115 protein-coding genes, 2 tRNA genes and 3 pseudogenes (2 of these 120 only partly in view) are annotated in these 110813 nt (G+C 67.6%); 44 read left to right on the forward strand and 76 right to left on the reverse strand.

All coding sequences use genetic code 11. The annotated features are described in order from the left end of the window. A protein-coding gene (locus DEW08_RS01225; protein WP_109323790.1) for a putative 2-aminoethylphosphonate ABC transporter substrate-binding protein crosses the window boundary here: on the reverse strand, positions 1 to 1009 show its 5' portion. 32 nt of this gene lie to the left of the window's left edge; only the first 1009 of its 1041 coding nucleotides appear in the window; it begins with the start codon at positions 1007 to 1009; the stop codon falls past the left edge of the window. Positions 1010 to 1633: 624 nt separating this feature from the next. Between DEW08_RS01225 and DEW08_RS01230 the strand changes: the two genes are divergently transcribed. The 3 genes from DEW08_RS01230 (at position 1634) to DEW08_RS01240 (ending at position 3252) form a co-directional block, all read left to right on the forward strand. Continuing rightward, the gene (locus tag DEW08_RS01230) at positions 1634 to 1864 is read left to right on the forward strand and encodes a hypothetical protein (protein WP_245986057.1); all 231 of its coding nucleotides are present in this window, start codon (positions 1634 to 1636) and stop codon (positions 1862 to 1864) included. 155 nt (positions 1865 to 2019) lie between these two features. Beyond that, positions 2020 to 2484, forward strand: a complete 465-nt coding sequence (infC, locus tag DEW08_RS01235; RefSeq protein WP_211107088.1) for a translation initiation factor IF-3 — start codon at positions 2020 to 2022, stop codon at positions 2482 to 2484. 225 nt (positions 2485 to 2709) lie between these two features. Then, entirely contained in the window at positions 2710 to 3252 is a 543-nt protein-coding gene (locus tag DEW08_RS01240; RefSeq protein WP_109323791.1) for an HD domain-containing protein, read from the forward strand. Between the two features lie 66 nt (positions 3253 to 3318). Here DEW08_RS01240 and DEW08_RS01245 read toward each other — a convergent pair whose 3' ends face one another. Together DEW08_RS01245 and DEW08_RS01250 are read right to left on the reverse strand one after the other, a co-directional pair. Further along, positions 3319 to 4446, reverse strand: a complete 1128-nt coding sequence (locus DEW08_RS01245; protein WP_109323793.1) for a malate/lactate/ureidoglycolate dehydrogenase — start codon at positions 4444 to 4446, stop codon at positions 3319 to 3321. Positions 4447 to 4572: 126 nt separating this feature from the next. Then, positions 4573 to 6156 carry a calcium-binding protein gene (locus DEW08_RS01250; protein WP_109323795.1) on the reverse strand — a complete coding sequence of 528 codons (1584 nt, stop codon included), beginning with the start codon at positions 6154 to 6156 and terminating at the stop codon, positions 4573 to 4575. A gap of 415 nt (positions 6157 to 6571) precedes the next feature. On the opposite strand from DEW08_RS01250, the gene DEW08_RS01255 reads away from it, so the two are divergent. Next, positions 6572 to 6657, forward strand: a tRNA-Tyr gene (locus DEW08_RS01255). A 65-nt stretch (positions 6658 to 6722) separates the two neighbouring features. Here the strand turns inward: DEW08_RS01255 and DEW08_RS31860 are convergent. The 6 genes and pseudogenes from DEW08_RS31860 to DEW08_RS01280 all read right to left on the reverse strand — a co-directional run bounded on the left by DEW08_RS31860 (position 6723) and on the right by DEW08_RS01280 (position 13282). After that, positions 6723 to 7589: a histidine-type phosphatase gene (locus DEW08_RS31860; protein WP_245986059.1), complete on the reverse strand. Its 867-nt coding sequence runs from the start codon at positions 7587 to 7589 to the stop codon at positions 6723 to 6725. 119 nt (positions 7590 to 7708) lie between these two features. Continuing rightward, positions 7709 to 8059, reverse strand: a pseudogene (locus tag DEW08_RS33655) (histidine-type phosphatase); the annotation flags it as partial. 42 nt (positions 8060 to 8101) lie between these two features. Continuing rightward, entirely contained in the window at positions 8102 to 8878 is a 777-nt protein-coding gene (locus DEW08_RS01265; protein WP_109323798.1) for an inositol monophosphatase family protein, read from the reverse strand. 105 nt (positions 8879 to 8983) lie between these two features. Continuing rightward, positions 8984 to 10099, reverse strand: coding sequence for an ABC transporter ATP-binding protein (locus tag DEW08_RS01270; protein WP_109323800.1), 1116 nt, complete (start codon positions 10097 to 10099; stop codon positions 8984 to 8986). Beyond that, complete coding sequence (locus DEW08_RS01275; protein ID WP_109323801.1) at positions 10096 to 12207, reverse strand: ABC transporter permease; 2112 nt, start codon at positions 12205 to 12207, stop codon at positions 10096 to 10098. Before DEW08_RS01275 ends, DEW08_RS01270 begins: the two co-directional genes overlap by 4 nt. Positions 12208 to 12217: 10 nt before the next feature. Then, positions 12218 to 13282, reverse strand: coding sequence for an ABC transporter substrate-binding protein (locus DEW08_RS01280; RefSeq protein WP_109323803.1), 1065 nt, complete (start codon positions 13280 to 13282; stop codon positions 12218 to 12220). A gap of 407 nt (positions 13283 to 13689) precedes the next feature. Between DEW08_RS01280 and DEW08_RS01285 the strand changes: the two genes are divergently transcribed. Next, positions 13690 to 14673, forward strand: coding sequence for a LacI family DNA-binding transcriptional regulator (locus tag DEW08_RS01285; RefSeq protein WP_168220223.1), 984 nt, complete (start codon positions 13690 to 13692; stop codon positions 14671 to 14673). Positions 14674 to 14813: 140 nt separating this feature from the next. Then, positions 14814 to 15734: a DMT family transporter gene (locus tag DEW08_RS01290; protein WP_109323805.1), complete on the forward strand. Its 921-nt coding sequence runs from the start codon at positions 14814 to 14816 to the stop codon at positions 15732 to 15734. A gap of 42 nt (positions 15735 to 15776) precedes the next feature. Here DEW08_RS01290 and DEW08_RS01295 read toward each other — a convergent pair whose 3' ends face one another. After that, complete coding sequence (locus DEW08_RS01295) at positions 15777 to 17108, reverse strand: MFS transporter (RefSeq protein WP_109323809.1); 1332 nt, start codon at positions 17106 to 17108, stop codon at positions 15777 to 15779. A gap of 216 nt (positions 17109 to 17324) precedes the next feature. Here DEW08_RS01295 and DEW08_RS01300 point away from each other — a divergent pair, with 216 nt between their 5' ends. The 8 genes from DEW08_RS01300 to DEW08_RS01340 all read left to right on the forward strand — a co-directional run bounded on the left by DEW08_RS01300 (position 17325) and on the right by DEW08_RS01340 (position 27721). Further along, positions 17325 to 17693, forward strand: a complete 369-nt coding sequence (locus tag DEW08_RS01300; protein ID WP_245986060.1) for a DUF1289 domain-containing protein — start codon at positions 17325 to 17327, stop codon at positions 17691 to 17693. 275 nt (positions 17694 to 17968) lie between these two features. Continuing rightward, entirely contained in the window at positions 17969 to 19219 is a 1251-nt protein-coding gene (locus tag DEW08_RS01305; protein WP_245986062.1) for an NAD(P)/FAD-dependent oxidoreductase, read from the forward strand. Positions 19220 to 19387: 168 nt separating this feature from the next. After that, complete coding sequence (gene atoS / locus DEW08_RS01310) at positions 19388 to 21247, forward strand: two-component system sensor histidine kinase AtoS (protein WP_109323811.1); 1860 nt, start codon at positions 19388 to 19390, stop codon at positions 21245 to 21247. Further along, positions 21244 to 22662 (forward strand): acetoacetate metabolism transcriptional regulator AtoC, encoded by a 1419-nt coding sequence (gene atoC, locus DEW08_RS01315; protein ID WP_109323812.1) that lies wholly within the window; start codon positions 21244 to 21246, stop codon positions 22660 to 22662. The genes atoS and atoC overlap by 4 nt, the downstream gene beginning before the upstream one ends. A 180-nt stretch (positions 22663 to 22842) precedes the next feature. Next, entirely contained in the window at positions 22843 to 23637 is a 795-nt protein-coding gene (locus DEW08_RS01320) for a DUF2189 domain-containing protein (protein WP_109323813.1), read from the forward strand. A 440-nt stretch (positions 23638 to 24077) separates the two neighbouring features. Next, complete coding sequence (locus DEW08_RS01325; RefSeq protein WP_109323814.1) at positions 24078 to 25544, forward strand: asparagine synthetase B family protein; 1467 nt, start codon at positions 24078 to 24080, stop codon at positions 25542 to 25544. A gap of 571 nt (positions 25545 to 26115) precedes the next feature. Next, positions 26116 to 26394: a helix-turn-helix domain-containing protein gene (locus DEW08_RS01335; protein WP_109323815.1), complete on the forward strand. Its 279-nt coding sequence runs from the start codon at positions 26116 to 26118 to the stop codon at positions 26392 to 26394. 103 nt (positions 26395 to 26497) lie between these two features. Then, positions 26498 to 27721 carry a hypothetical protein gene (locus DEW08_RS01340; RefSeq protein WP_109323816.1) on the forward strand — a complete coding sequence of 408 codons (1224 nt, stop codon included), beginning with the start codon at positions 26498 to 26500 and terminating at the stop codon, positions 27719 to 27721. Positions 27722 to 27798: 77 nt separating this feature from the next. Here DEW08_RS01340 and DEW08_RS01345 read toward each other — a convergent pair whose 3' ends face one another. From DEW08_RS01345 to DEW08_RS01375, 8 genes and pseudogenes are all read right to left on the reverse strand, one after another. Next, entirely contained in the window at positions 27799 to 29571 is a 1773-nt protein-coding gene (locus DEW08_RS01345; RefSeq protein ID WP_109323817.1) for an AIPR family protein, read from the reverse strand. 140 nt (positions 29572 to 29711) lie between these two features. Continuing rightward, positions 29712 to 30995: a DNA cytosine methyltransferase gene (locus DEW08_RS01350; protein ID WP_168220208.1), complete on the reverse strand. Its 1284-nt coding sequence runs from the start codon at positions 30993 to 30995 to the stop codon at positions 29712 to 29714. Between the two features lie 78 nt (positions 30996 to 31073). Continuing rightward, positions 31074 to 31370 (reverse strand): annotated as a pseudogene (locus DEW08_RS31865) (very short patch repair endonuclease); the annotation flags it as partial. 151 nt (positions 31371 to 31521) lie between these two features. Further along, positions 31522 to 31839: a hypothetical protein gene (locus tag DEW08_RS01355; RefSeq protein ID WP_109323818.1), complete on the reverse strand. Its 318-nt coding sequence runs from the start codon at positions 31837 to 31839 to the stop codon at positions 31522 to 31524. Then, positions 31839 to 33599 (reverse strand): MobA/MobL family protein, encoded by a 1761-nt coding sequence (locus DEW08_RS01360; protein ID WP_146214607.1) that lies wholly within the window; start codon positions 33597 to 33599, stop codon positions 31839 to 31841. The genes DEW08_RS01355 and DEW08_RS01360 overlap by 1 nt, the downstream gene beginning before the upstream one ends. Positions 33600 to 33690: 91 nt before the next feature. Further along, positions 33691 to 34497: a DNA topoisomerase gene (locus DEW08_RS01365; RefSeq protein ID WP_109323824.1), complete on the reverse strand. Its 807-nt coding sequence runs from the start codon at positions 34495 to 34497 to the stop codon at positions 33691 to 33693. 91 nt (positions 34498 to 34588) lie between these two features. Next, on the reverse strand, positions 34589 to 35011 hold the full coding sequence (locus DEW08_RS01370) for a hypothetical protein (RefSeq protein WP_109323825.1): 423 nt from the start codon (positions 35009 to 35011) through the stop codon (positions 34589 to 34591). Continuing rightward, a complete protein-coding gene (locus DEW08_RS01375) occupies positions 35008 to 35301 on the reverse strand; it encodes a hypothetical protein (RefSeq protein ID WP_146214608.1) in 294 nt (97 codons plus the stop codon). The genes DEW08_RS01370 and DEW08_RS01375 overlap by 4 nt, the downstream gene beginning before the upstream one ends. A 166-nt stretch (positions 35302 to 35467) precedes the next feature. Between DEW08_RS01375 and DEW08_RS01380 the strand changes: the two genes are divergently transcribed. From DEW08_RS01380 to DEW08_RS01390, 3 genes are all read left to right on the forward strand, one after another. Continuing rightward, a complete protein-coding gene (locus DEW08_RS01380) occupies positions 35468 to 35812 on the forward strand; it encodes a hypothetical protein (RefSeq protein WP_109323830.1) in 345 nt (114 codons plus the stop codon). Next, positions 35790 to 36104: a hypothetical protein gene (locus DEW08_RS01385; protein WP_109323831.1), complete on the forward strand. Its 315-nt coding sequence runs from the start codon at positions 35790 to 35792 to the stop codon at positions 36102 to 36104. Before DEW08_RS01380 ends, DEW08_RS01385 begins: the two co-directional genes overlap by 23 nt. 226 nt (positions 36105 to 36330) lie before the next feature. Then, positions 36331 to 36627, forward strand: coding sequence for a hypothetical protein (locus tag DEW08_RS01390; RefSeq protein WP_109323832.1), 297 nt, complete (start codon positions 36331 to 36333; stop codon positions 36625 to 36627). A gap of 368 nt (positions 36628 to 36995) precedes the next feature. Here the strand turns inward: DEW08_RS01390 and DEW08_RS01395 are convergent, their stop codons facing one another. From DEW08_RS01395 to DEW08_RS30950, 4 genes are all read right to left on the reverse strand, one after another. Continuing rightward, a complete protein-coding gene (locus DEW08_RS01395) occupies positions 36996 to 38960 on the reverse strand; it encodes a replication endonuclease (protein WP_109323833.1) in 1965 nt (654 codons plus the stop codon). Between the two features lie 152 nt (positions 38961 to 39112). Beyond that, positions 39113 to 39316, reverse strand: a complete 204-nt coding sequence (locus DEW08_RS01400) for a hypothetical protein (protein ID WP_109323838.1) — start codon at positions 39314 to 39316, stop codon at positions 39113 to 39115. A 121-nt stretch (positions 39317 to 39437) separates the two neighbouring features. Then, positions 39438 to 40625, reverse strand: a complete 1188-nt coding sequence (locus DEW08_RS01405) for a site-specific integrase (RefSeq protein ID WP_168220224.1) — start codon at positions 40623 to 40625, stop codon at positions 39438 to 39440. Positions 40626 to 40952: 327 nt separating this feature from the next. Continuing rightward, positions 40953 to 41114: a hypothetical protein gene (locus DEW08_RS30950; protein WP_168220225.1), complete on the reverse strand. Its 162-nt coding sequence runs from the start codon at positions 41112 to 41114 to the stop codon at positions 40953 to 40955. Between the two features lie 156 nt (positions 41115 to 41270). Between DEW08_RS30950 and DEW08_RS01410 the strand changes: the two genes are divergently transcribed. Beyond that, on the forward strand, positions 41271 to 41531 hold the full coding sequence (locus DEW08_RS01410) for a hypothetical protein (protein ID WP_109323842.1): 261 nt from the start codon (positions 41271 to 41273) through the stop codon (positions 41529 to 41531). 366 nt (positions 41532 to 41897) lie between these two features. Here the strand turns inward: DEW08_RS01410 and DEW08_RS01415 are convergent, their stop codons facing one another. The 10 genes from DEW08_RS01415 to DEW08_RS01460 all read right to left on the reverse strand — a co-directional run bounded on the left by DEW08_RS01415 (position 41898) and on the right by DEW08_RS01460 (position 52289). Next, complete coding sequence (locus tag DEW08_RS01415) at positions 41898 to 42542, reverse strand: glycoside hydrolase family 19 protein (RefSeq protein WP_109323844.1); 645 nt, start codon at positions 42540 to 42542, stop codon at positions 41898 to 41900. A gap of 36 nt (positions 42543 to 42578) precedes the next feature. Next, on the reverse strand, positions 42579 to 42770 hold the full coding sequence (locus DEW08_RS01420) for a hypothetical protein (RefSeq protein ID WP_109323845.1): 192 nt from the start codon (positions 42768 to 42770) through the stop codon (positions 42579 to 42581). A gap of 136 nt (positions 42771 to 42906) precedes the next feature. Next, positions 42907 to 43233 (reverse strand): hypothetical protein, encoded by a 327-nt coding sequence (locus DEW08_RS01425; protein ID WP_109323848.1) that lies wholly within the window; start codon positions 43231 to 43233, stop codon positions 42907 to 42909. 3 nt (positions 43234 to 43236) lie between these two features. Further along, positions 43237 to 43836: a hypothetical protein gene (locus DEW08_RS31495; protein ID WP_181449414.1), complete on the reverse strand. Its 600-nt coding sequence runs from the start codon at positions 43834 to 43836 to the stop codon at positions 43237 to 43239. Positions 43837 to 43845: 9 nt separating this feature from the next. Next, positions 43846 to 44832 (reverse strand): hypothetical protein, encoded by a 987-nt coding sequence (locus tag DEW08_RS01435; protein WP_109323852.1) that lies wholly within the window; start codon positions 44830 to 44832, stop codon positions 43846 to 43848. A gap of 6 nt (positions 44833 to 44838) precedes the next feature. Then, positions 44839 to 46032 (reverse strand): phage head spike fiber domain-containing protein, encoded by a 1194-nt coding sequence (locus tag DEW08_RS01440; protein ID WP_109323853.1) that lies wholly within the window; start codon positions 46030 to 46032, stop codon positions 44839 to 44841. Positions 46033 to 46052: 20 nt separating this feature from the next. Continuing rightward, positions 46053 to 47705, reverse strand: a complete 1653-nt coding sequence (locus DEW08_RS01445; protein ID WP_245986063.1) for a hypothetical protein — start codon at positions 47703 to 47705, stop codon at positions 46053 to 46055. Positions 47706 to 47746: 41 nt separating this feature from the next. Beyond that, entirely contained in the window at positions 47747 to 48589 is an 843-nt protein-coding gene (locus tag DEW08_RS01450; RefSeq protein WP_146214609.1) for a hypothetical protein, read from the reverse strand. Positions 48590 to 48627: 38 nt separating this feature from the next. Further along, entirely contained in the window at positions 48628 to 48951 is a 324-nt protein-coding gene (locus DEW08_RS01455) for a hypothetical protein (protein ID WP_109323856.1), read from the reverse strand. Then, complete coding sequence (locus tag DEW08_RS01460; RefSeq protein ID WP_109323857.1) at positions 48924 to 52289, reverse strand: phage tail tape measure protein; 3366 nt, start codon at positions 52287 to 52289, stop codon at positions 48924 to 48926. Before DEW08_RS01460 ends, DEW08_RS01455 begins: the two co-directional genes overlap by 28 nt. A 123-nt stretch (positions 52290 to 52412) precedes the next feature. Here DEW08_RS01460 and DEW08_RS30575 point away from each other — a divergent pair, with 123 nt between their 5' ends. Next, complete coding sequence (locus DEW08_RS30575) at positions 52413 to 52946, forward strand: hypothetical protein (protein ID WP_146214610.1); 534 nt, start codon at positions 52413 to 52415, stop codon at positions 52944 to 52946. 35 nt (positions 52947 to 52981) lie between these two features. Here DEW08_RS30575 and DEW08_RS01465 read toward each other — a convergent pair whose 3' ends face one another. The 21 genes from DEW08_RS01465 to DEW08_RS01555 all read right to left on the reverse strand — a co-directional run bounded on the left by DEW08_RS01465 (position 52982) and on the right by DEW08_RS01555 (position 67763). Beyond that, positions 52982 to 53182, reverse strand: coding sequence for a hypothetical protein (locus DEW08_RS01465; RefSeq protein WP_109323859.1), 201 nt, complete (start codon positions 53180 to 53182; stop codon positions 52982 to 52984). A 7-nt stretch (positions 53183 to 53189) separates the two neighbouring features. Continuing rightward, positions 53190 to 53981 carry a phage antirepressor KilAC domain-containing protein gene (locus tag DEW08_RS01470; protein WP_168220226.1) on the reverse strand — a complete coding sequence of 264 codons (792 nt, stop codon included), beginning with the start codon at positions 53979 to 53981 and terminating at the stop codon, positions 53190 to 53192. Positions 53982 to 54060: 79 nt separating this feature from the next. Further along, a complete protein-coding gene (locus DEW08_RS30955; protein WP_168220227.1) occupies positions 54061 to 54234 on the reverse strand; it encodes a hypothetical protein in 174 nt (57 codons plus the stop codon). Positions 54235 to 54286: 52 nt separating this feature from the next. Further along, positions 54287 to 54712 carry a hypothetical protein gene (locus DEW08_RS30580; protein WP_146214611.1) on the reverse strand — a complete coding sequence of 142 codons (426 nt, stop codon included), beginning with the start codon at positions 54710 to 54712 and terminating at the stop codon, positions 54287 to 54289. A 160-nt stretch (positions 54713 to 54872) separates the two neighbouring features. Continuing rightward, the gene (locus DEW08_RS01475; RefSeq protein ID WP_109323861.1) at positions 54873 to 55163 is read right to left on the reverse strand and encodes a phage tail assembly chaperone; all 291 of its coding nucleotides are present in this window, start codon (positions 55161 to 55163) and stop codon (positions 54873 to 54875) included. A 77-nt stretch (positions 55164 to 55240) separates the two neighbouring features. After that, a complete protein-coding gene (locus DEW08_RS01480) occupies positions 55241 to 55717 on the reverse strand; it encodes a hypothetical protein (protein WP_109323862.1) in 477 nt (158 codons plus the stop codon). Positions 55718 to 55805: 88 nt separating this feature from the next. Further along, positions 55806 to 57041 carry a phage tail tube protein gene (locus tag DEW08_RS01485; RefSeq protein ID WP_109323863.1) on the reverse strand — a complete coding sequence of 412 codons (1236 nt, stop codon included), beginning with the start codon at positions 57039 to 57041 and terminating at the stop codon, positions 55806 to 55808. A gap of 77 nt (positions 57042 to 57118) precedes the next feature. Next, complete coding sequence (locus tag DEW08_RS01490; RefSeq protein ID WP_109323864.1) at positions 57119 to 57583, reverse strand: hypothetical protein; 465 nt, start codon at positions 57581 to 57583, stop codon at positions 57119 to 57121. Beyond that, positions 57580 to 58215, reverse strand: a complete 636-nt coding sequence (locus DEW08_RS01495) for a hypothetical protein (protein WP_109323865.1) — start codon at positions 58213 to 58215, stop codon at positions 57580 to 57582. Before DEW08_RS01495 ends, DEW08_RS01490 begins: the two co-directional genes overlap by 4 nt. A gap of 3 nt (positions 58216 to 58218) precedes the next feature. After that, positions 58219 to 58542 carry a hypothetical protein gene (locus DEW08_RS01500; protein WP_109323866.1) on the reverse strand — a complete coding sequence of 108 codons (324 nt, stop codon included), beginning with the start codon at positions 58540 to 58542 and terminating at the stop codon, positions 58219 to 58221. Then, positions 58539 to 59108: a phage head-tail connector protein gene (locus DEW08_RS01505; RefSeq protein ID WP_109323867.1), complete on the reverse strand. Its 570-nt coding sequence runs from the start codon at positions 59106 to 59108 to the stop codon at positions 58539 to 58541. The genes DEW08_RS01500 and DEW08_RS01505 overlap by 4 nt, the downstream gene beginning before the upstream one ends. A 56-nt stretch (positions 59109 to 59164) precedes the next feature. Continuing rightward, positions 59165 to 60586 (reverse strand): IS4 family transposase, encoded by a 1422-nt coding sequence (locus DEW08_RS01510; protein WP_109323868.1) that lies wholly within the window; start codon positions 60584 to 60586, stop codon positions 59165 to 59167. 107 nt (positions 60587 to 60693) lie between these two features. Further along, the gene (locus DEW08_RS01515; RefSeq protein ID WP_109323870.1) at positions 60694 to 61122 is read right to left on the reverse strand and encodes a hypothetical protein; all 429 of its coding nucleotides are present in this window, start codon (positions 61120 to 61122) and stop codon (positions 60694 to 60696) included. 61 nt (positions 61123 to 61183) lie between these two features. Then, positions 61184 to 62446 (reverse strand): phage major capsid protein, encoded by a 1263-nt coding sequence (locus DEW08_RS01520; protein ID WP_109323871.1) that lies wholly within the window; start codon positions 62444 to 62446, stop codon positions 61184 to 61186. A gap of 11 nt (positions 62447 to 62457) precedes the next feature. Next, on the reverse strand, positions 62458 to 63294 hold the full coding sequence (locus DEW08_RS01525) for a head maturation protease, ClpP-related (protein ID WP_109323872.1): 837 nt from the start codon (positions 63292 to 63294) through the stop codon (positions 62458 to 62460). Further along, the gene (locus tag DEW08_RS01530) at positions 63272 to 64567 is read right to left on the reverse strand and encodes a phage portal protein (RefSeq protein ID WP_211107092.1); all 1296 of its coding nucleotides are present in this window, start codon (positions 64565 to 64567) and stop codon (positions 63272 to 63274) included. Before DEW08_RS01530 ends, DEW08_RS01525 begins: the two co-directional genes overlap by 23 nt. A gap of 6 nt (positions 64568 to 64573) precedes the next feature. Beyond that, positions 64574 to 66364: a terminase large subunit gene (locus DEW08_RS01535; protein WP_109323873.1), complete on the reverse strand. Its 1791-nt coding sequence runs from the start codon at positions 66362 to 66364 to the stop codon at positions 64574 to 64576. Further along, positions 66321 to 66788 carry a phage terminase small subunit P27 family gene (locus DEW08_RS01540; RefSeq protein WP_109323874.1) on the reverse strand — a complete coding sequence of 156 codons (468 nt, stop codon included), beginning with the start codon at positions 66786 to 66788 and terminating at the stop codon, positions 66321 to 66323. Before DEW08_RS01540 ends, DEW08_RS01535 begins: the two co-directional genes overlap by 44 nt. A gap of 98 nt (positions 66789 to 66886) precedes the next feature. Then, positions 66887 to 67219 carry an HNH endonuclease gene (locus tag DEW08_RS01545; protein WP_109323875.1) on the reverse strand — a complete coding sequence of 111 codons (333 nt, stop codon included), beginning with the start codon at positions 67217 to 67219 and terminating at the stop codon, positions 66887 to 66889. Beyond that, a complete protein-coding gene (locus tag DEW08_RS01550; RefSeq protein WP_109323876.1) occupies positions 67219 to 67431 on the reverse strand; it encodes a hypothetical protein in 213 nt (70 codons plus the stop codon). Before DEW08_RS01550 ends, DEW08_RS01545 begins: the two co-directional genes overlap by 1 nt. Next, the gene (locus tag DEW08_RS01555; protein ID WP_109323878.1) at positions 67428 to 67763 is read right to left on the reverse strand and encodes a phage holin family protein; all 336 of its coding nucleotides are present in this window, start codon (positions 67761 to 67763) and stop codon (positions 67428 to 67430) included. Before DEW08_RS01555 ends, DEW08_RS01550 begins: the two co-directional genes overlap by 4 nt. Positions 67764 to 68080: 317 nt before the next feature. Between DEW08_RS01555 and DEW08_RS01560 the strand changes: the two genes are divergently transcribed. Next, a complete protein-coding gene (locus tag DEW08_RS01560; protein WP_109323881.1) occupies positions 68081 to 68272 on the forward strand; it encodes a helix-turn-helix domain-containing protein in 192 nt (63 codons plus the stop codon). 219 nt (positions 68273 to 68491) lie between these two features. Here the strand turns inward: DEW08_RS01560 and nusG are convergent, their stop codons facing one another. From nusG to DEW08_RS01610, 11 genes are all read right to left on the reverse strand, one after another. Then, positions 68492 to 69022 (reverse strand): transcription termination/antitermination protein NusG, encoded by a 531-nt coding sequence (gene nusG / locus DEW08_RS01565; protein WP_109323882.1) that lies wholly within the window; start codon positions 69020 to 69022, stop codon positions 68492 to 68494. A 364-nt stretch (positions 69023 to 69386) separates the two neighbouring features. Then, positions 69387 to 71477, reverse strand: coding sequence for a hypothetical protein (locus DEW08_RS01570; protein ID WP_109323883.1), 2091 nt, complete (start codon positions 71475 to 71477; stop codon positions 69387 to 69389). Beyond that, the gene (locus DEW08_RS30585) at positions 71470 to 72177 is read right to left on the reverse strand and encodes a hypothetical protein (RefSeq protein ID WP_146214612.1); all 708 of its coding nucleotides are present in this window, start codon (positions 72175 to 72177) and stop codon (positions 71470 to 71472) included. The genes DEW08_RS01570 and DEW08_RS30585 overlap by 8 nt, the downstream gene beginning before the upstream one ends. Next, the gene (locus DEW08_RS01580; RefSeq protein WP_109323885.1) at positions 72174 to 72539 is read right to left on the reverse strand and encodes a VRR-NUC domain-containing protein; all 366 of its coding nucleotides are present in this window, start codon (positions 72537 to 72539) and stop codon (positions 72174 to 72176) included. The genes DEW08_RS30585 and DEW08_RS01580 overlap by 4 nt, the downstream gene beginning before the upstream one ends. Next, a complete protein-coding gene (locus DEW08_RS01585; RefSeq protein WP_211107094.1) occupies positions 72536 to 73207 on the reverse strand; it encodes a hypothetical protein in 672 nt (223 codons plus the stop codon). The genes DEW08_RS01580 and DEW08_RS01585 overlap by 4 nt, the downstream gene beginning before the upstream one ends. Further along, complete coding sequence (locus DEW08_RS01590) at positions 73204 to 74751, reverse strand: DEAD/DEAH box helicase (RefSeq protein ID WP_168220228.1); 1548 nt, start codon at positions 74749 to 74751, stop codon at positions 73204 to 73206. The genes DEW08_RS01585 and DEW08_RS01590 overlap by 4 nt, the downstream gene beginning before the upstream one ends. A gap of 15 nt (positions 74752 to 74766) precedes the next feature. Beyond that, positions 74767 to 75786, reverse strand: coding sequence for a DNA-methyltransferase (locus DEW08_RS01595; protein ID WP_109323887.1), 1020 nt, complete (start codon positions 75784 to 75786; stop codon positions 74767 to 74769). Beyond that, entirely contained in the window at positions 75779 to 77203 is a 1425-nt protein-coding gene (locus tag DEW08_RS01600; protein WP_109323888.1) for a DEAD/DEAH box helicase, read from the reverse strand. The genes DEW08_RS01595 and DEW08_RS01600 overlap by 8 nt, the downstream gene beginning before the upstream one ends. Beyond that, positions 77203 to 77376 (reverse strand): hypothetical protein, encoded by a 174-nt coding sequence (locus tag DEW08_RS30960; RefSeq protein ID WP_168220229.1) that lies wholly within the window; start codon positions 77374 to 77376, stop codon positions 77203 to 77205. Before DEW08_RS30960 ends, DEW08_RS01600 begins: the two co-directional genes overlap by 1 nt. A gap of 584 nt (positions 77377 to 77960) precedes the next feature. Next, entirely contained in the window at positions 77961 to 78386 is a 426-nt protein-coding gene (locus DEW08_RS01605) for a hypothetical protein (RefSeq protein WP_109323889.1), read from the reverse strand. After that, complete coding sequence (locus DEW08_RS01610) at positions 78383 to 78595, reverse strand: helix-turn-helix domain-containing protein (protein ID WP_109323890.1); 213 nt, start codon at positions 78593 to 78595, stop codon at positions 78383 to 78385. Before DEW08_RS01610 ends, DEW08_RS01605 begins: the two co-directional genes overlap by 4 nt. Before the next feature lie 28 nt (positions 78596 to 78623). Here DEW08_RS01610 and DEW08_RS01615 point away from each other — a divergent pair, with 28 nt between their 5' ends. Together DEW08_RS01615 and DEW08_RS01620 are read left to right on the forward strand one after the other, a co-directional pair. Continuing rightward, positions 78624 to 79421, forward strand: coding sequence for an XRE family transcriptional regulator (locus tag DEW08_RS01615; RefSeq protein ID WP_109323892.1), 798 nt, complete (start codon positions 78624 to 78626; stop codon positions 79419 to 79421). A 73-nt stretch (positions 79422 to 79494) separates the two neighbouring features. Then, positions 79495 to 79737: a hypothetical protein gene (locus tag DEW08_RS01620; protein ID WP_245986065.1), complete on the forward strand. Its 243-nt coding sequence runs from the start codon at positions 79495 to 79497 to the stop codon at positions 79735 to 79737. A 342-nt stretch (positions 79738 to 80079) separates the two neighbouring features. Here DEW08_RS01620 and DEW08_RS33660 read toward each other — a convergent pair whose 3' ends face one another. The 3 genes from DEW08_RS33660 to DEW08_RS01630 all read right to left on the reverse strand — a co-directional run bounded on the left by DEW08_RS33660 (position 80080) and on the right by DEW08_RS01630 (position 82037). Then, complete coding sequence (locus DEW08_RS33660; protein ID WP_109323894.1) at positions 80080 to 80706, reverse strand: DUF2335 domain-containing protein; 627 nt, start codon at positions 80704 to 80706, stop codon at positions 80080 to 80082. Further along, positions 80669 to 80893 (reverse strand): hypothetical protein, encoded by a 225-nt coding sequence (locus tag DEW08_RS30965; RefSeq protein WP_168220209.1) that lies wholly within the window; start codon positions 80891 to 80893, stop codon positions 80669 to 80671. The genes DEW08_RS33660 and DEW08_RS30965 overlap by 38 nt, the downstream gene beginning before the upstream one ends. Before the next feature lie 427 nt (positions 80894 to 81320). Continuing rightward, a complete protein-coding gene (locus DEW08_RS01630; protein WP_109323913.1) occupies positions 81321 to 82037 on the reverse strand; it encodes a thermonuclease family protein in 717 nt (238 codons plus the stop codon). A 241-nt stretch (positions 82038 to 82278) separates the two neighbouring features. Between DEW08_RS01630 and DEW08_RS01635 the strand changes: the two genes are divergently transcribed. The 11 genes and pseudogenes from DEW08_RS01635 to DEW08_RS01685 all read left to right on the forward strand — a co-directional run bounded on the left by DEW08_RS01635 (position 82279) and on the right by DEW08_RS01685 (position 90101). Then, positions 82279 to 82470, forward strand: coding sequence for a hypothetical protein (locus DEW08_RS01635; protein WP_109323914.1), 192 nt, complete (start codon positions 82279 to 82281; stop codon positions 82468 to 82470). Between the two features lie 243 nt (positions 82471 to 82713). Next, entirely contained in the window at positions 82714 to 83022 is a 309-nt protein-coding gene (locus tag DEW08_RS01640; RefSeq protein WP_109323915.1) for a hypothetical protein, read from the forward strand. After that, positions 83019 to 83234 carry a hypothetical protein gene (locus DEW08_RS01645; RefSeq protein ID WP_109323916.1) on the forward strand — a complete coding sequence of 72 codons (216 nt, stop codon included), beginning with the start codon at positions 83019 to 83021 and terminating at the stop codon, positions 83232 to 83234. The genes DEW08_RS01640 and DEW08_RS01645 overlap by 4 nt, the downstream gene beginning before the upstream one ends. Positions 83235 to 83236: 2 nt before the next feature. Beyond that, the gene (locus tag DEW08_RS01650; protein ID WP_109323917.1) at positions 83237 to 84394 is read left to right on the forward strand and encodes an ATP-dependent DNA helicase; all 1158 of its coding nucleotides are present in this window, start codon (positions 83237 to 83239) and stop codon (positions 84392 to 84394) included. Next, positions 84394 to 84804: a hypothetical protein gene (locus DEW08_RS01655; RefSeq protein ID WP_109323924.1), complete on the forward strand. Its 411-nt coding sequence runs from the start codon at positions 84394 to 84396 to the stop codon at positions 84802 to 84804. The genes DEW08_RS01650 and DEW08_RS01655 overlap by 1 nt, the downstream gene beginning before the upstream one ends. Before the next feature lie 8 nt (positions 84805 to 84812). Further along, positions 84813 to 85679, forward strand: coding sequence for a siphovirus Gp157 family protein (locus DEW08_RS33050; RefSeq protein WP_109323926.1), 867 nt, complete (start codon positions 84813 to 84815; stop codon positions 85677 to 85679). A 30-nt stretch (positions 85680 to 85709) separates the two neighbouring features. Beyond that, entirely contained in the window at positions 85710 to 87149 is a 1440-nt protein-coding gene (locus DEW08_RS01665; protein ID WP_109323927.1) for a recombination directionality factor, read from the forward strand. 49 nt (positions 87150 to 87198) lie between these two features. Further along, entirely contained in the window at positions 87199 to 87618 is a 420-nt protein-coding gene (locus tag DEW08_RS01670) for a hypothetical protein (RefSeq protein ID WP_109323931.1), read from the forward strand. Between the two features lie 6 nt (positions 87619 to 87624). Then, on the forward strand, positions 87625 to 88740 hold the full coding sequence (locus DEW08_RS01675) for a DNA polymerase III subunit beta (RefSeq protein WP_109323941.1): 1116 nt from the start codon (positions 87625 to 87627) through the stop codon (positions 88738 to 88740). A 12-nt stretch (positions 88741 to 88752) separates the two neighbouring features. After that, positions 88753 to 88863, forward strand: a pseudogene (locus DEW08_RS33665) (hypothetical protein); the annotation flags it as partial. 74 nt (positions 88864 to 88937) lie between these two features. Next, positions 88938 to 90101, forward strand: a complete 1164-nt coding sequence (locus DEW08_RS01685) for a tyrosine-type recombinase/integrase (protein ID WP_109323942.1) — start codon at positions 88938 to 88940, stop codon at positions 90099 to 90101. A 30-nt stretch (positions 90102 to 90131) separates the two neighbouring features. Here the strand turns inward: DEW08_RS01685 and DEW08_RS01690 are convergent. From DEW08_RS01690 to DEW08_RS01700, 3 genes are all read right to left on the reverse strand, one after another. Then, positions 90132 to 90208: transfer RNA gene (locus tag DEW08_RS01690), tRNA-Arg, on the reverse strand. 74 nt (positions 90209 to 90282) lie between these two features. Further along, positions 90283 to 91287 (reverse strand): alpha/beta hydrolase, encoded by a 1005-nt coding sequence (locus tag DEW08_RS01695; protein WP_245986067.1) that lies wholly within the window; start codon positions 91285 to 91287, stop codon positions 90283 to 90285. Then, positions 91274 to 92308, reverse strand: a complete 1035-nt coding sequence (locus DEW08_RS01700; protein ID WP_109323943.1) for an ABC transporter ATP-binding protein — start codon at positions 92306 to 92308, stop codon at positions 91274 to 91276. The genes DEW08_RS01695 and DEW08_RS01700 overlap by 14 nt, the downstream gene beginning before the upstream one ends. Positions 92309 to 92472: 164 nt before the next feature. On the opposite strand from DEW08_RS01700, the gene DEW08_RS01705 reads away from it, so the two are divergent. The 4 genes from DEW08_RS01705 to DEW08_RS01720 all read left to right on the forward strand — a co-directional run bounded on the left by DEW08_RS01705 (position 92473) and on the right by DEW08_RS01720 (position 96347). Then, a complete protein-coding gene (locus tag DEW08_RS01705) occupies positions 92473 to 92664 on the forward strand; it encodes a zinc-finger domain-containing protein (protein WP_425429088.1) in 192 nt (63 codons plus the stop codon). Between the two features lie 472 nt (positions 92665 to 93136). Further along, a complete protein-coding gene (locus tag DEW08_RS01710; RefSeq protein WP_109323946.1) occupies positions 93137 to 95185 on the forward strand; it encodes a putative bifunctional diguanylate cyclase/phosphodiesterase in 2049 nt (682 codons plus the stop codon). Positions 95186 to 95259: 74 nt separating this feature from the next. Further along, the gene (locus tag DEW08_RS01715; protein ID WP_109325233.1) at positions 95260 to 95655 is read left to right on the forward strand and encodes an MbcA/ParS/Xre antitoxin family protein; all 396 of its coding nucleotides are present in this window, start codon (positions 95260 to 95262) and stop codon (positions 95653 to 95655) included. Then, on the forward strand, positions 95652 to 96347 hold the full coding sequence (locus DEW08_RS01720) for an RES family NAD+ phosphorylase (protein ID WP_245986069.1): 696 nt from the start codon (positions 95652 to 95654) through the stop codon (positions 96345 to 96347). The genes DEW08_RS01715 and DEW08_RS01720 overlap by 4 nt, the downstream gene beginning before the upstream one ends. A 22-nt stretch (positions 96348 to 96369) precedes the next feature. On the opposite strand, the gene DEW08_RS01725 is transcribed toward DEW08_RS01720, so the two are convergent. Further along, entirely contained in the window at positions 96370 to 98472 is a 2103-nt protein-coding gene (locus tag DEW08_RS01725) for a YgiQ family radical SAM protein (protein ID WP_109323952.1), read from the reverse strand. Positions 98473 to 98921: 449 nt separating this feature from the next. Between DEW08_RS01725 and DEW08_RS01730 the strand changes: the two genes are divergently transcribed. From DEW08_RS01730 to DEW08_RS01755, 6 genes are read left to right on the forward strand one after another with little or no spacing between them, the layout of a single operon-like run. Then, positions 98922 to 99215 carry an acyl carrier protein gene (locus DEW08_RS01730; protein WP_168220231.1) on the forward strand — a complete coding sequence of 98 codons (294 nt, stop codon included), beginning with the start codon at positions 98922 to 98924 and terminating at the stop codon, positions 99213 to 99215. Next, on the forward strand, positions 99212 to 100372 hold the full coding sequence (locus DEW08_RS01735; protein WP_109323953.1) for an acyl-CoA dehydrogenase family protein: 1161 nt from the start codon (positions 99212 to 99214) through the stop codon (positions 100370 to 100372). Before DEW08_RS01730 ends, DEW08_RS01735 begins: the two co-directional genes overlap by 4 nt. Continuing rightward, positions 100369 to 101295 (forward strand): amino acid--[acyl-carrier-protein] ligase, encoded by a 927-nt coding sequence (locus DEW08_RS01740; protein WP_109323955.1) that lies wholly within the window; start codon positions 100369 to 100371, stop codon positions 101293 to 101295. The genes DEW08_RS01735 and DEW08_RS01740 overlap by 4 nt, the downstream gene beginning before the upstream one ends. 10 nt (positions 101296 to 101305) lie before the next feature. Further along, entirely contained in the window at positions 101306 to 102265 is a 960-nt protein-coding gene (locus DEW08_RS01745) for a DUF1839 family protein (protein WP_109323972.1), read from the forward strand. A 15-nt stretch (positions 102266 to 102280) separates the two neighbouring features. Beyond that, entirely contained in the window at positions 102281 to 104722 is a 2442-nt protein-coding gene (locus DEW08_RS01750; protein WP_109323973.1) for a glycosyl hydrolase 2 galactose-binding domain-containing protein, read from the forward strand. Positions 104723 to 104780: 58 nt separating this feature from the next. Next, positions 104781 to 106541, forward strand: coding sequence for an alpha/beta hydrolase (locus tag DEW08_RS01755; RefSeq protein ID WP_168220232.1), 1761 nt, complete (start codon positions 104781 to 104783; stop codon positions 106539 to 106541). Here the strand turns inward: DEW08_RS01755 and DEW08_RS01760 are convergent. Both DEW08_RS01760 and DEW08_RS01765 read right to left on the reverse strand, forming a co-directional pair. After that, entirely contained in the window at positions 106538 to 107767 is a 1230-nt protein-coding gene (locus tag DEW08_RS01760; protein ID WP_109323978.1) for a M20/M25/M40 family metallo-hydrolase, read from the reverse strand. The two genes, DEW08_RS01755 and DEW08_RS01760, sit on opposite strands and share 4 nt — an antisense overlap. Before the next feature lie 16 nt (positions 107768 to 107783). Next, positions 107784 to 109037 (reverse strand): allantoate amidohydrolase, encoded by a 1254-nt coding sequence (locus DEW08_RS01765; protein WP_109323979.1) that lies wholly within the window; start codon positions 109035 to 109037, stop codon positions 107784 to 107786. Between the two features lie 304 nt (positions 109038 to 109341). Here DEW08_RS01765 and DEW08_RS01770 point away from each other — a divergent pair, with 304 nt between their 5' ends. Then, positions 109342 to 109602 (forward strand): hypothetical protein, encoded by a 261-nt coding sequence (locus DEW08_RS01770; protein ID WP_245986071.1) that lies wholly within the window; start codon positions 109342 to 109344, stop codon positions 109600 to 109602. Positions 109603 to 109612: 10 nt separating this feature from the next. Here the strand turns inward: DEW08_RS01770 and DEW08_RS01775 are convergent, their stop codons facing one another. From DEW08_RS01775 to uvrC, 3 genes are all read right to left on the reverse strand, one after another. After that, positions 109613 to 109873: a hypothetical protein gene (locus tag DEW08_RS01775; protein ID WP_109323980.1), complete on the reverse strand. Its 261-nt coding sequence runs from the start codon at positions 109871 to 109873 to the stop codon at positions 109613 to 109615. 238 nt (positions 109874 to 110111) lie between these two features. Then, positions 110112 to 110321, reverse strand: a complete 210-nt coding sequence (locus DEW08_RS01780; protein ID WP_109323981.1) for a hypothetical protein — start codon at positions 110319 to 110321, stop codon at positions 110112 to 110114. 150 nt (positions 110322 to 110471) lie between these two features. Further along, positions 110472 to 110813, reverse strand: the final stretch of a protein-coding gene (gene uvrC / locus DEW08_RS01785) for an excinuclease ABC subunit UvrC (protein ID WP_109323986.1). 1506 nt of this gene lie beyond the right edge of the window; 342 of the gene's 1848 nt are visible here — the last part of the coding sequence; its start codon lies beyond the right edge, outside the window; the stop codon is at positions 110472 to 110474.

Here is a 110813-nt window from a genome sequence, read left to right on the forward strand (position 1 = left end):
GCTTGGCCCATTCCGCCAGGATCGCGTCGCGGTTGGCCGCGGCCCAGGCGAAGTCGTTGTTCTTGATCATCGACGCCTCGGCATCCTTGGGATAGTTCGGCGTGTCCTTGGTCACGCCGGGGTGCGCGGTGACCTGGTAGAAGGTGACGTACAGCTCGCTCGCCTTCTTGGAGGCTGCCCAGTCGGCCAGCTTCTGCGCGGCCCCCAGGTTCTTGGTGCCCTTGACGATGGCGGTCGCCTCCATCTCCCAGCCCGCCCCTTCGGAGGCCAGGATGACGTCGATCGGCGCGCCCTTGGTCTTCTGCTGGGCGCCGGTGTACTCGATGGAGATGCCGATGGCGTATTCGCCGGCCGCCGCCATCTTGCAGGGCTTGGAGCCGGAGTGGGTGTAGACGGCGACGTTGTCGTTCAGCTTGTCCATGTAGGCCCAGCCCTTGTCCTGGCCCATGGTCTGCAGCCAGCCCGACACGGCGAGGAAGCCGGTGCCGGAGGAGGCCGGGTTCGGCATCACCACCTGGCCCTTGTATTCCGGCTTCAGCAGGTCGGCCCAGCTCGTCGGCTTCGGCAGCTTCTTCTTCTCGGCCTCGACCGTGTTGAAGCAGATGGCGGCCATCCAGGCATCCATGCCGACCCAGGCCGGCGGGGCCTTGGCGTCGCGGAAGGCCGGCTTCAGGGCCTCGACGCCCTTCGGCGCGTAGGGCTGAAGCATCCCCTGCTTGTCGAGGATCATCAGGCTGGAGGCGGCGACGCCCCACACCACGTCGGCGCGGGGATTGTCCTTTTCGGCCAGCAGCTTGGCGGTGATGACGCCGGTGGAGTCGCGCACCCACTCGATCTCGACGCCGGGGTTGTCGGCCTCGAACGACTTCTTGTAGGGGGCGAGCTGCTCGTTCTCCAGCGCCGTGTAGACGGTCAGCTTGGTGGCGGCACCGGCGCTGTCCATGCCGGTGACGAGCGCGACGGTGGCCGCCGCCAGGGTCAGGCCGAAGGGCGCGATACGAAGGGTCATGCGTTGGTGCTCCCGTGTCCCGTTTCTTGTCCAGGAAGCGGAGACCGGCGCCGCGCCGTGCCTCCGGGCGGGCTTCTTGTAATCCTGCGGACGGCCGGGAACCCGTTAAGCTTTGGTTACGGGAGACGCGACCGGTTCCGCCGAATCCGGTCATGGCGGTCCGGCCGCTGCTGTCCGGCCGGTAACGCCCTGCCGGCGGGCGGCGGCTCGCGGCGCGCTTCACGCCCGCCGGGAGTCGCCGTGACGGCGCCGGGAGTCGCCGGGAAATCGTCTGCGCGGGGCGATCCGAAGAACGCTGGATGCTCCGCAGACCAAACGGGCGGGGAGCCGGCGCCGTGCATTTCGCAAAACCGGGGAAAACGACCCGGATTCTGGGCGGCGGGGCACATGGAATTTGCATTTTTCTGGAAGTCGCCTACTTTATCGAAGGCGACATTTTTTCGGTGGAGTGGTTGGTGGGCTCGTGAAGTGGAAGAGGTCCCGGGCGACTGCCGCTCCGCCGGCCGGTCGGTCCCGTGTCGCGTTTCTTATCGGAAAGCCGGCTGGCTGGCTGGCTGCGACCGGACGAGCCCGACAGTCCCCCTACCCGACGCCGTTGCGGCGTCCCCACTGCGCGAAGGCCCGATGACCATGGACATGCTCGAAAAGCTCCCGGCGATGACCGATGCCGATCTCGGCACCCTCGTCTCCAATGCCGAGCGACTGGCCCAGAACGGCACGGCGAAACAGCAGCAGGCCGCGCAGGCCATGCTGCCGGCCATCCAGGCCGAGGTCGTGCGGCGGCGCGACCTGAAACCGGCGAAACGTGCGCCGCGCGGTGGCCGCAAAGCGGCTGCCGGCGTGAAGGTCGCCTGACCCGTGCAGGCGATCCCGCGGCATCATCCCGGCTCCCAGGACTGCCCAGAAGCAGCCGTGGAGCAGCAACATCCAGGAGATCGACTATAGCTAAGCTGTATGACGCGGATCCGGTCCGCGAAGGCCCGCGCCTCAACCGGGAAATCACTGCACGCATGGTCCGCCTCGTCGGCGCCGACGGCGAGATGGTCGGCGTCGTTCCGCTGCGCCAGGCGTTCGACGCCGCGGCCGACGCGGAACTCGACCTCGTCGAGGTCGCGCCGCAGGCCGATCCGCCGGTGTGCAAGATCCTCGACTACGGGAAGTTCCGTTTCGAGGAGCAGAAGAAGGCGAACGAGGCGCGCAAGAAGCAGAAGATCATCGAGTTGAAGGAGCTGAAGCTCCGTCCCAACATCGATGACCATGACTATGACGTGAAGATGCGCGCAGCCGTCCGTTTCCTGGAGGAAGGGGACAAGATCAAGCTGACCATGCGGTTCCGCGGACGCGAAATGGCGCACCAGAACCTTGGCATGGACGTTCTGATCCGGGTGCGCGACCAGCTCCAGGACATGGCGAAGGTCGAGCAGATGCCGCGCATGGAAGGCCGCATGATGGTCATGGTGCTGGCACCGCGATGAAGACCCGCGGCGCATGACGGAACGAAAAAGGACGGCCGGTGCCGTCCTTTTTCGTTTGTCCGCTCCGGTTTGTCCGGCCGGCGTCACAAACAGTAAGGGAAACCAACTGAGACGCATCGTCGCGTTTGATCCATGGCAGTCGATCGGCGCGCCAACAGGGATAAGGTGTCGGACGAACGGCCTCCGCAGCAGCCCCTGCGGGCGGCCACACAGTGGAGAGATCGCATGACCGATGCGAATATTGTGACGGCCGCGCTCCGGTATGCGGCGGGGATTTACGAGGGCATCTATCGTCCGGATTCGTCGCGCACCCCGTTCGTGACGCATCTCAGCGAGACCGCCGACCTGGTGGCCAGGGCAGGGGGCACGCCGGAAGAGGTCGCCGCCGCCTGGCTGCACGACGTGGTCGAGGACGGGCACGCGACCCTGGCGACGATCCGCGAGCAGTTCGGCAGCTCCATCGCGGCGCTGGTCGAAGCGGTGACCGATCCGGCTGAGATCGGCGTCCTGCCGATCAAGGAGCGCAAGGCCGCCCAGGCCCGGCGGCTCGCCGAGGCGTGCGACGGGGCGAAGCGGATCAAGATGGGCGAGCAGATCTCGATTCTGCGCGCGCTGGCGGTCGAGCGTCCGGCCTCCTGGACGATCGAGCGCAGCATCGACTATGTCGCCGGAGCCCGGCAGGTCGCCGACATCTGCCGCGACGTCAGCAGCTTTCTCAGCGACCAGTTCGCCGCGGCGCACGCGGCGGCGGAGAAGGCCCTGCCCTAGGCCGGCCCCCCGCGCGAAGGGACGGCCGACGGCGCCCGCCGCCCCGGCGCGTCCCGTGGCACCCGCTCAGGCCAGCAGGGTGGCGACCTCCGCGACCCCACGCTCCTGGCCGAGGCCGGTCAGCATGGCCAGCGTCGCGCCGTCGAGGGGAATGCCCTCGGCCAGCCGCTTCTCGCGGGTGCGGATCTCCGGCTCACCCGGCATCCGTATGGCGTCCACGCCGGCGGCCGCCGGGGTGTCGCGGACATAGGCGACCAGATCGTCCAGGTCGGCGGCCCAGCCGGCGTTCCCGCCGCGCGCCGGGTCGATGACGATGGCGAACATGTTGTTCATGATGCGCTCGGCGCTCTGGTGCGTCGGCGTGCCGGGCATGGCGGACGCCAGCGCCCCGGCCAGCACGTCGCACATCAGCGCGAGGCCGAACCCCTTGTGCCCGCCGAGCGGCAGCAGCGCGCCGTAGGGATCGCTGAACATCACCTTCGGGTCGCGCGTGCCGTTCCCTTCGGCGTCGATCAGCAGGCCGGGCGCCATCTCCTGTCCCTTGCCCATGGCGACCCGGCATTTGCCGACCGCGACTGCGCTCGTCGCGAAGTCGAGGATGAGGGCGGGCGTGGCCTGCGTGGCCGGCACGGCGATGCAGATCGGGTTGGTGCCCAGCCGCGCCTGGATTCCGTCATGCGGCGCCACCATCGGACGGCTGGCGACATTGACGAAGGCGATGCACACCAGCCCGGCGCGGCTGCACTGTTCGCCGTAGGAGCCGACGCGGCCGATATGGTGGGTGTCGCGCAGCGACAGCGCCACCAGCCCCTCCCGCTGCGCCTGCTCGATGGCGAGGTCCATCGCTTCCCGGGCGATGACCTGACCATAGCCATGGCCGCCGGCGACGGACAGGAAGGCTCCCGACCGGCCGATCACCGCGGCGTGCTGGTTGGGCCGCAGCAGCCCGGCCTCGATGGCCGGCATGTACATCGACAGCATGCCGACGCCGTGGCTGTCATGCCCGCGGAGGTTGGCCTCGACCAGATGGTCGGCGACGATCCGCGCTTCTTCGGTGTCGCTGCCGGCCGCCTGGAGCAGCAGGCGGACTGCTTCGAGCAGGGGGGCCGCCTTCACCGGGCGGATGCTGGTCCCGTAGACGCCGGCGTTGAAGGACGCCGCAGCGGAAAAGGGATCCTTGTGAGAGTCGTTCATGTCCTGGGTTCCCGACGCACCACCGCCGCCGCTGGACGATGGGTCCGCCCCCATTTGGTCGGCTGTTCGCAGGCGAAACAAGGGCCGATTTCACGCAGGTCCCATTCCCGGCCGGCGCGGCGGCGGTTACACCGACCGCGTCGGCAGGGAGGCCGCCAGCGCCTGGACCTGCCGGCCGGGATCGGCATCGGCGAAGGCTCCGGGCGTCACCGGGTCCGAGAAGACATAGTCGCTGCCTTCGTTGAGGGAGGGCATGCCCTGGGCGTAGCCGGTGACGTGGACGGTCGAGCCGTCCTTGAAGGAGAAATCGGCGGTCCAGGAGGTCGCTCCGTCGATGTAGGGTTTCAGGTCGGTCAGTTCGACGGGAGCGGTAAGATCCTCCGCCGAATAGCCAATGAAAACCATGAGATCCTTCGACTCGTCGAAGCCAATGATCCGGTCGTTGCCGAAGCCGCCCTTCTCCTCTCGACCGAACAGGATCAGGTCGGGCTCGTCGGCATAGTTGATCCAGGGATGACGTGACGGCGCTCCGCCGGCATTCATTCCGTCGTCACCCTTGCCGCCGATCATCGTATCCCGGCCGATGGGCGTGCTGTAGGCGCTGTCCATGCCGAAGGGGCCGAGATAGTCGTTGCCCGCACCCCCGACCATAAGGTCATCGCCCGCCGCGCCGTTGAGAGAATCGTCACCCTCCAGGCCGAGAAGCGTGTCGTCACCGCCGAAACTGTTGACGCCGTTGCCGGACTCGTTGCCGATGAAGAGATTGGGCTGCTCGTTTCCCCATATGAGGCCACCGCCCGTGCCGGTCTGTACCGTCACGTTCTCGATGTTGTTGGCCATGCCGTAGGTACCCTTGACGAAGACCGTATCGGTGCCCTCCCCGGGGTTCTCGAGGATGAAGTCGGAGGGGACCAGGACGCTGTCTGAGCCGTTGATCCAGTAGACGTCGTCACCTGTCCCGCCCGTCAGGGTATCCGCCACCGTATCGTCGCCGGCATAGAGCGTGTCGTTCCCGGTTCCGCCGAACAGGCTGTCGATTCCGATCCCACCACCCATCAGGTCGTTGCCCGTGCCGCCGTACATCGTATCGTTGCCGGCTCCGGCCCACAGGATGTCGTTGCCGCCGCGGCCGAGCGTGAGATCGGCGCCATCGCGCCCGTCGATCCGGTTGTTTCCGGCGTTCCCGGTCAGCCGGTTGTCGAGGCCGTTGCCGATGGCGTCGCCATTGGCGGACGATCCTTTTTCCTGCAGGGTCAGGTGTTCCAGGGCGTTGCCGAGCGCCCAGCCGTACTTGGCGATGACCGTGTCGATGCCCCCGCCGGCCGCCTCGACGACGAGGTCCTCCGGTCCGTTCACCCAGAAGCTGTCGTTGCCCGTGCCACCGACCAGCGTATCGGGCGCCGGATCGTCGCCGGCAAAGAGGGTGTCGTTACCCATGCCGCCATAGACGGCGTCGTTGCCGGTCCCGGCCCGGATCGTATCGTTGCCCTGGTCGCCGTAGAGCCTGTCCGGCCCGCCAAGGCCGGAGATCAGGTCGTCGCCATCGTTGCCGGAGATGCGGTCGGCCCCCGGCCCGCCGGTCAGGGTGTCTGCCCTTGCGGTGCCCGTCAGGGTCCGGGCGACTTGCGGTCCTGCCGGTCTGCGGTCGCTCGCGACGCTGTCGAGGGGGAAGGTTGGGAGATCGATGTTGGCGGCGATGGTCGTCCCCATGGCGCCCTCCTTGTTCACGGCCTTCGTCTCTGAAGACCCATTGTCGATAAGGCGGCTGCCAACATTGTCAGACTGCAATCTTGCGGGTGTAAGACGAGTATTTGTGGAGTGTGACGTTATGAAATGGTCCTCGGCGGATGCCGTTGGAAAAGAAGCCTTTTTAATCGTTGCCTTGACGGGAGAAAGCGAGTTCTCTGCTGATCGATGGCGAGGGCCGTCAGCCAACTTTGAGCGATGACTCTCACGAAACACGACTTCAGGTGGTAGTCCTGCTGGATTTCTATCCGGCCGGACCAGGAGAAGGCCGCCGCATTCCGTCCCGGCGTGGACAGGATTTTCGGCGAAATCGCACGGTGCAGGTCACGCTGGGACTTGACGGCATCCCGGCGGACCGGCTACTCCTCTGCGCCCCTTTGGAAGGGTGGCCGAGTGGTTAAAGGCAGCAGACTGTAAATCTGCCCGCGTCAGCGTACGCTGGTTCGAATCCAGCCCCTTCCACCATCATCTCCCATCGATGATTCCGAACCAGACGCCGCAACGCATGCCGCGGCGCCTTCGTCCTGCCGTCACGGGGTGTAGTCGGGACTGCCGATGGCCGTCGGGTCGAGGCGGGCCGCCACCAGGGCGGTGAACTGCGACAGCTCGCAGGTGCCGGGTCCGCGGCGGTCGGTGCAGCCCGGCAGGTCGAGCGGCGACTCTCCCGGCCCGGCTTCGCCGATGAGGGGAGCCAGGCTCCGCACCTGATCCGCGGTCGGCGCCACGAAGGAGGTCCGGACATAGCGCTTGCCGCTGGCGGGGTCGCGCAGCCGCTCGAACAGCAAGGCGCCGGTCGGCGAGGAGTCGTTGGGCTGGGTGCCCGGAATGGTCCAGGTCACCTCCATGACCGCGCGCATGTGGGCGATGTTGGTGTCGTGGCCGACCAGCAGGGTCAGCCGGGCGGGCGGCGGGCCGGCGCCGGCCGCGGCGGCGTCCACCCCCTCGTTCAACGCGGCGACGATCTGCTGCAGCAGGAAGGAGCCGCCGCGCCGCGCGATGTAGGGCACATGCTCGACCGCGTCGTACTTCGCCATGCGCAGGGCCATCAGGTCGCGGACCTCGGCCGCCGCCACGCGGCCCCAGCCGACCTCCTCCGGCGCCATGCCCTCCATGTATTCGAGGCGAAAGGTCTCCACGATGGTCGAGGCGAGGTCGAGCGGCCCCTTCAGCCCGATGTTGCGGCCCTTGTCCTTGCGGTCGTCGATCTCCCAGGGCAGGTCGATGAGGTGGCAGCCCTCCGCCAGCCCGGCCTCGCGGCAGGTCTCCGGCCGCGGGCCGGGAAGGACGGCGTCGAGTCTGGCGAACAGGGGGGCCAGCCGCGCCTTGTAAGCGTCGAGGCTGCCGCCCATTGCCCGCAGCATGCCCTGCCGCGCCGCCTCATGGTCCAGCGGCGCCAAGCCGCGGGCAATGGGGGCGAAGAGCGTGTCGCGTGCGCCGGTGGAGGGGACTTGGAGCCTGCGGTCAGGCCGCAGCCGGGATAGAGCCCCTCCAGGATGCCGTTTCCGGTCTCGCGGGTGCGCTGGTCGGTGTTGGCCCAGGCGAAGATCTCCCCCTGGGCGGGGCAGCCGGAGGACGGCAGCAGCCCTTCACGGGCGAAGCGCTGGCGGTAATACTCGCCCATCCGCACCGCGCCGGCCTTGCCGTGCGGCGTCAGGTGCCCGTCCGGCACCGGCCAGGACGGCCAGGGCCGGGTCGACAGCGGGACGACCTTGTGCGTCTCGGTCGGTGGCCGGACGCCGTGCCGGCTGAACAGCACGGCCTTCTCCACCTGATCGGCATCGGCGGCAGCCGGCGCCGGTCCCAGAAGCGTCCCGCCCAGAATGGCCGCGGCGAGGGCAGCCGCCGGCAACCCGGATTTCGGTCCCATATCCACCTCCGTTGAAGGATGATCCTGCGCCGAAGCGGCCGGTCAGTCGATACCGCGCAGCGGTCCCAGGGCCAGCAGGCGCCCGGTCAGTTCCTCCGTGCAGGCGACGACGACGTTGCCGCGGGTCAGTCCCTCGCCGGCCAGGAAATCGTTCGTCCAGCCGCCCGCCTCGCGGACCAGCAGAAGTCCGGCCAGCGCATCCCAGGCATTGATGTGAAGCTCGACATAGCCGTCGCTGAGGCCGGCGGCGACAGTCGCCAGACCCATGGCGCCCGAACCGCAGCGGCGGAATTCGATGTCGTCGGCGACCATCTGCGTGATGAGGTCGAGGCTGAGCGACAGCGGCCGCCGCGCCGACCAGCCGACCTCGACCACCGCGCCGCCGCCGTGGCGCAGCCCGCTGGTGCGCAACGGCCGGCCGTTCATCATCGCGCCATGGCCGCGCCGGGCGACGAAGAGCCGGTCGAGGTCCGGGGCGTGGATCACGCCGATCTCGACGGCGCCGCGATGGACCAGCGCCAACGAGACGCACCAGTTGGCGGTGCCGTGGATGTAGTTGGTGGTCCCGTCGATGGGATCGACCACCCAGACCAGCTCGGCCGGCGCGCCGCCGGTCTCCTCGCCGATCACCGGATCGCCGAAGGCCTCGCCGATGCGCCGCCGCACCAGCTCCTCGACGGCGAGGTCGGCGGCGGTGCAGAAGTCGATGCTGCTCTTGCTCTCGATCACTCCCAGCCCCTGGCGCATGGAGCGGGCGAGGGTGCCCGCCTCGACGGCGATGTCGATGGCGAGGCGGAGGCGGGCGTCGAAATCGGTCATGGGGATGCTCCACCGGACGCCGGCGCGGGGCCGGTCCGGACAAGTCGGGGGTGTGCGCGGCGGAAGGGGTTCCGCTGCGCTGACGGGATGGGGAAAGGGAGCGGATCAGGCCGGGATGGCGGTGACGCCCTGCGGGGCGAAGCCGACGGTGACGGCGTCGCCGACCGCGAAGGGCGCCTCGACGTCGGGGATGGCGGCGAACAGCATCATCTCCTTGCCGCCGAGGGTCACCGCGACCTCGTATTCCATGTGGTCGCCGAGATAGGCGGCGTAGCGGATGCAGCCGGGCACGCCCTCGGACGACGTGCCGCCGCTCAGCCGGATGGCGTTGGGCCGCACGGCGAGGTCGACGATGCCGCCCGACACGCCGCGGTGGGGCAGGGCGAGGGCGGCGGTGCCGACGCGGAAGCGGCCGATCTCCCCGTCGCGCCCGTCCAGCACGGCCGGGACGATGTTGGCGTCGCCGATGAAGTCGGCGATGAAGCGGCTGGCCGGCCGCTCGTAGAGGTCGCGCGGGCTGCCGTCCTGGGCGATCTCGCCGCCGGACATGACGATGATGCGGTCGGAGACTGCCAGCGCCTCCTCCTGGTCGTGGGTGACGTAGACGACGGTCAGCTTCAGGCTCTGCTGGAGCTGGCGGATGTCCTCGCGCACGCGGCGGCGCATCTTGGCGTCGAGGTTGGACAGCGGCTCGTCGAACAGCAGGACGCGCGGCTCCAGCACAATGGCGCGGGCAACCGCGACGCGCTGCTGCTGGCCGCCAGAGAGCTCGCTCGGCAGCCGCTTCTCCAGCCCGGCAAGCCCGACGAGCTCGAGCTTCGCGCGCGCCGCCTCGGCGGCCTGCCGCTTCGGCATACCGCCGACCACCAGCCCGTAGGCGACATTGTCGAGGATCGACATGTGGGGGAACAGCGCGTAGCTCTGGAAGACCATGCTGACGTCGCGCTCCGCGGCAGAGCGGCCGGTCACGTCCTCGCCGCCGATCAGGATGCTGCCGGAGGACGCCTGCTCCAGCCCGGCGATCATGCGCAGCGTCGTGGTCTTGCCGCAGCCGGACGGGCCGAGGAGGGTGACCAGGGTGCCGGTCTCGATGGCGAAGCTGACGCCGCCGACCGCGGTGAAGGACCCGTAGCGCTTGCAGACCGAACGGAACTCCACGGCCGGCCGCGCGCTGGCGGCGGCAGGGGCCGCGGTCGGGGGGATCGGGGAGAAGTGGGTCATGCGTTGACCTTCGTGGCAGGGGTGCGGGCGGGGGCGGCGGCGGTCTGGCGGCGGCCGAGCCGGCGTTCGCCGACCAGCGCCTGGATGGCCAGCAGGGCCAGCACCATGATGACGATGAGCACCGAGGAATAGGCGATGGCGAGGCCGTATTCACCAACCTCCGTCCGCCCGACGATGTAGGCGGTGGCGAGGTTGTACTTGGCCGTCACCAGGAAGATGACCGCGCTGACGCTGGTGATGGCGCGCACGAAGCTGTAGACCATGGCGGTGACGATCGCCGGCCGCAGCAGCGGCAGGATCACCCGCCGCAGCGTGGTGAAGGACCGCGCCCCCAGCGTCAGCGAGGCCTCGTCCAGGCTCTTGTCGATCTGGCTCAGCGTGGCGATGCCGGCACGGATGCCGACGGGCATGTTGCGGAAGACGAAGGCGATGATCAGGATCAGGCCGGTCCCCGTCAGCTCGATCGGCGGCGCGTTGAAGGCGAGGATGTAGCTGACGCCGATCACCGTGCCGGGGATGGCGAAGCTCAGCATCGTCAGGAACTCGAAGGCGCCGCGGCCGGCGAAGCGCTGGCGCACCAGCAGATAGGCGGTCAGCAGGCCCAGCGCGGCGGTCAGCGGCATGGCGGCCAGCGAGACGCCGAGCGTGGTGAACAGCGAATCCCAGGCGGAGCCGCTGAACCACCAGCCGTTGGGTCCGCTCTCGATCCCGAAGGCGGTCTGGTAGTGGAGCAGGGTCGGCGTGTTGTCGCGCCCAAGGCTCTTGACGAAGCCGCCGGCCAGGATGGTGCCGTAGACCAGCACCGTCAGCGCCGTCCAGGCCACCGCGACGGTCGCGGCGACCGCCGTGACGGCGCGCGGCAGCGGGCTGGGCAGGCCGGCGTCGCCCTTGCCCGACACCGTCGTGTAGGAGCGGCGGCCGAGCCACAGCCGCTGCGCCAGGAAGGCCGACAGGGTGAAGGACAGCAGGATGATGGCCAGGGCGGCGGCCTTGCCCTGGTCGTGCGCGGCGCCGACCACGGCAAAGAAGATCTTGGTGGACAGCACCTCGAAATTGCCGCCGAGGACCAGCGGGTTGCCGAAGTCGGCCAGGCTTTCGATGAAGGAGATCAGGAAGGCGTTGGCGAGGCCGGGGCGGATCAGCGGCAGGGTCACCGTGCGGAAGGTCACCCAGGGCTTCGCCCGCAGCGTCTGCGACGCTTCCTCCAGCGTCGGGCTGACACCCTGCAGAACGCCGACCAGGACCAGGAAGGCGATGGGCGTGAAGGCGAGGACCTGCGCCATCGCGACGCCCGGCAGCCCGTAGATCCAGCGCGAGCGCGGCAGGCCGAACAGGGTCGTCATCAGCTCGGTCACCACGCCGGCCCGGCCGAACAGCAGGATGATGGCGAGGCCGATCACGAAGGGCGGGGTGATGACCGGCAGGATGGAGACCAGCCGCAGTCCGGCCTTGAAGCGGAAGCCGGTCCGCACGGCGATCAGCGCGAAGGCGAGCCCGGTGCCGGTGGTCAGCGTGGCGACGACGGCGGCGAGCGCCAGCGTGTTCCAGGCCACACCGCAGACGCTGCCGCTGCCGGTAACGCAGCCGACGCCCCAGACGCTCTCGTCGGTCAGCCGGGCGGCGAGGCCGGAGAGCGAGAGCTGCCCGCCGCCGTCATAGAGGGCCGACAGCAGGATCTTGACGACCGGGAAACCGACGAACAGCGCAATGGAGCCGAGCACCAGCCCGATCGCCGCGACGATGAAGGCGTCGCCCTTGCACCAGCCGCGCATGGCGAGGCCCTGGGCGCCCAGCCCGACGCAGGCGATCGCATAGACCGCGGCGCCGGGGCCGAAGCCCGGCTGCGCGATCGCGAAGCCCTGCAGGACCGTCCAGGCGAGCCCGCCGGCGCCGGCCGCGGTCAGCCAGCGCGCCTGCGTCGGACCCGCCGCGCCGCGCCCCGCAAGCCCGCCGGCGGCGGCCAGCAAGGGCAGGGCGAGCGGCAGCAGCCAGGGGCGGCCGTCCATGATGCCTTGCCAGAGGGCCGGCATCCCGCCCCCCATGTGCCAGGGCAGCAGCAGGACGGATACCCATCCCGCCGCCAGCCAGAAGAGAATGGTTCGTTGCATGACGCGGCGCCTAGCGGGACATGGACTTGACGTCGCGGTCCCACTTGGCGAGCAGGCGGGTGCGTTCGGCGCTGGAGCCGTAGCGGGCGAAGTCGTAGGCGATCAGCTTCATCTTGTCGACGCGCGGCGATTCCGGCGGGATCGCCGCGCCGCTGTTGCTGGGGATCTGGTAGTTCCGGGCCTTGGCCCCCAGGGCCTGGGCGTCCGGCGTCAGCGCCCACTCGTAGAAGGCCTTGGCGGTTTCCGGGTTGCGGGCGCCCTTGACGAGGCTCATCGAGCCGATCTCATAGCCGGTCCCCTCGCAGGGGGCGACGATGGCGACCGGTGCGCCGGCCTTGGCCTCCACCAGCAGGTCGTGCTGGAAGGCGATGGCCGTCATGGTCTCGCCCTGGGCCGCCGCCTTGGCGGGCGCGGCGCCGGACTTGGTGTACTGGTTGACGTTGCGGTGCAGCTTCTTCAGGTAGTCGAAGGCGGCATCCTCGCCCATCAACTGCACCATGGTCGCCAGCATCGTGTAGGCGGTGCCCGAGGAGTTGGGGTCGGCCACCTGGATCTCGTCGGCGAAATCCTTCTTGACGAGGTCGGACCAGCAGGCCGGCGGGGTCAGCTTGCGCTGGGCCAGCAGGTCCTTGTTGTAGCCGAATCCCAGGGCGCCCATGTAGATGCCGACCGTGCGGTATCCCGAGACCTCGGCCTGCTTGACGGCCCAGGGATAGAGATCCTCCAGCTTGGTCGACTGGTACTTCTCGGTCAGCCCCTCCTCGGCCGCCTGGAGATGCGGATCGCCGGACCCGCCGAACCAGACGTCGGCCTTCGGGTTGTCCTTCTCCGCCCGGAGCTGGGCATAGACCTCGCCGGAGCTCTTGCGGGTCATCAGCACCTTGATGCCGGTCTGCCGCTCGAAGGAGGTCACCGCCTCGCGGCACCAGTCCTCGTTCACCGAGCAGTAGACCACCACCTCGGCCGCGGACGCCGGCGCGGCCCCGGCCGAGACGGCGAGCGCCGACAGGGCGGCGGCGGACAGCAGGGCCGGGCGCAGATGGTCCGCCAGACGGCGGCGGGTGTGACGAAGCATGGGGCCTCCTCCCGAGAAATCCGTTGTTGCCCCGACGCCGCAGGGCGGCGGGGAGGTCTGGAACGACGGCGGCTGACGGGCCTGGACCAGCGGCCGGACTGCACGCGCGTTCATTCGTTGACCAAGCTATTGGAGCGGCGAAGCAGTGTCAACTGCCGCCGAGGGGGAATCCGGCGAAAATCCCGATGGTGCGCCGCATCATCAACGAAGCTTGCGGGGAGCGTGAGCGGGCAGAGCGACGGGCTGCGATCCGGAGCGGCAGGATCGGCGCTTCATTGACAACAGGACTGCACGCGCGTGCAATAACCGCGTCCCGTCGGTCGCCAGAGCCGCCTTGCCCTTGCGCGCGCTCCCGGTCCAGGATCGGCGACCGGCGGATGCGGCCGGAGCGGGGGAAGGATGGGACGATGGGATCGCGGGTGACCGCTCAGCAGGTCGCGGATCTGGCGGGGGTGTCGCGCTCGGCGGTGTCGCGCTGCTTCGGCGACGGCCAGGTGTCGGAGGAGACCCGCAGGCGCATCATGGCGGCGTCGCAGACGCTGGGCTACCGGCCCAACGCCATTGCCCGCTCGCTCACCGGACAGAACACCGGGCTGATCGCCCTGCTGCTGGCGGAGATCGACAATCCCTACATCGACCTCGTCCTGAAGAAGCTGCTGCTCGCCATCGCCGAGGCGGACAAGCGGGCCCTCGTCATTCCCGAAACGCGGCAGCACGACCTCACCGGCTCGACCATGCATGCGCTCGACTATCAGGCGGACGCCATCGTCGTGCTGGGGGGCACGGTGTCCGACCATGTGGTCGAGCAGCTTCGCGGGCTGGACACGCCGGTCTTCCAGTTCGGCCGGCAGGGCGGCGGGCTGGGCGGCGTGGCCTGCGACAACGAGATGGGCGGCCGGATGGGCGGGCGCTTCCTGGTGCAGAGCGGGCGGCGGCGGATCGCCTACATCACCAAGGCGGCGGCGACCGACGCCAACCGCCGGCGCCGGGCTGGCTTCGCGGCGGCGCTGGAGGCGGCTGGCCTGCCGGTGCTGGAGGGGGTGGCGCAGGACAACGGCTTCGAGGGCGGCTATCAGGCCGCGACGCGGCTGTTCTCAGCCCCGGAGCCGCCGGACGCGCTGTTCTGCTTCAACGACATCATGGCGCTCGGCGCGCTGCAGGCCGCAGCCACCTTCCGGCTGCGCGTGCCGGAGGATGTGGCGATCCTCGGCTTCGACGACATCCCGATGGCCGGCTGGCCGGCCTTCGGACTCAGCACGGTGCGGCCGAACCTGGATCTGCAGATCGGGAAGCTGATGGCGATGCTGCTGGAGATCTATGAGGGCGCGCCGGCGCGCCGCACGGTCGACCTCGTCCAGCCCGATCTGGTGGTCCGCCGGACCGCCGCCTGACGGCGTCTGTCCAAAAAAGGTTGGTGCGCTAAGGGCATGGCTGATCCCGCCACTCCGCCCTACTGCCGCTGCCGGTACCTGCTACCGTGTAAGGGACCCGGACCAGCCGGGTACGGCAGGGGACGGGGTAGAGAGCGGGGATGACGAGCAGCAGCGTAAGCGGCACGGCGGGCCGGGTCACGGCGGAGTCCGCATCGTCGCCGATGGCGGGAATCGCCTGGATGGTCCTGGCCAATCTGGTGTTCGTGACGCAGGACGCCACCACCCGCGTGCTGACCCGCAGCTACCCGGTGATCGAGGTCGCCTGGGGCCGCTTCACGGTCCATCTGATCGTGGCGATCCTGCTGATCGGATGGCACAACCCGGCCCTGTTCCGCTCCGCCCGGCCGGGCCTGCAGCTCCTGCGCTCGGGCCTGCTCTGCGCCTTGACGCTGATGAGCACGGTCTGCCTGAAGTACCTGCCCTTCGTCGATTTCTCCGCGATCATGACGGTGATCCCGGTGATCATCACCGCACTGTCCGTTCCCATCCTGCATGAGCGGGTGGGCTGGCGGCGCTGGGTGGCGGTGATGGTCGGGCTGGCCGGCGCCCTGACCATCATTGGGCCGGGCGTCGGAGTGGGCACGCTGGACTTGCAGTGGATCTATCTGCTGCCCTTCGTCGCCGCCACCACCAGCGCCTGCTACCAGATCGCCACGCGCCTGCTGAAGGGAGCGGACCCGGCGCCGACCACCTTCTTCTTCACCGGCATCGTCGGGACGGCGGTTCTGAGCGCCCTGCTGCCCTTCCAGTGGGTGACGCCGACGCCGCTGCACGGGGCGATGATGGTCATGCTGGGGGTGATGGGCGCCTTCAGCCACTATTGCATCATCCGCGCCTTCCTCGCCGCCCAGGCTTCCACCGTGGCGCCCTTCAACTACACGAACCTCGTCTGGGCCATGATGTTCGGGATGTTCGTCTTCCAGGAGATGCCGAGCGGCACGACGCTGGCCGGCGCGGCGATGATCACCGCCGCCGGCCTCTACATCATCGCGCGGGAGCGCCGGCGGGCGCAGGGCTGAGCGGCCGGCCCCGTCGACCCTCGCCTCGGTTCCCGGCCCCGCTCAATGCGACAGGCTGGCCCTGCGTGGCGGCGGCGCGATCATGCCGGCCTCGCGGTGGCGGCGGATCACCGCCTGTACCGGGAAGGTCATCAGCGCGCCCACCGTCAGGCAGGCGGCGAGGAACAGCATGGGCGCGATGGTGCTGCCGGTTTCGTCGCGGATCCAGGGGACGACGTTCTGCGCGATGAAGCCGCCGAGATTGCCCACCGAGTTGATCGCCGCCAGGCCGGCTGCGGCCGAGGCGCCGGTCAGGAAGCTCGACGGCAGGCTCCACATCACCGGCTGGGCGGAGAAGATGCCGGCTGCCGCCCCGCACAGGAAGGCGAACTTCACGGCACTGCCCGGCACATAGACGCTGAGGACGAGACAGGCTGCCCCGAACAGCGCCGGGCCGACGATGTAGGGGGTCTGGGTGCCGGACTTCGCCGCCATGGCCGGCACGACGCGCAGGGCCACCGCCACGATCACCCAGGGGATGATGTTGATGAAGCCATTGGCGGTGTTCGACACGCCGAAGCCCTGCACGATGGTCGGCAGCCAATAGCTGAGCCCGTAGGCGGCGAGCGGAAAGGCGATGTAGTAGGCCGACATCAGAATGACCCGCCGGTCGAGCAGGGCGCTGAAGGGATTGGCGTGGACCGTCTTGCGCATGTCGCGGTCCTCCTTGGCCAGGGTCTGGCTCAGCCAGCGCCGTTCCTCGTCGGACAGGAACCGGGCGGTCTCCGGCCGGTCCTCCAGGTACAGCAGGGTGACCACCCCCATCAGCACCGCCGGAATCCCGGTGACCACGAACACCCACTGCCACCCGCGCAGGCCGAGCGCCCCGTCCAGATCGAGCAGCGCACCGCCGATCGGCGCGCCGATGGCGTTGGCGACGGCGCTGAAGATCATGAAGGACCCGACCATCCGCGCCCGGTGCTCGAACGGAAACCAGATCGTCAGGACATAGAGCACGCCGGGGAAGAAGCCGGCCTCGCAGGCGCCGAGCAGGAAGCGCAGGATGTAGAACATCGCCGTGCTCTGCGTGAAGGCAAGCGCGATGGTGACCAACCCCCAGGACAGGATGATGCGCGTGAACCACAGCCGCGCCCCGACCTTCTCCAGCACGACGTTGCTCGGCACCTCGAACAGGAAATAGCCGATGAAGAACAGCGAGGCGCCGAGCCCGTAGGCGTATTCGCTGAGCCCGAGGTCGCCGACCATCTGCAGCTTCGCGTAGCTGACGTTCTGGCGGTCGATGTACGCGATCAGGTAGATCAGACCGAGAAAGGGGATCAGCCGCCAGGTGATCTTGCGGATGGCGGCCGGCCCCGGCGAGGACGCTTCCTGCATCGTCTCCCCCTTCGTCCCGTGTGGCGGTTTTCGTCCCTCAACACCGGCCGCAGGAAGACATTCCGTTTTCCTAGCAAAGCATAAGGCGCCGGTGTCCGGCCAGGGCGTTCAGGGCGATCTGGATCCGCGAATAAAAATCATTCGCGAGACTGTTGCGCTCCCGATCCGCCGTTTCCACCTTTCTGCGCGAGAGCCCGATCGGAGAGCGATGGCGCGATGACGTTGAAGACCATGCCGGCGGCGGCCGGCAGCGGGGCCGTCGAGGCGGGCCCGCCGCGCGCGGCGGCGATGCCCGACACGCGGAACCCCTGTATCAAGCTTTGCCGGTTCGACGCAGCCGGGACCTGCCTCGGCTGCCGGCGGACACGGGCGGAGGTGAAGGGCTGGAAGCGCCTGCCGGAGGACGTCCGGGCCGCAATCAATGACCGCATCCGCACGGCCGGGGTCACCGGCCCGCCGCAGCGGAAGCGGAAGGACGAGGCCAAGCGTCTGCGCAAGCTCGCCAGGAAGATCGCCAAGCTGGAGGCCAAGCTTACTGCTCTGCGTGCCGAGCGGGACGGGCTGGAGGCGACCCGCGCCGGCTAACGTGAGCTCCGGGCCAGCAATCGGTGCCCATTGGTGGTGGACCCGGACTCCTGTCTTGCGCCTATCATTAGAATAATCTAATTTATCAGCCCAACGGACGGTGGCGGAGGACGGGGCGCCGTTCCGGACAATCCGGGGTCGACCCGACCGGGGCATCACGGTGTCCGCCGGCCAATGCGGGGGCTGCCGGGCGACCGGGGAGCGGGCGCGGTTCAGAAGAGGAAACAGTCATGGCGCATATCGTCATTCTTGGGGCAGGCATCGGCGGCATTCCGATGGCATACGAAATGAAGGATCTGGCACGGCCGGAGGATCGGGTCACCGTCGTCTCCAACGTCGACCATTTCCATTTCGTCCCGTCCAACCCCTGGGTCGCAGTGGGATGGCGCAAGCGGGAAGACATCACGATCCCCCTTGCCGGTCCCCTGGGGCGCAAGGGGGTGGATTTCCGCACCGTCGGCTGCCGGCGCGTGGTGCCCGAAGCCAATGCGCTGGAACTGAACGACGGCAGCCGGATCGAGTATGACCAACTCGTCATCGCCACCGGTCCCGAGCTCGCCTTCGACGAGATCGAGGGGTTCGGCCCGCAGGCCAACACCATCTCGATCTGCCATGTCGACCACGCGGTGGAGGCGGCGCGGCGGTGGGAGGCGTTCTGCCGCGATCCCGGCCCGCTGGTGATCGGCGCGGTCCAGGGCGCCTCCTGTTTCGGTCCGGCCTATGAGTTCGCGATGATCGTCGATGCCGACCTGCGCCGCCGCAAGATCCGGCACAAGGTTCCGATCACCTTCGTCACCTCCGAACCCTATGTCGGGCATCTCGGTCTCGACGGGGTGGGGGACACCAAGGGCCTTCTGGAATCCGCCCTGCGCGAGCGGCATATCAAGTGGATCGTCAATGCCCGCACCGACCGGTTCGAGCCCGCCGCCGTCCATGTCACGGAGATGGGGGAGGATGGCCAGGAAAAGGCGAAGCATGTCATCGACAGCCGTCTGACCATGATGCTGCCGGCGTTCCGCGGCATCGGCGCGCTGCGGGGCGTGGACGGGCTGGTCAATCCGCGCGGCTTCGTCCTGACCGACAAGCACCAGCGCAATCCGACCTACCGCAACATCTTCGGCGTCGGTGTCTGCATCGCCATTCCGCCGGTGGGCAAGACCCCGGTGCCGGTGGGCGTGCCGAAGACCGGCTACATGATCGAGACGATGGTGACCGCCACGGCGCACAACATCCGCTCCCTGCTGGACGGCCGCGAACCGACGGAGGAGCCGACCTGGAACGCGCTGTGCCTCGCCGATTTCGGCGACAGCGGCGTCGCCTTCGCCGCCATGCCGCAGATCCCGCCGCGCAACGTCAACTGGTCCTCGCACGGGCGCTGGGTGCATCTCGCCAAGGTCGGGTTCGAGCGCTACTTCCTGCGCAAGGTCCGCAAGGGCGTCAGCGCCCCGATGTACGAGCGCTATGTGCTGAAGCTGCTGGGCATGAAGCGCATCCAGGAGGCTGCCGTGGTGGCCGACGGCGTCTGACCTTCGCCGCGGGCCGCCGGGGCAGCCTTCCGCGCAGGAGGCGTCCCGCGCAATGCCCGCCGCGCATGGCGGCCCCACTCCGCTTTGCCGTGTCCGGTCCAGGGCGAATCTGCTATGGCCGCAGGGCCGGGCGGCGCCGAGCGACGCCCGCCGGAGGGAGTGGGCGTCATGCGGTCGGTCGAGTGGTTGCGCGGCTATCTGCCGAACACGCTGCGGGGGAAGCTGCTTCTGGTCTCGCTGGCCGTGGTGTTCCTGCCGATCTCGCTCACCGGCTATCTGCTGGAGCGCGAGGGGCGGCAGGCCCTGGTGCAGGAGAAGACCGAAAAGCTGTTCGGCCTGGCCCGGCTGCTGGACGCCAATCTCGGACCCGGCTACGACGCCCTGCTGGCGGACGCCGGGCAGAGCGGTGACGACCGCGAGGCGGCGATCCGCAGCCTGTCGGCGAAGCTGACGCCCTTCACCGACCTCGTCGCCGCGGCCAATCCGGGCGTCGGCGTCGGCTATTACAGCAAGGCGCTGAACGCCATCATCACCTATGGGCCGAGCCGCGATTACAGCACCACGGTCGGCACCAGCATCCCGCCGGAGCATCCCGGCTGGCGGGTGCTGGAAAGCGGCCACAAGGCGGTGGAGAGCGGGCCGCAGGTGCGCGGCTTCATCCTGAACGCCATGCTCCCCATCCTCCGCGACGGGACGGTGATCGGCTATATCTGGGCCAACGAGCTGTCCGACGATGTGGAGCGGCAGGCGGCGGCGATGGACCGGTCGGTGCTGACCGTCAGCGTGGGCGGCATCCTGCTTGGGCTTGGCCTGACGCACGCGCTGTCGCGGCGGATCGCCCGCGACATCCGCGGCATCAACGAGGGGCTGATGCTCATGCGCAGCGACCTCGGCCACGTCATCGCGCCGCCCAGCGGCGAGGTGGGCGAGATCGCGGTCGAGATCAACAGCATGGCGCGTGCCCTGCTGGATGCGCGGTCGCTGACCGAGAACATCCTGAACAGCATCGCCGACGGTGTGATCGCGGTGGACTGGGCGGGGCAGGTCACCGCCATCAACCCGGCGGCGGAGCAGATGCTGGGCGTCGCCGCGGCCGGAGTGATCGGCAAGCCCTACGAGTCGCTGTTCAAGCCGGACCATCGCTTCGCCAGCCCGCTGCTCGACACGCTGAAGACCGGACGGCCGCATGTCGGGGTGGCGCTGGACTTCCCGGCGCCGAAACAGACGCTCTACCTCAACGTCTCCAGCAGCCTGCTGCGCAACAGCCGGGGCGAGGCGATCGGCGCGGTGGTGGTGCTGAAGGACCTGACCGAGCAGCGGCGCCTGCGCACGCAGATCATGCGGGCCGACCGGCTGGCGGCGCTCGGCGAACTGGTCGCCGGCCTCGCCCACGAGGTGCGCAACCCGCTGACCTCGATCCGCGGCTTCATGCAGTTCCTGGAGAGCTGCGAGGACATCAAGGAGTGGCAGCGCTACGCCCCGCTGATCGTCCGGCAGGTGGACAGCCTGAACCGGCTGGTCACCGAACTGCTGGAGTTCGGCCGGCCGCGCCCGCCCGCGATCCGGTCGGTGCAGCTCAACGACCTGATCCACGAGGTATCGCTGCTCGCCGGCCGCAAGACCGGGGCGCGCATGGCCCTCGACCTCGCCCCCGACCTGCCGCTGGTCGAGGCCGACGGCGAGGCGCTGAAGCAGGTCGTCCTCAACCTGATCATCAATGCCAGCCAGGCGACGCCGGAGACCGGCAGCATCCGCGTCGTCACCGCGGCGGAAACGGGGGAGGGGGACCGGAGGGTGGCGATCGTCGCGGTCGCCGACGACGGCGAGGGCATCGCACCGGAGAACCTCGACAAGGTCTTCGACCCCTTCTTCTCCACCAAGCCCAACGGCACCGGCCTGGGGCTGGCGATGGCGCACCGGATCGTGGATGCTCACCACGGGACCATCACCATCGCCAGCACCCCCGGCGCCGGGACGACGGTCACCCTGCGCATTCCCTTCCTCCACAGCCCGGCCGACCAAGCATGACCACCCCGTTCCCCACCGTTCAGACCCCGGCCGTCCTGGTCGTGGACGACGACGAGGCGATCCGCCAGATGCTGTCGGCCGTCCTGTCGCGCGAGGGCATGGCGGTCACCACGGCCGCCGACGGGGTGGAGGCGGTCGCCGCCTTCGCCGCACAGCGGCCGGCGGTGGTGCTGATGGACATCCGCATGCCGCGGATGACCGGGCTGCAGGCGCTGGCCGAGATCCGCAAGCTCGACCGGGCGACCGCCGTCATCCTGATGACCGCCTATGCCGAGGTCGGCACCGCCGTCCAGGCGATCAAGGAAGGCGCCTTCGACTATGTCATCAAGCCCTTCGACATCGCGGAGATCCTGCTGCTGGTCGGGCGCGCGCTGCAGATGCGCAGCATGCGCGACGACATCGCGGCGCTCCACCGCGAACTGTCCAGCAGCTATCGCACCGACCGTATCCTGACCGCCAGCCCGCGCATGAGCGAGCTGCTGCAGACCATCGCCAAGGTCGCCAAGAGCAACGCGACCGTGCTGGTCACCGGCGAGAGCGGCACCGGCAAGGAGCTGGTGGCGGCGGCCATCCACTACAACAGCCCGCGCAGCGCCGGCCCCTTCGTCAAGGTCAACTGCGCCGCGGTGCCCGAGGGTCTGCTGGAGAGCGAGTTCTTCGGCCACGAGAAGGGGGCCTTCACCGGCGCCGTCTCCCGCCGCCGCGGCCGGTTCGAGCAGGCCGAGCACGGCACCCTGTTCCTAGACGAGATCGGCGACATCTCGCCCAGCCTGCAGGTCAAGCTGCTGCGCGTCCTGCAGGAGCGGGAGTTCGAGCGGGTCGGCGGCACCGAGGTGGTGCGCACCGACGTGCGGGTGATCGTCGCCACCAACCGGAACCTGGAGGAGATGGTCCGCCAGGGCCTGTTCCGCCAGGACCTCTATTTCCGGCTGAACGTCGTCACGCTGAAGACGGTGCCGCTGCGCGAGCGGCCCGAGGACGTCCGGCTGCTGGCGAGCCACTTCCTGCAGCGCTTCGCCGCGGAGAACCAGATCGAGGTCGGCGGCATCGACGATCAGGCGATGGAGCGGCTGCTGGCCTATCACTGGCCGGGCAACATCCGCGAGTTGTCCAACGCCATGGAGCGCGCGGTGGTGATGAGCACCGGCAAGATGATCGTCGCCGAGGACCTGCCGGAGCACATCGCCGGCCGCGCGGGGGACGACGACGATGAGGTCGCCGGGGCCGCCGGGACTACCGGGGCCGGGGCGCCGGCCGGTGGCGGCACCCTGCGCGAACAGGTCAGCCGGTTCGAGGCCCGGGTGGTGGCGGAGGCGCTGGCCCGCAACGAGGGCAACCGCATGCGTACCGCGCAGGAGCTGGGCATCAGCCGGCGGTCGCTGCTCTACAAGCTGCAGGAATACGACATTTCCTGACCCGCCTCCCGATCCGGCCGGCGGCCGGGGCAAAATCTCCGCCGTCAAGCCCTGGCTCCATTGCCGGGGGCGATCCTCCTCCCATCTCTTTTCCATAAAGGCGTGCGGCCAGTGCCCGCAGGTCGCGGCGATGGCCGCCTGCCCGCGATCTATAAGCGATCAAACAGGGGAGGAAGCGGCATGAGCGACATCATTTCCCACCGCGGCGTCGCGGAGGGCACCGGCATGTTTCCCGCGGTCCACGCCGTCGGCCGCGATCGTCCGCTGGAGTGGCTGAAGGCGGGCTGGCACGACTTCCTGGCGGCCCCCGCCATCGGCCTTGCCTACGGCGCGCTGGCGGTCGTCTCCAGCTACTTCGTCGTCTTCGGGCTTGCGCTGTCCGGCTATCACTATCTGGTCCTGCCGGCGGCGGCCGGCTTCATGATCGTCGGGCCGGCGCTGGTGGTCGGCATCTACGAGGCGAGCCGGCTGATGCAGGCGGGCGAGCGGCCGACCCTGCTGCGCGTTGCCTTCGCCTTCCGGCGCAATCCCGGCCAGATCGCCGCCATGGGGCTCGCCCTGCTGATGTTGTTCTTCGCCTGGATCCGCTGGGCCTTCATCCTGTTCATGATGTTCTTTTCGATGAATCCGCCGCCGCTCGACCAGATCGTGACGCGGATCTTCTTCTCTGCGGAGTCGCTGCCCTTCCTGCTGACCGGAACGGTGGTGGGGGCGGTGCTGGCGACCGCGGTCTTCATGTTGTCGGTGGTGGCGATCCCGATGCTGCTGGACCGCGACACCAACGTCTTCACCGCGATGTTCACCAGCGCCAAGGCCGTCTACCACAACATCCCGGCGATGCTGCTGTGGGCGGCGGTACTGGCCGGGATGATCGGACTGTCCTTCCTGACCGGCTTCCTCGGCCTGCTGGTGGTGCTGCCGGTGCTGGGCCATGCGACCTGGCACTGCTACCGCGATCTGGTCGCCCGGTCCTGACGGAACGACGGAACCGCCGCGGCCCGGCAGGCCGCGGCGGTGCTGCCCGTTTGAGCCGCTTTGCCCCCATACAAGTTCCTTCGTCCAGGCTGCTGCCGGGCGCAGAGGGCGCTTGCTCCTTTGAGGGGCTGCTCCGGCTTACCCCGATCCGCGTATTTTGCCTGTGGAATAACGAAACGTTGCACGGGCGGTCGCCTCTTGCGCGGAGGATTCGGGAGTGTCCTCCCCGCCGCCGACCGGACCGCCTGCGAACCGGGTGCCGACGCCGGACAGCGCGACCTGAGGTCGTCGTGCCCCGGCCCCTTGCATGCCGGACGGACTGCCCAGCCTTCCGAGCCCGTCCCGACACAGGACCGCCGCTCCCACGCCTTCGCAGCGGTTCTGCCGGCTCCACGACACCCGACGTTTCGCAAAACGAAGTCGCGTGGAGGAAACGGGGCATGCTGCACAGAAGGCAGTTCATTCTCGCGGCGGAGCCGCACCAGGTCTATCCCGGCTGGCCGGCCGTCGATTGCGGTGGGGGCATGGTCCTGTCCCATTGTCCGACGCTGCCGGTGTACCGGGTGGCGGACGCGGACGGGCAGGTCTGGCACCTGCTGGGGGTCGCCGCGCAGTCCCGGCCGGACCGGCCGGATCCGGTCGAGGCGATCGCCGCCAGCCGGAGCGGCGACCTGGAGCCGGCCTACCGGAGCTGGAGCGGCCGCTGGCTGCTGATCGGCGAGCGCGAGCTGCACATGGACGCCGGCGGCACGCTGGGCGTCTTCTTCACCCGCCGGGATGGCCGGCTGACGGCCTCGTCCAGCCCGGCGCTGGTCACTCCGGGGTGTTCCGTGCCGGCGGTCGCCGCGATGGGCTCGCGTCCCCTGATGCACGAGGCCGGGCTGGACTGGTACCCGCCGCCGCAGTCCGGCTTGGCCGGCGTGCGGCGCCTGCTGCCCTCGCAGGTTCTGATGCTGGCGGACGGAACGGTACGGCCGCGCCGGCCCTATGTCCCGGCCGACCGGGGCCTCGGCTATGACGGGACACTGGCCCGGATGGAAAGTCTGCTGGTGACCGCGGTTGCCAATTTCGAGCGCGCCGCCGGCCCGCTGATGCTGCAGCTCACCGCCGGCTACGACACGCGGCTGCTGCTTGCCACGGTGCTGCGGGCGGGGATCGAGGTGGAGACCGTCACCTTCCGCTACCCGCACATGGCGGCATCGGATCAGCAGATCCCACCGAGGCTGGCGGAGATCGCAGGTTTCCGCCATCGGCTGATCCCGTTCGGAGCCGATGACCGGCGGCGCAGGGAGCTCTTCGCGCAGCATACGGCCGGCCATACGGTCGGGATGGACGTGGAGTTCTTCGCCCGCGGCTCGTGGGATGCGGTGCCGGAAGGGACGAGCGTGTTGAACGGCGGCGTCTTCGAGGTCGCCCGCGGCTTCTATTGGGGGCGGCTGCCGCCCGGGCTCGACCCGGCGGACCCCGGCAGCGCCGACCGCATCTTCACCGCTTTCCGCGGCGCACTGCACAACGGCCCGTCGCACCGGGCGGCGCTGGCGGAATGGCTGGTCTGGGTGTCGCGGGTGCCGGTGGAGGGATTCGACCTGCGCGACCGCTTCTATTTGGAGCAGCGGGTCGCCGGTTGGCTGTCCACCCTGAACCAGGGTATCGACCTGACCGGCCGGCAGCTCGTCCAGCCGGCCAACTGCGCGGAGTTCCTGGCGCTGGCCCTGTCGCTTCCGCCCGAGCTGCGCCGTGCGAGCCAGCATCAGGCCGATCTGGTCCGCCGCATGGCGCCGGACCTGCTGCGCCTGCCCATCAACCCGCCGGAGAGCCGGCTGGTCGGTCAGGTCCGGCGGCTGCCCGGACGGCTGGCGAAGCTGCGCGCCGCAGTCGAGCACAGGTTCCAGCGCCAGCCCTGCTGACGGTCCGGGCGCAAGGCCGGGGTGAAACGCCCCGGCTTCGCGCCGGTCCCAGGAGCTGTTCCGGCGGCCGGACACAGAACGGCCTCGCCCCGCCGGTGTCCGGCAGACGCTAAGCCATTCGATTTGAAAGGGAGGTGGCGGACCCGGCGAGATTCGAACTCACGACCTCTGCCTTCGGAGGGCAGTATCAGCTTTAATGTCCGCCCCGTCAATATAGAAAAATCAACGCGTTAATATCGCTTCACATCGCCGGGCATCGCCATGGGTCGCGGTCAACTGTGCCAAATTTGTGCCAGTACCCATGATGGGCCGTCAATCGTCGAGCGATCCTAAGCCGCTGAGCGACCTCCAGCGACGATACCGCTTGCGCCCGGCGCCGCGAAGGTGGTAGCCAATTGTTCGAGGCGTCCTTGCGCCCGGCCGTGTAAATGATCTGGCGACACTGTTTGCGCTGAGCCAGCAGCCACCCCACCAAGGCACCCCGCGGACTCAGGCCGGGACCGCATCAACCTCTTCCTCCTCGTTCGGCGCGTGTGGATGGCGCCGACGGCTCCCGTCGGAGACCGTCAGCATGTCCGCACCCATCTCCCCCATCGCATACTCGTACCCCGATGCCGCCGCCCTGCTCGGGCTCACGCCCGGCGCGCTGCGTGACCTTGTGTACAAGGGCCGCGGTCCTGCCGTGGTCCGCATCGGTCGCCGCACTTTGTTCGCCGCGTCCGATTTGGCTGCGTGGATCGAAGCACACCGCGTGCCCGCACCTCCGTCGCCCGAAGTGTCCGCCATCCCTCGCCGTCGGCGCGGGCGCCCGACCAAGGCCAGCCAGTTGATGATCGGGAAATCCGCATGACCGACCCGCAAGCCGCCGAGGCTGGTAAGGGCACATAGGGGCTCGACTCCAAGATGCAAATTGTGCTCCACATCTGGGACTGCAACCTGCACCCGATGCCGAGATGCCCGTTACCCTCGAACAATTCCAGCAGCAACTAAGCCGCTGCGCCATGTCCCCCGAAGAGGTTTCCGACTTTATCGAGGCATTCGCGGACGTGCGAGTACAAGGCGTGGTCGACGGACTGAGCGCGGTCGTGACCGACCCGCCTTTCGAGGCGATGGAAGCGAAATACAATCCCGACTGGACGGACCCCTGGCTTCTAGGAGCCAGCGGACTGACAGCCGGGCAGGTCCAGGGGCATAATCTCCCTAGCGCCCTCTTCCTTCATTATCAGATCGCGCTTGCCGCAACCCAGCCTGAAGTCAGCCTCTATATCCAGATGTCGGGCTACTCCGACAAAATGTCCCGGGCGCTATTACCAATTCTCTCCAGCGCCGTCGCCCGTCGAAAAATACGGACGGCGAAGGAAGGCAACGAATTGCCTGCTGGTCTGTCCGCAGCCGCGCTTTCCGCTGAGGTCACAAGAGTGAACCGCAGCTTGGCTAAACTACGGAGCCAAGGCTTCGACCCGCTGCTATTTCTTCCCTACCATCGGCATGTCGGCATACATGGTGGCAGTGGGAACGACGTCGGCAAAGTCGGCACGCTGGGCGCCGCCATAGCGATCCACGACGCCTTGCTGGAGATTGATCCGACAGCCATCAAGGACATGGTCGGGCAACTGCCGCCAGCCGGAGCCAGGACGCCAGCCGCGATCTTTCAGTCCATGAAGGCAAAGGGGTTTAAACCTTTGCAGGCGATATTGCTGAGGAATGGCCGCTGCATCGCTGTTCGCGCGAATCCGGACGTCGCCATCTTCCAGTCGCTGGACAAGTCGTACGACACGGCCACGGACGCTCTGAAAGAGTATGAGGCGGTCCGCCAGCATAAGGACGAGCGCCAGCAAAAAGTTCACGAATTCGTTGTCGGTGAGATCAAAACAGCTACTGACCCGGCAAATCTTCACGAGCGCCTCGCTCTGGGCGGCCGCGATCTGAAGGACGAGGTGCAGGCCGATCGCTTCCTGATGATGGCCGCTCTTACTCCTGACATTGTCCACGGGGGTACCGGTCGGAAGTCGGGTCGTCAGCCGCTTCAGAACAAGGACGTTGTGCGATTCTCCGACGTGTTCAATCTCTACTACGCCTGGGGATGGAACGGCGCCCGGGAGCGCCATCCTGAGCATTGGCTGATGTTTAAGAAGCGTCTGGCCTTCTGGTGCGGCCTTCCGCAGCCCGCTGGCTGAGGGCGATGGCAAGGCGATCGACTATCGCTTGATACCGTGACGGCAGCAGCCTGCTGCCGTCACGGCACCCTCGACTATTAAATCTTCTTTTTCTTGGCAGACTTCGCAGAGGATTCCTCCTCCTTTCTTCGAGCTATATAAGCAGAAACGGCTTTTTTCTTGGCCTCCTGGATAAAGGAGTGAACCTTCAGCTTGTCTCGGTCCGCTCCATCCATTGGATCATAAAGCGCGCAAATCCCCTGGATACGGGCCAAGGTCTCGTCGTCGTTGCCGCTCATAAACTTGTCGATTTGCGCGCAAACGCTCCTAATCTTGTTCGACGTTGGCTGCGGGAGCCCATCTCCTGCGACATAGTACTTTATAGACATTAGGATGTGCCATTTAAGCTGGCGATATTTTGAATCTATCTTCTGGTTACTAAAGAGAAGCTGAAGTCTGTAAGACGCATACGCAGCAGTGTAGTGAATATCCTCAACGTTTTCACTTCGGAAAACCATATTACTGAGCTCGCCTGTAAGCCTGTTCGGATACCGGCTGGCGAGATCAGGTTTATCGAAGAACATCGCGCCGGTGCATCGCGCAATGCTCTTGATATCAAAAACGCGAATCTCAGCTGGAGTGCTATCTTCATTCCAGAATTGATTCTTCCGTCGCTCAAAATAAAGCCGATGCTCTTCGTCGGCGCCACGCGCATTGAAGAACTTTTCAATCGATCGCATACAATCAAGGGTCGCAAGAAACTGATCGTCTTGCACCTTGGTCTGCCTATTCGTAGACCTCACAATCTCGTCAACGACAGCAGGCTCTGATGTCTCAATAACCTTGAGCATCACCGTAACATCTTCAGAAAGCTCCTTCCGGCTTTCGAACAAAAGATGCGAAGTCTGACACCCATTTACGATCTGGAAGTTTCGCAAATAGAATTCATTTCCTTGTACGCGCACGTCCGGGGAGACTATCGTAATGCCGTTATTCAACATACCGAAACGCTTCTGCTTATCAGCGTGACTCAGAGTTTCAAGTATTTCTGCATTCACCTCCGCGTCAGCACCAATGTAATCACGAACATTCTGTTCAAATATCCTTTTCTGGAGATTGTCGTTTTTATCCGACAGGACGTTCCGAACAAAATCCTTCGCGCGCGCTGTGACGACATAGCTTTCCTCAACGCCTGGCGTTTTCGGAAAAGGAGCACTCGCAAACACAGTCAGGTTTGCCTCAACAGGCCCGTCGGCATTGTCCCACATTTCAATTATGTGGTCACGATCGACAGGAACAACTACGACATCAGAAAAAAAGCCTGTATCATCAACCGTTCGCTTCAAGGTTCGGAATGCTGCGGTGATCTCGCGCGCTGTTGTCTTGCGCGCAGTGGTTCCGAAAAAGCAATGAATTTGGGGTTTTCCTCCACGGATTTTCCCTACATTCTTAATAATCTCATCAAATAGCTCTTTTTTTTCAGCTATATAACTGGCGTGAGGATAATGCGGAGAGTCGCTCAAAAAATCCAATATAGCTGATTGAAATGCATTGATCTCTTTTTTGTCCCACGACTCCGAGGTTTTTGCCTGCGTCATTGCTATAATAACATCAACATCGCGGCGGCTTTTTTTAAACACATCTTTCATTTCGTCGATGGACGACACATAGACATCATCAACAAAGAACAAGATACCATCTATTCCTGGATCATCCCCATCATATGTCAGCGTATCCGCTTGAACATTATCAGCGGAATATATTCTGAGTACGCAGTAGCTCAGGAAAGCCTCGAAGCTCTTGTCACGGTCAAAAGCCACCCCGAAGCGGCTCTTAAAGTCCTTCAGGTGTTGCTCAACAACTTTGTGCATAATGGGATCCCCTGGCTAGGACAATATGGAGCATCTGTGCGTTAGGACACAGCGTTATACAACCTCAAGATACCGAGTGAAATCACAAATCCCCAGCGGGCGCCGGTCCCGCCGCGGGCATGGCTGGGTCCTCCCTCAGCCTACTCTGCAGCGATGCGTGCGACGCTGCGGATGTCATCGACCCTGAGGGTTGTGTTTGGCAAAACCATATCAGCCAGAACCGGACGCTCTCCCGTAAGCATCCACTTCACCGCGGCTCCAATTTGATAGCTGATCACCGGCGGGACAGCATCACCGATATGGCGGTAGCGGTTCGCCATCGCCCGGGCTGGAAACGAGTAGTCGAAGGGGAACCCGGCAATAGTCGCCATCTCACGGACGGTGAGAAGTCGCGACTCGACAGGGTGAGCGTAGCGACCATTCCCGACGTGTGCGCACTCCCGCTTGATCGTCGGCGCAGGACGATCCCACCACATACGTCCGTAGACGTCTGGATGCGATCCGAGATCGCGCCGCTCCCACCGCTCGCGCATGGACGGAATCATGAGTTCCAACGTAGCCGCGCTACGCCCGAGGTCCGGCCAAGAACCACCATCAGGCGGGATGGCGTCCAAGCGCCGCATCACCTCCGGCGTCATGCCCGGCGCAACCTCCATCTTGTCTCCAGGGCGTATCCGTCGCCACTCACCGAGGCGGGACAGGGCGGAGCGAACCGTCGTTGCGCGCGCGTCCACTTCGTAGCCTTCCCACAGGTCGCTCAGCCCGCGGGCAGGGCTGACGCAGGAAGCTGTTACCAAGGCGCGCTCACGAATCTGCGGCAGACCAAATTCGTCCAGAAAGTGGATTTCGGCCTTCACATCGTATCCGAGCCTGGAAAGGCGCTCGGCCAGTCTCTCGAAGTGATGCGCCTGCCTTCCCATCAGAAGCTCCCGGGCATTCTCCATCACCATAATCTCCGGCCGGAGCGCCTCGACATAGTCGCCCGCCCGGGCCACCAACGAGTTCCGCAATCCATCGCGCAAATGGTTGTTCGGATTCGTACGCGAAAAATCTGTGCAGGGAGTGCAGGCGCTCAGAACAGTGAGCGTACCCGGTTTCAGGTCAACACCTTGGGTAGCACGCACGTGTTCGCGGAACTGCTCCGGCTCGTACTCCAAGAGGTCCGCATCGACAGGGCGTATGCCGATGTTTGCTTCATAGGTTGCGTTGCACTCCAGCGAGCCTGCGCCTCCTGACGGCTTGCCTTGTTCGAGGTCAATGGCGCCGATAATGCGAAACCCTTGCCGCCGCGCGAAGCCCGCGGACATGCCGCCCGCGCCGCTGCACAAGTCCGCCACCGTCCAATCAGTTCCCCGGCCGCCATTCCCGTCCTCGTCTCTTGCTTCTTTTCTTGCCTGCCAGACCGGCTCCAGCGCCTTGTCCAAGGCCGAAAGCTCCTTCGCCTGGCATTCCCACACGATTACCACAGTCCAGCCCATTGCCCGGAGTTCGGCCGCAACGCGCGCATCCCTAGCACGGTTCTGATCAAGTTTCCGTGCCCAAAATTCAGAGTTCGACTTCGGTCGACGCGTCCCACGATCGCATGCGTCGTGGCCATGCCAATAGCATCCGTGGACAAAAATGACCTGCCGCAGCCGAGGCAGTACGATGTCGGGGCGCCCAGGAAGGTCGCGGCGATGGAGCCGGTAACGCAACCCCGCAGCGTGCAGATGACGACGCACGACCATCTCCGGCCAAGTGTCGGCGCTCCGTACGCGCGACATCAGCTGGCTGCGCTGCTCCTGAGAAATCTTATCCATGGGGCGTCGTGGTCCAGTTCCAGTCCAGAGTCCCGGTAATTGACTAAGACGTCAACACATTGTGTCAGGGTTCGGCTCCGAACACTACGGATGCACCGCACGTCCTGTAGCTGGGCTGCATACGCCCGTCGAAAAGGCAACCTGCTTCGGATTAGCGGCAGGTCAGCAGGGCAGCGCCGAGAGAGCGCCACCGGCGGACGGCCGCCCGGCGGTTCCTTTCGACCTCACGCTTCAGGCGCGACCAGTTATCGACGGCGGCGAACAGCGCCCGGAGATCGGGTGTCCCGTCGAGGACCTCCTCGTGCGCGGGCCACGGCGAGGCGTCCAAGCCGCGCGAACGCGCTCGGACGTGAGCGCATGCCGCGGCGACGAGGGCGTCGGGCACCCCGGCCGCCTCGTCCTTCGCGGCGCGGACGGCGCGCCGGTCGGGGCCGGAGAGGCGACCGACGGACAGGAGCGGGTCCTCCATCAGCGCGGAGCCGGAGGCGGAGGACCATACGGCGGCGCCGGGCCGTCGTCCTCGGCGTCCGCAGGACGCCGGCCGGGCGTGGTCGGCTTCGGCGCGGCCGGACCGGCTGCGGGCTGCTCGGCTGCGAGTGCAACGCCCCGGCGCTGCCACTCCTGCACCTCCGGGACAAGTTCGTACGGCTCCTTGCCTGCCAAGCGGCCCCGGTCGGCTTTGGGAAGAGTGTCGAAGTACGCGCCGAGTTCCGGCGTCGGCGGGTCCTCCGACTCACCGCGCAGGTACGCCAGACATTCTCGAGCGGTGGCAGCCCGGTCTTCGACGCGCCCGACGGCGGCGCGGGCAGTGGCGGTCTTGGCTTGCTCACGCTCCCACGCTTCGCGGACGCGCTCCGGGGGCTCGAAGTTGGTGACGACGACGCCCTGGCGCTGCGCCTCCAACCATGCCCGGGCCTTGAAGTCGTCCGGGCCCCAGATTTCCATGCGGCCGCCCCACTCCTCCTTGGCCTTCCCGGCCAGGGCGCGGATAGCATCGTCGTTGACGCGGCCGTGGACGGTCACCCTGTTCCCGGTGTCCTGTAGCCGCGCCGCGCCGACGCCGATCCATACGCCGTCGCGGGCTTCCGTGACGTCTGTGTACCCGCGCTCTCTCCACCTCTCAGCAAGGCTGTGCCTCTGCTCTGGCGTCGGCGGCGACTGAGCGGGGCCGCGCCCGGCGCGCAGGGCGGGGGGCAACCACTCAACGGTGTCCTGCTCCCAGCCCTGGGCGTCGGCGAGGCGCCGCGCCAGGTCGGCGGCGACCAGGTCTCGATTGCCGTATTGCCGGATTGCCCCGCCGCCGTGGTCGACTTCGACCCAGCCGCCGCCGGTCGTCAAAATGCGGGTGCGGTCGGCCTTGGAGACGTCGACCATGTGCAGCGCCGACGCGGCGTCGGCGAGGTCGAGGTCGGGGAAACGGTGGCGCAGTAGTTCGACTTTCGTGCCCTGCTTCGTCTTCATGAGCGGGTCCTCCCTGGCTACGCTGAGTTCCGTTGTGAGAAGGGCTGTCTCCGCCCGGCGACGGGCGCGGACAGCGCCGACGTGTTGCTGTCGGCGCGAAGGCTGAGGCGGCTTCCCGGCGTCGCGCTGACGGCGCCACCTGGCTGTGTCGCGCTCCCCGACAAGCGGCTCCGGGGCGTCGGAGAGACCGCGCTCGGCACGGCTCCGGTGGTCGGCGCGTGCGACGCTGCCGACGGCGCGCAAGGTGTTGTTGATCTCCTCGCACCAACGTGCGCGCTCGCGCCGGAGGGCTTCGCCTGGGGCGCCACCGTGGCGGCCGCCACTCTCGAACATCGCCTCCAGCGTGGCGTTCTTGGCCTTGGCGAACCCCGTGTCTCGGCTCGCGTCGAGCGCGCGAGGGGTCAATAGAACATGCGCGTGCGGCTGCTCGTCGCCGTCCGCAGCAGCCGGTTCGTGCAGGGCCACGTCGGCAATGGCTCCGGCGGCGACGTATGGCGCGATGGCGCGCCGTACGAATTCCTCGCGCTCTCCCGGTGGGAGTTCGCGGGGGAGCGAGACGAGCACTTCGCGGAAGGTCGCCGCCCGGGGGTGCTTCTCGGCCAGTTCGACGCGCGACCAGAGCTCGGCCCGGTCGTAGGCCCACTCCGGGGCCCCAGGCGGCGCTACGACAAAAGTCGCCGCGATCCCCTGTTTGCGCGAGTAGTCGTACGTCCGGCCGGTTCTGGCGTCCTTCAACCTGGTGCCCGCCCGGTAGGCGGCGGCGGCCACGGCAGAGCGCCCCGCCGACCGCTGGCCGATTTTTACCTCGAGACGGAATAGCGCCTCACTGGCGGGCCTGGTGCGCGGACGGGGCGACACGTCAGCCGCCTCGCTTGCCGCACATGGCTGCGACGACTTGGACCGAATCGCCGACGGCCACCTGTAGCACCGCCTGGTCCTCCTGGTCCTCGTCCTTCTCCTCGGCGCCGTAGACCTTGGTCCAGCCGAGGTCGACCAGTCGCCACCCCGTCGCCCTGAACCGCTCGCCCTCGACGCCGACCACGGCGGACAGCGCCTTGTAGCGCACGTCCGGGTAGAACTGTGCCAGGAACGCCCGGGCGATCAGCATGAAGACGTCGCGCTGGGCGTCGCTGAGGCCGTCCAGGCGCGCTTGCGTGGCCTCGACCGTAGGCACGATCCCGTGGTGGTCCGAGACCATGGAGTCATCCCACGCCGCCGACTTCAGGGCAAGGTTGGCCCCCTCGGCGATCCCTCCGAGCGCCTGCGTCCCCTTCAGGTTGCCGACGATAGTCGGCACCTCGGCGCGCAGCGCATTCGGCAGGTAGCGGCAGGTGGCACCGGGACTCGACACCAGTCCGGCGTCGTGCAGCGCAACGACAGCGTCGCGGACCTGCTGCGCCGACAGACTGAGCCGAAGACATTCCTCTTGGAGCGCCGGAAGGGAGTAGGGCAGGGGCGGCCCACGGCGCACCAAGTCGATCCTGCGCCACTCCACCGAGCCGCTCCGGCCCGCGACCTTGTCGGCAATCCGCTCGGCCACGGAGCGGTCGACGAGGCGGCCCTCGGGGTCCATGCCCTCTTCGAAGCCGCTCGGCACGATCCAGGTCGCCTTGAAGGCGCCGTTGGTATGACAGCACAGGACGGATGGGACGTAGGATGTGGTCATAAATACCTCCGGCGGGAGCGTGCGACAGTGCGGTCGGTGAGGACGGCGTGCGCGGCGTCGATCGCCGGCCGCCACGGCATCGCGGGCGGCCTCACCTGCGGCGCCTCCGGCTGCGTCGGTCACGACGGTTCCGGGGAGCGGAGCCGAAACTCCTCGCGCGGAATTCCTCAATGGCTTGAGCGGCGACCCCGAACAGCTGGTCCGGGTCCACCACGCCACGCTGCACCGCTTCGTTGATAACGAGGTAGGCGTACATGCGCTCGCACCAGCCCCCGCACCACGCTGCGCGCGCGCGTTCCGAGAGGTCGTCGGGGACCACTTCGGCGGGGTCAAGGACGCGGCTCGGGCGCGGCCAGCCTTCCGCCTCAGCGTCCAGAACGGCGAGGCTGAACGCGGCGTCGGCGCGCTGGAACGCTTCCCAGCCGTCGGCGTAGTGCATCACGAGGTCGGCCGGTCCTGGCCACGGCGGTAGCCAGCCGTCTACAACGAAGAGGTCGAAGTCGGCGAGCTTCATTGCCGACCCTCCTCTTCGACAGCGGGCTCGAACAGGCCGTGGTCGTTGACCAAGGTCAGTGCCAGCCCGCCGACGGCCCGACGTACGTCGGCTAAGTCGTCGCTCGTCGCTTCGTACCCGAGGTCGCCGAGGTGGTATCCGCAGCCGTCTTGGGTTGGGACATGGACGAAGCAACGGCCGATGAAGACATCACCGCGCCGGTGAACGACGGTGAGGACGGTAACGCCGTCACCGTGTATGATAGCGCGCTGCGGAAACTCGCCTACCTCTGTGTATTCGAGTCCACTCATGATCCTACTCTCCCAGTAGAAAACCATTTATTAGCGGGCAAGTACGAAGTACTTGCTTAACCGCGCCTTCGATAAACTCAGTTCGCTGAGTTCTAAGTTGCTTTCAGGTCAAGAGTTCGCAACCTATTTTCTTGAAGCCAACTACAGGTTCTTGACGGAGAGCAACTTGACGACGGAGAAGTTGACCTCGCTACTCCAGCGGCGCGCGCGGTTGGACGAACAGATAGCCGCCGCCAGGCGTGCGGAATCTGAGAGTGCGCGGAAGGCCGATGCCCGCCGCAAGATCGTCGTCGGCGCGGCTCTCCTCAGCGCGGCCCGGCAAGATCCCAGGCTGCGGAAACTGCTCGTGGAAACGCTCGGGCGGGTGCTCGGCGAGCGCGACCTGGCGCTGTTCGCGACGGGAGATCCCGGGGCCGGAGATCTCGTCCTCGGGACGGTCGGTTCCGCTGCCCTGGGGCCGATCGAGGGCGCGGCCGAGGGAGGCTGGATTGAAAGCGGGCACGCTGGCTGAGTCCGGGTCCGCCGGGCTTGCCGGGGTCGTCGCGGTGGTCGCCGAACTGGCGCCCTCGGCGTCGGTTGCGCTCGCCGTCGCGGCGGGTGTGGCGGCAGTCGGCTGTTGGCGCGGGATGAGACCGGCGCTCGCACCAGCCATCTACCGCGCCGTGGCTGCGGTGGCCACTCTCGGAGTCGGGATTGTCGCCGACCCCGAGGCGCTCGGACGGCAAGCGGGGTGGCTGGCCGGAGTCGTCGAGGCGGTGCTCTGGAGCGTCTACAGCGGCGCTGCCGGGGCCGCTCTGGCGTAGTGGGTGCGGCATGCTGCCGCAGAGCGTCGGGGCGGCGGGGCATCTGTCCTTGGTGGACAATGACAGGCGACGCTCAGGGGAAGGACAGTATCCACCGAGAACTAATTGTCAACATTACTATGCTTGCTCTTGTCGGTCCGGTCAATAAGTCGGTTTCTGAATTCATGTTGACGCGAAAACTCATTTGATTTACTCCGTTTTCGCAAACAGCAACGGAGTAAATCTTGTGGATTGGAAAGAAATTGCTCTGCGCTTCGACCATTTCCCGGACGCGGCCGAACTCGTCGCGTCCGGCCGGGCGCGCCGGGACGCCGACGTCGTGGTCTACTCGTGCGCCGGGGCGGGTGCAGCCCGCGACGCCGCCGCCGAAATAATCGCGGCCGGGCTGGCATATGGACTCTTGCTTGGCGAGGTCGAGGAGGGCCTCGCCGCCCGGTTCGGGGAGTTCGCCGCCGACGTGTCGTACGTCGGTGGCCGCGTCGAAGCGGCTATCGACCCGTTCGACGCGGCCGACGCTGGGTAGCGCGCTCGCCGTCCCCGCTTTCCAGCCCGGCGTGCCGCCGGGCCGGAGCGAAGCGGAGCATGCCCATAGCCCCCCTCGCGCCCTTCACAGCGCATCAGAGGGGGCTGTGGACATGTGGTAAGCGGGGGCGGCGTCCAGTGGCCGAGGACTCCCACAGTCGCGCCGCCCGGCGCCCTCGGAGCCCCTCCCCCTGGGGGGAGGGGCAGAGAGGTCCCCGCCCTGGCGGGGAGGGGGGAGCGGAACCCGTCCTCCTGTTGCGCTGGGGCCTGCCCCGGCGCGACGGGGGCCTTCGTCTAGTCCCGGCCGGCGATCGGTGGCCGCACAATGTGGACGGCACCGCACGTGCTGTGGCGCGCCCCGACGCTGGATCACCAAGCCGACCCTGCATTCGCTGTTGTGCGGCCTTCCCTGACGTCCTCATTTTTGGTTCCGGCCGCCTCTGGGGCCGGGGGCGGCCCTGCGCCGGGGACCAGCGGGCCGTCCTGCCCGCCCGGGCGGTCCCCCCTTGGGAAAGACAGAACAACTGCAACCACCCCCACCCGACGCACGGGAACCAATGCGATTCCCTCGCGCTTGATCCGCCATTCATGGCCCGTCCGCGTGTTACGGACGCCGACCCGGAGGCGCACCACGTCGCCGTACGCGGTATGCCGCTCTTCGTAGACCCCCACGATCTCCGTCGCACGCTCCCCGCGCTCCGCGGTGTCGCAGAGTGCGCCCATGAGCCGCAAGGCCGTCGCATGGTGTTGGCGCTGGATTGCGCGCAGGATCACGCGGGTCCGTGTGCATTCGATTTTCTCGCCCCGCTCCACGCGCTGGGCCAACCGGAATAGGTCGCGCCAGCGACCGACGGTACCCGGGCGCAGGCCGATGAAGCCCCATGAACGAGCTCCGCCGAACACCGACTTCCACGCGCGGAAACGGTCGAATGACGTTCCGAGGTGTTCCTCGCCGTCCGGAGCTTCGGCCTTCGTGGTCGGCGCTTCCGTCGTCATCTTCAAGGCGTAAGTTAGGACGTAAGTCTGGACCTGCGCCGCGCTGCGCTCGTCGAGCACACGGAAGTCGGTTGCCCGGCGGCCGGGGAAATGCGCTTCGACCGCTGTTCGCAGGTCGTCAATCCCCTCCGGCGCGGCCCACAGGATCGCATGCCGGTGCGGTGTGCCATCCTCGTGCGGCTCCGGCAACCAGATGCCCACCGTACGGACCCGCCGTTTCCGGAGGACGGCGACGACGCGGTGCCAACGGGCTTGAAGCTCGCCGAACATGGCGGCAGGCGTGATCGCCGGATCATATCCGTTCCGGCCCAGCGCAGGAGCGGGATGGTACTCCGGCGGCAGCGTCAGCGTGATCGCGACCGGCACCAGGCCGTCCCGGCGTGCGATCTCGCGCAGGCCGTGAACGAGCGCGATCATCGTCGCCCGACGGAACCGCTGTCCGCTGTCCGCCGCTTCGGCGGCCGAGCAGATCACTTCGCCCGTCGCCTTATCGACGATCTGCTGTTGCTCCAGGAACTTGCGTCCTTGCTCCTGCCGGTGGCGCCAACGGGCGAGCGTCCAGTCGGACACGTAGACCTGCCGCGGGTCCGGCCTCCCCTTCGGCGGACGCGGCCCGCCGACGGCGCCGAGGATGGCGCTGACGTGGGCGTCGGTGCGGTCGATCTCACGCGCCAGCCGCCGCCGCTGAGCGCGCGGGCACATGGCTCGACGCTCGTTCGGCGTCAGTTCGCCGGGGCCGCCCGTCGCTCGGACGGCCCGAACCTGCGCCTGCGCCGCGTGCGCCCGCCGCTCCGCTTCGGAGTGGATCGCGTCTCCGTCAGCGGTGAGCATCGCCAGTGCCAGCCCATCGACGTATTGCCCCAGCGCCCCGGCGCGTCGAGCGACGGCATGCGCCAGTTCGCGGAGGCGGTCGTGGTCTTCCCGGCGACGCCATTCTTCGGCCGTCGCCAACCCGACGGGCCGATACTCCAGCCCGGAGTGCAGGACCTTGTCAGCGCCGGGGATCGGGCCGCGCCACCCGGCCGCCCGGCCTGCCCCTTGCATGAGTCGCAGCCGATACGGCACGGGTAGCCGGTCAATGTCCGCGAGCGCATCGTCGGCATCGGGGATGCCATCTTCGGCAGGCCGCTCGTCGGGCAGCCGCCAAGGCCGCCCGGCGGCTTCGTGGGCGGCCTCGGCTGCAGCTTCGAGCGCGTCGACAGCCGCGTCGACCGGATCGTCGGCGGGCGCGCCGTCCCAGCCGTCGAGTAAGCCGGAGCTAGGTAGGCAAGTAAACTTGTTGGAAGTGGTGTCTGTGAAGAAGGTGTTGGCGTGTTGTCTATGCAGCCGCCCGCTCAAGCGCCCCGGATCGGGGCGCCATTCTCGTAGTTGACAACGTCGTCAACGGATATCATCTTGGAACCACCTTGATGATGATTTCGGCCGGTAGGGTTGGCGCCCGATGACCGGCCGATTTCATTTCAATTTGGCATACGTCTCGGAGCAGTCAACTACTTCTTTCCCGGGACAGGGGCAGCGTCAAGCTGGAGGATTGCTTCGATGGCCGCTGCTGCCGCTTCGGGACTCGGGTACGTGCCGTCGAGCAGCGTGCCGTCCGGGTGGACGATGGCATAAAGACCAGTGGGGACCCACTCTCCTTCCTCGTGGCTGTACTCGAAGAGCTCTACAATTCTGTATCCTTGCAAGTCGGGCATTGTGTTTCCTTGATATCTCGCAACCTCCGCTCCTGGCGGAGTGCGCGCCACAGTAGCGAAAGCTGCTCTTGAGGTCACCTGAGAGATTGTCGAGGAGGACGCCGAACGCTTATGCTCACGTCTATGGATTTCGTTGACGTTTTTGCCGTGGAGGCAATGCAGCTAGAGCGTCGGCAAGATGCCCCTTGCGCAAGTTTACATACCGTTTAAGCGACTTGGGATCCCGGTGCCCTGTCTGCGCCATGACCGCGCTGTCGCTCCAGCCCGCTTCAATAAGACTGGACGCGCGTTCGTGCCGAGTGTCGTGGAGATTGAAATGCTCAAGGCCAGCCCGCGCCCGGGCACGGTTGAACGCATTCTTGAGTGCGTCCACGGTGGTAGGGAAGACCCGGCCGTCGAGCGAGCGGGCCAGTCCCTCCAGGATCTCGACGGCACGCGGCGAGAGGCCGACAGCCTGATCCAAGCGTTCGTGCGGTGACCGGCTGTTTTTTACGGCCCGAAGGAGAGCCGACCGCTCGCGGAGATCCACGTCGTCCCAGCGCAATCGCAGGAGGCTGCCCCGCCGGGCACCGGTTTCAAAAGCGAGTTCGACCAGCGCCGCCAGCCACGGGTTCCGACTCTCGTGGCAAGCGTCGAGGAGCCGCTCAAACTCTTCGTGGCTGAGCCTGACGTCCCTTTCGTCGCTGACCACAGGCCGCTTGACGTCTTCCGCGTTGACCGGGTTGATTGCCAGCCCAAGGCGGCGTTTGCTGTGGTCGATGACCCGCTTGAGAATGGTCAACTCGCGCTTCACTGTGCCGGGCTGGATCGTGCCCGGCGGCTTCGGCGGAGCCTTCGGCTTGGCGGCGTTCGCACGGGGTTGTCCGTCCTTGCGGAGTTTCGGCCCCCTCGGTTCTTCGGGCCGATACTGTCCACGCCCGCCCTGCTGCCCTCGGCTGGCAGTCTGCGTGAGGCGCCGGTCGCGGTAGGCTTCGAAGTGGTCGGGGGTGAGGTGGGCGAGCGCGTGCGCGCAGAGGTCGGCTTCTTCGCGGAGAAATCGCTCGAGTCGCTTTCGCTCTGCGATGCGGGAAGCGACGCCGGGGCGCTTGTCGGTCACCTCGACGAGGTACCGCTCGACAACTTCCCTGAGAGTGGTCTTCTCGGCCGGGGACCGGTCCACATAGTGTCCACGGTCCATCTGTCCTTCGACGGCCCGCGCCCACGCCTCAGCATCTTTCTTTGTGGTGAAGGTCTTCGTCTGAGTCGGCCAGCCCTTGCGGCGGACCTGAACGTGCCACTGGGCGGGACCCTTTTCCCGAATTGTCGCCATACTGCCTCCGACGGCCCGGTGTGCCATGCGGCGCACTGTGCCAGATCTGTGCCAGAAAATCGAAGGCGGAGGGATTGGGCTGGAAGCCAGTTTTCCAATGCGTTGATTTTGCTAAGGAAAACTGGCGGACCCGGCGAGATTCGAACTCACGACCTCTGCCTTCGGAGGGCTAAGGTCAGGTTCATATTCGCGTCTTGTTCTTTAAATATCCTGTATATATTCCCGTTCCGCAAGGCTTCAGATCGGTTCGGTTGACGGAAATGCGGGGATGTATGCGGGGATGTGGATAGGGGCGTCGCTCGGGAGCTGGGCGGCGCCCCGCGCACATCACCCCTTCGTGAAGATGCCAACAGCGCCGGCCAGGGCAGTCCCGGCCGAGGTGATTGCCGCAGCCTGATCCGGAGTGACAGCTACGCCGAGTGCGGACGCCAGAGCAATGAGACCGAGCCACGTTGAGCGCTCGGACAGGCGGTCGAGAATGTAGCGCATTGTGGTTGCCCCTCCTTTCGGGCATGAGAAAAGCCGCTGGGCGGGATGCCGGGCGGCTGGTGGGACGAGGTGTCAACAAACTTGGACCGGTGGCAGTGTCTCACTTTGAAATTCGGAGCCTAGCCGCTACGCTGATGGTCCAGCAGGGAGGGCGCCATGAAGCCGAAGCACATGTCGATAACGGCCAACGTCACTGAGGAACAGCTGCGCGCCATGCCGGCCGGCAAACTTGAGAAGCTACGCAACACTATCTGGAATATCGTTGAGGCGTACGAAGCCGCGTCGGCATCGTCCAAGCAAGCGTCAACAGCCACCGCCTATAAACTGGACGAGATGCAGGCCAAAGGCATTGCCATGAAGATCATGGCGGAAATCAACCGCCGGAAGGCTGAAGCCGCGGGTGCGGCGGGCATTTAGCCTGCCACCTTCTCCCGCTTTTTGGGCGGCCTCGCCGACCTGACCGATGCCGAACTCGACGCTGCCGCTGGGGGCGGTCTGAAATACCACCCAACGGGACCACTCAACGGGCTCCCGATGGACGCTCTTATCGGATCCCCTTTAGGGCCGAGCAACCCCACACTCTGCACCCGGCAGAACCCGGACCCGTCCACATCCGATTGACCATCGTGGTCGAGCTGGCGCGGGCGGCGTGGTTCTTGATGTCGGGAAATGCCGGCCTTACCCTGGCGCAGTGACCGTCGTGTCGACCGGACAATACGGGCCGGCGTCGGCCCACCGAAAGGTGGCTCGGCTGACGTAGGAGGTAACGTACCTACCCGGCGGTCACACCCCAAGCGCCTGCTGAGCCGCGAGGAGCCGCGACCGGCGATCCTGGATCCCATTCAGCCCGCCGTTGATGGCGCGGGTCAGCCCCTCGAAGTCGCCGCCGTCAGCGAAGCGGTTGAGGCGGTTGACCTGCCAGAACCACAGGGCGGATACGGTCGCCCCCTCCGGCGTCTCCAGCCAGTCGGGCATGGCGTCCACAGACCGGCCGACGGCGGCGGCGAGGCGCGTAACGTTCGCGCGCCCGGTCACCTGGATCAGGCCCCGCCCGCGGAACCTCCAGCCGTCGCCGGGCTGCGTGTTGCCCAGCTCCGTCGCCTTGCGCGAGTTGCCCAGGCCGTAGACCCGCTCGGCCAGGGCCTGCGGGTTGCGCACCAGGGCCGGCGCCTCGTCCGGCCGTATCGCCGCGGAGTGGCGGCTTTGCCCAAAGACCTCCAGGATGCGTCCGGCCGTGCTGTAGGTCATGACCTCGACCCAGCGCGTCAGGCCGGTCGACTCGTGCCCGGTCTGCGCCAGAAAGGCGGCCAGCCGACGGGGAGTGTCGACGCCATAGCCAGCGGCATAGCGGTCCAGGGCGGCGGCGAAATCCGGCAGGCTGCGGCCAGCCGGGAACAGGCGCTGGAGCAGCGCAAGGGTGGTGCTCATCGGAACCTCTCAGGAGCGGGTGGGGGTGGGGCGGGATCAGACCCGGCCGGTGCTGTTGGTGCTGTTGGTGCTGTTGGTGCCGTGGTGTAGGAAGCCGGCGCACATGCCCCGCTTCGCGATGGTCAGCAGGTGGGCCAGCAGGAGGAGGGCGGCGTCCTTGTCGCCGCCGCAGGCATCCAGGGCGGCGGCGACCTCGCGCCGGGCCGCCGGTTCGGTGTGGTCAGGCATAGGACCTCCGAGCATGAAAAAGGCCGCGCGCGGCGGCCTAAGGATTGGAGTGTTGTCGCGGGCGGTCAGGTGTCCGCGCTCGGCTCGCTGGGGGGCTCCGCGTCGTCCGGCGGACCATCGGTCACCGGGGGCGCGGTCAGATGCGCCCGCTCCTGCCGCAGCGCCTGGGCGCGCTGCTCCAACTCCGCCAGCCGGTCGCGGTCCCCTGTGTGGCGGTGCCGACGATCACGGCGCGGAGCGGGCGGGCCGATGCGGCGTCGATGTCGGCCAGCCGCCGGTCGATGTCGGCCAGCCGCGACGCAATGGACACCTCGGCCGCCACGATGGCCGCGGCCTCGTCATCGGTGACGATGCGCCATTCCACGCCAGCCGGGACCGCCTGCGCCGCGATGGCCTCCGGATCGAAGCCGGGCGCCGGGTTGACGACGACCGTCCGACCGTCCTGCTCATAAATGATCGGCATGGGTCAGCTCCCAAAGACGATGATGTTGACCAGCGGAAAATCGAACCCGGCGCCCGCGCTGTCGAAGGTCCGCACCGACACTTGCGATGCCGAGCGGCCGCCGTTGCTCACCACCGGGGCGAACCCATATTGGCCGCCACTTGCGTCCGCCGTGACCGCGCAGGCATAGCCGCCGTCGAACAGCGGCGCGGCAAACGCAATGGTGTAGACCCCGGCAGCGTTGCGCGTCACGCTCGCGATGTTCTGTGACGCGATGACAGACCCCGTGGCCCCAGCGAAGGTGCACCACGCCCTTGCCACGATGGCCCTGGATGCCGGGAGCGTGGAATAGACACGCTTCGTGCCCGCGCCGAAGTTGACCAGCCCGTTGCTGTTACTGCTGACGATGGGGGTGCGCGTCAGGGTGTCCGGCGTTCCGGCGGTCACCGTGCCGTACCCATACTCATAGGAGAGGCCGTCAATGGTCTCGATGCAGTAGAAGACGGGTTTCCCGCTGCCAGCCGCCTGGACGAAGCCGCGCCGGCTGGCGTCGGTCGGGGCAATCAGGGACAGCGTGCCCGTCCCCGTGGTGCTCGTGGTTTGCTCCACGCGATCATAAAGCATGTCGGATCCTCAAAGGGATTGGCGGATCTGGAACACGCGCTCGTAAAGCGCGAAATTCGGTTGCGTGATGGGGGAGACTTCCACGAGTCGCCCGATAATGGCCTCATAGCCCTGGTACGGGCCGCCGGGCTCCTGGATGAAGAGCACCTGCCCGGAGGTGCCGGCGAGCCGCCCCAGCTCCTTCATGGCGACCTTGGCTTCCGGCTCCGAGAGGGCGCGGAAGGCGAAGGTCAGCACCCGGCGCCGCGGGCCACGATCAACGAAGTCCAGCCCTGAGCGGCGAACCTCCGTCACCTCGGACAGGTCATCCCAGGCGTCCGTCCACTCGAAGTCGAAGTTGTTGGACGGTCGCCAAGCCGGGCCGACCCACAGCCGGCCGAGATCGAGGTATCCCGGAACGGCGGCGAGCGACGGAGCGGCGATGTCGGCCTGCCAATAGCGGGCCTGCACGGCCGCCGGCAGGACGTGCGCGTGCAGGCCATAGCCGGCGACGATGCCGCTGCCGATGTCCGCCTGCCACTCGCGGTAGCTGCCGATGGTGAAGTCCAGCGACAGCGCCGGGCCAGTGGTGGCGACAGCCCCCTGATAGAGGCTGTCGTACAGCGTCTCCGTCCCGGCCCCCCAGCCGATCGCCGCGCCCTCCTGCCACTCGCGGTAGCTGCCGGCGGTGAAGTCCAGCGACAGAACAGCGCCGCGCCGGCCGAGCCGGTGCCGGATCGTGTCGGCCGCCGCCATTGTGCCCACCGCCTCCCCATCCTCATCGATCCAGCCGGCATCGTCGGGCTGCAGCACGGCCAGCACCCCGACCTCCTTTTCGGCTCCCAAGTCGATGGACAGGCTGACGGAGGAGACCCCCGGGGCGGTCCGCATGCGGCGCCGGACCTGCGGCTCCTGCAGGCGCCGCACACCCAGCCCCTCGACGGCCGAGCTGGTGGCGATCGTCGTGGCGGCGGCGTCGAGGTGGTTGACCCACGACAGCAGGCAGTTGTTCGCCATGGTGCCTCACGCGGTCAGGGATTGCAGGTCGGCGGCCGGAAGCCGGCGCGAGAAGATCTCGACGCGCCGGATGTGGCGGGCTCCGACCGGCACAGTGACGATGGAGCCGAGCCGCAGCGTCGTCACCGCCGGCACCTGCCCCAGCCCGTCCGTCAACACAGAGCCCCCGCCCGTGCAGTAGGCGAAATCATTGACCGCCCAGGCGGCAGCCTCGCGCGTGACCGCTCCGATAGTCGCTGCAGGGCCGTATTCGAGCGCCTGAGACGTTCCGTTTTTTACCACCGCCAGGCCGCGGCCGGCGCCGGGGTTGTCCATCAGCATGATGCGGTTGGCGAAGGTGCCATCGTCGAGGCAGGCGGCGGCGGCGAACACGCCAGGAGGGAGCCGGCCCTCATAGGCGCTCTCCAGCAGCAGCGTCCCGGCCGAGGCATTCCACCAGCCGGCCAGCGGCATGGAGACGGCTTCGCCGCTGCGCGCCACGGTCGCCGTGGTCGTCGGCATGTAGGACGTGGGGAACGCCCCGAGCTCGAGCTGTGCCCCCCACAGATACAGGCCCGAGGAGCCATCGCCGGCGTAGACCGTTCCAGTCCCGTCGTGCGGACAGAAGATAGCTGCCGTCGCGGTGTTCGCCGCGCCCTTGGTTGCCGTCAGGCTGCACCGGTACCAGCCATTTCCGGCCGGGGCGATGGCCGCGGAGGGCGATGTGTAGTCGGTGCTGGCGACAGGCTGTGCAGCCACCGTGCCGGCCGACAGATCGAACAGGGCCGCTGCGGTCGAAGACGCGAAGTTGGCAAAGTAGATCTGGATCCGGCTGCGCTCAGCGGCCCGCGCGTAGATGCTGGCGGTCAGGGTCTCGGTCGATCCTGTTCGCACCCGGAAGAGGGAGTGCTCCACCGCGCTGCCGCTGGCTTCCAGCAACTTCTGCGCGGCGCCTCCATCTGGCGCCGTGACGGCACTGGCCGCGACGCTGGCGCTAGATGTGGCCCACGCCGCATTTGCGAGGTCAGCCGAGTAGGTCCAGAGGTTCCCCCGACCTTCCTCCACCAGCAAGCCCCGACACGCCAGCGTCACCGGGTCATAGTCGATCCGCGGCGTATCCGCCGGCACCACCTCGATCAGGCCAGACGCGTTGACGCGCGTCGCCGTTCCGCTGCGCAGGCACGAGAGCCGCGACAGCGGGATATCCACCAAGCCGCCCATGCGGCACCTCCTATGTGTGATCAGCCGAAACAGAGAAGATCGACGCGACGGCCCTGTGCGCGCTGCCCGACCAGCCGCAGGGGCTTTCCGCCGGCCAGCCCCCAGCGGGGCCATGTCACGCTGATGGTGTCGCCTAGACGTGGCAGATAGCCGGCCAGGCCGACCGGGACGCGGTAGTAGCGGCGTCCCGGCGGGTAGAGGGTCAGCAGGTTGTTGCACAGCGCCGTGGCGTCGGCCTCGGCATCGAACAGCGTATCCAGCGTCAGAGCCTTGGCGAGCGGCGACTTGCGCTGCCGCTCCGGCAGACCCACCGTCACCCGCCGGGACTGCGCCGCCAGCTCCTGCCGGCGGTCCTCGGTCGGGATCGTCGGCACCGGGGCGATATCCGTCCCGGACAGGGGCATCCAGTTTCGGCGGTACCCAGCCTCCACCCGCCAGACGCAGGGGCCGATGTCGTCGGGCAGAGCCACCGGCTCGACCTCATCGACGATCTGCTCCGGACCGAGCGCCAGCCCGCCGCCCAGCGGCGAGGCCAACCGGCCGACCGACAGCAGCCCGTCGCCGGCATCGCCCCACCAGCAGGCCGCCGCGACCGCGACCTCGGTAGCCGCGGCGGCGATCGTCTTCTGCTCGCCGACGTGATAGCCGATGGTGCCCGGCAGGTAGGCCGACATCGATGCGAAGGACGACAGGGCAAGTGCGCTGGTGGCGACGCCACGCTCCAGCAGCCGCCGGATCACGCCGGCGGTGTCGGAAACGTAGCCGCCGACAGCATCGCCCCGCACGTCGGCGGTGACGGTGCCGCCGGGCGACGTGCCGAGACGCCAGCCCGAGCCGTCCGAGCCGAGCCAAGCCGCATAGCGACCGGGCGCCACCGTGGCGGCCCCGAGGGCGGCATAGCTGGTATAGACGGTGCCGTCCCAGGTCACCGGAGCACCGGAGATGTAGACGGCATCCACCGCCTGCATGAGGCGGTCGTGGCAACGGTAGATCAGCAGGCCGGGCGACACTAGGTCGCCGGAGACGCCGCGGCACAGGCCGTAACTCTGCCGCATCGGCTTGCCCGTCAGCTCGGCCCCGCCGTCCGCCCCGCCGGTCCCGCCGTAGAGCGACAGGAGCGGCACGTCGAGGAGGTAACCGGCGTCGCGCATCCGGATGTGGAGGGAGCCGTCCGCCCACCAATCGAGCCCCTGCCCGCCAAAGACGGTGCCGGCGTCGCTGTACCGGCTCGACCGCCGCGGCAGCACCGCCACCCGGATCGGCGCGGCGTCGATGGCGTAGGCGTCCGGGTAGCTGTCGTAGATGCCGTCGGCATTGACGATCTGCAGCTCGCCGATGCTGACCGCCGCACGACCGGAGCCCGGAACGATGGGGATTGAGCGGTCAAATTGCGGCGGTTCGCACCTCCCCTCGAAATGGACGTTCGGCCGAACATCGTCCGGGCGACTGGTCCAGTCCCTATCCGACAGGTCGAGGCGGATGGATGGCGCCGCCGGCTGCGGGTAGGGCAGCGTCCCCCAAGCGCAGGTGCCCCAGGTCAGCGGCTTGTAGGTCGGCGCGACCTCCGCTCCGGTAGCCGGCTGCAGCTCGACCAGGAAGACGGCGTCGCACAGGCTGTCCTGCGCCGCCGCGGTGAAGGCGGCAGGCGCCGGTAGAGCGGCGTGGGATCGCACACCCCACGCCACCACGCCCCAAGCAGTGGTTCCCAATGTCATTACGCCACCATCGACAGATTGGACGCTCTGCGCTGCTCGGCCCGCAGTTCCGCCACCTCCTGCCGGAGGCGGGCAATCTCGGCACGCAGCTCGCCCGTCGACTGGCCGATAGCCCGCACGACGGCGCCGGTATCCACGTTGACCGTGACGGCCGGGACCTCCGGCTTGGCGGCGCCGGCAAGGATCTGCCGGGTCTGGTCGGCCGAGAAGATCCGAGACGGGCCGGTCCACTCCAGCTCCGGCCCGCGCTCGCCAACGATGCGGAGACCGCCGCCGAAATCGCCCCCGGCGGCGAACCCGGGCAGGCCCAGGGCATGGCCCAGGCTGGAGATCGACGCCCGGATCCACTGCTCCTGCGCGGCATACTGCGCCGTGCCCTTGACCATCACCGCGGCGGATGCGGACAACAGGGCATCGGCCGCCGCGGTGGCAGCGGCGATGTCGCCCGACACGCGCGCGGCGGCCACGGCATCGCCGAAAGCACCCTGCGCCACGGTCAGCTTGGCGCTCGGTGAGAGCGACGAGCTGTCCCCGAGCGCCTTCCTCAGCAGCCAATCGTTGAGCTTGGACAGCGCCTCTGCCTGTTTGGTCGTAGCGATGACGCTCTCAACCTGCTCCTTGCGCAGTCGCGCGAAGGCTTCCGCCACGTCATCCACGCCGTGCATGGCGTCGGCGAGGATCTCCAAGTTCTTCACGGCAGCCTGATCATCGCCTAGGCTGTTGACCAGATTGACGATCTGGGCGCCATAGAGCAGGACGGCCTTGCTCCCGTCCTGACCGGTGGACAGAAGCTGTTGCCCCACCGCCTCGAAGGTGGAGCGGATCGACATCGCCTGATCCACGAACCCCTGTCCGCGGGCGGCGCGGATCGCGGTATCGATCAGCCGGCCGGTCGCCCGCTCCGCGCTCTCGCATATCCATCGATCGCCAGTCCGAGCTGCCGCGCCCGGTCCCGGGCTGCAACAAAGGACTGGGCGACCGAGGCCACAGCAGCGGCGACTTGGTCGGGCTGGGCCTTGCCCACCTGGTCGAACGCCGTGCGGAAGTCGGTCGCCGCGAGCTGGAGGTTCGCGACCAGCTGCTCGACCGGCAGGCCGATGCTGGCCTGAAGCGCCTTCTGGATGTTCTGGGCGATGACCGGGTTGCCCCCGTCAGCCCACTTCGTGGTGCCGTCCGTCAGGATGCCCTGCAGCACCTCGGACACCAACGCCGCTGCGGCAGAGGAAGGATCGCCGAACTCGGTCCGGTTGTTATCGCCGCGGTTGATGAACCACTTATTGCCCTCCTCGAAATACTGGATCTCGGGGATGACACGCTCCTGCGTATTGGTCGCCCCGCCGCGGTCAGAGCGGCGTTGATGGTCGACGCGACGGATGCGCCAACCTGCCGCACCGCGTCGGTCGATCCCCCATTGTCCGCCAGGGCGTTCCGCACGCCAAAGCTGTTCCCGACGCCCGACCCGATGGCGACGGCGCTATTCGGCCCGACAGACTTCCCAGGCCCGAACATGCCGCCCAGGACCGTCCCCAGGAACGCGCCGGCCACCGCGCCGATGGGGCCGGCGGCCATGCCGAGCTCGGCGCCAAGCATCGTGCCGCCAAGCGCGCCGCCGGCCACGGACCCGAGGGTCCCGCCGACCATGCCGCCGATGCCGCCCTTGCCGCCCAAGCCCAGCAGATTGGCGCCCAGGCTGCCAATGATGCCCCAGGGAGAGGCGTCGAGGCCCAGGCCGATGCCCTGCGACAGGCCGGCCGAGCCGGTCAGGTCGAACACCGCCTCCGACGCGCCGGAGATGATCGACTGCCCGATGCCGCCACCGCCGCCCAGCAGACTGCCGAGCGAGCCGATGTTCGAGAGCGTGCCGAGCATGCCCATACCACCAGTCCCGCCGGCTGCAGCGGTGCCGGACGAGCGCGACAGGCCGATGGAGCCTCCTCCGAAGAAGTCGGCCGCTGTCGGGAGGTTCGTGCCGAACACCGCGTTCTTGATGGGGTTCAGAACCGCCATCTTGAGCGCCAATGTCTGGAACTCCGTCGCCAGCCCCTTGACCGCATTCGCCCAGGTCTTGGTGCTGTCCCCGCCCTTCACCACGGCGTCGATGACCGACGAAAATGCCTGATCGCCGAACCGCTCCAGCTCCTGATAGGCCGCCTGCAACCGATCAGTTTCGAGCGACTGCCGGGCGATGGCCTCAGCGTTTTTGATGTAGGCTTGGCTCTCAGCATCCATGATGTCGCGATGCTGGTTGCGCAGGTAGATGATCGCCTGGAGACGCGCGATCTCTACCGCCCGCTGTTCAGCCGATGCCCCCATAAGCCGTAGTTGGGCTTGGCCAAGCTCCAACTGGTCCTTCTGCTGTTGGATCGCCTGGGCAATCTGCTGCTTCTTCTGCGCCCGCTCGTCGTCCAGGATGGCCGCGGTCTTCTCCTCGATGATCTTCCGCAGCTTCTCCGCGGTCTCCCCCGAGGCGTTCTCCAGCTTGATCGTTTCGGTCAGCGTGCCGATCCGGACCTTCTCGGCCATCTCAGCCGCGTAGCCAGCCTCCACCCCCTGCATCGTGGCGTTCGCCACCGCTTCCCGGCCAGCCACCTCCTGCTGGTAGGTCTGCAGCGCCTGCGCCGATGTGGCCGCCTGGGTGGCCGCACGCTCGTTCAGGATCTGCCGGTAGCGGGTCTCGACGTCGATCCAGCTCTGCAGGCTGTCGAGCTGCGCCTGACGCATCGCCGCCGCGCGCTCGCCGGCCGCTGCCGACTGCATGTAGGCGTCAGCCATGTTCAGGCTCTCTCGGGCCTGGATGGTGATCTGCGCCGTCTGGTCAGCGATGGCAGCCGAAAGCTGGACACGGGCCATGCGCTCAGCCTCAAGCTGAGCATTCTGCGCCGCCTGCGGGGACTTGCCGGCGTTGATGGCCGCCGTGTACGCCTGTGCCCCTGCCACGGCGATCTGGCGCTCTGCTCCCACCTTCTTCATGGCCTGCGCCAACAGGTCGTTGGCGTGGCGGAGATCCGAGAGTTCTCCTGCCTCCTTCGGCGTCATGCCGTTCGACAACACAGACGGCTTGACGCCAGGAACAGGGGTTCCAGCAGGGGCCAGAGGGGGCAGCACGCCATGCCCGTTCTGCTCATGGCTTTGCGGAGAGGACGTGACTTCCGGACCCTTTGGCACCTGGATCAGCCCGCCCCCGAACATCGGGTTGGAGCCAAGCTGCCACTTCGCAAACTGCTCAGGGCTCGGGTTCTTCAGAAAATCGGCGAACCCCTGCAGCCACTCTCCTCCGGTGGTCAGAATTTTAATCGTGATCGGATGAGAAGCCGCCGTGGTTGCCAGATCGTCGTATGCGGTTTTGATGTTCTCGAGAGCTGCTTGGGTTGGCGTCAGCGCCTCGTGGTGCAGCCCATCGAACTTCTGCTTGAGGCCGTCCAGGACGATCTGGAGCGCCTGGGTGCGATTGCCGTGCTCATAGGCCGCGCGGGCGGCCTCGTACTGGGCGAGCGACAGAGCCCCCGTCTCCTCGTAGGCCTGACGGATGCCGGGAATACCCGCCGTGAGATAGCCAACCGCCTTCTTGAAGGCCTCCGCGGCGTCGCCGAACTTGACAGCCATGTCCGGCGCGAGGTCGGCAATCTGGCTGATCTGCGACTTGCTGAGGGACTGCTGGACGCTCGACACGGTGCTGAGGATCGACACGGCATCGGAGCGTGCAACCCCGCGATGCGACAGAGCGGTGACCATCCCCTCCAGGTCTGCCGCCGTCACCTGGGCCTGCTGGCTTCCCGCCTTCAGAGCCGCCGTGAACGAACGCATCTCGCTCGACGCCTGGACCAGCTTCAGCGCGACCGAGCCGATTGTCGCTACGGCGGCGGCCATGGGCACGCCAAGTGCAATCATCGCCGTGGTCGAGAGGCCGGCGTTCTTCGCCATCTCGGCAAAGGCGGGCGCCGTCTGCGTCGTCTGCGTCAATAGGGTCTGGCCGATGGGCAGGCCAGCCGAAATGCTCTGGAAGGTGTTGATGACGCCGGACCGGAGAACCTGCTGGCTCTCGTAGGACAGCTTGAATGCACCGGCCATCGCCTTGGACGTCTCGGCAGCCGTGGTCATGGTCTGGTGGACCCTCACCAGGGCCTCTTCGGCGCTGAGGTGACCGGCGCGCAGTTGCCGCTGGATCTCGACCAGCTCCTTGGACTTCGCAGACAGGACGGCCGTGGCCGACGCGGTGCCCTCGGCAGAGCGTTGACCAGCGGAGAACTGGTTGGAGAGCGTCTTCATTCCGCTCTCGAGGCGCGCCTGCTCGTCCGCCAGCTTCTTGTGCGCGGCATAGACCGGGTCCACCGCCGAGAGCAGCCCCTCCAGCGAAGACGCCTGACGCGCGGTGACCTTGGCGGCGTTGTCGACCTGCGTCGAATAGCCCTGCACGCCGTTGGTCAGGTCAACGATCTTCCCTTCCAGCTTGCCAATGCTCGACGTGATGGACGCGGCTTTGGCCTCCAGATCGCGCGCGTCGATCGACAGGACGGTGATGATCTCGTTGCGCTGCGTCGCCATCGGCCGGTTCCTCATAGAAAAAGGCGCCACGGACTCGCCGGGCGCCTGATGGTTCGATTTCCAAGGGTAGACTCTCGCCGCCCTGCGGGCGACGATGCACGGTTTCAACCTCGAGGACGTGCTATGCGATCAATCCTGACGGCAGCGGCCATATTCTTGCCCTTAGTCTCGGCATCTGCGGCAGACGAACCATTCACGTTCATGGGGCACGCCATCGGAGATCCATTGGCGAAATGGAAGTCATCGCTTGATATTAACGACACCATTGGTTGGTGCAAGAAACCAAACGAACTCGGCGTCAAGCGATGCAACGACAAAAGCCTTAAGAAGGAGGGTCTATCAAATAAAATTGGCACGGCGTACGTGAATTGGCTTTACTGGATATACCTTGATGACAAGCTGGCCGGCTTCGAACTATCTGGACAATGGGCAGATGTTGAGGCGTTAAGAGACATGTTAATCGGAAAATTCGGTCGACCAGATGAAATTGGTGGCGATACATGGACATGGCACATGTCAAACGGCCCGCTGGTCCTGGAGCAAGATCGCGGTAAGTCGCTACTGCACATGTTTGATGAGGCATCTCTGCGCGTCGTCGAGCAGCGGCAGGTCGCGAAGAAGAACGAGAGCATGGAAGCCGGAAAGCGCTCCTTCTGAGGATAGGGCGGCCCCTTAGAGCCGCCCCACCCTTCTCAGGTCGCCAGCGATCTGGCGATCAGCAGCACCGCCTTCCGCTGTTCATCGGTCATGCTCCGGAACGACCGGATCAGGAGCCATTCGTCCGCCGACAGGTCGCTGACGGCGACTGCGGCGCTGGAGGTGGTGGCCGCCGCGAGGCAAGCCACCACCGATCCCGCCAGGATCTCCCGGCGGGGCATGGAGGTCGTCTGCATGGAGGCCTCAGTGCTGGGTGTGGCCGTTGGACGACGGGGCGCCCAGCTTCTTGGCGAGGTGCGCGAGGCCGGCCGGCGTGACCCGGACGCGCTCCACCACCCGGTCGCCGCCGTTCACATGGTCCGGCACCACCGCGACCTTATGCTCCAGCAGGCCGGCCCGCAGCTTGTCCTGATGGGCCAGCCAGTCCTTGTTGCCCGCCCGACGGTAGATCCACTTCTGGGCGTGCAGCCATGCCGTCAGATCCTTGATCCGCTGGCACTGCAGCGCCTTGGCCGCCTCCGTGATGGACAGAGAGCCTTCAGCGTTGGCGATGCGGTCGTAGGCCTCCACCACCGGGGCCTGCTCCTTGACCTTCTCCTCCAGCGCCAGAACCTTCTCGGTGTAGTTCAGCAGCAGGCCGCGCATCGCCGCCGGGTCGTTCAGAACGGCCATGGGGTCCACCGGCGCAACCGCGCCGCGCTCATAGGCGTCGAACTTCTCGATAATCTCGATGGTGATCTCCGTCGCCTCCGGCGTCTCCGACTTCGCCGTGATGAAGATCGCCTGCTTGCGGTTCAGGTAGTGGGCCTTGCCGGGCCTTCCGCCCCTCGGAGATGTTTCCGCCACCGTGGCGGAAATACCGAGGGCCGCCAGGGCATCAGCGTGTCGCTCGATCAGGTTGCGGATCTTGTGCGGATCGGAAAACCCGAGTCGGGCCGCAAGGTCGAGGTCGCGGATGCGCGGCTCGCCGTTGATGCTGGTCGGCTCCAGTCGGCCATTGCCATTGCCGCCGGTCGGGGTCATATTGGTCGCCATGCACTTGCTCCTTTCGTGAGTGTCAAGGCCGGTGATCGGGGCGTGGTTGGCGCCTTCCCCGATCACCGGCTTTTCAATTTCAGGCCGGCACATGGCCAGCCTTCGCCGCTTCCATTTTGAGCCCAGCTTCAATGAGCTTGCGCAGAGCCTCCGCGTCAGTCCTGAAGCGTTTCTCGAACCGATAGTCGTCGACCCTCTGTGCCAACTCTGCCGGGATCAGCAGGGCCTTGCGCACCGTCGCATCCTGTGTCATTCGCGACCTCATCATTCAATGCATCAACGTTGCATCACAAATCTAGCTAGGGCTAATCCGTGACGCAACGCTTTTTGATGCTGTTGACGATTTTTGCTGAACCTGTATCGTCGCAATCATGACAACGACGCCGAAGCCGCCCCCGCGCAAGAACGTCGCGCTCCCTCCCGATGTGGTAGAGCGCGTTGATGCATTTCGGAAAGCTCAGAACATCAGCTCTGAGAGCGACGCGCTGCGTCGCCTCATAGAAACTGGCTTGAATTTCTATGATCGCCCGCGTGATTTGTTCATGAGGTGCGCTCTCGCCCACAAAAACGGAAATACTATTGGTGAAATAGTAGCCACGATCCTCAACGATCATCCGCTCGTTGAAGAGGTGAAAATGCGGCCTGACAGCCTTAGCATTATCATCCGCGGTGATTTCGAAATCTATTTTAGCCGTGATGCAGCCGAATGGTCCTTTGGTGAAACTGGCCATTCGCCTCACTTGTATTTCCCTCCTCGGCCCGAAGGAGGGTATGTTTCGCGTGGGGGCACTGCTCAATCTCAAAATTCTGACGATGATGATGAGATCCCGTTCTAACGAGCTGCTATCACGACGGCGCCAGCTTTCACGCCGGCAATACTAGCCCGCCCCCTCACCCCTTCCGGCTCTCTGCCCTGACGTTCAGCCAGATCGTGTCCAGCAGCCGGATCATCTCCAATTCCTGCTGGTCCGGCCGGCGCTGGTAGAGGTCCATCCATCCCTTGATGTCGCGGGCGGACAGCGGGAGCGGGTCCCCCATGCCGGTATAGGACCGCTCCCGCTGCAATTCCCCGAACCAGCGCCAGACGTGGCGGAGCAGGACGGGCAGCGGCGGCCCGGTCAGCTCCGCGTCGATCTGCTGGATCCTGGCGATGTCGCCGCGCCGCTTCGCCCGGTCGTGCATGCCCTCCAGGTGCTCGCGCTCAGTCCGCCCCTCCTTGTCGGTCTGGGAGAGGCGGAACTCGTGCTCCGCGTGCCGGATCAGGTCTGCGCGGAGCTGGGCAAAAAACCGGCGCGGTTGCTCAGCTCGCCGTTGAGCTGGTTGAACAGCCACTCGAAGCCGGGGTCGGCAAGGGCGGTCTCGACCGTCTCCGTGTCGATCCGCTGCCCGTTGATGACGACCGGCGGCACGTCCAGCAGACGGCGGGCGATGCGGGCGGCGTTCTCGGCGCGCATCTCGGCGATGGTCTTGCGGGCCTTCGGCGCGTCCTTGCCGGCCTTGATGGCGGCGATGGCCTCCTCCTGCCGGCGCTCCTCCTCCTCCTGCTGCTGGCGGAACTCCATCTCCACCGCCTCGATGGTCTTGGGGTGGCCCGGCCCGGCCAGGGTGATCGGCCAGCCGATCGGCTTCAGCGTCACCGGGTGCTTCACGTCATAGACGCGCTCGTCGGAGTAGCGCAGGTCGCCGAGGTCGATGACGGCGGCGGTGTTCAGGGCGTCTTCGCGGGTCTTGCTCATGGTGCTCTCTCCGTGGGGATGATGTGGGGTTTGGCCGGCGGCGCACCCCACGTGACGCCGCCGGCCCGCCGTCGCGCGACGGATGGGGTTAGTTGCTGGCCTGGATCTTCACCATGGTCTGGTCATAGGCGCCGCCGCGGGTGTCCACGCCGACCAGCTCCGCGGCGATGTTCAGCGTGACGGTGCGGGGGCCGCCGTCGCGCTTGATCTCCGACTTGTCGACGCCGCCGAGCGTGAAGTTCGGCACCGTCACCGACAGGAAGTCGATCGGGCTGGAGCCGGGGACCTGGGCCAGCATGGTCAGCGCCAACGGGGTCTCGGCCAGGAAGTCAGTGAACGCCTGGAGATCCTTGCGCATGGCGGTGATCGAGCCGGACACCTTCATCACGCCGTCGAAGACGTCGGGGCTGGTCTTGGCTCCGACCACGTCGGGGGCGTTCAGGCCCAGGTCGATCGACAGGCTGAAGGCGGTCAGGTCCACGAAGTCGCTGGATCCGACGCGCAAGGTGGCGTCGATGGCCGCCAGGGGCGTGGCCGCGGCGACCAGGGCGGGGCTGGTGTAGTAGGGCGAGGCGGCGCCCGTCAGGCCCTGAGCGGCGCCGGTGCCCATCCACGACGGCGTGATGGTCAGCATGCCGTTGGGCTGCATGGACAGGTCGATCTTGCCCCACTTGCAGTCGGTGAAGAGCTCCGACTGGTCGGCGTCGATCTCGGCCTCCTCGATGGTGAAGTAGCGCTGGACCAGCGCGCCGGCCGCGGGGTTGATCAGCTTCCGGCCCTTGACCGAGAAGGCGTAGGAACTGACCGGGCCGGTGACGGTGGTCAGCGCCTCGGCGACGGTGATGCTGGTGTTGGTCAGGCCAACAACCCGCAGCGGCTTGTTCAGGTCGCCCGCGGCGAGGCCGGACGTGAAGGTGACCACGTCGTAGACCCGGAGCCCGGCCGTGATCACGTTGCCGGCGCTGAAGGTGATGACTGAGCCGGTGGCGCTCAGGGTCGCGGACGACATCGCGCCGGTGGCCTGCGTGATGCTGACGCCGGACGCCCAGGTGCCGCGCATCACGGCCTCGAGGAGCGGGTCATAGTTCGAGAGCTGCAGCTCGCCCGGATACTGGCCGCTGGTCTTCTGCGTGCCGTGCCGGCCGCGGACGGCCATGCCGTCCTGCCGGACCTGCTGCGACTGGATGGCCTGCTTCGTGAGCTGGCCCTTGCCGCCGGTCAGCGGGAGGAGGTTGGCGCCGGTGCCGCTGGCGGCGGTGCCGCGGGCGGACTGCGCCTTGTAGGCGACATAGGCATTGAACTGCGTCTGATAGTTGGTGGGCATCTCATTCTCCGTGCGGGCGCAAAAAAGCCCGCGCGGCACGGGCCGGCGGGCGCGGAATGGTCAGCCTCTCGGGCTGGTCAGTCAGGAAAATCATAGTCCCAGGGGATGGACAGCATGCGGCAGAAGCGGGATCCGTCCTCGTAGGCGGCAACGCCATCGTCAGCCCGGGGGTCCATGGTGATCAGGCGGGCGGTGGTGGCCGGGTCAATCCAGACCGTCACCCGGCGGAAGGCGTCGGCGATCGCGTCGGCCTTCTCCGTGATGGCCGCTGTGCCGGTGCCCTGCGCCACCGACAGATAGAGGCGGCACACGCCGAAGGCCATCGCCCGGCGCTTCCCCTTGGGGCCGGCCGTGGCGGTCGTCCGGCCGGAGACCACCTCGGCTTCGATGGCCGGGGCCGGCGCGCCGTCATCGTCGACCGGCATGCTGGCGTCCGACAGCTTCGTACCCGGCGGCCAGGAGCTATTGGGCCAGCGGATCGGCCAATCCGGAACGACCTCGGCGAGCTTGGTCTTCAGCGCTGTTTCAACGTCTGCGATCATGCGCCCCTCGTCACGACGATGGCCGGGTAGCGGTACTGTGCCCGCTGCCGGCTGGTCATCCCTTCCGCGGCCCGGCGGCCACGCGGGGCGCCGTAGGAGCGGTATTCGTAGTCGATCTTCGCCACGGCGCTGAACCGCCGCCGCGCCTCGCGCGCCAGCACCTCGATCCAGCCCTCTGGCGCCTGCACGGACAGGCCTCGGGCGATCTTGCGGGCATAGGGTCGCAGCGAGATCAGCACCACCTCTTGCGCATCGGCGACATCCACGACACCGGCCTCGGCGGCGTCCCGGCGGTAGCCGTCGACGAACAGCAGGATGTCGTCCCGGTAATGACCGCCCTCCGGAGGCCCGACCGGCGACCGCGCCACCCACTCGCCGTAGATCCAGTCGACAGCGTCCTGCATGACGTGGATGTGGTATTCGATGACGCCGCCATACCGGACGCTCTCCTCGGCGGCGCCACGGCGCCCATCCACGAAGACGTCGGTTGGATAGCGGCCCTGGTCCACCTCCAGCTTGGCGAGTTCGGCACGGGCCGTCTCGGCATGGAGTTTCACGAAGGCCTGCGGCGACAGGGCCTCGTTCTTCAGCAGCGTGATCTGCCGGCGAACGGCGTCGATGTTGCTGCCCATGGCCTACCCCTGGAAATCGATCTCGATGCGGACCGGGGTTCCGCCCATCAGGACGGGCGTCGCCGACAGGATCGTCCGTTGCGCCCCGTTCCACAGCACCTTGTCGGTGGTCCGCAGCGGCAGGAAGCCGGCGGGGAACGGCGACGGCGACAGGATCGCGCGGGACACCGCCTGGGCGCTGCTGGAGCCGGCACGCAGCTCCTCAACCCGCAGCCCCCGCACGCGGGCCTTCGCCTGGACCGCGGCGCCGTCCCGGAAGACCTTCACATCCGCCCCGGCGCCGGCAAGCGCACGGTCCAGGGCGGCAATGGCTTCGGCCGGCGTCATCCGAAGCTGACCATGCGGTAACCGCTCAGCCGCCCGGCGATGTCCGCCGGCAGCCCGCCGAGCGTCTCGACAGACGGAACAGCGGTCCAGGTCTTGGAGACCACGTCCTGGACATCCTCGGACCGCAGCAGTGGATCCCGAGATCGGGAGAAGTAGGAGAGCTTCACCATGTCGATGCAGCACCGCTCCACGTCCGGCGGGGTGGCACTGTAGCCCGCGGTGTAGGTCACCACCACCCGGCCAACCGGCCAACCGATGGAGCAGGAGGAGGCGTCCAGGCGCAGCAGGAAGCCGGATCCGGAGTTCTCCACCTCGTAGGAGGCGGGGTCCAGCGCCTGGCCGTTCAGCACCACCGACGCCACCGACACGACCGGCGTGCGGTCGAGGATCAGCCTCTCCCGCCACCGGTCGAGGCGGATGGTCTCCGTGCCGGCCGCAGCGGCGAAGGATCGGCCGCAGAACGTCTCGATGGTCGCGCTCGCCTGCTCGATCAGCGTCGTCAGGAGCGCATCGTCAGCGTCCGGGCTCTGAAGCTCGGCTTTCACTTTGGCGAGCGTGGTCAGCATGGCAGGAACTCCGAAATGGGGCGGCCCAGGGCCGCCCCGTCAGGGTCAGGCGGCTGCTAATTACCCACATCGTCGAGAGTGAGGGTGGCGCCGAGAACGATATCGGTCAGGCGCGTCATGCCGCGCCATAGGACCCTGTCGCCGGGTGGCGGGTCCCCCGCGCGGGCGAGCCAGCCGCCGAGCCTTGCGATCTTCCGCACGTAGCTGGCCAAATCTCGAATACGGGGCTGGTTGGAGCCGCGGTCGGGAACCACGCGATCGAGGACCGCGGTTTCGATTCCGGTCAAGGCGACACCCGGTTCGGCATCCGGCACCACCCGGTTCATCATCCGCAACCAGAAGACGCGCCAGCCCACGATGCACAGGACAGCAATCAGCTTCACCAGGCGCTCAGCCGTCCGGAGCCGCGCTGCCTCCACTTTGCACCCCGACTTCATAATCTTGTGGAATTCCTCCACGCGCCACCGCATAGCGTACCAGCGCAGCTTCTCCACAGCAGAGGCGGTGTCGGTGACTGGCAGGTCGGTGGCAATCTTCCAGTCGATGCGTGGGCGGTTCTCGGGTTGATCTGGTTCCCGGGCGTACAAGATTGTCAGGTCGAGGGCAGGATAGCGCTTTTCCTTCCCGATCGGTGGCCGGACGTGCAGGGTGGCGTAGGTGAGTTCGACTTCCGCGGTTTCGGTTCGCCCGCCGGCGTCCCGGACCTCGATGCGGTGCCGACCGCCCACCGCCACCTCGTCCATCAAGCGGGCGACCGTCGTGGTGCCGTCACCCGCGAGCCGGTCGACACACGTCCGAACCAGGAAGTGGGTTCCGAGATCCCGCGCGAGACAGAAGAACTCGTAAATATCGTTCTCACGATCGCCGATGTAGACGCAGCGGGCCGGATCCCCGAACAGCTCGGCCGTCCGCCGCATGTTGTCCAGCCAGCGGACACTTTCCTTCCCATCGATCGGGACCCGCGTCGGATTGATGTGCCTTTTGAGGGCGGCGGTTCCTTTGAATTTCTTGCGGGTCCAGAATTTGACCGCACCCAGGCCAAGCGGCAGCCCGTCCGTTGTGACCACCAGGCTGGAGTGCATCAGCAGCCCGCAGGCGGTGTACGGGCGCACGCCCCCCTGCCGCTCATTGCTGCCGTTGCCTTTGTAGGTCCAGCCGACCCGGTCGGGACGCTCGCGCTCGAAGGAGAACTCGGTGGTGTCCTGGATGACCAGGATGGTGCCGCGCGTGGCGGCAACCCGACGGCGCGTTGCTTCGACGTGGCCCCCCAGGATGTCGCCCTCGCCGACACGGCTGTTGGCGAAGAACCGGTAGGCCGCCTTGGTGTTGGCCCAGTCCTGGCAGGCAAAGGGAATGCTCTCTCCCATGTTATCCGCCAGTTGCCCGAGCAATCCGTGGAGCCGCCGGTTCAGGCGCTGGTCCAGCAACTGGCAACTGGCAAGTTCATCGTCGATCCAGGTTCTTGACGCATCGGCCATCGGTACCTCCAGCACCTCTTTCCGATGCCAACAGCCGGAGGCTCGACACGGCCAAGACCACCGCGCCGTCTACTGCACGACCTTCGACGATGTGGGTAATTAACAGGTCAGGCGGTCGGGTACACCGCCGGGTGGCCCTTCACGACCACGGCCGAGATACCGGTGCCGGTGCCGTGGGTGCCGGAGAAGTCGGCCAGCAGCTTCAGGTACCGCCTGCCGCCGACGTAGCCGATCTTCGTCACGTCCGACGCGGCCTTGGCCGCCGTCAGTGCCTTGACGATGCCGTTGCTGACCGAAGTCACGCCCAGCAGGTCCGACGCCGTGACGTTGGTGTAGGTCGTGTCGTCGTCGCTGTGGGTCAGCACGAACTCGATCTTGTTCGAGTTGGTGAAGGTGATGCCACCGGCCCCGATCGACATGACGATGGTGGCGGCGTTGAAGCCGGCGAGGTCGATGCTGGCCGGGGTAGTGTCGGCCGTGTAGACGCTCGGCGCGATCGCTTCCACGACCGCGACGTTGCTGTACATATCGCGCATGGGTGGCCCTCCTAGGCCATGGGGAAGGAGCGCGGCGAGGACTGGCCCCGCCGCCGCAGGATCAGGCGACCTTCAGGAACTTGATGGCCTCGTAGTTCTGCACACCGCCGGCCACGCGCTTGGTGGTGTAGAACAGGACGTTCGGCTTGCTGGTGTAGGGGTCGCGCAGCACGCGGACGCCGACCCGGTCCAGGATCAGGTAGCCACGCTTGAAGTCGCCGAACGCGATCGGGAACTTGTTGGCCGCGATCGCCGGCATGTTGTCGTCGGTCTGGACCGGCTTGCCCAGCATCGTCGGCAGCTCGGCCGCGGCGGTCGGAGCCGCCCACAGGTAGTTGCCGTCGCCATCCTTGAACTTGCGGACGGTGCCCATCACCGCATCGGACATCAGCCACGCCGCGCCGTTCCGGTAGCCGGCCTTCAGCGCGTAGTAGAGGTCGATCAGGGCGTCGGCACCGTTGTGGGTGCCGTCCGTCAGGCCGCCGGACACGCCGGAGGCGATGAAACCGATCTTGCCCCAGGCATAGTTGGCGTTCGCCACCGTGTCGTAGGCCAGCAGACCCTTGGGCTTCTTGTTGCCGTCGCCCGCGATGAAGGCGGCGCCCTCCTGCTCGGAAAAGGCGATCGACACCTCGTCGGCCAGCCACGCCTCGATGTCCATGTCGCCGTCGTCGAGCATGGTCTGGGTCGCCGCCGGCTGGGCATACAGCTCCATGGCAGTGAACTCCAGGCCGCCCAGGCGCGGGGTGCTGGTCTCGGGGCGGGCATCGTTCTCGCCGACCCAGCCGGCGGAGGCGCCGCCCATGTTCACCAGCTTCTTGTAGGTCGGGGCCCCCATCCGGCGAACGGTCGCCAGCGAGCGCATGGCCGACATGGTGCCGAGCACGCGATCGATGCCGGCCTCCATTTCCTCCGGAACCACATAGCCGCCATCCGGGTCGCTCTGGGTGGTGAGCTTCGCCTTCACCTCCAGCTCGCGCAGGCCCGCCTCGGTGCCCTTGCGGAAGAAGCGGCCGAAGGCGTTCTTGTGCTCGGCCTTCGCCGGATCGGCCTTGCCGGCACCGCCAAGCTGGCCGGCGGCCATCTTGACGTTCAGCTCGTCGAGCGCCTTCTGGAGGCCGGTGATCTCGGTGTTGATGCGGTCCACCTTCTCGGCCTGTACAACGTCGCCGAGGCCCTTGCGGATGTCGGAGATCTGCTTGTCGTTCTCGGCCTTGAACGCTTCGAAGGCGCTCTTGATCTGGTTTACCAGCGCGACGGGGTTATCGGCGTCCGCGCGCACGGCCGCGATGCCGCTGAAACGCGGCCTCAGAGCATGGTTCATTCTGATCCCTCTCAGGGCTTGATGGTGATGAGCAGGTCCGCCAGGGAGGCGGTCAGGAGGCCAGCGCGCGGCGTGGCAGTACCGGCAGCGTCGTGCGTACCGGAGGCCTCGCGAAGCATGGCGCGCCGCTCGGACCGCGGCACCCCCTGCTTGGCGAGAAGAGCGTCGATTCGGCGCCGGGCCGCGATCTCGGGACGGAGCGAGGCAGACACCGCAGGTTCCGGCATGTCCTCCACCACGTCGGCGAAGCCCTTGGCGACGGCGTCTCCCGCGCCCAGCCAGGTCTCGGCGTCCATCATGGCCGCCACGTCCTCGCGCTTCTGACCGGTCCGGGCGGCGTAGATGTCAGCCATGGCCGCGTCGAAGGGCTCCAGAACGTCGGCGGCGGCGCGCATGTCATGCCTGTTGCCGATCGCGACCGCCCAGGCATTGTGGATCATCAGGAACGACCCGGCGCCCATGCGGATCTCGTCGCCGGCCATGGCGATCACGGAGGCAGCCGAGGCGGCGTAGCCCATGACCTTCACCGTCACCTTGGCGGGATGCTCGCGGAGCAGGTTGAAGATCGCCAGCCCCTCGAAGAAGTCGCCGCCGGGCGAGTTGACGTTGACCGTCACGTCCTTTTTGCCGATGGCGCGCAGGGCGCCCGCCATCCGCTTCGCCGTCCAGCCGCCGCCGGTCCATGCGTCCTCGCCGATCACATCGTAGAGGCTGATCGTCGACGGATCATCGGCCTCCGCCGCCATCGGCCCGCCCGACCAGCGGGCAAGCGCGTCACTCGGCGCATCCCAGGACAGGCCGTCCGGCCGGTCGAATGCCTTCACCTCAGGCAGGCTGCGCAGGCTCATTGCCCGATCCTCCTTCGCTCGCCGGGGGCGCCTTGCGGCCATATCCGGGCTGCAGTTTCGAAGCGTCACCGCTCTGGCGCGGCAGTTCGGACAGGTCGCGGACCTCGTCCACCATCATCCAGGGATCGTGCCCGCCGGCGCCGAGTGCCTTGGCGAAGAACTCGGCCTGATCCTTCGGCGTGCCGCGGAGCAGCGCCTTCTCGTTGAACTTGGCGTAGTAGCCGTCGCGCTCGCTCTCGGTGAGCAGGACGCGGCTGACCTCCTCCTCCCAGGCCTTGAACCAGGGGGCGAGGCCGTACTGGATGAAGAAGAGGCCGAGCTGCGCAATGCCGGTGCCCCAAGAGGTTTCATCCAGCATCAGCAGCGGGCGGGGCACGTCGAAGGCCCGCGCAACCTCCTCGATCTGATGGCGGCGGTTCTCCAGGTGCTGGCTCTCGACGGAGGTCTGAGCCATCTTCTCGGCCTTCAGCCCCTCCTCGAAAACCGGCCATTTCTGGCTGTTCTCCGAGCCGGTATAGTCGGACATCTGCTCCTTGAGGCGATCGATGGCGTCCTTTGACAGGCGGCCCGTGGTGGTGAGGTAACCGCCCAGCATCATGCCGTTCTTGAACAGCCGTGATGCCGCCTGCTCGGCCCTGAGCGCCAGCCCGATGGCTTCGCGCGCCAGTTTCACCCGGCTGACGCCCTCCAGCCCATCCAGAGACATGTCGCGCAGGTGGAACATCTCGGCGGCCGGTATGGTCATCACGCCGCCATCCATGCGGGTGTAGCGGTACTCCACTGTCCAGTCGTCGTTCTGCTTCGCCTCCACTCGCGAAGGCTCCAGCGGGAACAGTCGGACGATCCGGCCGCGCGACCGAACCGGGTAGGCGTAGGCGCTGCCGTGGAGCAGCGCCCGCGCCTGCATGGTCGACTTGAAGGTGAATGGGGTCTGCCAGTCGTTTGGCGTCTTCATCAGGATGCGGTAGAGCGGGTGGTCGACCGCCTTCTCCACCGCGTCGCCGGCCTTGAAGAGCTGCAGCGGCAGCATGCCGATCGTCTTGGAGATGACCGAGACGCAACGCAGCACCGCGGCATTCCGCAGGGCCGTGTTGGCGTTCACCACAGCGCCGGACTGCGTCTCGCCGCCGGCGACGCCGGCGCCGCGCATGAAGTCCTTCAACGCCGGATCATCCAGGCTGTCGAAGACCTGGGCCATCGCCCCCATCGCCTGGGCGACAGCGTCGGCTTCGCGGGCCTTCTGCCCGCGCCCGAACATGCCGAAGAATGCCATATCGCCTCACACGAAAAGGATGCCGCGCGCCTCATAGACCGAAGGTCCGCCGCCCACCTGCGCCTCTGCCGCGCCGATGGCCATGCACAAGGCTACGATGCCGTCGATCCGGCCCGTGCTCTTGCGCTTTTCCCATTTCTTATTGCCCGCCGGGTCGGTCTCCAGGACCGCTGACGCGCTGTTCCAGTTCAGGACCGGGTTGACCAGCACCCGCAGCCGGCCTTGCATGATGGCCTGCTCCAGCAGGTCCACCGACCGCGGCATCCACAGCAGCTTGTCCGAGTTGCCGCCGCCGTAGCCCTGCCCGTGCCGCATCAGGCATAAGCCCGAGCCTTCCCGGCTGTTCGGTCCATCCCACACCCAGCTATCGACGCCGACCTCATCCAGCTCGCGCACGAACTCATCGACGCGCCACTGGTCATAGGCGAGCGCCTTCACGTCGTGCTGGCCGTTCAGTTCGGCGACCTTGCGGGCCGCATAGCCGTAGTCGATCGCCCGGCCCGGCAGCGCGGTCAGGAAGCCCCGCGGATCGTTCGCCCAGGTCTGGTACGGCACCTTGTCCTGGCGCGCCCGCTCCTCCAGCGTGTCGAGCGGCGTCCAGAACCAGACCGCCGCATCAAGCGTGCCGTCCTCCGCCTTCCAAACCATCGCCAAGGCCGTCAGGTCGCGCTTGGACGATAGGTCCAAGGCCATGTATGCAGGGCGCCCGCGCAGATCGTCCAGATCGAACGAGGCTTGGCAGGACTCCCATAGGTCGCTGCCGATCCAATGATCCGCTGCGTCCGTCCATTGGCAGAAGTTCAGCCGGCGGACGATGCCCTCCTTGGCCGGCATACCGCGCGCCTGCGTGACCTGCTCCCGCAGGTACTTCGGCCCGAAGGTGATGCCATAGGACGGGTTGGCCTTCGGCCAGCACGCCTCGTCCTTGAACGGGTCGTCCTCATCGTCCAAGCCGGCGACGAAGCCGAAGAACGCGTCGTCCTCGATCTGCCCGGCGGCCACCTTGGCGGCGTAGTCGTGGTAGTCGTAGCAGACCGACGTGCGGTCGGTGCCGCTGTTCGTAATCATGAAGATCAGCGCTTGCCGGCGGCCCTTGGTGCCGGCGCGCATCATCTCCACGACTTGGCCGTTCTTGTGCTCGTGGATCTCGTCCAGCAGGGCGCAGTGCGGGCGCGGCCCCGACTGTCCATCGTCCGAGCTGATCGGGCGGAAGAAGCTGCCGTTCTGGAGGTAGGCGAGGTTCCAGACGTTCAGCCCGGTTCCCGACTTGGTGATGCGCTTCGTCAGCTCCGGCGATTGGTTGACCATCGACACGGCGTCGCGGAAGAGGATCATTGCCTGATCCTTCTTCGTCGCGGCGGCATAGACTTCGGCGCGGGGCTCGCCGTCCGCCATCAGCATGTACAAGCCGATGCCAGCGGCCAGCGGCGACTTTCCGGAACCCTTCCCCGTCTCGACGTAGCCGACACGGAACCGCCGATAGCCGTCCGCCCCCTTCCAGCCGAACAGGCTGCCCAGGATGAACGCCTGCCACTCCAGCACCTCGAACGGCTTGCCCTCATGTTCGCCGCCGTTCAGCCGCAGGATGTCGCGGAAGAACCCCAGCACCCGGTCAACCGCCGCCGTGTCCCATTTCAGACCGCGCTTGCTGCCGTCCTTCAGGTCCCGAAGGTGGCGGGCGCACGCCGCCCTGATGTGCGGCCCGGCGACGATCTCCCCACGGTCCACCGCCATCGCATAGGCGGTCGGGCGGTCAACCGAAGTAGCTTTGGAGCGGGTCGGCTTCTTGCTCGCCATCGGCAACCTTCACCTTCGACCGCGCCGCCGGGGTGAGCCCGAATTCGACGAGGTAGCTTTTGAACCGCCGGTCGGCGTCCGCCAACATCGCCACCTCGGGGCGCGCCCGGTACATGACGCTGCCGGCTTCGTTCCGGGTTTCGTAGGTCCGCCCCACTTCGGCAATCACCTCCTGGCACTCCAGGATCTCGCCGTAGATCTCGCACAGCCGCTCCAGCGCGTAGGCATCCGCCTCGGTCAGCACGCCCATCCGATCCAGCAGGACCGTCAAGCGCCCCCAGGTCAGGCGGGCCCCATCGCTCAAATGGTCGGGCGGGCTCGGCAACGTGCGCCGCGGCTGCGGTTCCTGCTTGTTGATGCCCCGCTTCCCGGGGTTGCCCTTGACCAGCTTCAGGTGCGTCGGCGTGGGCCTTCGTCCTGCCATGGCCTTTTTCCTTCCATTTCGCGGATGTGCGCAGAACTGCCCTGACCGGTAGCGCCACCCTGAGGCCCTGAACTTTCAGACGCCCCCCCGGGGGGGCCTCACCCGGCGCGCCTCCACGGGTGGTTCGGGTCGAGCGGGCGGCCGGAGGCGTCGCACCCCTTGACGATCAGCCGACCACCGTTGCTCCGGCGGCCACTGGCGCCTTCCTTGACGCTCCGATCGTGATGGCCACAGAGGGTCCGCAGGTTGGACAGCACGTCCTTGTCGGTCGGGCCAGTGGCGCCGCGGGGGCGCGTGTCGATGTGGTCGACGTGCAGGTCATGCGTCGGTGTCGGGCAGCCCTTGACGACGCAGCGGTAACCGTCCCGCTTCAGCGCTTTAGCCCGCAGGGCATACCAGAAGGGCGAGTGGTAGAACGGGTTACCCGGCATCAGCGTCGCCCCAGGCTCTGCCGCAGCGCCTCGACCGTGCCGACCATGCGGCCGGTCACGTCGGCGGGGAGGTCGAGCAGGTCGACCTCTCGGCGCATCGGCGCGGGCTCCCAGTCGGCCAGCTCCTCGTCCGTCTCAGGCAGGCGGGCGCGGCGGGTGACGGTGACGCGGCGCAGCTCGTCGTCGGTGGTGCAGGGCTCGCAGTCGGTCATTGCTCCTGTCCTCCCGGCACCTTGACGCCGGCCTTCTGCGCGACGGCCGCGATGATCATCCCGAGCGCCTGCGGTCCGAGCCAGCCCAGGACCGACGCGACCGCCCAGACGACCGGCTGCGCGAGGTCGAGGTACGACCCGATGCCGCCGCCGACGATCCCCATGCCCATGACGGTGGGCAGCTCGTACAGCAGATGCGCCGAGAGGAGGCGGCGCTCCCCACGCTGAGCGAGTTGCGAATGACGCATGAGAACCCCCACGAGCGCGGATAACGCCGGGCCGATCAGGCCCGACGCGGCAGCAGCAAGGTCGGGCGACGGATCAGCGGGCATCGCAGACTCCAATGACTAAACCCGCCACGGCACGGTGCCGGGCGGGCAATAAAATACGAACGCTGTTCGCTTTTTCCGTTGACTGACGAACTCTGTTCGTCTATTGTCTCTTTGTGGACGGGGGCGGGGTGGAGCCCACCCCCGGGACCACAAACCACCAGAAGGATACAGAGATGCTGAACCGGCTCCTGACCCTTCTGGTCCTGATCCTCGAAGTCATCAAGCGGCTGCTTGACCTTCTTGGCTAAGGGCTAGACCGGGGGGCGGCGGTCCAAACGTCGCCCCCAAGGTCCAGCGCAGATGATAGGACGATTGCCATGACGCCGCAAGATTTCAAGAACTGGCGTGCCCGGATGGACTTGACCCAGAAGGCCGCCGCCGACGCGCTCGGAACCACGGTCCGGGCAGTACAGATGTGGGAGGCCGGCGACCGGCCGATCAGCCGCACCATTGCTCTTGCCTGCGCCGCTATCTCGGCCGGGCTGAAGCCAATCGGCGACCCAGAATGACGAAACCCGCCGCGGCGTCACCGGGCGGGTGGTTATTTTCCATTGCGGCTGCCGTGGAGGTGCCTTCAGGCTCCACCACGGCGGGAGGTCCAAACGCTTAACCTCAGAGACCACGAATACGCCTCGTGCCGCGTGGTGTCAACCCCAAGACGTACGAGATTCACTCCGCCGCGACGATGCCCATGGGCACCTTGACCGCCGTCTGGCGACCGAACAGGCTCAGCAGCACGCGGACACGGCTTCCCTCGTCCCCCCCTCGAACAAGCCCTCGAAGCCCGCAAAAGGCCCCTCCAGCACCCGCACGGTCTGGCCAGGCAGGAACCGCGGCACAGGATCGCGAGGCACCAAGTCCGCGATACCGCCATCCGCCCGCAGACGGGACACCACGGCCCCCAGCACGTCGGGGCGCAGGATCAGCGGACGGCGTCGGGCGTCGATGACCGGATGCTGCACGCCCGGTACGAAGCGCAGGGCGTGAGCCTCGTGGCTCCTGTCGGCCCCGGCGAACACGTATCGGCCGAACAGGGATCGCTCGACCTCGACGCGCTCTCCCTTCCGCACGACCAGTTCCCGGCACATCGGGCGGAGCGCCTGCCACCCGCGAGCCTGGAGTGCCTTCACCGCCATCGGGCCGGACTGAGCCAGCGGCTTCACGACGACGACGTGCCAGCGACGGCCGGTGAGGTCGATCTCGTCCAGGGGCGTGCCGGTGCTATGGGTGGTGGAGGTGGTGGTGCAGGCGGTGCTCATGGACCTCTCCGGCCGTAACGGTCCGTAACGGACGCTGTTTCGGCTAAGTGGTTGATAAGACAGCCCTGTAACCATGTAACATATGTAACAGATATAGATATATATATAGGAGGGTCTCTCTATGTGGGTCTCTCTCTATATATATCTCTCGATCCGCTGGTTTTTCGTTACCTCGTTACAAAGGCCATTTTTCCGTTTCAAATCAGTCTCTTAAGGCGTAACGACTGGCTAGTTACCGGGCGTCACACCAAGGAAACTCGACACATCTTTGATTTTACTGCATTTCTTCGTTTCACACATTTCCACACCATGTAACTAGTAGTTTGTTACAAGCCGCATGTAACGGCCGTCTGTTACGTACAAGCTATTGATCTAGCTTCAGTATTTCAGACAACGGGACGCCGACGGCTCGCTTGACCAGAGAACCAAACCGCATTGGTTTCTGCGTAGTTTTGACGGCCCCATTCACGCGACCGAGTTGTGTTTCCCACGCCGCCGCCCAGGGCGTCTCCTTGAACAACGAGGCCATCCGGCTGTGCGCGCGGGCCACCCACAGCATCCCGGCGTCGCGGGCTACCCGCATGCCGAGGTGGAGGAGGTGCATCTCGGCGACATCCGGAGCGACGCCATCGACGGATGGGCCGTCGAGCTTGCCGGTGTAGTCCGGGGCGCCGCCGGCCGCTGCAGCGATGAGGGACGCTACCGGCCGCTCGAAGGCGGGGCCGGAACCGGGCTGCACGCGCACCATCTGCTCCAGCAGGTGGTCGAGCGCCCGGGTCTGGTCTGGCGCCGTCTCGTCCTCGGCGGCCCGACGCGCCCAAGCCCGCTCGTCGAGGAAGCGGCGCGCCTCGTCGATGCTGAGTACCTTGGATGAGAACAGGCTGTGAAATCCGGCCAAAACGCCGCCTAGCGTGTCGCCGTGCCGCTGGGAGCCGAACCGCTCGGCCACGGCGCGGGAGAATGTGTGGGAGTTGGCGCGGATCACCCCGAGCAGGGAGAGCGTGCGGGCCAGCAGGCCGCCGCACCATTCCGGCGTCAGCGTGTCGGAGACGAGGCGCTGCAGGGCGGCGAACTGTTCCGCGGCGGCCAGGGCACCCTCCTCCGATAGGTTTCCGCGCCCGGCCAGCGAGAACACGATGGTGCGAGATTCGTCGGCGGCTTGCTGCAGGGCGAGGTTGATGCTGGAAAAGAGGAAGCTGCTACGGATCGAGAAGGTCTGCGCCCGTCCGGACTGCGTCCCCTTGGCGATCGGCGCCGCATCCTCGCTGCTGGCTTGGCGGGCGAGATCGAGGATGAGCTGGACCCGCTCGCGATCGCGCTGGTTCTGCGTCTCCGCCTCATCGAAGATGACGGGCCGGCCATCGGCGCCGAGGAGCTGCCGGACACCGGCCTCGGTCGTCTTCGACGACACCCGCAGTGCAATGGTTCCGATGACGGCGCGGGCGACGTTGTCGAGCAGCCACGTCTTGCCGGAACCCTTCTCGCCGGTCAGCCAGCCGTGTGCGCGCCACGACATCGCCCCGCACACGGGCGCCACGACAAGAAAGCCGGCGAACAGGGGGGCGAGCGATGGGTCTTCCCAGCGGGCCAGCTTGCAGATGTCGAAGAGCTGTTTCGCCTCCGCGGCAGCCAGCGGCTCGGCGAGCCGGATAGCGCGGGCCGGCGCCCGCTCATAGAGGAAATAGGACCGGAAATCGCGGATATCGGTCGGGACGCCATCCACGATCAGGCCGTCTCCAAGATGTAGGACCGCCCGGCCCTCGTCCCACCAAGCTCCGCGGCCGCGGGCACGGTCGGGGTCGTAGATGCCGACGGCGTGGGCCTGCGCGATGAGGTGGTTCGCCGCGGCCGTGCCGTCGAAGCCTGATTTCGCCGGGTATCTGGCCTGCCAGAAGTCGGCAGGGGCCAGCTCCATGAGGCAGGCGATCTCCCGCAGGTCGCGGCTGGCGAGGTCGACGATCTGGCCGCCGGCGCGCCGGATGAAGAAGTAGCGGCGCCGGTTGTAGCCGAGAACCCGGTACGGCAGATCGTCGTCATAGTCGGGCGGCGGCGGGACATCGTCATTGGTGCCGCTGGGCGGCGTGACCGGTGCGGGGTCATGGACTGGGCCGGCTGCCGCCGGCATCTCCCGCCGCAGCAAGCGGCACGCCGAGGAGACGGCCCTGGCCCGCTCCTCGGCGGTGGGCGCGTCCAGGGACGCCAGCACGGCGTCCAGCGTGGCCACCGCGACGCGATCGGCGCCGGCGGCGTAGAGGGCCTGCCCGACATCGGGATCGGTGGCGACGAGCTTGCGGCCGGGCGCCGGGACGCGCGACCAGTCGAAGTCGGGTCGCCCGGCCAGCACGGCGACTCCTGGGAGGGCCGCAGCGATCCGTGAACGCGCCTCGGTATCAGTGGTGACGATGACGCGGGTGGCATCGGCGATGCCGGCAAGCCCGATCGGTGGGTTACGCATGCACGGTCTCCGCCGGGGCGCCGCCGGTTAGCGCGCCGGGCTCCCCGATGACGAATGGTGTCCGCGCGAGCTGACGCAGCCGGGTCTTGAGGAGGCGGCCGACGTCCGGGCTGGCCGGTTCGACGCGCCGGCACCGTGCGAAGACGTCGCGGGGATCGACGCGAGACCAGTCCAGCACGCAGGCGGCGTCGCCTCCGGCGCGCAGCCAGTCCAGGGGTGTGGCGACGAGTTGGACCGGCGCTCCGCTCTCAGCGCAGGCCTCGACATGATCCTCGCCCAGCAGGTCGGCCAGCCCGGAGCGCAGCCACCAACGGCCGGGCTGAGCGAGGTTGAAAGCGACGAGGTCCCAGACCTCCGCCCACATGCCGGTGTCCGGATCGGACGCACCGACCGGCACGACGAACGCCTTGACGATCTCGGTGCCGGGCGGTTGCGGTCCATCGCTCACCGGCTCGAACGCGCCGGACAGCCCGTCGGCACCGGCATCGGCCCAGACCTGCGACCATCCGACGAGGCGGCGGGCCGGGTAAGTCTGGGGTTCAGCCGGTACCGGCTCCAGGCAGCCGCCGACCATCCGCCAACCGGTGTCCGAGGTGTGCGCGGCATCGACGCGCAGCACACCAGCCTGGGCGAGGAAGTCGCGGTGACGGGCGCCGATGCGCGCCGACGCAGTGGCGAATTCGCTGATGAGCCACGTCATGACGACACCTGCCCAGGCCCAGCCGCCAGCAATGCCGCAGCCTCTTCCGGCGACCGGGCGATGCCGGCGATCCCGCCCATGCGCTGGACCATGGCGACGAAGGCACGCTGCGCGTCGGTCGGGCGGCCGCGCGGCGCCTTGACCTCGATGGCGGTGAAGACGGCGAGGCGGCGCCCGATCATATCCGGGGTGACGGTGATGCTGGTCAGGCCGATGAGGTCTGGGCTGCCTGGCGCCAGCCCATAGACGACGCGGCTGCCGTCAGGATAGACCGCGACGCCGACGTTGTTGCGGAACAGCCGGACGCTGTCCCTGGCGCCCAGCGCCAGCAGGATGCGGCGGAGGATCGGGGATTCGGTCATGACAGGATACTCGGCAGTTCCGGTTGCGGCGCAGTCGAAGATCGAAGGGCGGCAGTCCTGGCAATGCCCAGCAACACGTCGCGGAATGGCTGTGGCGTTGCTGCGCGGATCTTCGCCTTGTCCTTGCCACCGATCATCGCGACCATGCCGATCCGGCGGGCCTTGGCGTAGCCATGCAGCTCGACGGCGCGGGGATGTAGGCGCTGCTCTCCCTTGGTCCAGATCAGGTCCGGGAGGTCCACCCCGCGGGCGTAAAGCCACGTCGGCTTGTTGGCGACGTGGCCGTAATGCCCCTGCTCAACGTAGCAGGTCCAGCCGCCGAAATTGTCCGCCGGCACCCACCCGGCGCCGATAGCCGGCTCGCGCAAGCCGAAGAACGACCAGGCGCGCGACGCGGCCGGGTGTTCCAGCACACCTCCGAAGTTGCGCACTGCCGTCAGCGCCGAGGCGAAGCACCCGCCGTCGGCGCCAAGCCGGAACTGGTGCGGCTTTCGCGTGCTGCCGTGCCAGAATCGTCCCCACCTTTGGCATGGCGGGTGCGCTACGACCGGGTGCGGCCCGTCGTACCGGCGCGCGTCCCGCACCTCGTCCCACGGGTCCACGCCAGGGAGGCCGTAGTAGGCGCCGTTTGTCTCGACATAGAGGGCGGCTACGATGGGCTCGATCATCCCGCGGCCCTCCGCGCCCCGTAGCCGTAGAGCCGTTCCTGATGCTCGATCAGCCCGTCAAGCCGGCCATGGCCTCCGCCTCTTCCGCGGAATCGCAGCTGGTGCTCCACCCATCCCGGTTTATAGCCACGCTCGGCCGCGATCCGCTCCAGGTCCTCGCGGGTCCTGGCCTGCTCGACCTCGGCGCGACGGGCGGCTTTCTCGGCTTCCTTGGCGGCAGTCAGGGTGTCCCGGTCCACCGGCCTCAGCTCTCCATCCACCTCCTCCGGCGTCCGACCCTCCGGCTCGTAGATGTATCCGCAGGCCGGGCAGGCCGGCGCCGGGCGGTGTGCGGCGAAGCACTCTGGGCACTGCTTGACCGGGGGCGAAGCGACCTCGTCCTTGGCCCTGTTGCGTTTCGCGCGCCCGTCCAGGCTCCACTCCCGGTCGTCATCCGGCATGCCGTGGCGCAGCACGTTGCCGACGTGGTCCAGGATCAGGGCACGGTCCTTCCCGGGAGCAGGGCGCAGGGCGCGGCCGACCTGCTGCAGGAACATGGACAGGCTCTGCGTGGGTCGCAACAGGATGGCGGCCTCGACCGCCGGGACGTCGAAACCCTCGGAGATCAGGGCGCAGTTGGTCAGCGCGCGGATTTCGCCCCGGCTGAACGCGGTGATGACGCGCGTCCTCTCGTCCGGGTCAGCCTCACCGTCGAGGTGCGTGGCCGGGATGCCGGCAGCACGGAACTCGGCGGCGACGTGCTGGCTGTGCGCGATGGAGCAGCAGAACGCCACTGCCCTGGCACCAGGGGCCAGAGACCGGTAATGCCCGACCACCGACCCCGTGATGGCCGGCTTGTCCAGCTTGGTCGCAGCCTCGTCGGTCGCGAAGTCGCCGGCCCTGGTGTGGATGCCGGACAGGTCCGCTCCGATCGGCGGCGCGTAGACGACCGGCTGGACGAGGTGTCGGCGCCGGATCAGGTCGGCGATCGTCGGACCCTCGACCAGTGCGTCGAAGATGCCGCCGCAGCCGGCGCCGAGGCCCTTCCCGTCCAGACGCTCCGGCGTAGCGGTGACGCCCAGCCAGCGGGTATCGACCAGCGCGGCGCAGACGCGGAGGTATTGCGCAGCCGAGGCATGGTGCGCCTCGTCCAGCACAATCAGGTCCGGTGCCCACAGCGAAGACCGCCTCCCGTTGGCCGGGAAGTAGAGCCGGCCGGACCGGGCGTCACGGAGCAGTCCGCGCCGCACCCAGCGGTCGAGCGTCTGGATCGTGATGATCTGGATGGGCGCAGATATGTCGGGCGTGAACCCGCTGTGCAGGACACCGGCCCGGATCCCGTATTCGCGGAACTTCTCCGCGGTCTGGGACAGCAGGACCAGCGACGGAACGACGAACCATGCGATCCGACCGCGCCTGGCGACGCCGTCCGCGATGGCGCCGGAAACCGCCGTCTTGCCGCCGCCGGTGGGCAGGACAGCCAGCGGCGCGCGGGCGCCGGCGGAGATGGATGCGCGAAGGGCCGCGACGAGATCGGCTTGGTAGTCTCGGAGGGTAAGGGTCATTGGGGTCATCCCCCGTCACTCCGCGGCCAGCAGGTCGAACAGCGACCCATAGGCGACCTGCCGCGACGCCTCGTCGAGGAAATGGCACGCCTGCCCGTAGTAGGTCGGATGCAGCTCGGTGCCGATGAACTTCCGGCCCATCGACAGAGCCGCGACTCCCTCTGAGCCGATCCCGGTGTAGGGGCTGAAAACGACCTCGCCCGGATTGGTCCACAGCTCGATGGCGCGTTTCGTGATGTTCAGCGGCATCGGGCAGAGGTGCCGCTCGGCGTCCGGGTCGCGCGCCACCTCGACATTGAGGACGTCCGTCGCCGGCAGGTCGCCGTCGCCGCGGCCGGGGTCCTGAAGGTTCCAGACCAGCGACCCGACGGCGCGGCGCGGGTCGCCATAGGTCAGCGCCACCGACGCATCGTCCGTCCGCCACACTGGACCGGCGAGGTCCTGCCAGCGTTCCAGCGGCACCTCCGCCTTGGGGTGCAGGACCGGCTTGACCAGCGCCTTCTCGCCCGGCCTCGCCCAGCGCCGGTAGACCATCAGATATTCGGGCATACCGACGCGGCAGAACGAGGCGTCTCCCTGAAAGGTCTTCCACAGCAGGCCGTGTGGGTTTGCCTTGGCGCGCTCCAGGACCGGATCACGGTGGATCGTGATCCGGCAATGGAAGGTGAACCCCTCCTCCAGGTGGACGCGGGTGCATCCGTCCGAGAATGCGCGCAGTCCTGCAGATCCGTCGGCGCTGCTGTTCTGGTAGTAGACGAGGTCCTTGACGTGAATCGCGCAGAGCCGGCCCGGCCGCGTGACCCGGTACAGCTCGCGGACCAAGAACCGGTAATGGTCGAAGAACTCCTCGTCCGTGACGCAGTTGCCGTGATCGGCGGCGCTCTCGCTGTAGACGTAGAGGTTGGAGAACGGCGGCGAGAACACCGACAGGTCGACGCTGGCGTCGGGCATGGCTTGGGCGAAGGTGACGCAGTCGGCGTTGTAGATCGACCAGTCGGCGCCGTGCGCTTGGTCGAGGACGAGCGGATCACGCATGGCGACAATCTCCCGCGCCGGCGCCGCGCAGCCACACCGGAAGCTCTGGTCGGACCGTCGGCGCGTAGCTATGCTTGATGGTTCGGTGGTCGGCGGCGCGCTGCATGGCATCGGCCATGGCCGCCTTCATGGATTCGTGCTCGCCGGACTTCCGGCGGAGGGCCTCGCGCGGGGCAGCTTCGGTCTCGGCGTAGGCTAGATAGACGTTTACCGGTCGCTTCTGACCGAAGCGCCAGTTCCGGCGGACGGCCTGATAGAACTGCTCATAGCTGTAGCTGCAGCCGACGAACGCGGCATGGGCGACGTGCTGCCAGTTCAGCCCGAACCCGGCGATGCGCGGCTTCGTCACCAGCACCCGAATGTCGCCGCGGCTGAAGGCCTCCAGCCGCTCCTCCTTCATCTCTGGCGACATGGAACCCCGCACCTCGACGGCATCGGGGATGGCCGCCATCAGCGCATCCGCCTCGTAGTCGGTATCGCACCAGACGTTCCAGGGCTCGGCGCGCAGGTCCATGACGGGCTCGGCGATCGCCCTGGCCCGCGCCTCGGCCGTCCGGCGCTTCTCGGCGTGCAAAGCGGTGGAGCTGGTTCCGGGAATACGGAGCAATCGGAGCTGGCCGTCACGGTCCTGGCCGGCGTCGGTGGAGGTATCCACCCTCACCAGCAGGTCATGCATGACGAGGTCCGGCATCTCATAACCGGCGTCGCTGTAGCCGAGGTCGGACGGGCGGGACGCGCAGCGCGCCCAGCTCGCCACCCAGGACCAGAACGGGCGGACGCCGTGCTTCTTCAGCCGGTAACGACCCATCTGCTTCTGATCGGCGACGAACCAGCGGGACAGCATCTCGTTGCTGTCCATCACGCCCAGGAACTGGCTGTGCTGCCCCAACTCGGTATGGTCGTTCGGGGCCGGCGTCGCGGTGAAAGCGGCCCGCCAGTTCAGCGCGGCGCTGAACTGCATCAGCTTGCGTGTCGTGACGCCCGAGAACGACTTCAGGATGGACGATTCATCCAGGAAGACGCCGCCCAGGGCATCCGGGCTGAAGAGGTGCATCCTCTCGTAGTTGGTCAGGTTGACTCCCGGACGGATATCGTCCTGGCAACGCACGACGCGGACATCCTGGATACCGGCGGCCTCGGCCTCTCGGACGTGCTGTGGCCCCACGGCCAGCGGGACGAACCCAAGCACCGGCAGACCGGTGACCTCAGCGACGACGCGTGCCCAGGCGAGTTGAATGCGGGTCTTGCCCAGCCCGGTGTCCAGGAAGCCGGCGCCGCATCCGGACTGCAGCAGGAAGGCGGTGACGTCGCGCTGGAGGTCCGACAGGGAGCTGGGCAGGGGCGGTACAGTGTCGAGGCCGCGCTGCGGAGCGGTAACGGCCTTGCGCGCCAGCATATCAACGTATGCGTCGCCCATCACCCGACTCTCCAGACCCGCACTCCGCCTTCGACGCGGCGCATGGTGAACTTGAAGCCGGTCCGGTAAGTCGCCGCTACGACGCGGCCACCGAAGGCGTTGGCGCTGGGGACGCCGGCGGCCAGGAAGCTGTCGCCGATCTCCATGTCGCCGAACGGCCACTTCGTGCGCATGCGCGGCTCCGGTGTCGGCACTCCGCGGTCGATGGTGACGGGCAGGGAGGAGGGCGCGCGGCCGGCAGCGCTGGACCGTCCAGCGGCAACGCGGACACGCGGCCTCGGTCCTGCACCGCGGATCGGGCAGTGAATGACAATAGCCTTACCGGCCGGGGCGACGCGATTGGTAATCGGGGGCTGCATTGGAGCCTCTCGCATTGGTGTTTCTGGCTGAAAATGGAAAAACGCAAAATATTATTGTGATAGATCCGTGTATTGAATTTCGGTAACTTCGGTTATTGAGCTGAAACAATACTCGGAAGTATTATAGCTCTGTAGCCGTATATTTGTTGCCACCTATACGATTGCTTCGTCACCGTATTCGCATGATCAAGACTGCTACATACGAACGGCGCAATCGCCGGTGCGCATCGAAGGTGGTGGGTATCGCCTCGTCAGAGGTGCCGGTGCCCCACCGATGCGCGCTGGGCGTGGGGTGGCGCGATTTCGTAGGATTGACAGGCGTGGGATGGTGGGGGGCGTGTGCCCCGTCCTGGGGTGACGGCGAACGGCGAGCACATCATGCTGAGGGCGAGCATCGATTAGGCCCGTGCTCTGGCGGAAAAGGTCGAGTGGACGGAGCGGGACCTGGAGCGCTCCAGGTCGCTGAGGAACTGACGGAGACCGCGTTTGCTGAAGCTCCCATCTTCGGCGCCGAGCATAGCTGCGGCCGGAACTCCATCCCGGGAAAACCGCGCCTCGATCCGGCCGTCGCCGGTGGGATCGAAATGCGTCACGGTCAGGCCGTACTGGGTGACGAACGACTCCAGGTCGGCGCGGGAGGTGATGCGGGGATATTCCTCTCGGCAACGCTCCAGAAACCGCATCTGGTGCTCCACCCAGCCCGGCGCGTAGCCGCGATCCTTGGCGATGCGTTCGAGGTCCTCGTGGGTCCGTGCCGGACGGGCCTCGGAGCGCCGGTCGGCGCCGAACAGCCGGCGCAGGAACGCGGCGATGAGATTGCTCATGGGGTTTCTCCTCTACGGCGACGGACGCGAAGGAAATCCTCGGCCCGAACGGCCCCGTCGGTTGCCTCCTCGATGCGTTCAATGATCTCGGGGCGCGGGAAGCGAATACCGCGCTCATAGCGGCTCATTGCCACTTCGGTCACGCCAACCGCCGCCGCCAATCCGGCCAGCGTGATCGACTTGGCGTCTCGGTATTCCTTGAGTTCCATGCACCGACACTAACCGCAGCGGTAATTCATGTCAACCGAAACGGTAAATGACTTTCCTTACCATTCCGGTAAGCTCGCTGGCATGAATATGCTGCGACAAATCCGAGAGGCGCGAGGGCTGACTCAGAAAGAGTTGGCGGAGCGCCTTCATACAACCGATGTCTCCGTTTCTCGATACGAGAAAGAAGACAGTCGGTTAAACTTGCCGCTTCTCCGAAAAATCTCTGAAGTTCTGGATTGCAGTATCGGAGAGTTAATTGGCGAAAGGCCGCTCTCTGATACCAAGATCGCAACGCTTGACATCCCTGGTGTCCAGAAGGGTGCCGCAAATCTGAAAATCCGCGCTGATCGGAGCGCGCATCCCGTGCATCCAGCTTCTCCAGTCCCGGAGATCGATGTCCGTGCCGGCATGGGGGCTGGTGGTGAGGCGCTGCTGGAGTTCCGGCCGGATGGCAACGGCGGCCTGATGGAGATGGACGCGGTTACGGCTCTCTGGGAGCTGCCGCCGGATTACTTGCACCGTGAGCTGCGGGTGCGCCCCGGCGCGGCCCGGATCATTGAGGTGCAGGGCGATTCGATGGAGCCCCTGCTACAGTCCGGCGATCGCGTGATGGTCAACCTCCTCGACCGCGCCCCCTCGCCGCCTGGCGTGTTCGCGGTCTGGGACGGGATCGGCGTAGTGGTGAAGCGCCTGGAGTTCATCCCGAACAGCGATCCGCCCTGCATCGTCATCAGTTCGGACAACCAGAAGCACCGGACCTACGAGCGCACGGCCGACGAGGTGAACATCATCGGCCGCGTGGTGTGGTTCGCCCGGCGCATGTAGGCGGTCAGCCCAAGACTTGACTCTCGACGCCTCGAACGAGAACATAATGCGAACACGCATTATGGAGTTCGCCATGCCAGAGCAGGATGCCCATCAGCTCTATGTCGTTGAGGCCGCCCGGCGACGCGTGGTCGTGTCGGCGCGGGATGCCGGCCGGGCTCGCGCCATTGCGGCGGTCATGCTGCTGGGCAGCCCTCATGCTCCTGCGAGGGATTCGCTGGTCGTGCGGGAGCCGGAAGAGGAGGAACGAGAGGCGTTCCGGGCGCGCGAGTTCGGCCCCGGCAGCGAGGTCAGGCTGGGCGCCATCCCGCTGTGAGCGGCGGCGCTGCTCGGTCGGCGGGGCGCCGCGGACGCCCCTCGCCGAAGCAAGCCAGCCCCAGGCACCGGTGGCCCCTTTTCATCCGCGTTGCACGGGCGTCTCGGGGAGCGACGGATCCTCGCCGGCACCGCCTCCGACTCGGCGGGAACACTGCGCGGCGACCCAGGTGGATGGCCCCAGGCTGGTGGTTGAGTTTATCTCACGATCGATCAACCAACAGCAATAGTGCCGATTCGCAGAGGTTGTATGCAAAGCAATTGCGTTAGGTCGACACAAAACAGCCCGTCAGGTTGACTGACGGGCTAGTCCCACAATCCGCTAATGCTGCCTATACCAATATCATCGACTCGTTTTCTTTGTACGACGATTCTGCTGCGGCTTCCTCTTCTGTGGAGGAGGCGCTTCAGGCTGTTGTTTAGCTGAGTCAAACCAATTGAATAGCCCTCTACCCTTGATAAATGCAGGAATTAAGCCCAAGGTTGTCGCTCCAATAAGAGCGCCAGCAAGTGCGTCTTTACCCAGATATGCGCATGCAACTGCCGCAGACACCAAAACAACTAGAGCTAGAAATCCAAAGCACAAACCGAGAAATGAGCTTCTAGTTTCTGCGCGTATTGCTGTTTGTTCCCAGAATATTCGATGCGCTTGCTCCGACTCCGCCATCTGAAGTATCCGATCCGCCGCCCCCGGAAGAACATGGTCGTACTGACTGAACTGCTCTGGCGGGGGCAGTGGGCCTTGGAAGAACTCCTTAGCGACAACTGCCAGAACTTGCTCCGTGGCTTTGGGGAGTTTATCTGGGGGAACGACCCCACCTAGTGCCCTTTCAATTCTCTCCTCAACACGAACCGGCGCGAGGACGTCCGCTTCGGACGCGCTAGGCGCACCATCTCGTTGCGCCGGTTTCACAGTTCCCTCAGTAGATTGCTCAACGATCTCGAATTTCGTCGTACCGGCGGAGTGCATTACGCATCTCCTTGCCGACGGAACGCCAGTCCGCGCCAACCCCTTCCCCTGGATAGCGAGGAGGGTTGAACTGAGGCGCCCCTAGCATGGTAAGTGCACCGATTCCCATCAGGAAGCCTGACCACATCCCACGAGCCGACGGACGAACAAACGCATGAAATTGCACCGATTGCTTCTTGCCGCGCATGTCGCCCTCCCTGGTTTCGCATATGGGCCAATTTTGAGGCCGGATCATATATCAGATTGGTGTGCGATAACGCTAGATCAATTATGCCATGCCTTGTCAACAGCGTCACTCCACAAAGTAGCTCTGTCGAGGCGAATGGCCAGCTCTAAGGCCTATTCACTCGCCCATTCTCCTCAGCCATCCCCGCTTGCTATCGCTCGAGACAGGGCAGATATGTCGTATGGCCCGTCTGTCGCTCCCCCACTGAGCGAGCATCCAAAGAAGCGGGGCATCGCCACGGCGCTGACATCTCACCCTTTGTTAGTCATCTGATTATCTTGGCTGCCCTCCAGTGGTTTCACGATCGAGCATCAGGCGTAGAGCAGCGTCATGATCGCACAGAAAGCCACGCCCTCAACCAGCACGCTCAGCCAGTTTGGTTACTGTCTCACCGCTCCGACCTCCGCCAGCCGGCCGACCGTGCCTCGTCCTCGCTGCAGAACCAGCGCTCCCCCGAGCCGGTGTCGATCTGCGTCTGGTCGTAGAAGCGCCCGCCGGGGACGTGGTAGATGCGCTCCCCCTTGCTGTTGATGTTGCCCTTGATCTGGCAGCCGCTGGACGGCGCTGCTGACGGGGCTGCCGCTGGGGCCGGGCGACTCTGGTTGGCGGCCTGGGGCTTATCGCCGTTCCGCTTCGCCGTGCGCCATTCCCACGGCGGCTGAAAGGTGCCGGCCCAGATGCCGGCACGCGCCGCCCGGGCCGTCGCCTCGGCGCCGACGTAGTCCGTGCTGTACTGGCGGTAGGCCATCGCCCAGCCCTGCGACACCATCCAGGCATTGAGCGACTCGCCTGCGACCGAGCACGCGGCGACGCTCCGGCCGTACCTGTCGGTGTCCTTGACCTCGCAGCTCACCGGCCGCCGGGCGATCCGGTCCGACAGCGCGAGCGCCGCCTGCTGACCGCAGCGCCAGTCCTTGCCGGCGGCGTCCTGGCAGAGCTGCGCAGACTCCGGGGAATCGATCCCGTGCAGGCGAATGCGCTGCCCGTGGACCTCCAGCGTGTCGCCGTCGATGACCGTGGCCGTGCCGGTTAGATCGGCGGCGAAAGCGGGGGTGGCGAGGATCGCGGTGCAAAATGCAGCCGCAATCAATCCAATTTCCCTCATCGCCGATTTCCCCTGCATACTCCAGGATGTTCGCTCACCAGCGAGCGCAACCGGATTATGAAGGCGGTCGAGCGGCGATGTCACTTACCAATACGGTTGACTTCCTCCAACCGACGCGGTAACTATCTCCCCATACCACCTCTTCGGCGGCATCGAGAACCCGACCGAGGTGGTTGGCTCACCCATCCGGAGAGCCTGGCACGCACCCCATCACTTCCACCGCCAGCGCCGAAGTCTGACCATGAACCCGATCAAGATCACGCAGTTCAACTCCTACGAGGTCTGGGCGCTGGGCGGAGGCCGCTTTGCCGTCCGTGACGCCGTGGGCATCCTGGATGTCGAGTTCATCAGCCTCGACCTCGCCACCGGCTACGCGATGGACCTCGCCAGCCCGGACGGCAAGGCGTCGCTCAAGTATTTCCGGGCCTCCTGACCAGGCGGCCCGCGCCACCGGTACCACCACCAACCACCCTGACATCGACCGGCCAGCGCGCCGGAACAGGAGAGCTTTGCCATGAGCAAGATGCCCGACGCCGTCCCGAGCGACACCGCGCGCACCATCCCCTTCACGTTTCACGCCGGGGCGAGGGCGTGACCCGCTTCATTCTCGACCTGCTGGCCCTGGCGCTGATCTGGGGCGTGCTGGCCATCGCCACCATCGCTTTCGGAGGTTGACATGCGTTGGCATGACGCCCCGCCCGTCATCTTGACAGTTGACGGCGACAGGATCGCCAGTTGGCCGCTGCGCTTCTGCGGGATCATGCACCCGGAGGTGCGTCAGACCTCGACGGAGCCGGGCTATCCCCCCGGGTTCGAGGTCTACAGCATCGAAACCAGCTATGACGGAGAGCATTGGCTCTCCCTGCCCGATGCGCTTCTGACGGAGGAGCTCTACGAGGCCTTGGCGCGGATCGGTGTCGATGCCGAGACCGGTGCGCAGGAACGGGAGCGATCGGAGCGCCAGCCGATGCGGGGTGGTGAATGATCCGCCGCGATGACATTCCCGACGACCTCGGGCACACGCTGGCTGTCGTCATGTCCGCCAAACTGGACGCTTACAAAGCGCAGTACCGAGCCATGGTCGCGTCCAGGCTCGTCGAGATCCGTGACGGATACGAGCCGGGCAGCCCAGAGCACAAGGTGCTGGACGCAGTGCTCCGCCGCATCGGTGCCGCACCGCGGAACCCGGAGGCGTGAGCATGCTGGCCGGCAACATCACCCCCTCGCCAGCCCAACTCGCCGTGATCCGCCAGATCGTGGAGTGGTACGGCGAGCGCGGCCATCAAGAGTTCTACCTGGCCGGCTATGCCGGCGTCGGTAAGACGACGATCGCGGCCCTGGCCATCGAGGAAATCAAGCACCGCTACAAGCGCTGCAAGAAGGTCATCACCGGGGCCTACACCGGCAAGGCCGCGCATCGCCTCCGCCAGAAGGGCGCTCCGGACCCCAGCACGATCCACGCCATGATCTACCTGCCGAAGGTTGTCGAGGGCCGGCTGGTCTTTGAATTGGCTGCCGACGGGCCGGCAAGTTCCGCGGACCTCATCGTTCTGGACGAGGTCTCCATGGTCAACCGTGAGCTGGCCGCCGACCTGCGCTCGTTCGGAAAGAAGATCCTTGTCATGGGCGACCCCGGCCAGCTCCCGCCGGTCGCCGGCGCCGGAGCATTCACCAACCGGAATCCTGATGCCTTCCTAACGGAAATCCATCGCCAAGCGGCCGGCAGCCCGATCATCAGGCTCGCCACTGCGGCACGTCTCGGGGAAACGATCCGGCCCGGCGACTACGGCAGCGACGTCCACGTCGCCGTCCTCACGCAGGAGACTCAGCACCAGGTCTATGAGCCCAGGACGCAGGCCATTTGCGGCGTCCACCGCGTCCGCTGGACGATCTGCCAGCGCGCCCGGCGCCGGTTCGGGTTCGAGGGCCCGCTCCCGCTCAAGGGCGAAAAGCTGATCTGCACCAGGAACAACCGGGAGGAAGGACTCTTCAATGGTGCTTTGGGCGTCGCAACCGCCGATGCCGAGCCCGAGGTGCGGCCCTACGTCAACATCCGCGTCCACCTGGAGGACGAGCCCGAACCGCGGAACCCACTGCTGACGCATCCCTGGCAGTTCGCCCAGCACTTCGATGCCAGCACCCGCAAGCCGGAGCGGCTGGAAAAGGGCATCAACGAATTCGACTGGGCCTATGCGATCACCTGCCACAAGGCGCAGGGCTCCGAATGGCCGCATGTCACCATCGTGGACGACAGCGCCGCATTCCGCCGCGCCGGCCAGAACGACGCCCCGAAGTGGCTCTACACGGCGATCACGCGCGCTCAGACCGGGTTGACGCTGCTGTTGCGGGGTGCGTGATGGAGGCTCCCGCCGCCGGCCTGCGCCGCCCCAACACCAGCGGCCCGCGCCCCGTCGCCCGGCTGCCGACACGCCCCGGCGAGACCCGGTATTTCCGCACGCGCCTCGTCAAGGGCGGTCCGTGGGTGCCGGCCAGCGTGTCGCTGATCGACGGCGACCGCGACCCGGTGACCTGGGAGCTGATGTCCGATCAGCAGCTCACCGCCGAGGTCGACGGTCGGCCGGTGCCCTGCGACGGCTGGGAGCCGCGAGGCTGGCCCTGGCACCCTATTGACGAGGCCGAATACCGCCACTTGCGCGACACCGCCGACTGGGCGCGCCGCTATGCCGCGGTCAGTCCGGAGGCTGCGTCTCACCCGCTCGCCAACCCGCGCCAGCCCATAGACCGGGCGGTCGCGCCGATATTCTGAGGCCATTCATGAGCTCCCCCACCACCGGCCACAACGGCGGACCGGATATCGCCGACGTCCTCGCCGTCCTCCGCGCCACCTTGCTGGACCCCGACCAGCCCGGCCGTTCCGGTCTCGTCTCCGACCTGCACGGCCTCCTCCTCGCCGTCGCCACCGCCGACGATCCTGCCCGCGCCGCCGGCCGAGCCAAGCTGGAGGCGGTCATTGCCCGTTGGGACGCCGAGCGGCCGGAGATCACGGACGACGATCAAGCCGCCAAGGCCACGGACTGCGCCGGCCGCGTCGCCGCCGCGCTGAAGGCCGAGGAAGGCGCCCGCACTGCCGCGAAGCGGCCGTACCTCGACGGGCAGAAACGCATCGACGCCGCGTTCAAGGCGCGCTCCGTCGCCCTGGAGGCTGGCCTCGGGGACAACCGCCTCCGCACCGGGCTCCGCGGCCGGCTGATCCGCTGGACCGAACTGCAGCAGCGCCGGCAGGAGGAGGCCAGGCGCAAGGCCGATGAGGAGGCTCGCCGCCTCGCCGCCGAGGCGCAGGCCGCGGAGCAAGCGCTGCGCGAAGCGGCTGAGGCTGCCGCCCAGGGCGCGCCGGTAGACGATGCGCTGATGCAGCAGCAGGCCGCCGAGGCCGCGAAGCTGCGCGAGCAGCAGGCGGCTGTGCAGGCCTCGGCGCCGACCGTCGACGCCGGCCGCATCAGGACCGACTACGGCACTCTCGCCAGGGCGCAGACCCGGTACCGCGTCGAGATCACCGATTCCGCTGCGCTGCCCCGCCAGTACCTCATCCCCGACATCGCCTGCATCAAGGCCGCTCTCGAAGCCGGCCAGGAAATCCCCGGCGCCCGGCTGGTGCCGGAAACCGTGCTGACCGTGCGCTGAACCGCACCACCACACCCCAGAGGCCATCCGATGACCAGCACCGAACTTGTCATTCCCGAACGGCGACAGCTCGCCGATTTCCGACCGCAGGGGCGCTCCCTCCGCATCAAGACCATGCCCCTTCAGCTCCCCGAGATCGGCAAGATCAAGATCGGCCAGAAGGGCGCCGTCCGGCAGAGCCGCAGCGGCACCGAGTTCCAGCCCCCGCAGAAGCTGGATCACTTCCTCGTCACGACGCTGGAGCGCGGCCAGGACAACAACTATCTCCGCGACGAGCGCGTGCACGCACAACTCGGAGACAAGCCGCGCGACCTGCCGGTGCGGCTTGTGTTCGATGACCCGGAGTTGAACTTCCAGAGCCGGCTCGTCGCCTATCAGGGCAAGACGCTGTGGTGCCACGGCGACGGCGTCACCTCCCAGAGGCTCCAGAAGGACGGGACATGGAAGGAGCACAACTGCGCCGCCTGCCCGCTGGCCGACCCCACCTTCCAGGCCATCCCGGAGAACCAGAAGTACCCGAAGTGCAAGATGAACGGCCGTCTCGCCGTCATGCTGGACACCGCCAGCACGGTCGGCGGTGTCCATGTGCTCCGGACGACCAGCTACAATACCATCGTCGGCATCACCTCATCGCTGGCCTTCCTGACCTCCGTCACCGGCGGTCCGCTCGCCGGCATCCCCCTCACGATGTCGATCCGGCCGAAGACCGCGACCGACCCGACCGGCAAGACGCAGACCATCTACGTGGTGTCGCTGGGCTTCGCTGGGGCCATGGAGGAGTTGCAGGCGACGGCCCTGGATATCTCCCTTCGCCGCGAGCGGAACCGGGCGCGGATCGAGCAGGTCGAGCAGGAGGCCAAGCTCATGCTGTCGGCCCCGATCGGCAGCGGTGATGTGCTGGGCGACGATGCCGGCGATGTGGTGGACGAGTTCTATGCGGAGGAGGTACAGCGCGCCGCCGATGCCACCCCTCCGAAGCCGGCCCGCGCCAAGGCCGCCATCGCGACCGACAGACCGGCGCCGGCCGAGGTCATTGACGCGGGCCCGGCGCCGATCGCGCCCGATCCGGTCGCCCCGGAACCGGAGCCCATCGCGGCCGATCCCGCGGCCGATTACGAGCTGGTCGCCGCGGACGGAGAGGTGCGGACCTGGATGCGCGGGCAGGAACAGCATTACGTGACGTCGTTCCTGGCGGAGCTGAGCAATGCTGCCCGCGCCGGCCTCCAGGAGCTCGACGGCCTGTGGGAGAGCAACTCTGCCGGTCTGTCCGCTGCTCCGGAGGGGCTGATCTCCGAGATCCAGGGCGAGTACCGCCGTCTGCGCGGCGAGATCGAGGGGAAGGCCAAGCCCACCCAGACGGCCACTCAGACGGGCGGCCAGCCCCCGGCCGCGATCAAGCAGCCCAAGGCTGCCAGCAACTCCGCTCCGCCGCCCCCGCCGCCTGCGGCCGATGACGACGACCTGTTCTGATCGATCCGGCAGGCGCGTCCCGGCGGCGCGCCTGCCGAAGGAGACCGCCATGACCGACATCTCGCGCACCACTGGCGTCCCGATGCCCAGGGGCAAAGCCATCGCCGCACTCACCGTCGAGCAACTCCGGCGCCCGCGCAATCTCGTCCACCTGCCTCATGGCATCTACGCCCGCGCGGTGCGCCACCGGCTCGACCCGCTCTGGGGTCTTGCCGGCGACGAGCCGGAGCTCTGGGCCGAGCTGGAGAATGAGGTCCGGGATGCTGATCTGACTTGGCACGAGCCGCCGCTGGCCGCGAAGGGCTCGGTCATGAATCTGGAGGACGCGGCGCGACCGCTGATCCGGCATGGCACGAATCTGATGCTGCTGGACCTGATCGACGAGGTCTGGTGGGGCTTTGCGGGGAAGCGCTGCGGCGGATGCGACGAGCCCGTGCGGGATTGCACCCGCAACGATGACGACGAGTGATCCATCATGCACTTCACCATCGACCGCGCCGACCTGCTGATGGCGCTGCGCCGCGGCGGCCAACTCTCCGGCCGCAACAAGACGATCCCCATCCTCGGCTGCGTCGTGCTGCGCGCCGCCGGAAATGGCCTGACCGTCGCCAGCACCGACATGGACCACTGGTCCTCGCTCCAGGTCCCCGCCGCCCTGGCCGCGCCCGGCGACATCGCGGTCAGCGGGCCGCTGCTGACCAAGGCCGTGTCCGAGTTGACCGCCGGTAACATTGAGGTCTGTCTCGACAACGGCATGCTCCGCGTCGGCGCCGGCCGGACCAAGCTGCGCTTCGCGACGCTTGATGTCCGCGACTTCCCCGCTACTGATCCGGTCAAGGGCAGCGCGCTGACGGTCACGGCCGGAGAGTTGCGCAGGATCGCAGAGGTAACGACGTGGGCAGCATCCGCGGAGGAGACGCGCTATTACCTCCGCGTGACCTGCCTGCGGCCCACCGAGGGCAAGCTCTTGGCCTGGGCGACGGACGGACACGCGATGACGCGTACCGGCGTGGCATGCGCCGGCGACGTTCCTGCGCACGATGTGATGCTGCCGACAACGGCGTGGGTTCCGCTGCGCTCGATCCTCGATGGTGTCGGCGACGAGGACGAGGTCACCGTAACGCTCTCCGCCAATGCTGTCGCGTTCAAGGCCGGGCCGGCCCGGTTCCGCTGCAAGCTCGTCAAGGGTAGCTTCCCGCACAACTCGGCCGTCATCGTCGACCATGCCCTGGCCGGCAAGCACGCGACCGAGTTCGACCGGGACGCCATGTTGGCGGCCCTGCGCCGCGTCCGCGTCGCCGCGACGGACAAGATCAACACCACCCGCCTGACGATCGCCCCGGACGGCATTGGCCTGCGCGCGGCCGGCGGGAATGGCGCCGAGGCCGAGGACGCCATCGAGGCCTCGGGCAATGCGGAGATCGTCATCGGCTTCGCCGCGCCCCTCCTGCTCGACGCGCTGGGCTCGATGCCGGTCGGGCGCGTCGCTATGCGGCTCAGCGACCCGACCGGACCCGCGGCGCTTTGGCCGTCGGGAACCGGTCCGGACGAGGCGCCCCAGGTCGCGCTGGTCATGCCGTGCAAGCTGTAGGGGGCGCCAGCAATGAGCGACCCATCCGACCTGCTGACCATCCCCGAGGCCGCCCGGTTCCTTCACCCGGGCGGCGCCGTGAAGCCGGCAACCGTTCGGGCGGCGATTGCCAGCGGCACCTTGCCCGCGAAGCGATTTGGCCGCACGCTCCTCGTCCTCCGAACCGACCTGGAGCGCTACAAGATGACAGGTGATTCATGGCAAAAGCCAACACCGGCCCCAAGCTCGTCCTCTACGGACCGGACGAGCGACATGGGGCCACGCCAAAGCGCGGCTTCAAGCAGTACATCTACTTCATCCGCTGGTACGAGCACGGCGCTAAGCGCGAGCGCTCAACGGGTACTGGCGATGTGCGGGAAGCCCAACAAGCCCTCGCAGCCCTCATCACCGAGCAAGCCCAACCCGTCGATGTCGTCCGCCGAGGTCCTGCGCCTGCCGACCAACTCAGCGTGACGGACATGCTCGGGCTGTACCTGGAGCACCACGCCCCGCACGCGGCCGACCCTGAGCGCATCCGCTACGCGATCCGCAACCTGATCCCGTGGTGGGATGGCGCGACCGTCTCCGGGATAACTGCCGGCGCTTGCCGGCGGTACGCCTCGGAGAGCGGCCGGGCGCCGGGAACCGTCCGTCGCGAGCTGGGCACCTTGGCCGCCGCCATGAACTGGTGCGAGACCGAGGGTTATCTCGCCGGGCACGGGGTGGTGGTTCTGCCGCCCGTTCCGAAGGACGAGCAGGCGTTCCTCACCCGCTCCGATGCGGCCGGGTTGCTGTGGGCCGCGTGGCGGCGCCGGTGGCGGTGGAAGGACGCCGACGGCACGATGCACATGAACCTTCACCTGCCGATGTTCATCCTGATCGGTCTGTATCACGGGGCACGCAAGGAGGCGATTCTGGGGCTGCAGTGGCAGCCGAATACGGACGGCGGTTACGTCGATCTGGATCGCGGATTCATCGACTTCAATCCCATCGGCCGGGTGCAGACCAAGAAGCGTCGGGCTCGCGTGCCTATTGCCCCGCGGCTCCTGCCGTGGCTGCGGATCGCGCGACGGATTACCCGCCAGTACGTGGTGGAGTGCGATGGCAAGCCGGTGGGGGATGTGAAGAAGGGGTTCGCCGCGGCCGCGACGGCGGCGGGGCTTTCCGGCGTCCACCCGCACACGCTGCGCCACACCTGCGTGACGTGGTTGCTGCGGGACGGGCTGGATGTCTGGCAGGTCGGAGGCTTCGTCGGCATGAGCCCGCAGACGGTCCAGCAGGTCTATGGCCACCATGCGCCGGAGTACATGCAGGAGGCCGCGAACGCATCGCGTGGCAGGGATGCGGGGATGAAAGCGGGGATGGAAAGTAAAAGAGCCTAGCCGTTGCAGCGGCTAAGCTCTTGAAGAAACTGGCGGACCCGGCGAGATTCGAACTCACGACCTCTGCCTTCGGAGGGCAGCGCTCTATCCAGCTGAGCTACGGGTCCGGCGTCAGCGGAGGCGCACCATAGCGCAATGCTCCGGGCAGCGCAAACATTCCTTTCAGGAAAAATTGCATCCCCTATTTCGCCGCCAGAAGCTGCCGCGGGGCGCGGTCGGCGCCGCTGGCCAGCGGTATTTTGGGATCGGCGATCCAGGCGGCGATGTCCTCCACCACCAGCGAACCCTTCAGGTCGCGCAGAAGCATGTGGTAGCCGTCGGGATAGACCGCCACGACGTGCCGGCCGCCGGCCTCGAAGTCGGCCAGCGCACGCTCCACCGGTTTGGGCGGCAGCACCTGTTCGCGCGCTCCGTACAGCACCAGCGACGGCACCTCCAGCCTGCCGCAGGCGGGAAGGGCGGCGCTCATCAGGTCCGTCAGTCCTTCCAGCGCATCGACCCGCGAGCCCTTGATCACCAGCGGGTCGCGGCCGAGCGCACGCAGCATCTCGATGTTGTCGGACGGCTGGATGTTCAGCTCGCGCGGCGGGTGGACCACCATGCCGGGGACGAGGTTGTAGGTCACCCACAGCGCCGCCCGCGGAAAGAAGCCCATGGTCTCGCGCCCCCAGACGGCCGGGGCGACCAGGATCGCGCCGTCCACCCGCGGGGCGTCGGGGCGGGTCAGGGCGGTCAGCACCACCGCGCCGCCCATGCTCTCGCCCAGGACATGGACCGGGACCCGCGGATGGCGGGCGCGGACCTGCTCTACAGCCGTCCCGAGGTCGGCCACCAGCGTGTCCGTGCCCGGCCAGATGCCGCGGTCGCGCGTGGCGCCGAAGCCGCGCTGGTCGTAGGCATAGGTGGCGATGCCGTGGCGGGCGAGATTGCGGCCGGCCGTCTCGAAGGCGTTGGAGTAGTCGTTGAAGCCGTGCAGCGCCACGATCACCGCCCGCGGCGCCTCGCCCCCCTCCGGCAGCCAGACGCGCATCGGCAGCTCGAACCCGTCGGCAGCGACCAGCGACTGCGCGGTCAGTCTCGGCTGGGTGACCGGCCGGCCCATCGGCTGGAAGGTGGCGGAACAGGCGCCGAGCAGCAGCCCGAGGCCCAGCACGGCGACCGTCGCGACCCGCCTACGCAGCGTCATTCACGGACCCCGTGCCGCTCTCCCCGGACGGAGGAAGGGTGCCGAGCTCGCCGTGCGCTCCGCCGGTAAGCTGAAGGAAGATGTCCTCCAGGTCCGACTCCTCCGTCGACAGGTCGACGATACCGAGCCCGGCCGCCGACAGTGCCGCCAGGATGGCGTCCACCCGCTGCCGGCTCGGCTGATAGCGCACGATCAGGCGTCGCGGCTCCGCCAGCTCGACGGTGAAGCCTTCCAGCGTGGCCGGCGGCGCCGTCAGGTCGCGGTCGAGCAGGACGGTCAGCGCCTTGGCGTCCACCCGGCGCAGCAGGGTCCGCGTCGGCTCGCAGGCGACCACCTGGCCATGGTTGATGATGGCGATGGTGTCGCACAGCTCCTCCGCCTCCTGGAGGTAGTGCGTGGTCAGCAGCACCGTGGTGCCGCGCCGGTTCAGCTCGCGCACATAATCCCAGAGGTGGCGGCGCAGCTCCACGTCGACGCCGGCCGTCGGCTCGTCCAGCACCAGGACGGGCGGCGAATGCACCATCGCCTTCGCCACCATCAGCCGCCGCTTCATGCCGCCCGAAAGCGACCGGGCATGGGCGTCGGCCTTGTCGAGCAGCCCGACCGCGTCGAGCAGTTCATCCGTGCGGCGGTCGCGCTTGGGCACGCCGTAGAGGCCGGCCTGAAGCTCCAGCATCTCCCGCGGGGTGAAGAAGGGATCCATGTTCAGTTCCTGGGGCACGATGCCGATCGAGGCGCGGGCGGCGCGCGGCGCCTCCTCGGTATCGTGGCCCCAGATCAGGGCGTTGCCGCCGGTCTTGTTGACCAGCCCGGCGAGGATGTTGATCAGCGTCGACTTGCCGGCGCCGTTGGGTCCCAGCAGTCCGAACAGGGAACCGCGCGGGATGGCGAGGTCGATCCCCTTCAGCGCGTGCTTGGGACCGGCCTTGCCGGTCGGGCTGTAGATCTTGGTCAGTCCGCGAAGCTCCACGGCATGGGCCGGGAGGTTGACGGCGGCGGGGGAGGCGGCGTGGGCGGGCATGTCTGTCTAACCAGGGTCTTTCGTGAGCGGGGAGAAAGCGTCCGGTCCCCTCAATCCCGTTGATCCGCGCGGCGCGTTGGGTATCATCCGGCCCGCGCCCGCGTCCCACGCTTGGGGGACAGCTTAACGATGCCGCCAAACCACGGCGTGTGTCAAAAGAGAGGATGACTGCCATGCAGCCGATCGAAACGATTCAGGTGGAAACCCCGACCGTCGGGTGCGACGGGGGTGGCGGCGCGCTGGGCCATCCGCTGGTCTACCTGACGCTCGGCAAGGATGGCCGCGTGGAATGCCCTTACTGCTCGCGCCAGTATGTCCTGAAGGAAGGCGCCAAGACCGGCACTCACGGACACTGACCGTTCCGGGCGCCGTCCGGCCGGGGGCCGGACCGGCCGCCCCCGCCGGCAGGTCGACAGGACAGGCGACGCCGCGGCCCCGACGGGCAAGCGCGTCGCCTATTTTTGTTGGTCATCGGCATTTATTGACCATTTGCCGGTCTGCCGCGCCTGTCTGGCTCCTGTGCGCAAAGCCGTTCGACTACGAGTCTTTTTTTCTTTTGTATACGTTGGTTAAGAGTTGATGCATCCGTGACCACCGGTAACGAAGTCGCCGGGGTGCGCTGTTTTTCGCCGGGACTCCATTACAATCCTGTTATATTTTTCGTGCGCTTGTGCGAAAAGAGATGAGTTGTGCCTTGACGGGGATGCGCCGGCTGGCGTCTACTTTGCTGCAGTGCAGAAAGGCTCATGGTTTGGCGAGTCCTTAGGTTCGGATTGGAAGATGTTGTTTCCTGGCGGTATAGGCTTGGCGTCGGATGAGGCGCGCACCATGAGTCAAGAGACCGAAGAGCAATACCGCAGTATTTTCGAGAACGCGGTCGAGGGCATCTACCAGACGACGACGGATGGCCGCTACCTGCGGGTCAATCCGGCATTGGCGCGGATATACGGGTATGACTCGCCGGACGATCTGATCGACAACCTCACGGATATAGCCGGGCAGCTTTATGTCGACCCCGGCAAGCGCGAGGCCTTCGCCGACCTCATGGCGCGGCAGGATGTGGTGCAGAATTTCGAGGCCCGCGTGTTCCGCCGCGACGGCTCGATCATCTGGATCGCGGAGAATGCCCGCTGCGTGCGCGATGCCGGCGGGCGCATCCGTTACTATGAAGGAACAGTCCAGGACATCACCGAACGCAAGCGGCACGAGGAGAAGATCCGGCTGCTGGCGACCGTCTTCGACAGCGTGGCCGACGGCATCCTCATCGTCGATCCGGAACTGTCGGTGCAGGCGATCAACCCGGCCTACGAGGTGATGACCGGCTTCCAGCGGGACGAACTGATCAACCGGCCGCTGGTGCTCTTCGCGCCCGGGTCGCATGAGCGCTCCTTCGTCGACAACATCTGGATGACCGCGCGCCAGTCCGGCCGCTGGCAAGGCGAGGTGACCAGCTTCCGCCATGCCGGCGACGCCTTCGCCGCAGCCCTGTCGGTGACAGCCGTGCATTCGCCGGCCGGAGTGCTGGAGCATTATGTGCTGACCATCGCGGACATCAGCCAGCGCAAGTTCCAGGAACACCAGATCCGCTATCAGGCGAGCTTCGACCGGCTGACCGACCTGCCCAACCGCTGGCTGGTCTGCGAGCGGCTGGAGGACGCCATCGCCCGCGCCCAGCGCTCCAAGACCAAGGTGGCGGTGGCCTTCCTCGACCTGAACCGCTTCAAGCAGGTGAACGACACGCTGGGCCACCACGCCGGCGACGAGCTGCTGAAGCTGGTGGCGCGCCGCCTGCGCAACTGCACGCGGATGACCGACACGGTGGGGCGTCTGGGTGGCGACGAGTTCCTGATCGTGGCGCCCGATGCCGCCGACCGCTCCGCCGGCGCCCGGCTGGTGGAGAAGATCCTCTATTCGATGGCGGAGCCCTTCGGTGTCCACAACCAGGAGCTGTTCTGCGGGGCGTCCATCGGCCTCGCCTTCTATCCCGACGACGGCGAGACGGCCGACCAGCTCCTGCGCAACGCCGACCTCGCCATGTATCACGCCAAGCGCAGCCCGGAGCGCAAGTACGTCTTCTATGAATCCGGGATGCGCGAGCGGTCGGGCTTCACCCTGGGGCTGGAGAGCGACCTGCGCCGGGCGGCGGCGAGCGGCGACGAGTTCGAGCTGTTCTACCAGCCCAAGATGGACCTGCTGGCCAACCGGGTCATCGGGGCGGAGGCGCTGATCCGCTGGCGCCATCCGGTGCGCGGACTGGTCAGCCCGGCGGAGTTCATCCCGCTGGCCGAGGAGACCGGGCTGATCTGGGAGATCGGCGCCTGGACCCTGCGCGAGGCCTGCCTGCGCCTGTCCGGCTGGCTGCGGCGCGGGCTGCCGGTCGGGTCCGTCTCGGTCAACCTGTCGCCCCGCCAGTTCCAGGACGCCCGGCTGGTCGGCTTCGTCCGCAGCGTGATCGAAGGCACCGGCGTGCCGCCGGAGCGCGTCGAGCTGGAACTCACCGAAGGGGCGATGATCGGCGACATCGAGAAGGCGGTGACGATCCTGAACGAGTTGAAGGACGTCGGCGTCCGCCTGTCGATCGACGATTTCGGCACCGGCTATTCCTCGCTGGCCTATCTGAAGCGCTTCCCCATCGACACGCTGAAGATCGACCGCAGCTTCGTGCGCGACATCGTGAAGTCCAGCACCGACCCGGCCATCGTCGGCACCATCGTCAACCTCGCCGACAGCCTGGGCTTCGACACCATCGCCGAGGGCGTCGAGACGACGGAGCAGGCCGACATGCTGATGCAGCAGCGCTGCACCCGCATCCAGGGCTATCTGATCAGCCGCCCGCTGGACGTCCCGGCCTTCGAGCGGTTCCTGGCGGGGGAATAGGCACGGTCGCAGCACTGTTGCAGTTTTGCGGATAAGCGCCATATCCTGCAGGTATGCAGCAGGAGGGTGCGATCATGGGTGCCGTCGCGCAGCAGGAACAGGCAATCCCCGGCGATACCGTCGCCCGCGGCATGGCCGGCGTTTTCGGCATCCTCAAGGCCTGGGGAGCCAGCAACGAGCAGGCGCGCCGGATCCTGGGGTCGCCGCCGGAGCGGACCTTCTACGCCTGGAAGTCCGGCAAGGTCGGGACCGTTCCGCACGACACGGTACGGCGTCTCGGCTATGTGCTGGGCATCTACAAGTCGCTGCAGATCGTCTATTCCAACCCGCAGCAGGCCGACGGCTGGCCGTCGCGTGAAAACCGGGCCTTCGGTGGCCAGACGCCGCTGGAGCGTATGGCGGCCGGCGATGTCACCGATCTGGCGGCGGTCCATCACTATGTCGATGCCCATCGCGGGGCGTGGTCGTGAGACTCGGCACCGTCTGCTGGCCGTCGGCGACCCGCATCATCGCTTCCCGCTTCCCCCCGATCGACCTGTTCGAGCGGCTGTCGTCCGATCCGCGCGACTGGGAAGCCTTCATCGCCCTGGAGTCGCTGGTCAATCCACGCCTGCGCCAGGAAATCGGCGAGATCTCCCTCGTCCCGCCGGAGGAGCGGGTGGCCGGACCGGGCGCCAGCTATGTCATGGGTGCCTTCACCCACGTCAATCCCAAGGGATCCCGCTTCTCGAATGGCCGTTACGGCGTCTATTACGCCGGGCGGGACTTCCGCACGGCGCTGCGCGAGACGGTCTTCCATTACGAACAGTTCTATGCCGACGCCGATCTCGGCCTGATCCGGTCGGAGACGATGCGGGTTCTGGTCGGGCGCATCGATGCCGCATTCCACGACGTCAGCAGCCTGGAGGAGGCGGAGCGCCTGCGGGTCCTGCACCCGGACGACTATTCCGCCGGACAGGCGTTGGGCGCCGCCCTGCGGGAGGAGGGATCGACCGGCGTCGTCTATCCCAGCGTCCGCGATCCGCAGGGGCTCTGCGTGGGGGTGTTCCGGCCGAAGGCGGTCGGCATTCCGGTCCAGGCGCGGCACCTGGAGTATCACTGGAACGGCGCCCGCATCGACAAGTACTTCGACTACGAGACGAAGGAGTGGACGGCGCTGTGACCGCCCCCTCGGGGTCCAGGCGTCAGCGCCGCCGTCCCGGCCCCGTCTTCTCTCCAGCCTTCGCACCGGTCTTCGGTCCCGTCTTGGGGGCGTCCCTCGGCGGCATGCGGCGGCCCTGGCCGGTCTGCTGGGTGAGGAACTTGCCGCCCTTCGGCGCCGGCTTGCCGCGCGGCGAGGACACCGCCCCAACCGGCTGCCAGGCGGGGACGAGCTGGTGCTCGCCCGGACCGATCAGGTCGCTGCGGCCCATGCGCTTCAGCGCCTCGCGCAGCACCGGCCAGTTCTCGGGGTCGTGGTAGCGCAGGAAGGCCTTGTGCAGCCGGCGCTGCTTCAGCCCCTTGGCCGAGAAGACCTGTTCGGAGCCGACGCGGCGGATCGGGCGCAGCGGGTTGTGGTCGCTGTGGTACATCGCCGTCGCCAGCGCCATCGGCGAGGGCAGGAAGGTCTGCACCTGATCGGCCTTGAAGCCGTTGCGCTTCAGCCAGAGGGCGAGGTTCATCATGTCCTCGTCCGTCGTGCCGGGGTGGGCGGCGATGAAATAGGGGATCAGGTACAGCTTCTTGCCCGCCTCCTTCGCCGCCTTCTCGAACATCTCCTTGAAGGCGTCGTAGGTGCCGATGCCCGGCTTCATCATCTTCGACAGCGGCCCGGCCTCGGTATGCTCGGGGGCGATCTTCAGGTAGCCGCCGACATGGTGGGTCACCAGCTCCTTCACGTATTCCGGGCTGCGCACGGCGAGGTCGTAGCGCAGGCCCGACGCGATGTGGATCTTCTTGACCCCCGGAACGGCGCGCGCCTTGCGGTAGAGCTGGATCAGCGAGGAATGGTCGGTGTTCAGGTTCTTGCAGATGTCCGGATAGACGCAGGACGGCCGCCGGCACAGGGATTCCGTCTTCTTGTCCTTGCAGGCGAGCCGGTACATGTTGGCCGTCGGCCCGCCCATGTCGGAGATGACGCCGGTGAAGCCCTTGGTCTTGTCGCGGATGTGCTCGATCTCGCGCAGGATCGACCTTTCCGACCGGCTCTGGATGATGCGCCCCTCATGCTCGGTGATGGAGCAGAAGGAGCAGCCGCCGAAGCAGCCGCGCATGATGTTGACCGAGAAGCGGATCATCTCCCAAGCCGGGATGCGCGCGTCGCCATAGGCGGGGTGCGGCGCGCGGGCGTAGGGCAGGTCGTATACCTGGTCCATCTCGGTGGTTTCCAGCGGGATGGGCGGCGGGTTCAGCCACAGCTCCTTGTCGCCGTGGCGCTGGACGAGGGCGCGGGCATTGCCGGGGTTGCTCTCCTGGTGCAGCACGCGCGAGGCCTGGGCGTAGAGCAGCTTGTCGGCCGTGACCTGCTCGTAGGAGGGCAGCCGCACCACCGCCTTCTCGATGCCGGCGCGCGGGGAGACGACGGTGGTCTCACCCTCGTCGATGCTGGAATAGTCGACGACCGTCCAGTCCTCCGGCACGGCGTCGCGCACGATGGCGGTGCCGCGGATGTCGGTCATGGCGCGCGGCTTCTCGCCGGCGGCGACCCGGTGGGCGACCTCGACGATGGCGCGCTCGGCATTGCCGTAGCACAGGATGTCGGCCTTGGCGTCGACCAGGATCGACCGGCGGATCTTCTCGCTCCAATGGTCGTACTGGGCGATGCGGCGCAGTGACGCCTCGATGCCGCCCAGCACGATCGGCACGTCCTTGTAGGCCTCGCGGCAGCGGTGCGAGTAGACGATGACCGCCCGGTCCGGCCGCTTCCCGCCTTCGTCGTTGGGGGTGTAGCTGTCGTTGTGGCGCAGGCGGCGGTCGGCCGTATAGCGGTTGACCATGCTGTCCATGTTGCCGCCGGTCACGCCGAAGAACAGCCGCGGCTTGCCCAGAACCTTGAACGGCTCAGCACTGGTCCAGTCCGGCTGGGCGATGATGCCGACGCGGAAGCCCTGCGCCTCCAGCAGGCGGCCGATGATCGCCATGCCGAAGCTGGGATGGTCGATATAGGCGTCGCCGGTGACGACGATGATGTCGCACTGGTCCCAGCCCAGGCGGTCCATCTCCTCCCGCGTCATCGGCAGGAAGGGGGCCGGCTTGGCGCGCACGGCCCGGTCGGGGCGGCGGGCGAACAGGGCGGGGGCTTGGAGCATGACGCTCTCCGGGACAGGCTGAACGACGATGATATGGAGCGGGCGCAGTCATAGCGCGTCCGCGGCGCGAATCCTACCGGCCAAATCGCACCGGGTTAATCGGATATTGCCGTGGCGGCCGCCTTCGACGACCCGAAGCGTCCCATTTGGGGAGGCACCCTCCAAGCGTCCAGAGGGCTTCCCCAAGTGACAGGGAATTTGAATGCCGGAGAAGATTTGTCGGGTGGTCGGAGCGGACCCCGGCAACCTTTGCCGGTAAAGCTCAAGTCGGAAGTAATATCGGCGCCACAGGGGGTAGCCCTTAAAAATATAAAATTCCAGCGCGAAAGTGAGTCGAGGGCAACACCGATGCTGCCTGGATAGAGGGCAAATGCATCGATATTTGTTATTCACTTTTTTGAATTGAGGTGATGGCGATGCGGCAAGACGTATGGCCGGCAGGTGGAGATATGGCAGGCAATCGACAGTCCGATGCGGCTCCGCCACTGGCGGATGACATTCGCGCCATCCTGCGGGAAAGCGCCGCCCTGGCGGTCGACCCGGACAGCGTGTCGGACAGTGACGACCTCTATGCGGCCGGGCTGACCTCCCACGGCTGCGTCAGCCTGATGCTGGCGCTGGAAGAGCGCTTCGACGTCGAGTTCCCGGAACGGCTGCTGCACCGCCGGACCTTCGAGAGCATCTCGGCGATCGGGAGCGCGGTGCGCTCGATCTTCGACGAGGCGGGAAGGAACCCGACATGAGCAGCCTGTCCGCCCTGGCGCGCGAGATCGGGGCCGAGGTCGCGGCCCGCCACGCCGACGCCGTCGACCGCGACGCCCGCTTCCCGCATGAGGCCTTCGAGGCGCTGAAGTCGCAACGGCTGCTGAGCGCCATGGTCCCCGCCGATTTCGGCGGTCCCGGAGCCCCGCTGTTCGACATCGCGGCGGCCTGCCACGCGCTGGCGCGGGCCTGCGGGTCGACCGGCATGGTCTACGCCATGCACCAGATCCAGGTCGCCTGCCTGGTGAACCATGGCCAGTCGAGCCCCTGGCACCGCGCCCAGCTCGAACGCATCGTTGAGGAGCAGCTTCTGCTGGGCTCCGCCACCACCGAGGCCGAGACCGGCGGCGACATCCGCAACAGTGTCTGCGCCGTGGTGCCGGACGGCGAGCGCTTCACCCTGCGCAAGAACGCCTCGGTCGTCTCCTATGGCGACGAGTGCGACATCATCCTGGTGACGGCGCGGCGCAATCCCGAGGCCCCGTCCTCCGATCAGGTCATCGTGCCGCTGACCAAGGAGCAGTACCGGCTGGAGCAGACGCTGGGCTGGGACTCCATGGGCATGCGCGGCACCCGCTCCAACGGCTATGTCCTGGAGGCCTCGGGCGAGCTGGCGCAGATCATGCCGCTGCCCTTCGCCGACATGTCGGCCCAGACCATGCTGCCGACCACCCACATCCTGTGGAGCAGCGTGTGGCTGGGCATCGCCGCCGACGCCGTCAGCCGGGCGCGCGCCTATGTCCGGCAGGAGGCCAAGCGCAAGCCCGGCACCACCCCGGCCTGCGCCACGCGGCTCGCCGAGGCGGTGACCCTGTTGCAGCAGATGAAGGCCAGCGTGCTGACCGCCATCCGCCAGTACGAGCTGGCGGCCGGCTCGCCGGAGCTGCTGAGCTCCCTGTCCTTCGCGACGGCCATGGGCACGCTGAAGATCACCACGTCGGAGCTGGTGCTGCAGGTCATCGACCGCGCGATCCGCACCTGCGGGCTGGCGGGCTACCGCAACGACACCCCCTACAGCCTGGGCCGCCACTGGCGCGACGCCCAGTCCGCCGCGCTGATGATCGGCAACGACCGGATCATCGCGCACACCGCCAACCAGCTCCTCGTCCAGAGGGACGGCTCGGGACCCTTCGAATGACCACCACCGACGTCAAGGACAAGCAAGCCGCCTATCGCGACGAGCTGGTGAAACAGGGTCTGCTGATCCCGACCGGGGTCGACGGGCTCTATGGCCGCAGCGGCGTGTTCGAGGACGTGATCGAGCGGTTCGACGCCCTGATCACCGTCTGGGGCCGCGGCGACGGCGCGGAAGTGATGCGCTTCCCGCCCGCGCTGAACCGCCGTGCCTTCGAGCAGAGTGAGTATCTGAAGAGCTTCCCGCATCTGGCCGGCACCATCCACAGCTTCGCCGGCGACGAGCGGGCCCACCGCACGCTGCTCCGCCGCCTGGAGGAGGGGCAGGACTGGACCGAGGATCAGGTCGCGACCGACGTGGTGATGACGCCGGCCGCCTGCTATCCGGTCTATCCGACCGTGGCGGCGCGCGGTCCCCTGCCCGGCGAGGGGCGGCTGATCGACGTCTTCTCCTACTGCTTCCGGCACGAGCCGTCGCTGGACCCGGCGCGCATGCAGCTCTTCCGCATGCGGGAGTACATCCGCATCGGCACGCCCGACCAGGTGATGGAGTTCCGCGAGCTGTGGATCGAGCGCGGCCGTGACCTGATCGCCTCGCTCGGCCTGCCGGTCGGCATCGACGTCGCCAACGATCCCTTCTTCGGCCGGGCCGGCAAGATGCTGTCGAGCAGCCAGCGCGACCAGAAGCTGAAGTTCGAGCTGCTGATCCCGATCACCAGCGAGGAGTCGCCGACCGCCTGCCTCAGCTTCAACTACCACCAGGAGCATTTCGGCCATCTGTGGGACATCCGCACGGCGGACGGCGAGGTGGCGCATACCGCCTGCGTCGGCTTCGGGATGGAGCGCGTGGCGCTGGCGCTGTTCCGCCATCACGGCTTCGATCCCGCTACCTGGCCGGCGCCGGTGAGGGCCGTGCTGTGGGGGTGACGGCCGGGGGGTGACGGCCGCCGCCGGGCGGGGGTGGACGGAGCTCGACCCCGCCACCCACCGGCCGCATGCCCTGCACGCGCCGGAGCGCAACTGGGCCGAGACCAACTGCTACGTCGACCTGTGGATCGAGGCGGTTCATGCGCTGGGGCTGGAGCCGCTGGCCATGCTGCCCTTCACTGTCGCGCAGGACTTCGAGGGCGACCAGTTCACCTTCTTCAAGGTGCCGCTGGAGGATCTCGAGGCGCTCTACGGCTTCGCGGTCCAGGAACTGGCGATCTACGACACGGTGGAAGCCCATGTCGTGGAGCAGCTGTCGCGCGGTCGGCTGGTGCTGGTGGAGGTCGACGGCTTTCACCTGCCCGACACCCGCGGCACCTCCTACGGCACGACCCATGTGAAGACGACGGTGGGCATCACCCGCCTCGACCCGGCGGCGCGGCGGATGGACTATTTCCACAACGCCGGCTTCTATCGCCTGGAGGGGGAGGATTACGAGGGGCTGTTCGCCAAGGCGGCCGGTCCGCTCTTCCCCTACGTGGAGTTCGTCAAGCGCCTGTCGCCGCCGCTGGAAGGGGCGGCGCTGCGCGACCGTTCGCTGGCGCTGCTGCGGCACCACCTTGTCCGGCGGCCGCAGCGCAACCCGATCGGCGCCTTCCGGGAGGATCTGCCCCGCCACCTGGACGCGCTGGCCAGCCGGCCGATGGAGTACTTTCACCTCCATGCCTTCAACGTCCTGCGGCAGCTGGGCGCCAACTTCGACCTGCTGGGCAGCTACGCCGCCTGGATCGACGGCCCGGCGGAGGTGGTCGAGGCCTGCGGCACCATCGGCTCGACCGCCAAGGTACTGCAGTTCCAGTTCGCCCGGGCCGTCGCGAAGCGGCGCTTCGCCGACTATGGCGAGCTGCTGGGGCGCATGGAAGCCGCCTACGACACGGCGGTCGGCGGGCTCGCCCGCTGTTACGGCTGACGCGGCGCGGATGCCATGGCACGGATCCGGGAGGTCACCGGACGGCGCGTGACGCCGCTCGCCGACGGGTGGGAGATGACGGTCGGCGGGGACGGGCGGTGGATTCCCGCCCCCGTTCCCGGGACCGCCGCGCAGGCGTTGCAGGCTGCCGGCCTGTGGACGCTCGACGCGCCCACGCCGCTGCACGACCGCGACGTGCTTTACCGCACCCGGCTGAGCGGCGACGGCCCCGGCATCCTGCGCTTCCAGGGCCTCGCCACCCTGGCCGAGGTGACGCTGGACGGGCGACCGATCCTCGACTGTGACAGCATGTATCTCAGTCACGACGTGCCGGTGACGCTGGCGGGCGAGGCGCTGCTGGAGATCCGCTTCCGCGCCCTGCATCCGGTTCTCTCCGGCCGCAAGGGACGCGCCCGCTGGCGGCCGAAGATGATCGAGCCGGCGAGCCTGCGCTTCGCCCGGACCACCCTGCTCGGCCATATGCCCGGCTGGTGTCCTTCCGTCCACGCGGTCGGTCCCTGGCGGCCGGTTGAGCTGGTCGAGGAGGACGGGCCGGTCCGCGTGCGGGCTGCGGACCTGCGCACCGGCTTCGACGGACGGGCCGGCACGCTGTCGTTGACCCTGACGCTGGCCGACACCCCCGGCCGGCTGCCGGCGGAACTGGAGGTCGGCGGCCATGTGCGGACGCTGGAGTGGCTGGACGACCGGACGCTGCGGGCGGAGGCGGTGCTGCCGGGGATCGAGCCCTGGTGGCCGCACACCCACGGCCGGCCGGCGCTCCACCCGCTGAGCGTGCGCATCGGCGACTCCCGCGTCGACCTCGGTCGCGTCGGCTTCCGCTCCATCGAGCGGGCCGGCGGGCCGGACGGGCAAGGGTTCGGCCTGCGGATCAACGGCGAACCGGTCTTCTGCCGCGGCGCCTGCTGGACCCCTGCCGACATCGTCTCGCTTCCCGGCACGCGGGAGGCCTACGAGCCGATCCTGCGCCGGGTCGCCGGGGCCGGGATGAACATGGTCCGCGTCGGCGGCACCATGGTCTATGAGAGCGACGCCTTCTTCGAGCTGTGCGACGAGCTGGGAATCCTGGTCTGGCAGGATTTCATGTTCGCCAATTTCGACTATCCCGCCGATCCGGCCTACCGGGAGTCTGTGCGGGCGGAGGCGGCGCAGTTCCTCGATCGGATACAGGGCTCGCCCTCGCTTGCCGTGCTGTGCGGCGGCAGCGAGGCGGAGCAGCAGGCCGCCATGCTGGGCCTGCCGCGCGAGGCCTGGAGCCAGCCGGTCTTCACCGACATCCTGCCGGGCGAGGCGGCGCGGCTGCGGCCGGACGTCCCCTATGTGACCAACTCGCCGAGCGGGGGGCCGCTGCCCTTCGCGGCCGATGCCGGAGTGACCCACTATTACGGCGTCGGCGCCTATCAGCGGCCGCTGGAGGATGCCCGGCGGGCCGGGGTGCGCTTCGCCAGCGAATGCCTCGCCTTCGCCAACGTGCCGGAGGAGACCGCGGCCGGCGTGCCGGCCGTCCATCATCCCCGCTGGAAGGAGCGGGTGCCGCGCGACCTCGGCGCCTCCTGGGATTTCGAGGATGTGCGGGACCATTATCTGCAGCGGCTCTACGGGGTGGAGCCCAACCGGCTGCGTTACGAGGATCAGGACCGCTATCTGCGCCTGTCGCGCGCGGTGACGGCGGAGGTGATGGAGGCGACCTTCGGGGAGTGGCGCCGGGTCGGCTCCTCCTGCGGCGGCGGGCTGGTCTGGCTGCTGCGCGACCTGTGGCCGGGGGCGGGGTGGGGCGTGCTGGACGCGGCCGGCCGGCCGAAGGCGGCCTGGTACGGGCTGCGCCGCGCCTTCCGTCCTCTGCAGGTGATCCTGACCGACGAGGGGGTGAACGGCCTTGCCGTCCATCTGCTGAACGAGACGGCGGAGGCGGTTCCGGCGGTGCTGACGCTGACGGCGCTGCGTCATGGCGAGGTCGCCGTGGCGCGGGCGGAACGTGCGGTGACCCTGCCGGCGCGCAGCAGTCAGGTGCTGTCCTCGGCGGAGCTGCTCGGCCGCTTCTTCGACTGGACCTACGCCTACCGCTTCGGACCGCCGGCCCATGACGTGACCGTGGCAATCCTGTCGCAGGCCGGGACGGACGGAACGGCGGCCGGGGAACCGCTGGCCGAGGCGTTTCATTTCCCCAATGGCAGGGCACTGCCGCGCAGCGACCTCGGGCTCGCAGCGACGGTCGCGCAGGCGGGGGAGGACTGGGTGCTGACGCTGCGGACGCAGCGGCTCGCCTGTTCGGTCCATGTGGAGGACGAGCGGTTCCGGGCGGAGGACGCTTGGTTCCACCTGCCGCCGGGCAGGGAGCGCCGGCTGCGGCTGTCGCCGCGGGACGGAGGCGGGGGCGGTGTGCCGGATGGCGAGGTGCATGCGCTGAATGCGCTGGCACCCATCCGCTTCCGGGGGTGAGGGACGCGGGGACGGGAACTTGGCGGGCTGCGGACAGGCCCGCCTGCAGGGGGATGGAATGAAACCGGTGCCGGTGGTTTTCGAAGGGTGTTTCGGCTGGCTGCATCCGGCGTCGGGCCGGCGCGGCGTGGTGCTGTGCAGCCCGCACGGCTATGAGGAGCTGTGCGCCCACCGCGCCTGGGGCGGCCTTGCCGCCGGTCTGGCGGCGGCCGGCCTGCCGACGCTGCGCTTCGACTATCACGGGCTCGGCGATTCCGCGGGGGAGGACACCGATCCGGCGCGGGTGCGCGCGTGGCTCGACAGTATCCATGCCGCCGTGCGGCGGCTGCGCGAGGACACCGGCGTCGACGAGGTGGCGCTGGCCGGCCTGCGGCTGGGCGGGCTGCTCGCGGCGGCGGCGGCGGCGGAAATCGGCGGCATCACCGCGCTGGCGCTGGTCAGCCCCTTCGTCTCCGGCCGCATGGCGGTGCGCGAGACCCGGGCCTTCGCCCGCATGATGCCGCAGCCCGAGGGGGTGGAGGTCCTGCCGCACCGGGCCGACGACCTGAACGTTGCCGGCTTCGCCCTGACCGCCGCGACGCGCAACGATCTGGAGCGGATCGACCTGCGCACCCTGGAGGCTGCGCCGGCGCCGCGCATCCTGCTGCTCGACCGGCCGGAGGCGCGCGCGACGCAGGAACTGGCCGAGCGGCTGCGCGCCCTCGGCGCCGAGGTGGCGGAGGAGGCGATGCCCGACGGCTCGGACCTCGTGCGCAAGGTCCAGGCCGGCGACGGCGCGCGCCGCAGCTTCGCCCGCCTCACCGGCTGGCTGGCCGACGGAGCCGAACCGGGCGGCAGCGTCAGCCTGACCGAGCGGCCAGCCGGCCTGATGATGCCGCATGCCGTCGAGCGGCCGGTCTTCTTCGGCGAGGATGAGGAGCTGTTCGGCATCTACTGCGCGCCGGTGGTGGCGGACCCGCTGCACGACCGGCCGGCGGTGATCTTCCTCAACAGCGGCGCCACGCACCATATCGGCTCCGGCCGGGCTTGGGTGCTGCAGGCCCGGCGGCTGGCAGCCAATGGCTATGCCTCGCTGCGCATCGACGTGGCCGGGCTGGGCGACAGCCCGGCGCGTCCCGGCCGGCCGGACAACATCCTCTATCGCCGGGACACGCAGCCCGACGTGCGCGCGGCCATCGACTGGCTGGAGGAGCAGGGGCACGGGCGCTGCGTCGTCGTCGGGCTCTGCGCCGGGGCGGCGCAGGCGCTGCACGGGGTGCTCAACGACGGCCGTGGTCCCTGGCGCAACGGCGGCCGGGTGGCCGGCGTCGCGCTGATCAATCCCGGCCGCTTCCGCCTCGGCGCCGGCGATCATGTCGACGCGGTCCAGCAGTCGGGCATCCACCGTTCGACCGGCGGCTATCTGCGGGAGCTCGGCAAGCCGGACAAGCTGCTGTCGGTCCTGCGCAACCACCGGCGCGGCGTCCGCCTGGCCAAGCGGCTCGCCGGCCGGCTGGCACAGCGCGCGCTGCAGACGGTCGGGCTCGGCGGCAGCGTGCCGCGCTGGTTCCAGCGCCTGTCGGCGGAGGGGCGCCGCGTCCTGCTGGTCTACAGCATCGGCGACGTGACGCTGCGCGAGTTCGAGCTGCAGCTCGGCCGCGATGGCGAGAAGCTGCGCGGCCTGCCCAACGTGACGCTCAGCTATCTGCCGGGCGCCGACCACAGCGTGACCGAATGGGCGGCCCAGGACCGGCTGGGCGGGCTGCTCGACGAGCTGCTGGCAGCCGTGGACGCGGATGCCGGCGCCAAGCGGGCGCCGGAGGTCCTGCGGTCCGCCTAGCTCAGCAGCTCCGCCACTGCCGCGGCGACGACCAGCGTCGCCTTGCGCAGGTCGTCCAGCTTCAGCTTCTCGTCGGCACGGTGGGCGTTGGCCTCCAGCAGGTCGCGGGGGCCGGCGCCGTAGAGAACCGTCGGCACGCCGGCCTCCGAATAATGGCGGGCGTCGGTGTAGAGCGGAATGCCGTGCTGGCCGACCGGCACGCCGAGGACCGCTTCGGCATGGCGGGCGACGAGGTCGGCAAGCCGCGGGGCGTCGCCGACGGGCGCGAAGGGACGGGCGAGAAGGATGCGCCGCACCGTGACGCGGATGCCCGGCAGGCCGGCGGCGGCCTGCTCGATCAGGCGGCGCAGGCCGGCTTCGACCTCCGCCGGGTTCTCCTCTGGAATCATGCGGCGGTCGAGGCGGAAGGTGACGCGGTCGGGGACGACGTTGGTGTTGATGCCGCCGTCGATCAGGCCGACGACCAGCGTCGGGCTCTCGATTCCCGTCACCCGGGAGCGCCGCGTTGCGAGCTCCGGCCGATGGGCGTAAAGGGCGGAGAGGATGGCGGTCGCCGCCTCCAGCGCGTCATGGCCGGTGTCGGGGCGGGCGGCATGGGCCGACTTGCCGTCGACCTGGACCTCCAGATGCAGGCAGCCGTTGTGGGCGGTCACCACCGAATAGGCGAAGCTGGCGCAGATCGCATAGTCGGGGCGGGAGATGCCCTGTTCGATCAGCCATTTCGGCCCGATCTCGCCGCCGGCCTCCTCGTCGTAGGTCAGGTGCAGCTCGACCGAGCCCTTCAGTGCCGCTCCGGAGGCGATTAGCGCCTTCAGGGCGAAGGCATAGGTGGCGAAGTCGGACTTCGACACCGCGACGCCGCGGCCAAACATGAAGCCGTCGCGTACCTCCGCTCCGTAGGGGTCGGCGCTCCACCCCTCGCCCGGCGGCACCACGTCGCCATGGGCGTTGAGCGCCACCACCGGGCCGTCACCGAAGCGGTGGCGCACCACCAGGTTGGTCGCGCTGATCATGCCGTTGGCGCGCACCGTCTCCGCCGGGACGGGGTGGCGCTCCACGGTGAAGCCCATCGCCTCCAGCAGCTCGGCCGCGCGGACGGCATGGGCGGCGCAGTCGCCGGGCGGGTTGTCGGAAGGAACCTTGACCAGCTCCGCCAGGAAACGGGTCTCCTCCTCGAAGGCGGCGTCGATGGCGGCTGCAAGTTTGGTCTGGGACGGGTCGGTCATCGGTCGCAGGATCCGGTCAGGCATGGGGGACGGGAGGGACGAAGTCTTCGACGAAGCGGGCGAGCACGCGTGCCCCGGCCTCGGCATCGGCGGCGGTGATCCGCTCCGCCGGATTGTGGGAGATGCCGCGCTCGCAGCGGACGAACAGCATCGCGATGGGGCAGAGCGGGGCGACCGCCATGGCGTCGTGGCCGGCGCCGCTCGGCAGCTCCGGCGCCTCCAGCCCCTCGGCGCGGGCGGCGGCGGCGAGCTGCTCCATCAGCCCGGGATCGCAGGCCACGGCCCCGCTGTCGTGCAGCACCTCGATGTCGAGCGCCACGGTCCGGCGGTCGGCGATGGCGGCGAGCCGGGCGCGCAGCGCGTCGGCCCGCTCCGCCCGCACGGCATCCCGGTCGGACCGCAGGTCGATGGTGAAGCGCACCTTGCCGGGGATGACGTTGACGGCGCCCGGCATCGCCTCGATCCGGCCGACGGTGCCGACCAGCCGCTCGCGGCCGGCGCAGAGATCCTCCACCGCCAGCACCATCTCCGCCGCGGCGGCCAGCGCGTCGCGGCGCAGGGTCATCGGCACCGTCCCGGCATGGCCGGCGGTGCCGGTCACGGTGACGGAGAAGCGGGTGGCTCCGGCGATGGCGGTGACGACGCCGACCGGCCGGTCCAGCGCCTCCAGCACCGGTCCCTGCTCGATGTGCAGCTCCACATAGGCCAGCACCTCGTCCGACCGGCGGGCGGCGGTGGCGAGCGCCGCCATGTCGGGCTCCAGGCCGAAGTCGCGCATCGCCTCGCCCAGCGTGCGGCCCCTGGCGTCGCGCGTCTCCAGGATGGCGGGATCGAGTCCGCCGGTCAGCGCCCGGCTGCCGATCAGGGTGGACTGGAAGCGGGTCCCCTCCTCGTCGCCGAAGCCGATCACCTCAACCGCGAAGGGCAGGCGGCGTCCGCGGGCCTCCAGGTCGGCGACCACCGCGATGCCGGTCAGGACGCCGAGCATCCCGTCATATCGGCCGGCGTCGCGTATGGTATCGAGGTGGGAACCGATCATCAGGGCCGGCGCACCCGGACGCTCCCCCTCATAGCGGCCGATCACGTTGCCGACCGCGTCCTCCCGCACCGTCATTCCGGCCTGCCGCATCCAGGTGCCGACGAGATGGTTGGCACGGCGATGCTCCGGCGTCAGGTAGAGCCGGGTCAGGCGGCCGGGCTCCTCGCTGATGGTGGCGAGCTCGTCGATGCGCTGGAGCAGCGCCGGGCCGGAGAGCGGGGACTGGGTCATGGCGGCGATACCGACGCAGGAAAAATGGGGCCGCCGCCATCATAGCCGGACCTGCGCCGACCGCCCTAGCCGGCGCGCGGCGAAGACAGTTTCAAAGGATCCGGAAGGGGGTAGGGCAATCAGCTTATGGAGTATATCCATTCGGCGCCGTTCATTATCCGGACGCGCCGGACTTTCTTCCGCCAGTCCTTGGCAAGTCCCCGAAAGCATCACCATATCGGGAAATGCGTGCTCACCGGGAGGTAATGCGGCCTCTCGTTTGTGCAACTGCGAAAGAAACCGACAACAGCTCCGGGAGGAACCCATGATTCCCTTCGAGAATGCTACGCCGGTATCCCCATACCTCCCTGTCCTCGCCACCCGCTCCCAGATGGCCCAAGCCCAGACGCTGGCCGGATGGATCGCCCTGATGGCCGAGGACCGCGGCCTCGACGAGCACGCGCTGGCCGCCGCCACCGCCCTCGACATCGAGGAGGTTCGCGCGATCCTCAGCGGCGTGGTCATCATGATGCCACTGCCGGCCCTGGATCGCGCGCTGCGCCGTCTGGAGGGCCGGCCGCACTGATCCCGCGGAGCTAGACTCCCGCCGCCGCCGTCCCGGCGCCCGCCTTCACCGGCCGGCGGGGACCGGCCGGCTGCGGCTTGGCGGGAGCGGCGGCCGGCTTCGGCGCCGCCGCCTTGGGGACGGCACCCGCAGCCGCCGCCTTTGCCCCCTTGGCCTCGCTTGGAGCCGGGACGGCGGCGGCATGGTCGGGAACGGCGCCGAGCGCCGCGGTGAAGTCGGCGAAACTGCCGAGCGGTCGCCAGCGTCCGTCCGGGTCGAGGGCGTGCGCCATCCAAGCCGCGCCCTCGCGGCGGATGCGCCCGATCTCGGCAGGACCGTCGGCGGCAGGCCTACCGCTGAGAATGGAGATGCCGGCCGGAGCGGGAACCAACCCCAAGTGTTCTTGTTTCGTTCTCATAATCGCTACGATACCGGATCCTGCATGGCCCTGCAATGGGGATCCGCCCGGCAAAAAAGCCCTTTCCCCCGTACGGGGGAAAGGGCTTTTCCAGCGTCCGGAGAGGCTGGGGTCAGGCGACCGCCAGGACGTCCAGATAGATGTTCGCCGGCTCGGTCAGGTGGATCCGGTAGAGGACGCCGGACTGGTCGACCAGGATGTTGGCGACGGGGTTCTTGGCGGCGAGGTCGGTCACCGCGGCGCGCACGTTGCGCGGCAGGTCCTCGACGTTCACGTCGCGGTAGCCGCCCTTGTCGGAGAGCTTGACGGTCTGCTGGGCCATGATGGCGCCTGTCTTCCAGTAATGTCGATGTTCAGTTGGTGGCGGGACAATGAGCTTGCGCGGTTAAGCAAGGGTTAAGCATCCATGTGCCCGCCGCAGGCCTGCAGCGCGCCGAGAAAAACGGTCGGGATGGATTAAAAATGACCGCGATCAATGATGGAAATGCTCGTATACCCGGCGTGCCACGGCAGCGCTGATTCCGGGGGCGGCTTCCAGATCCTTCAGCCCCGCCGACGCCACGGCGGTGGCGCTGCCGAAATGGTGGAGCAGGGCCTTCTTGCGGGCCGGACCGATGCCGGGGATGCCGTCGATGCGGGTGTGGGACATCGCCTTCAGACGGCGGGTGCGGTGGCTGTCGATGGCGGTGCGGTGGGCCTCGTCGCGCAGCCGTTGCAGGAAGTGCAGCAGCGGATCGTGGGGCGCCAGGGCGATGGGCTCGCGGTCGGCCAGGAACAGCCGCTCCCGCCCGGCGTTGCGGTCCGGCCCCTTGGC

Source organism: Azospirillum thermophilum (genome assembly GCF_003130795.1).
In the GTDB taxonomy this organism is placed as follows: Bacteria; Pseudomonadota; Alphaproteobacteria; order Azospirillales; family Azospirillaceae; genus Azospirillum; species Azospirillum thermophilum.

Bases quoted from the DNA above. Each gene is read 5' to 3' on its own strand.
- DEW08_RS01230 (WP_245986057.1), top strand. From the start codon at position 1,634: ATGACCATGGACATGCTCGAAAAGCTCCCGGCGATGACCGATGCCGAT.
- infC (WP_211107088.1), top strand. From the start codon at position 2,020: ATGGTCCGCCTCGTCGGCGCCGACGGCGAGATGGTCGGCGTCGTTCCG.
- DEW08_RS01240 (WP_109323791.1), top strand. From the start codon at position 2,710: ATGACCGATGCGAATATTGTGACGGCCGCGCTCCGGTATGCGGCGGGG.
- DEW08_RS01245 (WP_109323793.1), bottom strand. From the start codon at position 4,446: ATGAACGACTCTCACAAGGATCCCTTTTCCGCTGCGGCGTCCTTCAAC.
- DEW08_RS01250 (WP_109323795.1), bottom strand. From the start codon at position 6,156: ATGGGGACGACCATCGCCGCCAACATCGATCTCCCAACCTTCCCCCTC.
- DEW08_RS01265 (WP_109323798.1), bottom strand. From the start codon at position 8,878: ATGACCGATTTCGACGCCCGCCTCCGCCTCGCCATCGACATCGCCGTC.
- DEW08_RS01270 (WP_109323800.1), bottom strand. From the start codon at position 10,099: ATGACCCACTTCTCCCCGATCCCCCCGACCGCGGCCCCTGCCGCCGCC.
- DEW08_RS01275 (WP_109323801.1), bottom strand. From the start codon at position 12,207: ATGCAACGAACCATTCTCTTCTGGCTGGCGGCGGGATGGGTATCCGTC.
- DEW08_RS01280 (WP_109323803.1), bottom strand. From the start codon at position 13,282: ATGCTTCGTCACACCCGCCGCCGTCTGGCGGACCATCTGCGCCCGGCC.
- DEW08_RS01285 (WP_168220223.1), top strand. From the start codon at position 13,690: ATGGGATCGCGGGTGACCGCTCAGCAGGTCGCGGATCTGGCGGGGGTG.
- DEW08_RS01290 (WP_109323805.1), top strand. From the start codon at position 14,814: ATGACGAGCAGCAGCGTAAGCGGCACGGCGGGCCGGGTCACGGCGGAG.
- DEW08_RS01295 (WP_109323809.1), bottom strand. From the start codon at position 17,108: ATGCAGGAAGCGTCCTCGCCGGGGCCGGCCGCCATCCGCAAGATCACC.
- DEW08_RS01300 (WP_245986060.1), top strand. From the start codon at position 17,325: ATGACGTTGAAGACCATGCCGGCGGCGGCCGGCAGCGGGGCCGTCGAG.
- DEW08_RS01305 (WP_245986062.1), top strand. From the start codon at position 17,969: ATGGCATACGAAATGAAGGATCTGGCACGGCCGGAGGATCGGGTCACC.
- atoS (WP_109323811.1), top strand. From the start codon at position 19,388: ATGCGGTCGGTCGAGTGGTTGCGCGGCTATCTGCCGAACACGCTGCGG.
- atoC (WP_109323812.1), top strand. From the start codon at position 21,244: ATGACCACCCCGTTCCCCACCGTTCAGACCCCGGCCGTCCTGGTCGTG.
- DEW08_RS01320 (WP_109323813.1), top strand. From the start codon at position 22,843: ATGAGCGACATCATTTCCCACCGCGGCGTCGCGGAGGGCACCGGCATG.
- DEW08_RS01325 (WP_109323814.1), top strand. From the start codon at position 24,078: ATGCTGCACAGAAGGCAGTTCATTCTCGCGGCGGAGCCGCACCAGGTC.
- DEW08_RS01335 (WP_109323815.1), top strand. From the start codon at position 26,116: ATGTCCGCACCCATCTCCCCCATCGCATACTCGTACCCCGATGCCGCC.
- DEW08_RS01340 (WP_109323816.1), top strand. From the start codon at position 26,498: ATGCCCGTTACCCTCGAACAATTCCAGCAGCAACTAAGCCGCTGCGCC.
- DEW08_RS01345 (WP_109323817.1), bottom strand. From the start codon at position 29,571: ATGCACAAAGTTGTTGAGCAACACCTGAAGGACTTTAAGAGCCGCTTC.
- DEW08_RS01355 (WP_109323818.1), bottom strand. From the start codon at position 31,839: ATGGAGGACCCGCTCCTGTCCGTCGGTCGCCTCTCCGGCCCCGACCGG.
- DEW08_RS01365 (WP_109323824.1), bottom strand. From the start codon at position 34,497: ATGACCACATCCTACGTCCCATCCGTCCTGTGCTGTCATACCAACGGC.
- DEW08_RS01370 (WP_109323825.1), bottom strand. From the start codon at position 35,011: ATGAAGCTCGCCGACTTCGACCTCTTCGTTGTAGACGGCTGGCTACCG.
- DEW08_RS01375 (WP_146214608.1), bottom strand. From the start codon at position 35,301: ATGAGTGGACTCGAATACACAGAGGTAGGCGAGTTTCCGCAGCGCGCT.
- DEW08_RS01400 (WP_109323838.1), bottom strand. From the start codon at position 39,316: ATGCCCGACTTGCAAGGATACAGAATTGTAGAGCTCTTCGAGTACAGC.
- DEW08_RS01405 (WP_168220224.1), bottom strand. From the start codon at position 40,625: ATGGCGACAATTCGGGAAAAGGGTCCCGCCCAGTGGCACGTTCAGGTC.
- DEW08_RS30950 (WP_168220225.1), bottom strand. From the start codon at position 41,114: ATGCGCTACATTCTCGACCGCCTGTCCGAGCGCTCAACGTGGCTCGGT.
- DEW08_RS01410 (WP_109323842.1), top strand. From the start codon at position 41,271: ATGAAGCCGAAGCACATGTCGATAACGGCCAACGTCACTGAGGAACAG.
- DEW08_RS01415 (WP_109323844.1), bottom strand. From the start codon at position 42,542: ATGAGCACCACCCTTGCGCTGCTCCAGCGCCTGTTCCCGGCTGGCCGC.
- DEW08_RS01420 (WP_109323845.1), bottom strand. From the start codon at position 42,770: ATGCCTGACCACACCGAACCGGCGGCCCGGCGCGAGGTCGCCGCCGCC.
- DEW08_RS01425 (WP_109323848.1), bottom strand. From the start codon at position 43,233: ATGCCGATCATTTATGAGCAGGACGGTCGGACGGTCGTCGTCAACCCG.
- DEW08_RS31495 (WP_181449414.1), bottom strand. From the start codon at position 43,836: ATGCTTTATGATCGCGTGGAGCAAACCACGAGCACCACGGGGACGGGC.
- DEW08_RS01435 (WP_109323852.1), bottom strand. From the start codon at position 44,832: ATGGCGAACAACTGCCTGCTGTCGTGGGTCAACCACCTCGACGCCGCC.
- DEW08_RS01440 (WP_109323853.1), bottom strand. From the start codon at position 46,032: ATGGGCGGCTTGGTGGATATCCCGCTGTCGCGGCTCTCGTGCCTGCGC.
- DEW08_RS01460 (WP_109323857.1), bottom strand. From the start codon at position 52,289: ATGGCGACGCAGCGCAACGAGATCATCACCGTCCTGTCGATCGACGCG.
- DEW08_RS30575 (WP_146214610.1), top strand. From the start codon at position 52,413: ATGCGATCAATCCTGACGGCAGCGGCCATATTCTTGCCCTTAGTCTCG.
- DEW08_RS01465 (WP_109323859.1), bottom strand. From the start codon at position 53,182: ATGCAGACGACCTCCATGCCCCGCCGGGAGATCCTGGCGGGATCGGTG.
- DEW08_RS01470 (WP_168220226.1), bottom strand. From the start codon at position 53,981: ATGGCGACCAATATGACCCCGACCGGCGGCAATGGCAATGGCCGACTG.
- DEW08_RS30955 (WP_168220227.1), bottom strand. From the start codon at position 54,234: ATGACACAGGATGCGACGGTGCGCAAGGCCCTGCTGATCCCGGCAGAG.
- DEW08_RS30580 (WP_146214611.1), bottom strand. From the start codon at position 54,712: ATGGCCAGTTTCACCAAAGGACCATTCGGCTGCATCACGGCTAAAATA.
- DEW08_RS01475 (WP_109323861.1), bottom strand. From the start codon at position 55,163: ATGCACGACCGGGCGAAGCGGCGCGGCGACATCGCCAGGATCCAGCAG.
- DEW08_RS01480 (WP_109323862.1), bottom strand. From the start codon at position 55,717: ATGAGCAAGACCCGCGAAGACGCCCTGAACACCGCCGCCGTCATCGAC.
- DEW08_RS01485 (WP_109323863.1), bottom strand. From the start codon at position 57,041: ATGCCCACCAACTATCAGACGCAGTTCAATGCCTATGTCGCCTACAAG.
- DEW08_RS01490 (WP_109323864.1), bottom strand. From the start codon at position 57,583: ATGATCGCAGACGTTGAAACAGCGCTGAAGACCAAGCTCGCCGAGGTC.
- DEW08_RS01495 (WP_109323865.1), bottom strand. From the start codon at position 58,215: ATGGGCAGCAACATCGACGCCGTTCGCCGGCAGATCACGCTGCTGAAG.
- DEW08_RS01500 (WP_109323866.1), bottom strand. From the start codon at position 58,542: ATGACGCCGGCCGAAGCCATTGCCGCCCTGGACCGTGCGCTTGCCGGC.
- DEW08_RS01505 (WP_109323867.1), bottom strand. From the start codon at position 59,108: ATGCTGACCACGCTCGCCAAAGTGAAAGCCGAGCTTCAGAGCCCGGAC.
- DEW08_RS01510 (WP_109323868.1), bottom strand. From the start codon at position 60,586: ATGGCCGATGCGTCAAGAACCTGGATCGACGATGAACTTGCCAGTTGC.
- DEW08_RS01515 (WP_109323870.1), bottom strand. From the start codon at position 61,122: ATGCGCGATATGTACAGCAACGTCGCGGTCGTGGAAGCGATCGCGCCG.
- DEW08_RS01520 (WP_109323871.1), bottom strand. From the start codon at position 62,446: ATGAACCATGCTCTGAGGCCGCGTTTCAGCGGCATCGCGGCCGTGCGC.
- DEW08_RS01525 (WP_109323872.1), bottom strand. From the start codon at position 63,294: ATGAGCCTGCGCAGCCTGCCTGAGGTGAAGGCATTCGACCGGCCGGAC.
- DEW08_RS01530 (WP_211107092.1), bottom strand. From the start codon at position 64,567: ATGGCATTCTTCGGCATGTTCGGGCGCGGGCAGAAGGCCCGCGAAGCC.
- DEW08_RS01535 (WP_109323873.1), bottom strand. From the start codon at position 66,364: ATGGCGAGCAAGAAGCCGACCCGCTCCAAAGCTACTTCGGTTGACCGC.
- DEW08_RS01540 (WP_109323874.1), bottom strand. From the start codon at position 66,788: ATGGCAGGACGAAGGCCCACGCCGACGCACCTGAAGCTGGTCAAGGGC.
- DEW08_RS01545 (WP_109323875.1), bottom strand. From the start codon at position 67,219: ATGCCGGGTAACCCGTTCTACCACTCGCCCTTCTGGTATGCCCTGCGG.
- DEW08_RS01550 (WP_109323876.1), bottom strand. From the start codon at position 67,431: ATGACCGACTGCGAGCCCTGCACCACCGACGACGAGCTGCGCCGCGTC.
- DEW08_RS01555 (WP_109323878.1), bottom strand. From the start codon at position 67,763: ATGCCCGCTGATCCGTCGCCCGACCTTGCTGCTGCCGCGTCGGGCCTG.
- DEW08_RS01560 (WP_109323881.1), top strand. From the start codon at position 68,081: ATGACGCCGCAAGATTTCAAGAACTGGCGTGCCCGGATGGACTTGACC.
- nusG (WP_109323882.1), bottom strand. From the start codon at position 69,022: ATGAGCACCGCCTGCACCACCACCTCCACCACCCATAGCACCGGCACG.
- DEW08_RS01570 (WP_109323883.1), bottom strand. From the start codon at position 71,477: ATGCGTAACCCACCGATCGGGCTTGCCGGCATCGCCGATGCCACCCGC.
- DEW08_RS30585 (WP_146214612.1), bottom strand. From the start codon at position 72,177: ATGACGTGGCTCATCAGCGAATTCGCCACTGCGTCGGCGCGCATCGGC.
- DEW08_RS01580 (WP_109323885.1), bottom strand. From the start codon at position 72,539: ATGACCGAATCCCCGATCCTCCGCCGCATCCTGCTGGCGCTGGGCGCC.
- DEW08_RS01585 (WP_211107094.1), bottom strand. From the start codon at position 73,207: ATGATCGAGCCCATCGTAGCCGCCCTCTATGTCGAGACAAACGGCGCC.
- DEW08_RS01590 (WP_168220228.1), bottom strand. From the start codon at position 74,751: ATGACCCTTACCCTCCGAGACTACCAAGCCGATCTCGTCGCGGCCCTT.
- DEW08_RS01595 (WP_109323887.1), bottom strand. From the start codon at position 75,786: ATGCGTGATCCGCTCGTCCTCGACCAAGCGCACGGCGCCGACTGGTCG.
- DEW08_RS01600 (WP_109323888.1), bottom strand. From the start codon at position 77,203: ATGGGCGACGCATACGTTGATATGCTGGCGCGCAAGGCCGTTACCGCT.
- DEW08_RS30960 (WP_168220229.1), bottom strand. From the start codon at position 77,376: ATGCGCACGAAGTGGCCGTTCGGCGACATGGAGATCGGCGACAGCTTC.
- DEW08_RS01605 (WP_109323889.1), bottom strand. From the start codon at position 78,386: ATGAGCAATCTCATCGCCGCGTTCCTGCGCCGGCTGTTCGGCGCCGAC.
- DEW08_RS01610 (WP_109323890.1), bottom strand. From the start codon at position 78,595: ATGGAACTCAAGGAATACCGAGACGCCAAGTCGATCACGCTGGCCGGA.
- DEW08_RS01615 (WP_109323892.1), top strand. From the start codon at position 78,624: ATGTCAACCGAAACGGTAAATGACTTTCCTTACCATTCCGGTAAGCTC.
- DEW08_RS01620 (WP_245986065.1), top strand. From the start codon at position 79,495: ATGCCAGAGCAGGATGCCCATCAGCTCTATGTCGTTGAGGCCGCCCGG.
- DEW08_RS33660 (WP_109323894.1), bottom strand. From the start codon at position 80,706: ATGCACTCCGCCGGTACGACGAAATTCGAGATCGTTGAGCAATCTACT.
- DEW08_RS30965 (WP_168220209.1), bottom strand. From the start codon at position 80,893: ATGCGCGGCAAGAAGCAATCGGTGCAATTTCATGCGTTTGTTCGTCCG.
- DEW08_RS01630 (WP_109323913.1), bottom strand. From the start codon at position 82,037: ATGAGGGAAATTGGATTGATTGCGGCTGCATTTTGCACCGCGATCCTC.
- DEW08_RS01635 (WP_109323914.1), top strand. From the start codon at position 82,279: ATGAACCCGATCAAGATCACGCAGTTCAACTCCTACGAGGTCTGGGCG.
- DEW08_RS01640 (WP_109323915.1), top strand. From the start codon at position 82,714: ATGCGTTGGCATGACGCCCCGCCCGTCATCTTGACAGTTGACGGCGAC.
- DEW08_RS01645 (WP_109323916.1), top strand. From the start codon at position 83,019: ATGATCCGCCGCGATGACATTCCCGACGACCTCGGGCACACGCTGGCT.
- DEW08_RS01650 (WP_109323917.1), top strand. From the start codon at position 83,237: ATGCTGGCCGGCAACATCACCCCCTCGCCAGCCCAACTCGCCGTGATC.
- DEW08_RS01655 (WP_109323924.1), top strand. From the start codon at position 84,394: ATGGAGGCTCCCGCCGCCGGCCTGCGCCGCCCCAACACCAGCGGCCCG.
- DEW08_RS33050 (WP_109323926.1), top strand. From the start codon at position 84,813: ATGAGCTCCCCCACCACCGGCCACAACGGCGGACCGGATATCGCCGAC.
- DEW08_RS01665 (WP_109323927.1), top strand. From the start codon at position 85,710: ATGACCAGCACCGAACTTGTCATTCCCGAACGGCGACAGCTCGCCGAT.
- DEW08_RS01670 (WP_109323931.1), top strand. From the start codon at position 87,199: ATGACCGACATCTCGCGCACCACTGGCGTCCCGATGCCCAGGGGCAAA.
- DEW08_RS01675 (WP_109323941.1), top strand. From the start codon at position 87,625: ATGCACTTCACCATCGACCGCGCCGACCTGCTGATGGCGCTGCGCCGC.
- DEW08_RS01685 (WP_109323942.1), top strand. From the start codon at position 88,938: ATGGCAAAAGCCAACACCGGCCCCAAGCTCGTCCTCTACGGACCGGAC.
- DEW08_RS01695 (WP_245986067.1), bottom strand. From the start codon at position 91,287: ATGACGCTGCGTAGGCGGGTCGCGACGGTCGCCGTGCTGGGCCTCGGG.
- DEW08_RS01700 (WP_109323943.1), bottom strand. From the start codon at position 92,308: ATGCCCGCCCACGCCGCCTCCCCCGCCGCCGTCAACCTCCCGGCCCAT.
- DEW08_RS01705 (WP_425429088.1), top strand. From the start codon at position 92,473: ATGACTGCCATGCAGCCGATCGAAACGATTCAGGTGGAAACCCCGACC.
- DEW08_RS01710 (WP_109323946.1), top strand. From the start codon at position 93,137: ATGAGTCAAGAGACCGAAGAGCAATACCGCAGTATTTTCGAGAACGCG.
- DEW08_RS01715 (WP_109325233.1), top strand. From the start codon at position 95,260: ATGGGTGCCGTCGCGCAGCAGGAACAGGCAATCCCCGGCGATACCGTC.
- DEW08_RS01725 (WP_109323952.1), bottom strand. From the start codon at position 98,472: ATGCTCCAAGCCCCCGCCCTGTTCGCCCGCCGCCCCGACCGGGCCGTG.
- DEW08_RS01730 (WP_168220231.1), top strand. From the start codon at position 98,922: ATGGCAGGCAATCGACAGTCCGATGCGGCTCCGCCACTGGCGGATGAC.
- DEW08_RS01735 (WP_109323953.1), top strand. From the start codon at position 99,212: ATGAGCAGCCTGTCCGCCCTGGCGCGCGAGATCGGGGCCGAGGTCGCG.
- DEW08_RS01740 (WP_109323955.1), top strand. From the start codon at position 100,369: ATGACCACCACCGACGTCAAGGACAAGCAAGCCGCCTATCGCGACGAG.
- DEW08_RS01750 (WP_109323973.1), top strand. From the start codon at position 102,281: ATGGCACGGATCCGGGAGGTCACCGGACGGCGCGTGACGCCGCTCGCC.
- DEW08_RS01755 (WP_168220232.1), top strand. From the start codon at position 104,781: ATGAAACCGGTGCCGGTGGTTTTCGAAGGGTGTTTCGGCTGGCTGCAT.
- DEW08_RS01760 (WP_109323978.1), bottom strand. From the start codon at position 107,767: ATGACCGACCCGTCCCAGACCAAACTTGCAGCCGCCATCGACGCCGCC.
- DEW08_RS01765 (WP_109323979.1), bottom strand. From the start codon at position 109,037: ATGACCCAGTCCCCGCTCTCCGGCCCGGCGCTGCTCCAGCGCATCGAC.
- DEW08_RS01770 (WP_245986071.1), top strand. From the start codon at position 109,342: ATGATTCCCTTCGAGAATGCTACGCCGGTATCCCCATACCTCCCTGTC.
- DEW08_RS01775 (WP_109323980.1), bottom strand. From the start codon at position 109,873: ATGGCGCACGCCCTCGACCCGGACGGACGCTGGCGACCGCTCGGCAGT.
- DEW08_RS01780 (WP_109323981.1), bottom strand. From the start codon at position 110,321: ATGGCCCAGCAGACCGTCAAGCTCTCCGACAAGGGCGGCTACCGCGAC.